This window comes from Pseudomonas sp. GW456-L12 (genome assembly GCF_059424045.1).
The window spans coordinates 56,246-149,081 of record NZ_JBWKZA010000014.1 but is presented as its reverse complement, the minus strand read 5'-3'; the positions used below and the strand labels follow the sequence as shown (position 1 = coordinate 149,081).

88 protein-coding genes, 1 tRNA gene and 1 pseudogene (1 of these 90 only partly in view) are annotated in these 92,836 nt (G+C 62.2%); 35 read left to right on the top strand and 55 right to left on the bottom strand.

What is annotated here, in order from left to right:
* Positions 1–89 precede the first annotated feature (89 nt).
* Positions 90–1,778 carry a long-chain-fatty-acid--CoA ligase FadD2 gene (fadD2, locus tag AC07Y9_RS18900; RefSeq protein ID WP_053262348.1) on the bottom strand — a complete coding sequence of 563 codons (1,689 nt, stop codon included), beginning with the start codon at positions 1,776–1,778 and terminating at the stop codon, positions 90–92.
* Positions 1,779–2,002: 224 nt separating this feature from the next.
* On the opposite strand from fadD2, the gene AC07Y9_RS18895 reads away from it, so the two are divergent.
* Positions 2,003–2,947 (top strand): alpha/beta hydrolase, encoded by a 945-nt coding sequence (locus AC07Y9_RS18895; protein ID WP_102678980.1) that lies wholly within the window; start codon positions 2,003–2,005, stop codon positions 2,945–2,947.
* A 52-nt stretch (positions 2,948–2,999) separates the two neighbouring features.
* A complete protein-coding gene (locus AC07Y9_RS18890) occupies positions 3,000–3,470 on the top strand; it encodes a MaoC family dehydratase (RefSeq protein ID WP_102678981.1) in 471 nt (156 codons plus the stop codon).
* Between the two features lie 56 nt (positions 3,471–3,526).
* Here the strand turns inward: AC07Y9_RS18890 and AC07Y9_RS18885 are convergent, their stop codons facing one another.
* The 4 genes from AC07Y9_RS18885 to AC07Y9_RS18870 form a co-directional block, all read right to left on the bottom strand.
* Positions 3,527–4,390 carry an efflux RND transporter periplasmic adaptor subunit gene (locus tag AC07Y9_RS18885; RefSeq protein WP_102678982.1) on the bottom strand — a complete coding sequence of 288 codons (864 nt, stop codon included), beginning with the start codon at positions 4,388–4,390 and terminating at the stop codon, positions 3,527–3,529.
* 10 nt (positions 4,391–4,400) lie between these two features.
* Positions 4,401–4,607, bottom strand: a complete 207-nt coding sequence (locus tag AC07Y9_RS18880; protein WP_007925079.1) for a DUF1656 domain-containing protein — start codon at positions 4,605–4,607, stop codon at positions 4,401–4,403.
* A complete protein-coding gene (locus tag AC07Y9_RS18875; protein WP_087090320.1) occupies positions 4,594–6,582 on the bottom strand; it encodes an FUSC family protein in 1,989 nt (662 codons plus the stop codon). Before AC07Y9_RS18875 ends, AC07Y9_RS18880 begins: the two co-directional genes overlap by 14 nt.
* 156 nt (positions 6,583–6,738) lie before the next feature.
* Positions 6,739–7,206 (bottom strand): ferritin-like domain-containing protein, encoded by a 468-nt coding sequence (locus AC07Y9_RS18870; protein ID WP_087090318.1) that lies wholly within the window; start codon positions 7,204–7,206, stop codon positions 6,739–6,741.
* 206 nt (positions 7,207–7,412) lie between these two features.
* Here AC07Y9_RS18870 and AC07Y9_RS18865 point away from each other — a divergent pair, with 206 nt between their 5' ends.
* On the top strand, positions 7,413–7,649 hold the full coding sequence (locus AC07Y9_RS18865) for a DUF3820 family protein (protein ID WP_007925076.1): 237 nt from the start codon (positions 7,413–7,415) through the stop codon (positions 7,647–7,649).
* Positions 7,650–7,661: 12 nt separating this feature from the next.
* Complete coding sequence (locus AC07Y9_RS18860) at positions 7,662–8,849, top strand: aminotransferase class V-fold PLP-dependent enzyme (protein ID WP_102678983.1); 1,188 nt, start codon at positions 7,662–7,664, stop codon at positions 8,847–8,849.
* Positions 8,850–9,135: 286 nt separating this feature from the next.
* Here AC07Y9_RS18860 and AC07Y9_RS18855 read toward each other — a convergent pair whose 3' ends face one another.
* Genes AC07Y9_RS18855 through zwf form a run of 3 tightly spaced genes read right to left on the bottom strand, consistent with a single transcriptional unit; the run spans position 9,136 to position 11,988 of the window.
* Positions 9,136–9,801 carry a bifunctional 4-hydroxy-2-oxoglutarate aldolase/2-dehydro-3-deoxy-phosphogluconate aldolase gene (locus tag AC07Y9_RS18855; protein WP_007921959.1) on the bottom strand — a complete coding sequence of 222 codons (666 nt, stop codon included), beginning with the start codon at positions 9,799–9,801 and terminating at the stop codon, positions 9,136–9,138.
* A gap of 17 nt (positions 9,802–9,818) precedes the next feature.
* Entirely contained in the window at positions 9,819–10,532 is a 714-nt protein-coding gene (gene pgl / locus AC07Y9_RS18850; protein ID WP_102678984.1) for a 6-phosphogluconolactonase, read from the bottom strand.
* Complete coding sequence (gene zwf, locus AC07Y9_RS18845; RefSeq protein WP_007921955.1) at positions 10,519–11,988, bottom strand: glucose-6-phosphate dehydrogenase; 1,470 nt, start codon at positions 11,986–11,988, stop codon at positions 10,519–10,521. The genes pgl and zwf overlap by 14 nt, the downstream gene beginning before the upstream one ends.
* Positions 11,989–12,197: 209 nt before the next feature.
* Here zwf and AC07Y9_RS18840 point away from each other — a divergent pair, with 209 nt between their 5' ends.
* Complete coding sequence (locus tag AC07Y9_RS18840) at positions 12,198–13,058, top strand: MurR/RpiR family transcriptional regulator (RefSeq protein ID WP_173613361.1); 861 nt, start codon at positions 12,198–12,200, stop codon at positions 13,056–13,058.
* Between the two features lie 103 nt (positions 13,059–13,161).
* Here AC07Y9_RS18840 and AC07Y9_RS18835 read toward each other — a convergent pair whose 3' ends face one another.
* The 11 genes from AC07Y9_RS18835 to edd all read right to left on the bottom strand — a co-directional run bounded on the left by AC07Y9_RS18835 (position 13,162) and on the right by edd (position 27,044).
* Positions 13,162–14,016 (bottom strand): D-hexose-6-phosphate mutarotase, encoded by an 855-nt coding sequence (locus AC07Y9_RS18835; protein WP_007921951.1) that lies wholly within the window; start codon positions 14,014–14,016, stop codon positions 13,162–13,164.
* 386 nt (positions 14,017–14,402) lie between these two features.
* Positions 14,403–15,752 carry a carbohydrate porin gene (locus AC07Y9_RS18830; protein ID WP_009050403.1) on the bottom strand — a complete coding sequence of 450 codons (1,350 nt, stop codon included), beginning with the start codon at positions 15,750–15,752 and terminating at the stop codon, positions 14,403–14,405.
* Between the two features lie 121 nt (positions 15,753–15,873).
* Entirely contained in the window at positions 15,874–17,034 is a 1,161-nt protein-coding gene (locus AC07Y9_RS18825; protein ID WP_102678985.1) for an ABC transporter ATP-binding protein, read from the bottom strand.
* Between the two features lie 3 nt (positions 17,035–17,037).
* Positions 17,038–17,883 (bottom strand): carbohydrate ABC transporter permease, encoded by an 846-nt coding sequence (locus tag AC07Y9_RS18820; RefSeq protein WP_007926331.1) that lies wholly within the window; start codon positions 17,881–17,883, stop codon positions 17,038–17,040.
* Positions 17,876–18,784 (bottom strand): carbohydrate ABC transporter permease, encoded by a 909-nt coding sequence (locus AC07Y9_RS18815; protein WP_007926330.1) that lies wholly within the window; start codon positions 18,782–18,784, stop codon positions 17,876–17,878. Before AC07Y9_RS18815 ends, AC07Y9_RS18820 begins: the two co-directional genes overlap by 8 nt.
* 183 nt (positions 18,785–18,967) lie before the next feature.
* Positions 18,968–20,275 carry an ABC transporter substrate-binding protein gene (locus tag AC07Y9_RS18810; RefSeq protein ID WP_007926323.1) on the bottom strand — a complete coding sequence of 436 codons (1,308 nt, stop codon included), beginning with the start codon at positions 20,273–20,275 and terminating at the stop codon, positions 18,968–18,970.
* A 118-nt stretch (positions 20,276–20,393) separates the two neighbouring features.
* Complete coding sequence (locus AC07Y9_RS18805) at positions 20,394–21,653, bottom strand: D-mannose isomerase (RefSeq protein WP_102678986.1); 1,260 nt, start codon at positions 21,651–21,653, stop codon at positions 20,394–20,396.
* Between the two features lie 199 nt (positions 21,654–21,852).
* Positions 21,853–23,280 carry an ATP-binding protein gene (locus AC07Y9_RS18800; protein ID WP_202949040.1) on the bottom strand — a complete coding sequence of 476 codons (1,428 nt, stop codon included), beginning with the start codon at positions 23,278–23,280 and terminating at the stop codon, positions 21,853–21,855.
* A 31-nt stretch (positions 23,281–23,311) separates the two neighbouring features.
* Entirely contained in the window at positions 23,312–24,043 is a 732-nt protein-coding gene (locus tag AC07Y9_RS18795; RefSeq protein ID WP_087090306.1) for a response regulator, read from the bottom strand.
* A 221-nt stretch (positions 24,044–24,264) separates the two neighbouring features.
* Complete coding sequence (locus AC07Y9_RS18790) at positions 24,265–25,221, bottom strand: glucokinase (protein WP_102678987.1); 957 nt, start codon at positions 25,219–25,221, stop codon at positions 24,265–24,267.
* A complete protein-coding gene (gene edd / locus AC07Y9_RS18785; RefSeq protein WP_087090301.1) occupies positions 25,218–27,044 on the bottom strand; it encodes a phosphogluconate dehydratase in 1,827 nt (608 codons plus the stop codon). Before edd ends, AC07Y9_RS18790 begins: the two co-directional genes overlap by 4 nt.
* Before the next feature lie 223 nt (positions 27,045–27,267).
* Here edd and gap point away from each other — a divergent pair, with 223 nt between their 5' ends.
* From gap to AC07Y9_RS18735, 10 genes and pseudogenes are all read left to right on the top strand, one after another.
* Positions 27,268–28,272: a type I glyceraldehyde-3-phosphate dehydrogenase gene (gene gap, locus AC07Y9_RS18780; RefSeq protein WP_007926310.1), complete on the top strand. Its 1,005-nt coding sequence runs from the start codon at positions 27,268–27,270 to the stop codon at positions 28,270–28,272.
* A gap of 129 nt (positions 28,273–28,401) precedes the next feature.
* Positions 28,402–28,866, top strand: coding sequence for a methylglyoxal synthase (locus tag AC07Y9_RS18775; RefSeq protein WP_102678988.1), 465 nt, complete (start codon positions 28,402–28,404; stop codon positions 28,864–28,866).
* Between the two features lie 73 nt (positions 28,867–28,939).
* Positions 28,940–29,458 carry an RNA polymerase sigma factor gene (locus AC07Y9_RS18770; protein WP_053262364.1) on the top strand — a complete coding sequence of 173 codons (519 nt, stop codon included), beginning with the start codon at positions 28,940–28,942 and terminating at the stop codon, positions 29,456–29,458.
* A gap of 103 nt (positions 29,459–29,561) precedes the next feature.
* Positions 29,562–30,545 (top strand): FecR family protein, encoded by a 984-nt coding sequence (locus AC07Y9_RS18765; RefSeq protein ID WP_102678989.1) that lies wholly within the window; start codon positions 29,562–29,564, stop codon positions 30,543–30,545.
* A 121-nt stretch (positions 30,546–30,666) separates the two neighbouring features.
* Positions 30,667–33,264, top strand: coding sequence for a TonB-dependent receptor (locus AC07Y9_RS18760; protein WP_102678990.1), 2,598 nt, complete (start codon positions 30,667–30,669; stop codon positions 33,262–33,264).
* Positions 33,265–33,415: 151 nt separating this feature from the next.
* The gene (locus AC07Y9_RS18755; RefSeq protein WP_097134767.1) at positions 33,416–34,024 is read left to right on the top strand and encodes a biliverdin-producing heme oxygenase; all 609 of its coding nucleotides are present in this window, start codon (positions 33,416–33,418) and stop codon (positions 34,022–34,024) included.
* A 136-nt stretch (positions 34,025–34,160) separates the two neighbouring features.
* Positions 34,161–34,562, top strand: coding sequence for a YbaN family protein (locus AC07Y9_RS18750; protein WP_007926296.1), 402 nt, complete (start codon positions 34,161–34,163; stop codon positions 34,560–34,562).
* A gap of 218 nt (positions 34,563–34,780) precedes the next feature.
* Positions 34,781–36,061: pseudogene (locus AC07Y9_RS18745) on the top strand (methyl-accepting chemotaxis protein); the annotation flags it as partial.
* A gap of 102 nt (positions 36,062–36,163) precedes the next feature.
* Positions 36,164–36,919 (top strand): methyl-accepting chemotaxis protein, encoded by a 756-nt coding sequence (locus AC07Y9_RS18740; protein WP_370686812.1) that lies wholly within the window; start codon positions 36,164–36,166, stop codon positions 36,917–36,919.
* Between the two features lie 178 nt (positions 36,920–37,097).
* Positions 37,098–38,447: a CoA transferase gene (locus AC07Y9_RS18735; RefSeq protein ID WP_102678992.1), complete on the top strand. Its 1,350-nt coding sequence runs from the start codon at positions 37,098–37,100 to the stop codon at positions 38,445–38,447.
* 178 nt (positions 38,448–38,625) lie between these two features.
* Here the strand turns inward: AC07Y9_RS18735 and AC07Y9_RS18730 are convergent, their stop codons facing one another.
* Together AC07Y9_RS18730 and arcD (AC07Y9_RS18725) are read right to left on the bottom strand one after the other, a co-directional pair.
* Complete coding sequence (locus AC07Y9_RS18730; RefSeq protein WP_102678993.1) at positions 38,626–39,483, bottom strand: DNA-3-methyladenine glycosylase family protein; 858 nt, start codon at positions 39,481–39,483, stop codon at positions 38,626–38,628.
* Positions 39,480–40,907, bottom strand: coding sequence for an arginine-ornithine antiporter (gene arcD, locus AC07Y9_RS18725; protein ID WP_102678994.1), 1,428 nt, complete (start codon positions 40,905–40,907; stop codon positions 39,480–39,482). The genes AC07Y9_RS18730 and arcD (AC07Y9_RS18725) overlap by 4 nt, the downstream gene beginning before the upstream one ends.
* Positions 40,908–41,355: 448 nt before the next feature.
* On the opposite strand from arcD (AC07Y9_RS18725), the gene arcD (AC07Y9_RS18720) reads away from it, so the two are divergent.
* From arcD (AC07Y9_RS18720) to AC07Y9_RS18665, 12 genes are all read left to right on the top strand, one after another.
* Positions 41,356–42,783 (top strand): arginine-ornithine antiporter, encoded by a 1,428-nt coding sequence (gene arcD, locus AC07Y9_RS18720; RefSeq protein ID WP_087090280.1) that lies wholly within the window; start codon positions 41,356–41,358, stop codon positions 42,781–42,783.
* A 36-nt stretch (positions 42,784–42,819) separates the two neighbouring features.
* Positions 42,820–44,076, top strand: coding sequence for an arginine deiminase (arcA, locus tag AC07Y9_RS18715; RefSeq protein WP_007926270.1), 1,257 nt, complete (start codon positions 42,820–42,822; stop codon positions 44,074–44,076).
* A gap of 68 nt (positions 44,077–44,144) precedes the next feature.
* On the top strand, positions 44,145–45,155 hold the full coding sequence (locus tag AC07Y9_RS18710) for an ornithine carbamoyltransferase (RefSeq protein WP_007926269.1): 1,011 nt from the start codon (positions 44,145–44,147) through the stop codon (positions 45,153–45,155).
* Between the two features lie 145 nt (positions 45,156–45,300).
* The gene (gene arcC, locus AC07Y9_RS18705) at positions 45,301–46,230 is read left to right on the top strand and encodes a carbamate kinase (RefSeq protein ID WP_009045248.1); all 930 of its coding nucleotides are present in this window, start codon (positions 45,301–45,303) and stop codon (positions 46,228–46,230) included.
* A 63-nt stretch (positions 46,231–46,293) separates the two neighbouring features.
* Positions 46,294–46,656 (top strand): DUF5064 family protein, encoded by a 363-nt coding sequence (locus AC07Y9_RS18700; protein WP_053262373.1) that lies wholly within the window; start codon positions 46,294–46,296, stop codon positions 46,654–46,656.
* A gap of 235 nt (positions 46,657–46,891) precedes the next feature.
* Positions 46,892–48,400, top strand: a complete 1,509-nt coding sequence (gene gcsR / locus AC07Y9_RS18695) for a transcriptional regulator GcsR (protein WP_009045250.1) — start codon at positions 46,892–46,894, stop codon at positions 48,398–48,400.
* Positions 48,401–48,835: 435 nt separating this feature from the next.
* Entirely contained in the window at positions 48,836–49,219 is a 384-nt protein-coding gene (gene gcvH, locus AC07Y9_RS18690) for a glycine cleavage system protein GcvH (protein WP_007931060.1), read from the top strand.
* Between the two features lie 9 nt (positions 49,220–49,228).
* On the top strand, positions 49,229–52,087 hold the full coding sequence (gcvP, locus tag AC07Y9_RS18685) for an aminomethyl-transferring glycine dehydrogenase (RefSeq protein ID WP_102678995.1): 2,859 nt from the start codon (positions 49,229–49,231) through the stop codon (positions 52,085–52,087).
* A gap of 202 nt (positions 52,088–52,289) precedes the next feature.
* Entirely contained in the window at positions 52,290–53,666 is a 1,377-nt protein-coding gene (locus tag AC07Y9_RS18680; RefSeq protein WP_087090276.1) for an L-serine ammonia-lyase, read from the top strand.
* 41 nt (positions 53,667–53,707) lie between these two features.
* Entirely contained in the window at positions 53,708–54,832 is a 1,125-nt protein-coding gene (gene gcvT, locus AC07Y9_RS18675; RefSeq protein WP_087090274.1) for a glycine cleavage system aminomethyltransferase GcvT, read from the top strand.
* Positions 54,833–55,225: 393 nt separating this feature from the next.
* Positions 55,226–55,438, top strand: coding sequence for a cold-shock protein (locus AC07Y9_RS18670; protein WP_007931076.1), 213 nt, complete (start codon positions 55,226–55,228; stop codon positions 55,436–55,438).
* Between the two features lie 98 nt (positions 55,439–55,536).
* Positions 55,537–56,025 (top strand): RDD family protein, encoded by a 489-nt coding sequence (locus tag AC07Y9_RS18665; RefSeq protein WP_102678996.1) that lies wholly within the window; start codon positions 55,537–55,539, stop codon positions 56,023–56,025.
* Between the two features lie 62 nt (positions 56,026–56,087).
* On the opposite strand, the gene nadA is transcribed toward AC07Y9_RS18665, so the two are convergent.
* Positions 56,088–57,146, bottom strand: a complete 1,059-nt coding sequence (gene nadA, locus AC07Y9_RS18660) for a quinolinate synthase NadA (protein ID WP_007931079.1) — start codon at positions 57,144–57,146, stop codon at positions 56,088–56,090.
* Between the two features lie 514 nt (positions 57,147–57,660).
* Between nadA and AC07Y9_RS18655 the strand changes: the two genes are divergently transcribed.
* The 3 genes from AC07Y9_RS18655 to AC07Y9_RS18645 all read left to right on the top strand — a co-directional run bounded on the left by AC07Y9_RS18655 (position 57,661) and on the right by AC07Y9_RS18645 (position 60,013).
* Positions 57,661–58,908 carry a type II and III secretion system protein family protein gene (locus AC07Y9_RS18655; protein ID WP_087090272.1) on the top strand — a complete coding sequence of 416 codons (1,248 nt, stop codon included), beginning with the start codon at positions 57,661–57,663 and terminating at the stop codon, positions 58,906–58,908.
* Positions 58,909–59,015: 107 nt separating this feature from the next.
* On the top strand, positions 59,016–59,738 hold the full coding sequence (locus tag AC07Y9_RS18650; protein WP_087090270.1) for a tetratricopeptide repeat protein: 723 nt from the start codon (positions 59,016–59,018) through the stop codon (positions 59,736–59,738).
* A 2-nt stretch (positions 59,739–59,740) separates the two neighbouring features.
* Entirely contained in the window at positions 59,741–60,013 is a 273-nt protein-coding gene (locus AC07Y9_RS18645) for a DUF3613 domain-containing protein (protein WP_062824881.1), read from the top strand.
* Between the two features lie 74 nt (positions 60,014–60,087).
* Here the strand turns inward: AC07Y9_RS18645 and AC07Y9_RS18640 are convergent, their stop codons facing one another.
* From AC07Y9_RS18640 to AC07Y9_RS18585, 12 genes are all read right to left on the bottom strand, one after another.
* Positions 60,088–61,059, bottom strand: coding sequence for a type II secretion system F family protein (locus AC07Y9_RS18640; protein WP_102678997.1), 972 nt, complete (start codon positions 61,057–61,059; stop codon positions 60,088–60,090).
* A 27-nt stretch (positions 61,060–61,086) separates the two neighbouring features.
* On the bottom strand, positions 61,087–62,073 hold the full coding sequence (locus AC07Y9_RS18635; protein WP_053262381.1) for a type II secretion system F family protein: 987 nt from the start codon (positions 62,071–62,073) through the stop codon (positions 61,087–61,089).
* A gap of 2 nt (positions 62,074–62,075) precedes the next feature.
* Positions 62,076–63,509 (bottom strand): TadA family conjugal transfer-associated ATPase, encoded by a 1,434-nt coding sequence (locus AC07Y9_RS18630; protein ID WP_102678998.1) that lies wholly within the window; start codon positions 63,507–63,509, stop codon positions 62,076–62,078.
* Between the two features lie 3 nt (positions 63,510–63,512).
* Positions 63,513–64,733, bottom strand: coding sequence for an AAA family ATPase (locus tag AC07Y9_RS18625; protein WP_102678999.1), 1,221 nt, complete (start codon positions 64,731–64,733; stop codon positions 63,513–63,515).
* A complete protein-coding gene (locus AC07Y9_RS18620) occupies positions 64,727–65,230 on the bottom strand; it encodes a TadE/TadG family type IV pilus assembly protein (protein WP_102679000.1) in 504 nt (167 codons plus the stop codon). Before AC07Y9_RS18620 ends, AC07Y9_RS18625 begins: the two co-directional genes overlap by 7 nt.
* On the bottom strand, positions 65,230–65,700 hold the full coding sequence (locus tag AC07Y9_RS18615) for a TadE/TadG family type IV pilus assembly protein (protein ID WP_087090260.1): 471 nt from the start codon (positions 65,698–65,700) through the stop codon (positions 65,230–65,232). The genes AC07Y9_RS18620 and AC07Y9_RS18615 overlap by 1 nt, the downstream gene beginning before the upstream one ends.
* 8 nt (positions 65,701–65,708) lie before the next feature.
* Positions 65,709–67,046 carry a TadE/TadG family type IV pilus assembly protein gene (locus AC07Y9_RS18610; RefSeq protein WP_102679001.1) on the bottom strand — a complete coding sequence of 446 codons (1,338 nt, stop codon included), beginning with the start codon at positions 67,044–67,046 and terminating at the stop codon, positions 65,709–65,711.
* Positions 67,047–67,083: 37 nt separating this feature from the next.
* Positions 67,084–67,890, bottom strand: coding sequence for a Flp pilus assembly protein CpaB (cpaB, locus tag AC07Y9_RS18605; protein WP_102679002.1), 807 nt, complete (start codon positions 67,888–67,890; stop codon positions 67,084–67,086).
* A gap of 16 nt (positions 67,891–67,906) precedes the next feature.
* Complete coding sequence (locus AC07Y9_RS18600) at positions 67,907–69,226, bottom strand: DUF8689 domain-containing protein (protein WP_102679003.1); 1,320 nt, start codon at positions 69,224–69,226, stop codon at positions 67,907–67,909.
* A gap of 14 nt (positions 69,227–69,240) precedes the next feature.
* The gene (locus tag AC07Y9_RS18595; RefSeq protein WP_102679004.1) at positions 69,241–69,759 is read right to left on the bottom strand and encodes an A24 family peptidase; all 519 of its coding nucleotides are present in this window, start codon (positions 69,757–69,759) and stop codon (positions 69,241–69,243) included.
* Between the two features lie 27 nt (positions 69,760–69,786).
* Positions 69,787–69,978, bottom strand: coding sequence for a Flp family type IVb pilin (locus AC07Y9_RS18590; RefSeq protein WP_025805893.1), 192 nt, complete (start codon positions 69,976–69,978; stop codon positions 69,787–69,789).
* A gap of 693 nt (positions 69,979–70,671) precedes the next feature.
* The gene (locus AC07Y9_RS18585; protein WP_053262390.1) at positions 70,672–70,863 is read right to left on the bottom strand and encodes a Flp family type IVb pilin; all 192 of its coding nucleotides are present in this window, start codon (positions 70,861–70,863) and stop codon (positions 70,672–70,674) included.
* A gap of 420 nt (positions 70,864–71,283) precedes the next feature.
* Between AC07Y9_RS18585 and AC07Y9_RS18580 the strand changes: the two genes are divergently transcribed.
* Entirely contained in the window at positions 71,284–72,168 is an 885-nt protein-coding gene (locus AC07Y9_RS18580; protein WP_102679005.1) for a response regulator transcription factor, read from the top strand.
* A gap of 99 nt (positions 72,169–72,267) precedes the next feature.
* Here AC07Y9_RS18580 and AC07Y9_RS18575 read toward each other — a convergent pair.
* The 17 genes from AC07Y9_RS18575 to AC07Y9_RS18495 all read right to left on the bottom strand — a co-directional run bounded on the left by AC07Y9_RS18575 (position 72,268) and on the right by AC07Y9_RS18495 (position 85,582).
* Positions 72,268–72,343, bottom strand: a tRNA-Lys gene (locus tag AC07Y9_RS18575).
* A 63-nt stretch (positions 72,344–72,406) separates the two neighbouring features.
* Positions 72,407–73,096: a 7-cyano-7-deazaguanine synthase QueC gene (gene queC / locus AC07Y9_RS18570; protein ID WP_097135006.1), complete on the bottom strand. Its 690-nt coding sequence runs from the start codon at positions 73,094–73,096 to the stop codon at positions 72,407–72,409.
* 1 nt (position 73,097) lies between these two features.
* Positions 73,098–73,745, bottom strand: a complete 648-nt coding sequence (gene queE / locus AC07Y9_RS18565) for a 7-carboxy-7-deazaguanine synthase QueE (RefSeq protein WP_007931105.1) — start codon at positions 73,743–73,745, stop codon at positions 73,098–73,100.
* 166 nt (positions 73,746–73,911) lie between these two features.
* A complete protein-coding gene (gene ybgF / locus AC07Y9_RS18560) occupies positions 73,912–74,736 on the bottom strand; it encodes a tol-pal system protein YbgF (protein WP_007931106.1) in 825 nt (274 codons plus the stop codon).
* Between the two features lie 6 nt (positions 74,737–74,742).
* Entirely contained in the window at positions 74,743–75,240 is a 498-nt protein-coding gene (gene pal / locus AC07Y9_RS18555) for a peptidoglycan-associated lipoprotein Pal (protein WP_003178634.1), read from the bottom strand.
* A gap of 52 nt (positions 75,241–75,292) precedes the next feature.
* The gene (gene tolB / locus AC07Y9_RS18550; RefSeq protein WP_007931107.1) at positions 75,293–76,552 is read right to left on the bottom strand and encodes a Tol-Pal system beta propeller repeat protein TolB; all 1,260 of its coding nucleotides are present in this window, start codon (positions 76,550–76,552) and stop codon (positions 75,293–75,295) included.
* Positions 76,553–76,590: 38 nt separating this feature from the next.
* The gene (tolA, locus tag AC07Y9_RS18545) at positions 76,591–77,670 is read right to left on the bottom strand and encodes a cell envelope integrity protein TolA (protein WP_007931108.1); all 1,080 of its coding nucleotides are present in this window, start codon (positions 77,668–77,670) and stop codon (positions 76,591–76,593) included.
* Positions 77,670–78,122 (bottom strand): protein TolR, encoded by a 453-nt coding sequence (gene tolR / locus AC07Y9_RS18540; RefSeq protein ID WP_007931110.1) that lies wholly within the window; start codon positions 78,120–78,122, stop codon positions 77,670–77,672. The genes tolA and tolR overlap by 1 nt, the downstream gene beginning before the upstream one ends.
* 14 nt (positions 78,123–78,136) lie before the next feature.
* Complete coding sequence (tolQ, locus tag AC07Y9_RS18535) at positions 78,137–78,832, bottom strand: protein TolQ (protein ID WP_007931111.1); 696 nt, start codon at positions 78,830–78,832, stop codon at positions 78,137–78,139.
* Positions 78,822–79,289 (bottom strand): tol-pal system-associated acyl-CoA thioesterase, encoded by a 468-nt coding sequence (gene ybgC / locus AC07Y9_RS18530; RefSeq protein ID WP_025805902.1) that lies wholly within the window; start codon positions 79,287–79,289, stop codon positions 78,822–78,824. Before ybgC ends, tolQ begins: the two co-directional genes overlap by 11 nt.
* Before the next feature lie 139 nt (positions 79,290–79,428).
* Positions 79,429–80,487: a Holliday junction branch migration DNA helicase RuvB gene (ruvB, locus tag AC07Y9_RS18525; protein WP_062824837.1), complete on the bottom strand. Its 1,059-nt coding sequence runs from the start codon at positions 80,485–80,487 to the stop codon at positions 79,429–79,431.
* Positions 80,488–81,096: a Holliday junction branch migration protein RuvA gene (ruvA, locus tag AC07Y9_RS18520; protein WP_007931117.1), complete on the bottom strand. Its 609-nt coding sequence runs from the start codon at positions 81,094–81,096 to the stop codon at positions 80,488–80,490.
* A gap of 114 nt (positions 81,097–81,210) precedes the next feature.
* On the bottom strand, positions 81,211–81,735 hold the full coding sequence (gene ruvC / locus AC07Y9_RS18515; protein WP_007931118.1) for a crossover junction endodeoxyribonuclease RuvC: 525 nt from the start codon (positions 81,733–81,735) through the stop codon (positions 81,211–81,213).
* Positions 81,736–81,889: 154 nt separating this feature from the next.
* Positions 81,890–82,636, bottom strand: coding sequence for a YebC/PmpR family DNA-binding transcriptional regulator (locus AC07Y9_RS18510; protein ID WP_102679006.1), 747 nt, complete (start codon positions 82,634–82,636; stop codon positions 81,890–81,892).
* 117 nt (positions 82,637–82,753) lie between these two features.
* Positions 82,754–84,529 carry an aspartate--tRNA ligase gene (gene aspS, locus AC07Y9_RS18505; protein ID WP_007931129.1) on the bottom strand — a complete coding sequence of 592 codons (1,776 nt, stop codon included), beginning with the start codon at positions 84,527–84,529 and terminating at the stop codon, positions 82,754–82,756.
* 96 nt (positions 84,530–84,625) lie between these two features.
* Complete coding sequence (locus AC07Y9_RS18500; protein WP_007931131.1) at positions 84,626–84,847, bottom strand: FmdB family zinc ribbon protein; 222 nt, start codon at positions 84,845–84,847, stop codon at positions 84,626–84,628.
* Between the two features lie 261 nt (positions 84,848–85,108).
* Entirely contained in the window at positions 85,109–85,582 is a 474-nt protein-coding gene (locus tag AC07Y9_RS18495) for a Dps family protein (protein WP_007931133.1), read from the bottom strand.
* A gap of 457 nt (positions 85,583–86,039) precedes the next feature.
* On the opposite strand from AC07Y9_RS18495, the gene AC07Y9_RS18490 reads away from it, so the two are divergent.
* Positions 86,040–86,645 carry a cold-shock protein gene (locus AC07Y9_RS18490; protein ID WP_007931134.1) on the top strand — a complete coding sequence of 202 codons (606 nt, stop codon included), beginning with the start codon at positions 86,040–86,042 and terminating at the stop codon, positions 86,643–86,645.
* 78 nt (positions 86,646–86,723) lie between these two features.
* Here the strand turns inward: AC07Y9_RS18490 and AC07Y9_RS18485 are convergent, their stop codons facing one another.
* Together AC07Y9_RS18485 and AC07Y9_RS18480 are read right to left on the bottom strand one after the other, a co-directional pair.
* Positions 86,724–86,930, bottom strand: coding sequence for a SlyX family protein (locus AC07Y9_RS18485; protein WP_007931136.1), 207 nt, complete (start codon positions 86,928–86,930; stop codon positions 86,724–86,726).
* Positions 86,931–86,933: 3 nt separating this feature from the next.
* Positions 86,934–87,359, bottom strand: coding sequence for an HIT family protein (locus AC07Y9_RS18480; protein ID WP_007931138.1), 426 nt, complete (start codon positions 87,357–87,359; stop codon positions 86,934–86,936).
* A gap of 923 nt (positions 87,360–88,282) precedes the next feature.
* Here AC07Y9_RS18480 and AC07Y9_RS18475 point away from each other — a divergent pair.
* Positions 88,283–89,635: an OprD family porin gene (locus AC07Y9_RS18475; protein ID WP_102679007.1), complete on the top strand. Its 1,353-nt coding sequence runs from the start codon at positions 88,283–88,285 to the stop codon at positions 89,633–89,635.
* A 191-nt stretch (positions 89,636–89,826) separates the two neighbouring features.
* On the opposite strand, the gene AC07Y9_RS18470 is transcribed toward AC07Y9_RS18475, so the two are convergent.
* Together AC07Y9_RS18470 and AC07Y9_RS18465 are read right to left on the bottom strand one after the other, a co-directional pair.
* A complete protein-coding gene (locus AC07Y9_RS18470) occupies positions 89,827–90,666 on the bottom strand; it encodes a mechanosensitive ion channel family protein (protein ID WP_007931142.1) in 840 nt (279 codons plus the stop codon).
* Positions 90,667–90,803: 137 nt separating this feature from the next.
* Positions 90,804–91,289: a YajQ family cyclic di-GMP-binding protein gene (locus tag AC07Y9_RS18465; protein WP_007931144.1), complete on the bottom strand. Its 486-nt coding sequence runs from the start codon at positions 91,287–91,289 to the stop codon at positions 90,804–90,806.
* Positions 91,290–91,435: 146 nt separating this feature from the next.
* On the opposite strand from AC07Y9_RS18465, the gene AC07Y9_RS18460 reads away from it, so the two are divergent.
* Both AC07Y9_RS18460 and AC07Y9_RS18455 read left to right on the top strand, forming a co-directional pair.
* Positions 91,436–92,353 (top strand): putative 2-dehydropantoate 2-reductase, encoded by a 918-nt coding sequence (locus AC07Y9_RS18460; RefSeq protein WP_102679008.1) that lies wholly within the window; start codon positions 91,436–91,438, stop codon positions 92,351–92,353.
* 45 nt (positions 92,354–92,398) lie between these two features.
* Positions 92,399–92,836, top strand: the start of a protein-coding gene (locus AC07Y9_RS18455) for a sensor histidine kinase (protein ID WP_102679009.1). It continues 1,599 nt past the right edge of the window; 438 of the gene's 2,037 nt are visible here — the first part of the coding sequence; its start codon is at positions 92,399–92,401; its stop codon lies beyond the right edge, outside the window.

Here is a 92,836-nt window from a genome sequence, read left to right as displayed (position 1 = left end):
CTCCTACAGAAAATGTACGGTTCCCTGTAGGAGCGAGCTTGCTCGCGATAGCCGCGCTATAGCGCGGGACTGTTACATGCGGTGAAACATCAGGCGATGTCGCGCAACTCCCGGCGCAGGATCTTGCCTACCGGCGTCATCGGTAACGACTCACGCAACACGATGTGTTTCGGCACCTTGTAGCCAGTGAAGTTTTCCTTGCAGTAGGCCTTCAGCTCTTCGAGGCTGACCCCTGATTCGCGGGCCACCACGAACAGCTTCACCGCCTCCCCCGAACGTTCGTCCGGCACGCCGATCACCGCGCAGTTGGCGACTTTCGGGTGGGCCATCACCACGTCCTCGATTTCATTGGGGTACACGTTGAAACCCGAGACGATGATCATGTCCTTCTTGCGATCGACGATGCGCACGAAGCCATCCGGATCGATCACCGCGATATCGCCGGACTTGAACCAGCCCTCGGCATCCAGCACCTCCTCAGTGGCCTCCGGCTTCTGCCAGTAGCCTTTCATGATCTGCGGCCCCTTGATGCACAGTTCGCCGCGCTCGCCCAGCGGCTGCTCGACGCCCTCATCGTCGATGACCTTGAGGGTCGTGCCCGGCACCGGCAAGCCCACCGAGCCCAGGCGCGACTGGTCGCCGTAAGGGTTGGTGCAGGCCACGGGCGAGGTTTCGGTCAGGCCGTAGCCTTCGGTGATGCGGCAACCGGTCACCTGCGTCCAGCGCTCGGCGGTGGCCTTGACCAGCGCCGTGCCCCCGGAGTTGGTGAACTTGAGATTGGAGAAGTCGAGGGTCTTGAACTCGGGATGATCCATCAGCGCGGTGAACAGCGTGTTCAGCCCCAGCAGCGCCGAGAAGCGCCACTGCTTCAGCTCCTTGATGAAACCGCCGATGTCCCGCGGGTTGGTGATCAGCACGTTGTGGTTGCCGGTGACCATCATGCACATGCAGTTCGCGGTGAAGGCATAGATGTGGTACAGCGGCAACGGCGCGATCATCACCTCCTGGCCTTCGTGCAGCAGCGGATGGCCATCCGGGCCCCGTTGCTCGAGGCAGGCACGGACCTGCTGCATGTTGGCCACCAGGTTGCCGTGGGTCAGCATCGCACCCTTGGCCAGCCCGGTGGTGCCGCCGGTGTATTGCAGCACGGCGACGTCGTCCAGGCGGGCGTTCAAAGGCTTGATCGGCTGGCCACGGCCCAGGCGCAGCGCGCTCTTGAAGGAAACGGCCTGGGGCAAGCGATAGGCCGGCACCATCTTCTTGACCTTGTCGACCAGGGTATTGACCAGCCAGCCCTTGGCGGACGGCATCAGGTCGCCCATCTTCGCCTCGATCAGGAACTGGATATCGGTCTCGGGCAGCACTTGCTCGACCTTCTGCCCGAACAGGTTCATGTACACCAGGGCTCGCGCTCCGGAATCCTTGAACTGGTGGCGCATTTCCCGGGTGGTGTACAGCGGATTGGTGTTGACCACGATCAGCCCGGCGCGCAAGGCGCCGAACACGGCAATCGGGTAATGCAGGACATTGGGCATCTGCACCGCGATACGATCGCCCGGCACCAGGTCGGTGCTGCTCTGCAGATAACCGGCAAAGGCCGCGCTGTAGCGCTCCAGCTCGGCGTAGGTCATGGTCACGCCCATGTTGCTGAAGGCCGGGCGGTCGGCGAATTTCTTGCAGGAACGCTCGAACACCTCGATCACCGACTTGTAGGCACCCAGATCGATATCGGTGGGCACTCCGGCCGGGCGTTTGTCATTCCAGAAATCAGGCTGCATTGTTCTTGTCCTCGTTACCTGAGTTGTCCGGGCCGCTTCTCTGACGCTACGAAAGGCGGGGCTCTGCGGACGTTAGCAGCTATGAGGGATAGGGCAAATAAGGCCGGGTGCGTCATTGATAACGTGAATCTTGCCGCCATGGCGCGCGCGGATCGGACGGGGCCGCGACGATGAGCTATACAATGCAACGACCCCGTGCAAAGACCCCGTGCAAAGGAATCGCCATGATCCACCACTCTTTCTGGCTGACCGCGAGCGACCACAGCCAGCTCTACGTCAACCAGTGGCTCCCGGCGGCCCCGCTCAAGGCCGTGATCCTGCTGGCCCACGGCATGGCCGAACACAGCGGGCGCTACGCCAGGCTGGCACAGGCACTGTGCAATGAAGGCTACGGAGTCTATGCGCTGGACCTGCGCGGCCACGGCAAGACCGCCGAGCATGGGGTACTCGGGCACTTCGCCGACGATGACGGCTGGTGCAAGGTGGTTGGCGACCTGGCCAGCCTCAACCAGCACATTGGCCAGCAGCACCCGGGAATCCCGATCGTGCTGCTGGGCCACAGCATGGGCAGCTACATCGCCCAGGCCTACCTGCTGCACCACAGCGCCAGCCTCGACGGGGCGATCCTCAGCGGCTCGAATTTCCAGCCGGTGGCGCTGTACCGCGCGGCCCGCCAGATCGCCCGCTTCGAACGCTGGCGCCAGGGGCCCCTGGGACGCAGCGCGTTGATCGAATGGCTGTCCTTCGGCTCGTTCAACAAAGCCTTCAAACCCAACCGCACCGCCTTCGACTGGCTCAGCCGCGACCCCGACGAAGTCGACAAATACGCCCACGACCCGCTCTGCGGCTTTCGCTGCAGCAACCAGCTGTGGATCGACCTGCTGGGTGGCCTGCAGCAAATCAGCAAGGCCTCCAACCTGGCCCAGATCGATCCGGGCCTGCCATTGCTGGTGATCGGCGGAGAATGTGATCCGGTGAGCAATGGCATACGTCTCAAGGATCTGGCCGGTGCTCTGCGCGAGGCCGGCAGCCAGTGCCTGCAGCTCACTATCTACCCGCAGGCACGGCACGAATTGTTCAATGAAAGCAACCGCGACGAAGTGACTGCCGATGTACTGGCCTGGCTCGACCAGGCCCTGCGGCATCGCCGACCGCCGAAGACTGAATGACCCTGTTTCAAATCGATATACCAATCAACGCTCAGCACAGGACTTGAGAGAGATGACCCAGGTTACCAACACCCCGTACGAAGCCCTCGAAGTCGGCCAGACCGCCAGCTACAGCAAGCATGTGGAAGAGCGTGACATCCAACTGTTCGCCGCCATGTCCGGCGACCACAACCCGGTGCACCTGGACGCCGAATTCGCCGCCGCCAGCATGTTCAAGGAGCGTATCGCCCACGGCATGTTCAGCGGTGCGCTGATCAGCGCCGCGGTGGCCTGCGAGCTGCCTGGGCCGGGCACCATCTATATCGGCCAGCAGATGAGCTTCCAGAAGCCGGTGAAGATCGGCGACACCCTGACCGTGCGCCTGGAAATCCTCGAAAAACTGCCGAAGTTCCGCGTGCGTATCGCCACCCGCGTGTTCAACCAGCGCGATGAGCTGGTGGTGGACGGCGAAGCCGAAATCCTCGCCCCACGCAAACAACAGACCGTCACCCTGCCGACCTTGCCGGCCATCAAGATCGGCTGAGCCGCCCTGTAGCCGCTGGCGCAGCCTCGCAGGCTCGGCAGCGGCTACAGGCGGGATTAGCGCCCCCTCTCCTCCACCTGCACGCTCGCCGTCATCCCGGCGCTCAGGTTGACGCCTTCGGGCACCTTGTCGAGCCTGATGCGCACCGGAATCCGCTGCGCCAGGCGCACCCAGTTGAAGGTCGGTTCCACCTCCGCCAGCAGTTGCCCGTCCGGCGTGGCATTGCGGTCGGTGATGCCGCGGCTGATGCTTTCCACATGCCCCTGCAAGGCTTCTCCAGCGCTCATCAGCCACACCTTGACCGGGTCGCCGACCTTGATCCGCGGCAGTTTGGTTTCCTCGAAATAGGCCTGCACGTAGAAAGTCGAATCGTCGATCAGGGCCATCACCGATTGCCCGGCGTTCACATAGTTGCCTTCGGCCAGGCGCAGGTTGGTGATGTGCCCACTGCGCGGTGCGCGGACCTGGCTGCGTGCCAGGTTGAGTTCGGCGACCTTGGCGTCAGCCTGGGCCTGGCGCAGCTCGCCACGGGCCACCCCGGCATTGATCTGCGCGTTTTCCCGCAGCTCGGCGCTGATCGCCTGTGGGCCTAAGCTGGCCCGGCGGCTGGCTTCGTGCTCTTTCAGGCTGAGTTGCTGCTGGCGGGTCTGCACCACCGCCTGGGCCTTTTCCAGCGCCGCCTCGAAGCGGTCGCGGTCGATGCTCAGCAACAGGTCGCCGGCCTTCACCGCCTGGTTGTCATAGGCCTTGAGTTCACGCACCCAGCCCGACACATCGGGGGCGACTATCACCACGTCGGCGCGAATCCGCGCATCCCGGGTCCAGGGCGTGAGCATGTAGTACTGCCACAGATGAAAGCCGGCAAACAGCGCCGCAGCCACCAGGCACAAAGTAAAAGCGATACGCACGGAGGCACGCATGAACAACTCCTTATAAAGGTCCGAGTACGACAGTGACCAACGTCAGGACGCAGACGTACAAGGCCACATCGAACAGTGCTTCGTGCCAGATCCAGCGCCCCAGTGGCGTTGCGCGCAACAGCATGCGCAACACCCCGGTCAGCACCAGCGCCAGCACCACATAAATCAGAAACGGGCTGAGCAACACTCCGCCCAGCGACCACTCACGCAGCCCCATGGTTTTCCTCCTGCTGCCGGCACCAGGTGCGCCAGCTCTTCTGCAACTGCACCACCGCGCCCTGGGCCAGCTTCAACGCATCGCTCGGCGGTTGGCTGCCCAGGGCCTCGAGCAAGACCGTGCTGGCGTCGGCCAGCGCATCGCCGCGACCGGCGGCCGGCCCTTGTTCCAGCACCTGTTCCAGATGCTCGAAATAACTTCGCTGCGAAGCATCCGCGGGCACCTGGGCTACCGCCAGGCTCAACCGCAAATGCATCAGTTCATCGCCGATATCCAGGCCCAGCAGGCCATCGTCCCAGCGGCTGCGCGCCTGTTCCGGCAATTCCGGGTAATGCCGCGCCAGTTGCAGCAGGCGATCGGCCATGCGCCCGCCGAACCAGCTTTCCGCGCCGCGCAGATTGCGCCGGGTCAAGCGCACCAGATCCTGCAGCGTCGCCGCCAGCAGGCGCCGCCCATGCCAGGCCGGATCGCGCAGGATCAGCAGGTGAAACGCCAACACCGCGGCGCCTACGCCGAGCACCATCGCCTGGGCGCTGTTGAAGAAATTCGCCACGTCGAACGTCATCTGGTTCTGCGGTGAAATCAGCACCACGAAGTGCAGGCAGAACGAGGTGGCCGTAGCGCCGATCTGCGGTTTGGCCATACCCAGCGCGCCGAAAAACAACGGCACGCCCATGGCCATCGCCAGCAGGGCGAAACTGCTCCACTGCGGCAGCAGGATCTGCCCGACCATAAAGGCCGCCGGAATCGCCAGGAAGATGCCACGCATGAAACTCATGCCGATCTGCGCGCCGTTTTCGCGACTGGCGAACAGCCCGCACACCACGCAGGTCAGCAGCATCGCCCCGGAGGCCGCCGGCCAGGCCGTGGCCAGCCAGAAGCAGGCCACGGTGAGGAAAGCCAGGGCGCTGCGCGCGCCAAACAGCAGCGCCAGCGACAGATCGCGATGGGGGCTCAGGGTGGCGGGCTGCTCCACCGGTGCCTTGCCCTCCTCCACCGCCCGCAGCGCCTCGCCGGCGGCCAGGGCGGTATCCAGCAACAGGGTGAAACGGGCCAGGCAATAGCTTTGCGCCGAGCTGATCGCCGAGTCATGGGAAGCGTCCAGCAACTGCGGTCGCAACGCCTGCAAGGTCGGTTTGTCCATGGCCGCCAGGGCTTGCTGCACTTGCTCCATCCACGGCGCCAGCTGCTGCGCCTCGGCCTGGTCCAATTGCTTCCATTGCCGGCGTACCGAACGGGAGATCCGCAGCAGCATCAGCAGCTTCTGGCTCAGGCCGCTGATCGCCCGCGCCCGCTGCCGCCCCGACGGACCTTCGAACCAGGCATGTTCGCGCTGGGAGTCCACGGCGACGATGCGCCCGAGGATTTCCAGCAGGCCCTTGCGCGCCAGGGCATCGCCGGCCAGGGTCGCCCGCGCCGCCTGCATCCCGCTTTGCCAGGCGCTGCGCGCCTGGGCGGTCAACTGCCGCTCGACCCGCATCGGCCAGAGCAAGGCACTGCTGGCGGTGGCGCAGATAATGCCCAGGGAAATTTCCGTGCAGCGCGCCACGGCCTGGTCGAAGATCGACAACGGATGGGAGATCGCTGGCAAGGCGATGATCGCCACGGTGTAGCCGGCCAGCACGAAGGAATAGGACCAGGCGCTGCGCAGCAGGGTCGAACTGGCGGTGCACAGCCCCAGCCACAGCGCCAGGGCCAGCAGGAACAGCCACGGTGTCTGGGCGAACAGCCCCATGAACAGCACCGACATGCAGGTTCCCACCAAAGTCCCCACCAGCCGTGCCATGCCCTTTTGCAGGACCATCCCGGACAGCGGCTGGGCGACGATGATCGCCGTCATCAGGGCCCAGGACGGCTGCTGCAGGCCCCAACGCATGGCCAGCCACAACGCCAGCCCGGCACCGAACACGGTCTTGATCGCGAACTGCACGGCCGCAAGATTGGGGGCGAACAACGCCTGCAAAGTGATACGCACGGAAAGAACCCTGGGAAGGACAAAACAACGATAGATGCACTGGAGCGAGAGATGACGCCCGCAAATTATTAGCTAGCTAACTATCAGTCGTCCAGCATTAATTTCAAGGCACAAAAAAACGCCAGGCAGGCTGGCGTTTTTGACAGGTTTGACCCGTTATGAACGGGCGCGGGCCTGGTTGCGCAAGGCTTTGACCTGATCGTGGTTGCGCTGTACGCCATGGTACTGACGCTCCACCAGGTCACGAATGCCGATCAGGTTGTGTTTGCTGATTTTCTCCAGCGCATCCTTGTAGGCTTTCAGCGCATGGTCTTCACCGCGCTCGGCCTCGTTGAGCACCGCTTCTTCGTCCTTGCCGGTCACTAGGGACTTGAGGTCGACCCAACGACGGTGCAGGTCGCCACTGACGCTGGTGGAGGTCTGCGGATCGCCGCCCATGGAACGCACGCTGGCTTGCAATTCGGCCGCGGCGGTGGCGCAATCGGCGGAGCGCTTGACGAACAGCGCTTTGAGCTCAGGATGCTTGATGTCTTCTGCGCAGGTCTTGAACCCCTCCTGACCATCCTTACTGGTTTCGATCAGGTCGTTGAGGATCGAAATCGCTTCTTTGTTGATGTCAGTCATTTTTTCATTCCTTCCAGGTTGAGGGAGTTGTCATAGGTGTTGCACCCTGCATGCCAGTCCTGGAATGAAAATTTTTCCATTATTTTTCAAGTAGTTAAGTTTTTTACCGCTTTCTGTATCCGCGTTATTTGCATGATCTGTCATTTGGCCTGCATGCAGAATGCCTGTATTTTCCAAGGTGTTCGTCCCCTCAACAGACAGCCGCCATGAATCCCGAAAAACTTGAACTTCTGGTCACCCGCGAAATGCCCTACGGCAAGTACAAGGGCCGCATCCTCGCCGACCTGCCCGGCCCCTACCTGAACTGGTTCGCCCGCGAAGGTTTCCCCCACGGCGAGCTGGGCGGCCTGCTGGCCTTGATGCAGGAAATCGATCACAACGGCCTTTCCGATCTACTGGACCCGCTGCGCGCCAAACACGGCAAACCCAAACCCCGTCATTGAACAGAGCCCGCCATGCCAAGCAATGCCCAACTCGCTCGGGACGAAGACTATTGGCGGGCCATTGCCCGGCGGTATGACGTCGAACCCGGGCCGATCAACCTGGAAAACGGCTATTTCGGGCGCATGAGCCGCGCCGTGGTCGAGGAATACCAGCGCCAGATCGACTTCGTGAACCGCAGCAACTCGGTGCATGTGCGCCAGCATTTCGAACAGATCGGCAATTTGCAGATTCGACAGCAATTGGCCGAACTGGTTGGCGTCGACCGCCAGGCCATCGCCCTCACCCGCAGCGCTTCGGAGGCGCTGCAATCGCTGATTCGCAACTACAACCGCCTCCAGCCGGGCGATCAGGTGCTGCTCAGCGACCTGGAATACGACAGCGTCAAGGGTGCCATGCGCTGGCTGGCGCGCCATCGCGGGGTCGAGGTCATCGAGATCGAGCATGCTCATCCGGCGAGTTTCGACAGCCTGCTGGGCAGCTATCGCGAGGCCTTCGAGCGCTACCCTCGGCTGAAACTGATGGCCCTGACCCACGTCACCCACCGCACCGGGCTGGTACTGCCGGTCCAGGCCATCGCCCTGGATGCCCGCGAACGGGGAATCGACGTCATCCTCGACGGCGCCCACGCCCTGGCCCAGGTCGATTTCCAGCTCAGTGAACTGGGCGTGGCGTTCGCCGGCTATAACCTGCAGAAGTGGATTGGCGCGCCGCTGAGCCTGGGTTTTGTCTATATCGACCCGCAACGCCTGGCCGATATCGATCCGGACATGGGCGAGCAACGTTATGCCCTGGACGATATCCGCTCACGGGCGCCTTATGGCACGCCGAACATTCCGGCCTGGCTGACCTTGCCCCGGGTGTTCGAGGAGCACCGCGGCATGGGCGGCTCGGCCCTCAAGGGCGCACGCCTGAATTACCTGCGCGACCTGTGGGTGAGCCAGGTGCGCGACCTGCCCGGCATTGAAGTCATGACCCCGGACGATCCACGGCTGTATTGCGGCATCACCTCGTTTCGCTTCACCCGCCAGCCGGACCAGCAGGCGATGGCCGAGCGGCTGCTCCAGGAATACAACCTGTTCACCGTGGCGCGCAGCGGTTCGCGTTGCGGGCCCTGTATCCGGGTGACACCGGGCTTTACCACGCCGAGCACGGATATTCAGCGGCTGGTCGAGGCATTGACCGAACTGGCGGCCCAGTAACCTGTAGCCGCTGCCGCAGGCTGCGACAGGTCCGAAGGACCTTCTGCGATCCAGATGACGCTACGGCCTTTCGGCCGATCGCAGCCTGCGGCAGCGGCTACAGACAGTAGCGACCATTCAGATCGCGTTGTCCGCCCCGGCGTCATCGCGAACAAGCTGCGCTCCTACAGAAGACCCGGCGTCGCCAGGCAGCTTTTCTCCAGGCAAAAAAAAACGGTGCACCGACCAAGCGCACCGTAAAGCCGTAGAACACACCAACGAATCTTTGAAAAAAGCAGGAAAGCTGTCAGTCCAGCAGCGCCAGGGCCTCGGCCGTGCACTCCTGGATCCGCGCCCAGTCGCCGTTCTTGATCCACTCGGGATCGAGCATCCAGCTACCGCCGACGCACATCACGTTCTTCAACGCCATGTAGCTCTTGATATTGGCCGGGCCGACACCGCCGGTCGGGCAGAATTTCACTTCGCCGAACGGGCCACCCAGTGCCTTGATCGCAGCCACGCCGCCGCTGACTTCCGCCGGGAACAGCTTGAAGCGGCGATAGCCCAGGCTGTAACCCTCCATGATCCCGGAGGCATTGCTGATCCCCGGCAACAGCGGGATCGGGCTGGCAACACTGGCTTCCAGCAGGTCGCGGGTAATGCCCGGGGTGACGATGAACTGCGAACCGGCGGCTTCGGCGGCGGCCAGCATCTGCCGATCGAGCACGGTTCCGGCACCGGTCACCAGCTCCGGACGCTGCTCGCGCAGGATCTGGATGGCCTTGAGGCCGAACTGCGAGCGCAGGGTCACTTCCAGCGCGGTCAGGCCACCGGCGGCCAGGGCGTCGGCCAGGGGCAGCACGTCCTGTTCGCGGGCGATGGTGATCACCGGCAGAATCCGCGCCTTGGCGCAGAGGCTGTCGATCAGGGCAACTTTGTCCGCCATGGAAACGGTCGGTTGTGGGATTGTCATAGCGGCTGATCCTTGGCTCATGGGCACCAGTAAATCTCTAACGGAGGTTGCAGGAAGGCACGAATCGGCATCGCGGCGACATCGTCACCGGCCAGTGCGGCACTCAGGGTGGTCAATTTGGATTGACCGGAAATCGACAGCACGCTGTAGGTGGCCGAGGCCAGCAAGGCGCGGCTCATGCTCAGGCGCTGATGCGGCACGCTCGGCGCCAGCATCGGCCAGCAGCGTCGCTGGCCGTCGGCCCGCAGGGCTTCGGTCAGGTTCGGGCTGTTGGGGAACAGCGAGGCGGTGTGACCGTCGTCGCCCATGCCCAGGATCAGCACGTCGATGGCCGACAACTCGGCCAGCAGACGATCGGCCTGCACCGCGGCCTGTTCGAGGTTCGCCGCGGCGTTGTACAGGCTGAGGAACTTCGCCTTGGCCGCCGGCCCTTGCAGCAGGTAGCGCTTGAGCAGGCCGGCGTTGCTGTCGGCATGTTCGACCGGCACCCAGCGCTCGTCCGCCAGGGTGATCAACACCTTGGACCAGTCCAGGTGCTGCTTGGCCAGGTGCTGGAAAAACGCCACCGGGCTGCGCCCGCCGGACACCACCAGGGTGGCTTCGCCGCGCACCTGGATCGCCTGGCTCAGTTGCCCGGCCACCTTCAGCGCCAGGCCTTCGGCCAGCAGCGCCGGGCTGTGGAACTCGTGGGCATGCACGCCCGCGGGCAGTTTCAATTTAAATATCGCCATACCATGACCTCCCGTCCCGCGTGATCAGTGCGATGGAGCTCATCGGCCCCCACGACCCGGCCGCATACGGCTTGGGCGCATCGCCGGATTTCTTCCACCCGGCGATCAGCTGGTCACACCACTTCCACGCGGCTTCGATTTCATCTTTGCGGACAAACAGGTTCTGGTTGCCACGCATCACTTCCAACAACAACCGCTCGTAGGCATCGGGAATCCGCGCGCTGCGATAGGTATCGGAAAAATTCAGCTGCAACGGGCCGCTGCGCAGTTGCATGCCCTTGTCCAGGCCTTGTTCCTTGGTCATCACTCGCAGGGAGATACCTTCGTCCGGCTGCAGGCGGATGATCAGCTTGTTGCTGATCTGCAGGCGCTGCTCGGGGGCGAAGATGTAGTGCGACGGCTCCTTGAAGTGAATGACGATCTGCGACAGCTTCTGCGGCATGCGCTTGCCGGTACGTAGGTAGAACGGCACCCCGGCCCAGCGCCAGTTGCGGATATCGGCCCGCAGGGCGACGAAGGTTTCGGTGTCGCTCTGGGTGTTGGAATTCTCTTCCTCCAGATACCCCGGCACGGCCTTGCCTTCGCTGTGCCCGGCGATGTATTGGCCACGCACCACCTGGGTGGTCAGGCCTTCCGGGCTGATCGGCGCCAGGGCCTTGAGCACCTTGACCTTCTCATCACGGATGCTGTCGGCCGAGAGGTCGGCGGGCGGGTCCATGGCGATCAGGCAGAGCAGTTGCAGCAGGTGGTTCTGGATCATGTCCCGCAGCTGGCCGGCCTTGTCGAAGTAACCCCAGCGGCCTTCGATGCCGACCTTCTCGGCCACGGTGATTTCCACGTGGGAGATGTAGTTCTGGTTCCACTGGGTCTCGAACAAGCTGTTGGCGAAACGCAGGGCGATCAGGTTCTGCACCGTCTCCTTGCCCAGGTAGTGGTCGATGCGATAGATGCGGTTCTCCGGGAAGAACTGCGCCACCGCGTCGTTGACCTTGCGCGACGACTCCAGGTCCGAACCGATGGGCTTTTCCAGCACCACGCGGGTGTTTTCCGCCAGGCCGGCCTTCGACAGGTTCTCGCAGATCGCCCCGTACACCGCCGCCGGCGTGGCGAAATAGGCGATCAGGCGTTGCTCGCGCCCGGCCAGCTCGGCCAGGGCCTGGTAATCCTCGGCCTTGAGGAAGTCCACGTGCAGGTAGGTCAGGCGCGCCAGGAAACGCTCCAGCACTGCCGCGTCGATCTCCTTGGCACCTACATACTTGCGCAATTGCGCTTCAATGAAAGACAGGTGCTGCTGTTCGCTGCCCGGCTCGCGGGCCAGGGCCAGAATGCGCGTGTCGTCATGCAGCAGGCCGGCGCCATCGAGTTGGTAGAGGGCAGGAAACAATTTGCGAAGCGCCAGATCGCCCAGCGCGCCGAACAAGGCAAAGGTGCACGGTTCAACCGTTATCGAAGGCATGATGTTTGTTCTTTTATCAAGTTAAGCTACAAATACCTTTTTTCAAGGCATCACTCAAGGGAAAATGTAGTAATAACCACAACATTTTAGCAAAATATAGATTCGAAGTGGTGGTCCGTCGGAGCCATCAGTAGGATAGGCCACCGCCAAAGACCGGCTAAGACCGGCTTCCTTTGCATTGCCGAACCAGGAAAACCCTAATGGACCGCGTGCGAAATCTTCTGGAACAGATCCAGAATCGCCTTGAAGAATTGAACAAGGCGGAACGTAAAGTCGCCGAAGTCATCCTGCTCAACCCACAGCAGGCGACCCGCTTCAGTATTGCTGCCCTCGCCCAGGCCGCTTCGGTCAGCGAGCCGACGGTCAACCGTTTCTGCCGCTCGTTCGGCGTCAGCGGCTACCCCGAACTCAAGCTGCAACTGGCCCAGAGCCTGGCCAGCGGCGCGGCCTATGTCAGCCGCGCGGTGGAAGCCGACGACAACCCCGAAGCCTACACCCAGAAAATCTTCGGCAGCGCCATCGCCTCCCTGGACAGCGCCTGCCAGGCCCTGGACCCGAACCTGATCAGCCGCGCCGTCGACCTGCTGATCCAGGCCCGGCAGATCCACTTCTTTGGCCTCGGCGCCTCGGCCCCGGTGGCCCTCGATGCCCAGCACAAGTTCTTCCGCTTCAACCTGGCGGTGACCGCCCATGCCGATGTGCTGATGCAGCGGATGATCGCCTCGGTGGCGCACACCGGCGAGCTGTTCGTGATCATCTCCTACACCGGGCGCACCCGCGAGCTGGTGGAAGTGGCGCGCATCGCCCGGGAAAACGGCGCCTCGGTGCTCGGCCTGACCGCCGCCGACTCGCCACTGGCCAAGGCCAGCACCCTGAGCCTGAACATCCCGCTGCCGGAAGACACCGACATCTACATGCCGATGACCTCGCGGATCATCCAGCTCACCGTGCTCGACGTCCTCGCCACCGGCATGACCCTGCGCCGCGGCGTGGACTTCCAGCCGCACCTGCGCAAGATCAAGGAAAGCCTCAACGCCAGCCGCTATCCGGTGGGCGACGAGTACAACTGAGTTTCGCCTGGCCGCTCCTACAGGAACACATCGAACTGTAGGAGCGGCCGGTCGACGCTCGATTGCCCGCGATGACGGCAGCAGCCATGCCGCCAACCCGCCACTACGCCCCCGCCCGCGCCTGCAGGCTCAGATGCGCCCGCTCCCCCGGCGCCAGGCACAGGCTGTCGGTGCCGCCCGCCGCCGCCTCGACGCAGACAAACCCGGACACCTCGTTCCAGCTCACCCCCAGCAGCGGCCGGCTGCCCGGATGCCAGACCACGGTGTCGGCGGTGTCGCCGGTGTCGATGCGCAATTCGCGCTGCCAGGCGTGATCCTTGAGCTGCAATTCGCCCTCGTGCTGGAACACCCGCTGGCAGCCGCCATCGACCCGTAGCTCGCCTGTTTGCCGACACGCCTGGCGGCTCAACTGGTCGTAACCCTCGGCGCCATCAAGCCCAGACAGCGCTACCTCACCGACGTCACCAATACGCCAGTAGGCGTGCAAAGCCTGGCTCAGCTGGCACGGCAGGCTGTCCTGGTGCTCGGTGCTCAGGCGCAGGTCCAGGCTTTCGCCCAGGTGCGCGTGCAGGTCGACCTGCCAGTCGCACAGCTGCAACTGCCAGTGCAGGTACACGCCCTCGTCATCGCTGCGGCTATCGAGCAGCTTCCAGTCGATCAGCCGGGCCCAGCCATGGGACGGCCAGGCGTTTTCGCTCGGGTGACGGCCGTACCAGGGCCAGCACACCGGCACCCCGCCACGGATCGCCCCGACCTGCGGCCACTTCGCCGCGCACCACAGCCAGGGCTTCTGCCCGGTCGGCTGAAAGTGCAGGAGCTGCGCGCCCTGGCGACTGAACACCGCCTGGCACAGCGGATGGTCGATCACCAGCACATCGCGCATCTGATAGCGCTCCCAGGCGAAGGTCGGGCGCTCGCGCAAGGATTTGAAAAAGCGTTGTAGCGGATGCTCATGCATGGGCCACGGTCCTGAAGATCATTGCTGTCCTGATAGTCATCATGCTGCGCAAGCTCCTGTAGCCGCTGCCGCAGGCTGCGATCGGCCGGAACGGCCGTAGCGTCCTCAAGATCGCTGAAGGCCTGCGGCCTTATCGCAGCCTGCGGCAGCGGCTACAGGGAACGGGTTCGTCCCCAAAAAAAAGCGGATAGCCAAGGCCATCCGCAAAAATGCGCACATAGAGGAGGAGCTTATCGCAACAGCGTTAAGCTCTGTACGAAAAGTGGCTGCGCTCGGTCATGCTGCGTTAAAAACAGGCTCGGAATGCTCATTTAGGCCCCTAAACTCCGCTTCCTCGCCTGTTTTTGCCTTGCCTGACCTTCGCTCGCCGACTTTTCGTACAGACCTTAGAACACCGACTGAATTTTCAGGCCGGCCACCAGGGCGTTGTCGACTTCATCCACACCGCCTGGATGGGTGATGTACTGCAGGTTGGGACGCACGGTCAGCCAGTTGGTGACATGGAAGCCGTAGTTGATTTCGTAGTTGTACTCAGTCTCGCGGATCGGCGAGAACAGCGGATCGTCGTAGTTGCTGACGCCGTTGGTGTCATTGAGCAACTGGGCGTTTTTCTTCACGTCGTCGTTGACATGGATACGGGCGAAACCAATGCCGACGTCATCCTTCGGACGTGCGTCGAACGGGCCCTTGTACACCAGCATCAGCGACTGGTAGTTGTCGATGAAGTTGGTGTCCTTGTCGTGGAACGTGGCGTTGGCCGCGATGTTCAGACCGCGGGTCGCATCGCCGTTGTGGGTGGTGAGTTGCTGCTGCCCGACGAACCAGTAGCCGTGCTTGCTGCTGTGCACGCGATAGCTGTCGCGGGTGACCGCGGCGTCCTGGCCATTGACGTCCTCGCGCACGTCGCTGGCATCGGCGGTGCTCTTGTAGTAACCGACGCGGTATTCGCCCGGCAGGTTGTTGACCTTCGGCGACCAGACCAGCTCGACCGGCAGGACAGTGCCCTTGGTACCGCTGCCGCTGAGCTTGAAGCCGTTGCCGTGTTCCAGTTGCGACGGGTTCTGGTTGTACGCGCCGATCTGCGCGTACAGCTCAGGGGTGATGTGGTACTTCACCCGCAGTGCCGCCTGGCTGACCGGCCAGTTGTACCAGATGTTGGTCGCCCAGTTGCCCACCTGGGAGCCGCAGAACGCCAGGTTCTGGAAGTCGCAGGGGAAGGTGTTGAAGTCTTCGCCTTCGCCGAAGTAACCGGCCTTGACGTCGAGCTTGCCGTCGAGGAACTGGTGCTGGATCCACAATTGGGTCAGACGCACCATGTGGCCACGGCCGTAGACTTCCTGGGAGGAACTCAGGGTGCCGGCACGCGGGTCGCCGATACGGTCGTTGGAGATGTTCTGGCCGTTACGGTTGGTCAGCTGGATCTTCGCCTGGGTGTTGTCCCAGCCCCAGAGTTTTTCCAGGTCCAGGGCCACGCCCAGGCCAAACTGGTCGCTGTAGCGCCCGGTCTTGTCGTCGTTGTAGCCGCCGTGCAGGTTGGCGCCCATTTCGCCAACGTAATCGGCCTTGATGTCGATCCCTTTCTCGAGCAGCTTGGTCCGCTCGCCACCCCAGTCGCCGGTCATCCATTTCGAATCGGCGCTGAACGCTTCGTCAGCGTGCGCGCTACCGGCCAGGGTCATTGCCGCAATCGCTGACAACTGGCAGATCAAGCGTGCATTGGTGCTCTTCTTTTTCATCCCTACATCCTCGTCTTTATTGTTATTAACTGTTTTTCTCTAACGCGGTTTACACCTGATGCGACAGATGACAGGCCATCCGCCGCGCATTCGGTATGTCCTTGCTCCAATAACGCGGGCTTCAACGCCCCTTGAACTGCGCCACGTTGCTGGCGTGGGTTTCGGCCTGCGCAGGGGCCGCAACACCCAGGCGCTCGCCACTCTTGGCATCGAACAGCAGAACCTTGGCCGGATCGAATTGCAGGGTCAGGGTTTCGCCGACCTGCGGCGCCACATCCGGCGCCAGGCGGCAGCAGACCTTGGTGCCGTTGAGGTTGACGAACACCAGGGTGTCGGGACCGGTCGGCTCGGTGACCTGGACCTCGGCGCGCAGGGTCGGCAGGCCGTTGCCCTCGCCGTTCGCCAGGCTGATCTGCTCCGGACGAATGCCGAGGATCACTTCCCGGTCTTCCAGGCCGGCGTCCTGCATGCCCAAAGGCAGCTCGCAACGGGCCTGGCCGCTGTCCAGCAGGGCCAGCAGGCGGCCGTCCTTGCGCTGCAGGCGCAGGGGGATGAAGTTCATCGGCGGCGAGCCGATGAAGCTGGCCACGAACAGGTTGGCCGGGTCGTTGTAGATCTGTTTCGGGGTACCGAACTGCTGGATGATGCCGTCCTTCATCACCGCCACCTTGTCGCCCAGGGTCATGGCTTCGATCTGGTCGTGGGTGACGTAGACCGTGGTGGTTTTCAGGCGCTGGTGCATCAGTTTCATTTCGGTGCGCATCTCGACCCGCAGCTTGGCGTCGAGGTTGGACAGCGGTTCGTCGAACAGGTAGATCTTCGGCCGCCGCGCCAGGGCCCGGCCCATGGCCACGCGCTGTTGCTGGCCGCCGGACAGCTGGCCGGGCTTGCGGCTGAGCAGGTGTTCGATCTGCAGCAGCTTGGCCACCCGCGCCACTTCCTCGTCGATCTCGGCGGCCGGCATCTTGCGGATCTTCAGGCCGAAGGCGATGTTGTCGCGCACGCTCATGGTCGGGTACAGCGCGTAGGACTGGAACACCATGGCGATGTCGCGGTCTTTCGGGCTCATGCCGCTGATGTCGGCGTCGTCCACCAGGATCGCCCCGCCGCTGATGTTTTCCAGGCCGGCGATGCAGTTCATCAGGGTGGATTTGCCGCAGCCCGAGGGCCCCACGAGAATCAGGAACTCACCGTCATCGATCTTCAGTTCGATGTTCTTCAGGGTGTCCGGCAAGCCGCTGCCATAGGTCTTGTTGACGTTGCGTAATTCGAGAGTTGCCATCTTTTACCCCTTGACCGCGCCGGACGTCAGCCCACGCAGGAAATACTTGCCAGCGAATATGTAGACCAGCAGTGTCGGCAGCCCGGCGATCATCGCCGCCGCCATATCAACGTTGTATTCCTTGGTCCCGGTGCTGGTGTTGACCAGGTTGTTCAAGGCCACGGTGATCGGTTGCGCATCGCCGCTGGCGAACACCACGCCGAACAGGAAATCGTTCCAGATCTGGGTGAACTGCCAGATCAGGCAGACCATGACGATCGGCACCGACATCGGCAGCAGGATCTTGCCGAAGATGGTGAAGAAGCCCGCGCCGTCCAGGCGCGCGGCCTTGACCAGGGCATCCGGGATGCTCACGTAGTAGTTGCGGAAGAACAACGTGGTGAACGCCAGCCCGTAGACCACGTGCACCAGCACCAGGCCGCTGGTGGTGTTGGCCAGGCCGAACTTGCCGAGGGTGAAGGACGCCGGCAGCAGCACGGTCTGGAACGGCAGGAAGCAGCCGAACAGCAGCAGGCCGAAGAACAGCTGCGAACCACGGAAGCGCCACATCGACAGCACGTAGCCGTTCATGGCACCGACGAAGGTCGAGATGATCACCGCCGGCACGGTGATCTTCACCGAGTTCCAGAAGTAGCCGCCCACGGTGTCCCAGGCCTTGATCCAGCCGATGCCGTCGATCACGGCCGGCCAGCTCAGCAGGTTGCCGGTGCGGATGTCTTCCGGGGTCTTGAAGCTGGTGAGCAGCATCACCACCAGCGGCACCAGGTACACCGCCGCGGCCAGCAGCAGGGTGGCGTAGATGGCGATGCGGCTGAAGTTCAGCGCAGGTTTTCCGAGCTGGTTAGTCATGGCGTTTGCCTCGCAGTTCGGAGTACAGGTACGGCACCAGGATGGTCAGCACCGCGCCCAGCATCAGCATGGCGCTGGCCGAACCTATGCCCATCTGCCCACGGCTGAAGGTGAAGGAATACATGAACATCGCTGGCAGGTCGGACGAATAGCCAGGGCCGCCGGCGGTCATTGCCGCCACCAGGTCGAAGCTCTTGATCGCGATGTGCGCGAGGATCATGAAGGCGCTGAAGAACACTGGGCGCAGGCTCGGCAGGACGATCTTCAGGTAGATGGTCGGCAGGCTCGCGCCATCGACCTGGGCGGCGCGGATGATCGACTGGTCGACGCCGCGCAAGCCGGCGAGGAACATCGCCATGACAAAGCCGGAGGCCTGCCACACGGCGGCGATCACCAGGCAGTACACCACGCGGTCCTGATCCACCAGCCAGTCCAGGCGGAAGCCTTCCCAGCCCCAGTCACGCAGCATCTTGTCCAGGCCCAGGCCAGGGTTGAGCAGCCACTTCCAGGCGGTGCCGGTGACGATCATCGACAGCGCCATCGGGTACAGGTAGACGGTGCGGATAAAGCCTTCCCTGCGGATGCGCTGGTCCAGCAGCACCGCCAGGAACACGCCGAGCACCAGGCTGATGCCGATGAACATGCCGCCGAACAGCGCCAGGTTCTTGCTCGCCACCCACCAGCGGTCGTTGTCCATCAGGCGCATGTATTGCTGCAGGCCGACCCACTTGTAGCTCGGCATGAAGCTGGAATTGGTGAAGGACAGAATGAACGTCCAGATGATGTAACCGTAAAAACCGACCAGGACGATCAGCATGCTTGGCGCCAGGACCAACTTGGGGAGCCAGCGCTGCAGCGCGTCGAACGGTGAGGCTTTGCTGAAAACCGCCACAGAGCTCATCGGGATAATCCAATTGAAGAAGTGAGGTCCGACACGCCCCCTGTAGGAGCGAGCTTGCTCGCGATAGCGATCCGACTGCCGACACCTCTGTCGAATGTCATGCAGTCATCGCGAGCAAGCTTGCTCCTACAGGGGAAAGAGCCGTCAGATAAATCGCCGCAGGCAGGCCTGCGGCATTCGGAGTTACTGAGCAGCCTTGACCGCCGACGCCAGCTGCGCACTGGCCTTGGCCGGGTCCGCGTCCTTGTCGTTCATGAAGTTGGTCACCACATCGAAGATCGCGCCCTGCACGGCCAGGGAGGTGGCCATGTTGTGCGCCATGCTCGGTTGCAGGCCGCCGGTCTTGTCATCGGCCAGGAAGTCCTTGGCCGCCGCCTGGGCGCAGGAGTCGAAGCCTTGCGCGGCCATGTCGTTGAGCATGTCGGTGCGCACCGGGATCGAACCCTTGTTGATGCTGAAGACCTTCTGGAAGTCCTTGCCCAGGGCGACCTTGGCCAGGTCCTGCTGCGCGGCGATATCGCCCTTGCGATCGGCCTTGAGCTTGAACACCGCCAGGGAGTCGATGTTGTAGGTGAAGGCTTTGTCGGTGCCCGGGAAGGCCACGCACTGGTAGTCCTTGCCGGCGACTTTCTTCGCCGCGGTCCACTCGCTCTTGGCCCAGTCGCCCATCATCTGCATGCCGGCCTTGCCGTTGATGACGTCGGCGGCAGCGATGTTCCAGTCACGCCCGGCGCGGTTCGGGTCCATGTAGCCGGTGACTTTCTTCAGCTCGGTGAAGGCCTTGGTCATCTCCGGGCCGGCGAGGGTCTTCTGGTCCAGGTCGACCAGGGCTTTCTTGTAGCCATCGGCGCCCATGACCGAGAGCACCACGTCTTCGAACACGGTGCTGTCCTGCCATGGCTGGCCGCCGTGGGCCAGGGCGATGAAGCCGGCGGCCTTGAGCTTGTCGCCGGCGGCATAGAATTCTTCGAGGGTGGTCGGGGCCTTGTCGATCCCGGCCTTCTTGAAGACTTCCGGGTTGATCCACAGCCAGTTGACGCGGTGGATGTTCACCGGCACGGCGACATAATCACCTTCGTACTTCACGGTGTCGGAGACTTTCTTGGAAAGCAGACCGTCCCAGTTTTCCGACTTGGCCACGTCTTTCAGCGCGTCGGTGCTGAGCAGGCCGGTGCTGCCCCACTCCTGGATGTCCGGGCCCTTGATCTGGGCAACGCCCGGCGGGTTGCCGGACACGGCGCGGCTTTTCAGCACGGTCATGGCCGTGGCACCGCCACCGCCGGCGACTGCGCCGTCTTTCCAGGTGAAACCGTCTTTTTCGACTTGGGCCTTGAGCACATCGACCGCCGCTTTTTCACCGCCGGAAGTCCACCAATGGACGACTTCCACGGAACCTTTGGCATCGGCGGCAACGGAAACGAGAGGGAACGCACTGAGGGGAAACAACGAGGCAACGGAAATGACAGCAGCTAGACGAGAAATCGCATTCATCTGAGGTGTACCTTTCTTGTTGTTATGCATGCAAGTCTGGTGCTTGCGCTGCATAGGATTCTAAACAGGGGACCCACCCGCACAGGTAACGAAGGGATGCGCGAATGTCACCACATGGTTACACAATGCCCAGTCTAGACACTTCGGCCAAGGCCGATGCCATGCTCGGTGCCAGGGGCAGGCGCGGAATCAGCACCGCCTGCCAGGCGTGATACAGGTCCGGCTTGCCGGCCCAGATCTCGGCGCTGGGCCTGTTGCTGCTGTCCAGCTCGTGGTGCCAGCTGCCGTGCAGCGGGTCGATGAAGTGCTCGGCAGTGAACTCCCAGAAGCGCCGATACCAGGTTTCGTACTGCGCCTCCCCGGTGCGTTGCAGCAAGGCACTGGCCGCCGCCGCGGCCTCGGCGTGGGTCCAGTGCAAGCGCTGGCGCACCACGGGGCGCTGCTGCCAGTCCAGGGTGTAGACGATGCCCGGCGCGCCATCGACGTCCCAGGCGTCACGGCAGGCGTTCTCGAAGAGTTTCTGGGCATCCAGCAGCAGCCAGCCGGGGCTGAGCATGCCGGCCTGGCAGCGCGCGGCTTCCAGGTGCAGCAGCAGGCGGGCCCACTCGAAGGCGTGCCCGGGGGTGGTGCCATAGGGGCGGAAACCGTCGGCCGGATGTTCCTGGTTGTAATCCGGCAGCGGCTGCCACTGCCGGTCGAAATGCTCGATGACCCGGTAATCACCGGCGGCGGCATGCTCATGGATGACCCGCTCGACAATGTGCAGGGCACGGTTGAGCCAGCGCGGGTCCTGGGTGACATCGGCCAGGGCGAGGAACGCCTCGGTGGCGTGCATGTTGCTGTTGGCGCCGCGATAGGCCTCCTCGCCGCTCCAGTCACGGTTGAAGGACTCGCGCATCGCGCCCTCCTCCTCGCTCCAGAAATGCGTTTCGATGACCCGGATCGCCTCCGCCAGCAAGGCCTCGGCGCCGGGGCGCGCGGCCACCACCGCGGAACTCGCCGCCAGGGCGACGAAGGCATGCAGGTAGGCGGCCTTGCCGCTATTGCCGTCGCCCTGTCCAGGGCTGGCGAACCAGCCGCCGTACTGGCCATCGTGCAGCGCACCGTTGAGCGCGGCGATGCCGTGGTCCACCAGCGCGGCGTAGCCGGGAATGCCCTGGATATGGGCCATGGCGAAACTGTGGGTCATGCGCGCGGTGTTCATGGTGCCGGCGCGGGCACCGCTCGGCAGGCGCCCGCGCTCGTCCAGGTCGCCGAAGCCTTCGGGCAGCCGTGCCGCGCGGGCGAACCCCAGCAGGCGCTGGCCTTCGGCGGCCAGCCATTGATGATGGACAGGAGCGTTCAGCCAGCTGCTGAACGTCAGTGGAATACTGTTCATGGCGAACCTGTTGTTGTTCTTATCAAGGCCTTGAGTCTAAACAACGGGTTCGCGCGGGCAGGTAACGAAGGTCACAGGAAATGTCACCAAGCCGTGACAAACACCTTGATTCCGTAGGAGCGAAGCTTGCTCGCGATAAAGGACAACGCGTCGTGTCAGATACGACGCTTCGCGGGCAAGCCTCGCTCCTACAGAGGCATCAATCCATGGAGCGCGGCAGGTACAGGGTTACGCGCAAACCGCCTTCGCGCAGGTTCTGCAGGCTGACCTCGCCGCCATGGCTGTGGGCGATGTTGCGCGCGATGCCCAGGCCCAGGCCGTAGCCCTGCTGCTGGCCGGACAGGCGAAAGTGCGGCTCGAACACCTGCTCCAGGCGCTGCTCCGGCACGCCCGGGCCTTCGTCGTCGACATGCAGGATGAACGCATTGGCATCGTCGTCGATGTGCAGGTGGGCGTTCTGCCCGTACTTCAGCGCGTTGTCGATCAGGTTGCCCATGCAGCGCTTGAGCGCCAGGGGCTTGCCCGGATAAGGCGCCAGCGCCCGCCCCTGCTGGGTCACGCGGCCGTTGCCGTTGGGCGCCAGGTAAGGCTCCACCAGGCAGTCGAGCACCTGGTTGAGGTCCACCGGCTCGATGTTCTCGTGGATATCGGTGTCCTTGACGCATTGCAGCGCGCCCTTGACCAGCAACTCCAGCTCATCCAGGTCGCGGCCGAACTTGGTTTGCAACTGCTCGTCCTCCAGCAGTTCGACCCGCAGCCGCAGCCGGGTGATGGGCGTGCGCAGGTCGTGGGAAATCGCACTGAACAACTGGCTGCGTTCGGTCAGGTAACGGCTGATGCGCTCGCGCATGGCATTGAAGGCCCGGCCGACTTCCACCACTTCGCTACCGCCGCCTTCGGCCACCGGCTGCACATCGGCGCCCAGGGACATGTCCCGCGCGGCCCGCGCCAGGCGCTTGAGCGGCCGGCTCTGCCAATGCACCAGCAGGCCGATGAACAGCAGCAGGAAACCGCTGGTGAGCACGATGAACCACACCTGCTGCGCCGGCAGCCCCTGCTCTTCGAGGCTGGTGTAGGGCTCGGGCAACAGTGAGGCGATGTACAGCCACTCCCCCGGCGCCATCTGGATCTGGGTGACCAGCACCGGCGGGTTCACCGGTTCCAGGGTCAGGGCGTAGTGGGCCCAGGAACGCGGCAACTCATCGAGTTTCAAGCCGCCGTTGAAAATCCGCAGGTCCTCGGGGCTGACGAAGGTCACCGAGATGTAGGCGTCGTTACCCAGGGATTGGCGCAGCACTTCCTCCACCGCCTTGAGCACCGCCTGCTTGCGTGGCGTGATGGGCAGCACTTCCATGCCCAGCGGCTTGTCGTTGAGGGTCACGACAAAACGGGTGCCGCCCATGCTGCGCAACTGGTCGAGCACCAGCGGCCGGTACGCCACCGGCAGCGAGCGAAAGTAGCTGACGCTGGCGGTCATCGAATGGGCCAGGCTGCGGGCGCTGGTGACCAGGCCTTCGAGCTGGGTGGCGCGCAATTGCGACACCCAGATCACGCTGGACAAGGTTTGCGCGAACAACACCGCCAGCAGCGTCAGCAGCAACATCCGGCCCAGCAGCGAACGCGGCACCGGCACCCGCGCCAGCAACTTGCGCGGCCACTCAGTGAGCATTGCCGGCAACCACATTGGCTGCCAACTGGTAACCGCTGCCGCGCACGGTACGGATCAGCCGCGGCGGTTTCTCGGTGTCGCGCAGGCGCTGGCGCAGGCGGCTGACCGCCATGTCGACGATACGGTCCAGGGGCATCAGTTCTCGGCCGCGGGTGGCATTGCCGATGGTGTCGCGGTCGAGGATTTCCTGGGGGTGGTCGAGGAACAGCTTGAGCAGGGCGAAGTCGGCGCCGGAGAGGATCACTTCCTCGCCGTCGTTGTGGAACAGCCGGTGGCTGACCATGTCCAGGCGCCATTCGTCGAAGCACAGCACCTCGCCACCGGTGCGCTCCTGGCCGAACTGCGCACGGCGCAACAGGGCCTTGATCCGCGCCTGCAACTCGCGAGGGCTGAAGGGCTTGCCCAGGTAATCGTCGGCCCCCAGCTCCAGGCCGATCACCCGGTCGGCTTCGTCGGAGCTGGCGGTGAGCATGATGATCGGCACCTGGCCGACCCGCGGATGCTGGCGAATCCAGCGGCACAGGCTGAAGCCGTCTTCGTCCGGCAGCATCACGTCGAGAATCACCAGGTCGCTCGGCGCCTCGTTCAGCGCCTGGCGAAAGCCGGCGCCGTTGGGCGTGCTGCGGACCTGGAAGCCGGCGCGACTGAGGTAGGTCTCCAGCAGCTCGCGGATTTCCTGATCGTCATCAACCAACAAGATCGACTTACTGACTGAACTCACGCGGGCCGTCCTTTGTTGTTATGGATGGGGCCGGATTATGCCTTACCGATCAACGAAACGTAGATACCAAGGCTCTGTAGCCGCTGCCGAGCCTGCGAGGCTGCGATCGACCTGGGCGGCATTCCGACGAAGCGGGCGCAGGGATTTAAAGATCGCTGAAGGCCTTCGGCCTTATCGCAGCCTCGCAGGCTCGGCAGCGGCTACGGATGTAGTGCACTGGATCAGGCGAACGCCTGCTCCAGCGCCACCCCGGCACCGGTCAGGCCCGAGTACGGCGCCGTCACCAGCCACACCGGAATGCCCTTGAAGTAATCGCTCATGCAGCCCTTGTCGGCAAAACAACGGGCAAAACCGCTTTCGACGAAAAAGTCGGCGAACCGCGGGATCACCCCACCAACGATGTACACGCCACCGCGCCCACCCGTGGTCAACACGTTGTTGCCCGCCACCCGGCCCAGCCAGCAGCAGAACTGCTCGAGCACTTCCAGGGCGATGGGGTCGCCGGCCAGGCCCGCGGCGGTGATGGCTTCCGGGGTATCGAGCAACGGCTCGTGCCCGTCCACCGCGCAGATCGCCCGGTACACCCGGGGCAAGCCGCCGCCGCTGAGCGCGGTCTCGGCGCTGACGTGGCCGATCTCGCTGTAGAGGTGCTGCCACAACTGGGTTTCCCGCGGGCTGCTCAACGGCAGGTCGACATGCCCGCCCTCGCCCGGCAAGGCGGCCCAGCGGCCTTCGCCCAGATCCAGCAGGGTGCCGACGCCCAGGCCGGTGCCCGGCCCGATCACCACCGCCGGGCGCAACGGCTCGGCGGTGCCTTCGCAAACCACCCGGAACTCGCCGGGCTGCAGGCGGGTCATGCCCAGGGCCATGGCCGAGAAGTCATTGACCAGCAGCAGCTCATCGACCTGCAAGGTCTGGCAGAAGGCCTTGCGGCTCAGGCGCCAGTGGTTGTTGGTAAAACGAAATTCGTCGCCGCCGACCGGGCCGGCCACCGACAGGCACACCGCGCCGATCGCACCCGGCGCCAGGCCGAGACCGCCCAGGTAGACGCCGATGGCTTCTTCCGGGCTGGCGTGGTCCGCCGTCGCCAGCACCTGGATCGACTCCAGGCGCTGGTCTTTCCACAACGCAAAACGCGCATTGGTTCCACCAATGTCACCGACCAGCGCTAACTTCACTTAAGGTTCTCCAGGGCAGAGGTAAAGGCGCTGGCGCCCTGCTCCGCCGAGCTGAAGGCCATGCGCATGAAACCGAACAATTCGCGGCCGCTGCCGACGTTGTTGCCCAGCAGGCCCTTGGCCGGCTCGCGGGCGGCGAATTCGTCGGCGTCTACCTTAAGCTCCAGCGTGCCCTTTACGCCATCCACGCGAATGATGTCGCCGTCGCGTACTCGCGCCAGCGCGCCGCCGACCTGGGCTTCCGGGCTGACGTGGATCGCCGCCGGGATCTTGCCCGAGGCCCCGGACATGCGCCCGTCGGTGACCAGCGCGACCTTGAAGCCGCGGTCCTGCAACACGCCGAGGAACGGCGTCATCTTGTGCAGTTCCGGCATGCCGTTGGAGCGCGGGCCCTGGAAGCGCATCACCGCCACGAAGTCTTTCTCCAGCTCGCCGGCCTTGAACGCATCGGCCAGGTCCTGCTGGTCCTGGAACACCACCGCCGGCGCTTCGACGATCTGGTGCTGCAGCGCCACGGCGGAGACTTTCATCACCCCGCGACCGAGGTTGCCTTCCATCACCCGCAGGCCGCCTTCCGGCGAGAACGCGCGGGCCACCGGGCGCAGGATGTTTTCGTCGAGGCTTTCGATCGGGCCGTCGCGCCACACCAGCTTGCCGTTGTCCAGGAAGGGTTCCTGGGTGTAGCGGCTCAGGCCACGGCCGGCCACGGTGTTGACGTCTTCGTGGAGCAGGCCGGCTTCCAGCAGTTCGCGGATCAGGAACGCCATGCCACCCGCGGCCTGGAAGTGGTTGATGTCGGCCTTGCCGTTCGGATAGACGTGGGACAGGGTCGGCACCACCTCGGAGAGGTCGGCCATGTCCTGCCAGGTCAGCTGGATGCCCGCGGCCTGAGCGATCGCCGGCATGTGCAGGGTGTGGTTGGTCGAACCGCCAGTGGCGTGCAGGGCAACGATGGAGTTGACCAGCGAACGCTCGTCGACGATCTCGCCGATCGGCGTGAAGTTGCCGCTCTGCGCGGTCAGGCGGGTGACCTGCTGCGCCGCCTCATGGGTCAGGGCATCGCGCAGTGGCGTGTAAGGGTTGACGAAGGACGCGCCCGGCAAGTGCAGGCCCATGACTTCCATCAGCAGCTGGTTGGTGTTGGCTGTGCCGTAGAAGGTGCAGGTGCCCGGGCTGTGGTAGGACTTCATCTCCGATTCCAGCAGCTCTTCGCGGGTCGCCTTGCCCTCGGCGTAACGCTGGCGCACGTCGGCCTTTTCCTTGTTGGAAATGCCCGAAGGCATCGGCCCGCCCGGGACGAAGATGGTCGGCAGGTGGCCGAAGCGCAGCGCGCCCATCATCAGGCCCGGGACGATCTTGTCGCAGATGCCGAGCATCAGCGCGGCGTCGAACATGTTGTGGGACAAGGCCACCGCGGTGGACAGCGCGATCACCTCGCGGCTCGGCAGGCTCAGCTCCATGCCGGCCTCGCCCTGGGTCACGCCATCGCACATGGCGGGGGTGCCGCCGGCGAACTGGCCGACCGAGCCCATCTCGCGCAGGGCCTTCTTGATCTGTTCGGGAAAGTGCTCATACGGCTGGTGCGCCGAGAGCATGTCGTTATATGACGAAACAATTGCCACGTTGGCGGCATTCATCATGCGCAGGCTGTGCTTGTCTTCCGAGCCGCAGCCGGCAACGCCGTGGGCGAAGTTCGCACACTGCAGCTTGCCCCGTTGCGGGCCATCGCTGGCGGCGCCGCGGATCAGGGCGAGGTAAGCCTCGCGAGTGGCGCGACTGCGGGCGACAAGCCGTTCGGTGACCTCAAGAACGCGGGGATGCATGTGTAGAACTCCAGGCTAACGGATGTGGCGACCTGTTTGTCTATGCTGGTCAAAACGCCCGCGGCACAGGGGATGGCAGAGGGTTTCTTGACCATTTGGACCAGTTGATTCAGGTCACTCGTTGTAGATAAAACAAAATATTGCCATCAAAAAGGCTTGTTTTCTATTTTTTTGCGAATAATCTTGTAATTCCAACAACAAAACTACGGCAGGCGCTTTTCTAATGACTCTACGAATCGCAATCAATGGTTTTGGCCGCATCGGCCGCAACGTCCTGCGCGCACTTTATACCCAAGGCTATCGTCAGGATCTGCAGATCGTCGCCATCAACGATCTGGGTGATAGCTCGATCAATGCCCACCTGCTCAAATACGACACCGTCCACGGCACCTTCGATGCCGAGGTGCAGCACGATCAGGAAAGCCTGACCGTCAACGGCGACCGGATCGCCGTCAGCGCCATCCGCAATCCGGCCGAACTGCCCTGGGCCGCCGAGAAGATTGACGTAGTATTCGAATGCACCGGCCTGTTCACCGACCGTGCCAAGGCCGCCGCCCATCTCAGCGCCGGCGCCCGCAAAGTGATTATTTCCGCCCCGGCCAAAGGCGCCGACGCCACCGTGGTGTATGGCGTGAACCACGACATTCTGCGCCAGTCGCACCAGATCATTTCCAACGCTTCGTGCACCACCAATTGCCTGGCGCCGGTGGCCCAGGTGCTGAACCGCGAGCTGGGCATCGAAAGCGGGCTGATGACCACCATCCACGCCTACACCAACGACCAGAACCTGACCGACGTCTACCACAGCGATCCGTACCGCGCCCGCTCGGCCACCCAGAACATGATCCCGAGCAAGACCGGCGCGGCCGAAGCCGTGGGCCTGGTGCTGCCGGAGCTGGCGGGCAAGCTGACCGGCATGGCGGTGCGCGTCCCGGTGATCAACGTATCGCTGGTGGACCTGACCGTGCAGCTCAAGCGCAACACCACCGCCGAGGAGGTCAACGCCCTGCTCAAGAGCGCCAGCCAGCACTCGAAGATCCTCGGCTACAACAGCCTGCCGCTGGTTTCCAGCGACTTCAACCACAACCCGCTGTCGTCGATCTTCGACGCCAATCACACCAAGGTCAGCGGCGGCAAGCTGCTCAAGGTCCTGGCCTGGTACGACAACGAGTGGGGCTTCTCCAACCGCATGCTGGATAACTGCCTGGCCCTGTGCAGCGCCGAGTAAACCCACGGCCTGCGGCGCGGGAGCTGCCGCAGGCTGCGATCTTTTGATCTTCACATTCGAGGTTCAAGCGCGCAAAGATCGCAGCCTCGGCAGCTCCTGCAGACTCTCTCCCTCCCGGAGCCACCACCGATGATCGGTATCAGCTTCACCCAGGCCAGCATGGCGGCGCGCAAGCGCATCGCCCTGGTGGCCCACGACCATTGCAAGAGTTTCCTCCTCGACTGGGCCGAGCGACAGAAAGACCGGCTCGCCGAGCACGACCTGCTGGCCACCGGCACCACCGGCCAGTTGCTGCACCAGCGCCTCGGCCTGCCGGTGGAAAGCATGATCAGCGGCCCCCTGGGCGGCGACCAGCAACTCGGCGCGCGGATCGCCGAGCAGCGGGTGGACATGCTGGTGTTCTTCTGGGACCCCTTCGAACCCCAGCCCCACGATCCGGACATCAAGGCCCTGCTACGGGTCGCGGCGGTCTGGAACATTCCCGTGGCCTGCAACGAATGCAGCGCCGACTACCTGCTCAGCAGCCCGCTGATGGAGCAGGCGCACAACTACCGGATTCCGGACTACCCGGCCTACCTCTCCGGGCGTCGATGATTCACTCAGGGCTTGACCTTCGACGTAGATGATAAGCATTATCATCTGCTGAAAAAATCAGCCAGGTCCTGTTGTGAGCCAATCCCGCTTCAATCACGTCTTTCTCACCCAGCGCGTTTCGCTGCTGCGCACGCTGGAGCGGATGGTCAACAACCACAGCACCGCCGAGGACCTGCTGCAGGAAACCTACCTGCGGGTGACCCGGGCCCTGAGCGAACGGGCCATCGAGCACCTCGAACCCTTCGTCTTCCAGACCGCCCGCAACCTGGCGCTCGACCATCTGCGCGCGCGACGCATCCAAGCCCGCACCCTGCTCGAAGACGTGCCGGTGGACGTGGTCGAAAGCGTGGCCGCGCCCCTGAGCAGCGCCGAGGATGCCGCCCATGCCGAACAGTTGCTGGAACGCCTGAACATGAGCCTTGCCCAACTCAGCCCGCGCCAACAGCAGATCTTCATCCTCAGCCGCCTGCACGGCCACAGCTACCTGGAAATCGCCGAGAAGCTCGAGGTCTCCCAGAGCACCGTGCAAAAGGAACTGAAGCTGATCATGGCCATCTGTATCGGCGTCGCCGAGCGCTTGAACGGTCATTGAGGCCCAGCCGGACGGGCGTCAGCCGCAGCCCTTTGCTACCCTTGACCGCCCTGCGCTCTCCATCTAAAAAACAGCCGTGCACAGACACAGCCGAGGAACACCCGTGACGGACATCCACCGCACCCAGCCGACCGCCCAGGACGGGGAAACAGCCACTCGCCGTACTGCGGATCAGGCCATGGACCAGGCCCTGGACTGGCTGATCCTGCTGGAGAACCCGAGCCCCGAGCAGACCCGGCAATTCCATGACTGGTTGAACGCCTCGCCCCTGCACAGCGCAGCCTTCGACAAGGCCCAGGCGATCTGGAACGGTCCGCAAGTGGTGCGCTGCGCGCAAAACCTGGACACGCAAAAACCCAAGCTCAGCCTGCTGTCGCGCCTGCGTCCGCACTGGCGGCCCCTGGCGACCGCGGCGGTGCTGATCCTCGGTTTGTTCAGTTTCAGCAACCTGCCCCTGCGCCTGCAGGCCGATCACCTGACCGTGGTCGGCGAGCGCCAGCGCCTGCAACTGGAGGACGGCTCGAAAGTCCTGCTCAACACCAACTCGGCCTTCTCCAGCAGCATCGACGAGCGCCAGCGCGTGGCCCGCCTGTACCAGGGCGAAGCCTTCTTCGAGATCCCCGCCAGCCGCGGCCAGCCGCTGGAACTCGACGCCGGCCCGGTACGCGCCAGCGTGCGCGACACCGCCTTCGCCGTGCGTTACCTGGACGGCGTGGCCCAGGTGCGGGTGCAGCGCGGCGATGTCGACCTGCGCGCCACCCACGACGATGCCCGGGTGCGCCTGTCGGCCGGCGAAAGCATCCGCATCGGCCCCAACGGTTTCGACCGCCCGGCCAAGCTCGACCTCGACAAGGACCTGGCCTGGGTCCAGGGCCGGCTGGTGTTCGAGAACTGCCCGCTGAACCAGGTGCTGGCCGAATTGCGTCGGTATTACCCGGGCTGGATCGTCAACAACAACGAGCGCCTGGCCGATGTCGCGGTCACCGGCAATTACCGCCTCGACCAACCGCTGGACGTGGTGCGCTCCCTGGCTCACATCACCTCGGCGCGCCTGCAGGAATTCCCGGCGCTGGTCATCCTCAACTAAAGCGCATTTATTTTTACGCGATCGCTGTCGGTCGTTCGTCTCGTTATAGCCAATGCAATTGATTCGCATTAATCATGAGAATCAGCACCTATAAAGATTCGTGCGACACGGAGCGCTATCGATGTCCTCTCGCCTCAACAGCCGGTCCTCTTCATCCTCCCGCCAGGCCCGCCTGCAGAACTGCACGCTGTCCCTGCTGACCGCCGCCATCCTGCTGGCCGGGACCGCGCCAGTCATGGCCGCCACCGCCGGGGCCAAGACCCTGCCAGCACGCAACATGGGCGACTACAGCTTCGCCATCGACCAGCAACCGCTGGTGTCGGCGCTGAACGCCTTTACCGCCGTCACCGGCTGGCAGGTCGGCCTGACGGCGGAACTGGGCGAAGGCATCGCTTCCCCGGGCGTGCGCGGTTCGCTGCCACCGGAAAAAGCCCTGGACCGCCTGCTGATGGGCACCAACCTGAGCTACCGCAAGCTGGGCGCCAACAACATAGTCCTGGAAAAACGCGCCAGCGGCGGCGCCCTGAACCTGCAACAGGTGACCATCAGCGCCACGCGCCAGGAACAGGACGTCAGCAGCGTGCCCAGCACCGTGACCGTGCATGACCGCCAGGACCTGGACCGCAACAACGTCAACACCATCAAGGATCTGGTGCGCTACGAGCCGGGCGTTTCGGTCGGCGGAGCCGGCCAGCGCGGCGGTGGCATCAGCGGCTACAACATCCGCGGCATCGACGGCGACCGTATCCTGACCCAGGTCGACGGCGTGGAGATTCCCAACGGCTTCTTCAACGGCCCCTATGCCAAGACCCAGCGCAATTACGTCGACCCGGAAATCATCAAGCGCGTGGAGATCCTCCGCGGCCCGGCCTCGGTGCTGTACGGCAGCAACGCCATCGGCGGCGCGGTCAGCTACTTCACCCTCGACCCGGACGACATCATCAAGCCCGGTAAAGACGTCGGCGCGCGCCTGAAGACCGGCTACAGCTCGGCCGACGACAGCTGGCTGAAATCCGCCACTGTGGCCGGGCGCAGTGGTCAGTTCGACGGCCTGCTGCACTTCAGCCAGCGCGACGGCCACGAGACCGACTCCTATGGCAGCCACAACGGCACCGGCCTGGCGCGTACCGCCGCCAACCCGGAAGACGTGCGCACCAGCAACGTGCTGGCCAAGGCCGGCTGGAACTATGCCGACGACGCGCGCCTGGGCCTGACCTACGAGAAGTACAAGGACGACCGCGACACCAACCAGAAGAGCGCCGTGGGCGGCCCGTTCAACGCCGGCCAACCGCTGGGCATGTACCGCTCGCGCACCGGTAACGACACCATCACCCGCGAACGCTTCGGCCTGGACAACAACTTCGCCCTCGACAGCCTTCTGGCCGACCACGTGAAGTGGAGCCTGAACTACCAGATCGCCAAGACCGACCAGAGCACCCTGGAAAACTACTTCCCGTTCAGCCGCAACGTCATGCGCAGCCGCGAAACCCTCTACCAGGAAAAACAGTGGGTCTTCGACGCCCAGGCCGACAAGGCCTTCGCCATCGGTGAAACCGAGCACCTGCTGACCTACGGCACCACCATCAAGCAGGAAAAGGTCACCGGCTCGCGCAGTGGCAGCGGCACCTGCCTGGCGGTCGGTCGCGGTTGCACAGCGGTCGGCGCCATCAGCCCCTCCGACGTGCTGAAGAAGTCCAGCGACTTCCCCGACCCGACCATCAACACCTACAGCCTGTTCGCCCAGGACCAGATCAGCTGGAACCAGTGGACCTTCCTGCCGGGCCTGCGCTACGACTACACCCAGCTCAAACCGCACATCACCCAGGAGTTCCTCAACACCGTGGCCGCCGATGGCAATGGTGAGGTGAGCGACCAGAACAAGACCTGGCACCGGGTATCGCCCAAGTTCGGCCTGACCTATGCCCTGAGCGACCAGTACACCTGGTACGGCCAGTACGCCGAAGGTTTCCGCACCCCGACCGCCAAGGCGCTGTACGGCCGCTTCGAGAACACCACCACCGGTTACCGCGTGGCGCCGAACTCGAACCTCAAGCCGGAGAAAAGCCAGAGCTATGAAACCGGCCTGCGCGGCAACTTCGAGTCCGGCAACTTCGACGTGGCGGTGTTCTATAACAAGTACCGCGACTTCATCAACGAAGACGCGGTGACCCCGGGCTACGACGAACTGACGTTCCAGAGCAACAACATCAAGCACGCCACCATCAAGGGCGTGGAAGTCAAAGGCCGGCTCAACCTCGACGCCCTGGGCGCGCCGCAGGGCCTGTACACCCAGGGTTCGGTGGCCTATGCCTACGGTCGCAACAACGACACCGGCGAACCCTTGAACGCAGTCAACCCGCTGACCGGCGTGTTCGGCCTGGGCTACGACCAGGACCACTACGGCGCCCTGCTCAGCTGGACCCTGGTGAAGAAAAAGGACCGCGTCGACAGCAGCAGCTTCAAGACCCCGGACGGCACCAGCAGCCAGTTCAAGACCCCGGGCTACGGCGTGCTCGACCTGACCGGCTTCTACAAGGTCAGCGACGACGTCACCGTCAGCGCCGGTATCTACAACCTGGCCGACAAGAAGTACTGGCTGTGGGATGACGTGCGCGGCTACGACAGCGTCGGCGAAGCCGCCGTGCTCAGCCCGGCCAACCTCGACCGCCTGACCCAGCCGGGCCGCAACTTCGCGGTCAACCTGATCTGGGACATCTGACCCGGCCTGCCTCACTGCGCTTTTCGATGGGGCGCAGTGAGGATTTTTTACTGTGCCGCGTCTACTTGTTCGTCTAGTTAGCAAGTGCTTCTCATTTCAAGCCGCTCTTATTTTTAAGCAGCTCTCATTTCCATTGACCAAGGACATCGTCATGACCACCCAGGATTCCCCGCAGCGCCCGAGCCTGCGCTCCCAGCGCCTGAACCAGATCACCCACGAACCCCATGCCAGGCTCGACGCCCTGGTCAAGGCCCACGCGCCATTCGAAAGCGCCAGCAGCTTTGCCCGCTTCGTCGTCGCCCAGTACCTGTTCCAGTCCGAACTGGTCGCCCTGTACAACGACCCGGCGCTGATCGCCATCGTCCCGGACCTGGCAGAACGTTGCCGCGCCGAAGCGGCCAAGGCCGACCTGGCGGACCTGGAGACCGAAGTCCCGGCCCCGGTGGCGGGCGCGGTGCAGAACCCGAGCAAGGCCGAAGCCCTGGGCTGGCTGTTCGTCTCCGAGGGCTCCAAGCTCGGCGCGGCGTTCCTGATCAAGCGCGCGGTGGGCCTGGGCCTCGGCGAAACCTTCGGTGCCCGGCACCTGGGCGAGCCGGCCGGCGGTCGCGCCGAAGGCTGGAAAACCTTCACCCGCACCCTCGATGGCTTGGCGTTCAGTGCCGAAGAGGAAGCCGCGGCGGAAAAAGGCGCGCTGGATGCCTTCAACCGCTTTACCGTGCTGCTGGAAAAGGCCTACGACACGGCGCCTGAACTGGCCTGATTTTTTCGCCGGCCCCCTCGTTCCTGTATTGAAGGCGTAGACTCACGCCCGCTGCAGGAACGAACCCGCTGGCGTCAGCCGTTATTCCCACCCCTTGTGGATTGAGCCCCATGCTCGTCACCTCATCATCGAACCCATGACCGGCACAACCCGATCCCCGTCCAAGGCCTCCCGCCTGTTCTTCGGTTGCCTGGCTTACATCAGCCTGGCCATCGGCCTGATCGCCATCGTCGTCCCCGGCCTGCCGACCACCGAGTTCGTGCTCCTCGCCGCCTGGGCCGCGACCAAGAGCTCGCCACGCCTGAGCGCCTGGATGGAAAACCATCGCCTGTTCGGCCCCATCCTGAGCAACTGGCGCAACGGCCGGATCGTCAGCCGCCGGGCCAAGGTCAGCGCCACCGTCAGCATGCTGCTGTGCGCCGGCCTGATGCTGAGCCTGCTCAACCATCACTGGACCCTGTACCTGGCACTGGCCGGCATGGGCCTGGGCAACCTGTGGATCTGGTCGCGCCCGGAGGCTCTGGCCCAGGCCTCTTGATTCCTCTGCAAGAGCAGCCGGTCGACGTTCGGCTGCTCGCGACATGCCCTCCAGCGAAATCGCCCTCCTCCTCGTTTATGTCAAACACATGACCGCTCGTCGGCTTTTTCTCAGACAAATGCCGCCCAAGCCGATGTTCCGGGCATGGCGCTGAATGGACTTGGCGACCGGAGTCATCCGACTCACCGCTCACCCCTATCCATTCGCGAGATCGCCCCATGTTCGACTCTCTGTCCATTCGCCTGAAAATCGTGCTGTTGTCCGGACTCTGCCTGCTCGGTGTGGTGGGCCTGATCGTCGGGATGAACATCTACCAGACCAACCAAAACGATCAATTGGTCAGCAGCTCCAGCTCGCGAATGCTCACCGACAGCGTGCAGAACCTGCTGCAGGCCCGGGCCGCCGAGCAGGCGGTGCGGGTACAGAAAACCTTTGGCGAGAGCCTGCTGGTGATCACCGCCCTGGCCGACCAGATCAACGACCTGCGGGCCATGGCCGGCAAGCGTTCGTTGGACGCCGCGGCGCTACGTGAAGAGCTCAACCACAGCCTGAAAACCGCCTTCGAACGCAACACCAAGGTGCTGGGCATCTGGCTCGCCTACGAGCCCAACGCCCTCGACGGCAAGGACAGCGAGTTCGCCAACGATGCCGGCCACGCCTCCAACGAAGCCGGGCGCTTCGCCAGTTACTGGAGCCGTGCCGGCGGCACCGGGCTGAACACGGTGATGGTCGAAGAGGACATGAACAAGACCACCCTGAGCGTCAGCGGCACCCCCTACAACAGCTGGTACACCTGCCCGCGCGACAGCAAGCGCACCTGCCTGCTGGACCCCTACGCCGATACCGTGGGCGGCAAGCTGATGCTGATGACCACCATTTCCCTGCCGCTGATCGTCGACGGCAAAGTCATAGGCGTGGTCGGCGTGGACATCGCCCTGGATGCCCTGCAGGCCGCGGCCGCCGACTCCCAGCGCGGGTTGTTCGACGGCGCCGGACACATGCTGATCGTCGCCGGCAGCGGCATCCTCGCCGCCTACAGCAACGATGCGGCCAAGGTCGGCAAAGGCATCGCCGACACCCTCGGCGCCGAAGGCAGGGATGTGCTGCAACTGCTGGCCGGCAATACCCCGAAAATCCTCAAGCAGGGCGACCTGATCCGCGCCGTGTATCCGGTCAGCCCGATTGCCGATGCCCGCCCATGGGGCGTGGTGATCGACCTGCCGGAGCAAGTGCTGCTGGCCGACACGGTGAAACTGCAGGGCGTGCTCGACGACGCCCAGGCCCAGGGCACCCTGGTGTCGCTGCTGGTGGCGGCGGTCGCCGGCGTGATCGGCCTGCTGCTGATCTGGCTGACGGCCTCCGGCGTGACCCGGCCGATCAACAGCGTGGCGCAGATGCTCAAGGAAATCGCCAGCGGCGACGGCGACCTGACCCAACGCCTGAAGTACGGCAAGCAAGACGAACTGGGCGAGCTGGTGGGCTGGTTCAACCGCTTCCTCGACAAGCTGCAACCGACCATCGCGCAGATCAAGCAGAGCATCACCGACGCCCGCGGCACCGCCGACCAGTCCTCGGAGATCGCCCGCCAGACCAGCGAAGGCATGCAGGTGCAGTTCCGCGAAATCGACCAGGTGGCCACAGCCTCCAACGAAATGAGCGCCACCGCCCACGACGTCGCCAACAGTGCCTCGAACGCCGCCAACGCCGCCCGTGGCGCCGACCAGTCGGCCAAGGACGGCATGACTATCATCGAGCGCAGCACCCGCGACATCAGCACCCTGGCCGAGGAGGTCAGCAAGGCGGTGGTCGAGGTCGAGGCCCTGGCGGTCAACAGCGAACAGATCGGTTCGGTGCTGGAAGTGATCCGCAGCATTGCCGAGCAGACCAACCTGCTGGCCCTCAACGCCGCCATCGAAGCGGCGCGCGCCGGGGAAAGCGGCCGCGGCTTTGCCGTGGTCGCCGACGAGGTGCGCAACCTGGCCAAGCGCACCCAGGACTCGGTGGAAGAGATCCGCCTGGTGATCGAACGCATCCAGAGCGGCACCCGGGGAGTGGTGGCGACCATGCATTCGAGCCAGGCCCAGGCCCAGAGCAACGCCGGGCAGATCCAGCAAGCGGTGCAGGCCCTGGGCAAGATCAGCGACGCGGTCACGGTGATCAGCGACATGAACCTGCAGATCGCCAGCGCCGCCGAACAGCAGAGCGCGGTGGCCGAAGAGGTCAACCGCAACGTTTCGGCGATCCGCAGCGTGACCGAATCCCTCACCGAGCAGGCCACCGAATCGGCCCAGGTCAGCAGCCAGCTCAACGCCCTGACCACCCAGCAGATGAAGCTGATGGACCAGTTCCGCGTTTGACCTTGCCCCTGATTCTGTAGGAGCGAAGCTTGCTCGCGATGGTCGCCAACGATGACGCGCACTCACTGGCTCAACGCGGCGCTCTCCGGTTCATCGCGAGCAAGCTTCGCTCCTACGGGGGGCTGCGGCGCTTCACTTTTTTGATCTATGCTGCCCCCTCTCTTGCGGAGGGCCTGCAATGACCGATGTGCTGTCGTCTGTTCAAGCCGCGCTGGGCTTGCCTCGTACCCCGATTGCCATGACCTCGAGCGGCGCCCTGCCCTCGGCCTTCGCCGTGACCGAACTGGCCAGCGCCAGCATCGCCGCGGCCGGCCAGGCGGCGGCCGAGCTGCTGCTCAGCCAGACCGGGCGCCTGCCCACCCTGAGCGTCGACCAACGCCTGGCCTCCTTCTGGTTCGCCACCTCCCTGCGCCCGCGGGGCTGGAGCGTGCCGCCGCTGTGGGACCCGGTCGCCGGCGACTACGCCACCCAGGACGGCTGGATTCGCCTGCACACCAACGCGCCGCATCATCGGCGGGCAGCCGAACAGGTGCTCGGCCGGGTCGCGGATCGTCCGGCCATGGCCGCCATGGTCGCACAGTGGAACAAGAGCGACCTGGAGCAGGCGGTGGTCGCCGCCGGAGGCTGCGCCGCCGAGATGCGCGGCTGGAGCGAGTGGCAAGCCCATCCCCAGGGGCAGGCCGTGAATGCCGAGCCCCTGGTGCATTACCAGACCTGCAACGCCAGCGCCGCCCAGCCCTGGCGCGGATCGCTGGCCCGGCCCCTGGCCGGGATCAAGGTGCTGGACCTGACCCGGGTGCTGGCCGGGCCCATCGCCAGCCGTTTTCTCGCCGGGCTGGGCGCCGACGTGCTGCGCATTGACCCGCCGGACTGGAACGAGCCCGGCGTAGTCCCGGAAGTCACCCTGGGCAAACGCTGCGCCCGGCTGAACCTGCACGATGTCGCCGATCGCCTGGTCTTCGAAGGCCTGTTGGGGGAAGCCGATCTGCTGCTGCACGGCTACCGCGCCGATGCCCTGGAACGCCTCGGCTACGGGGCCGCCGAACGCCAGCGCTTCGCCCCGGGGCTGATCGATGTGTGCCTGAACGCCTATGGCTGGAGCGGCCCCTGGCAGAACCGCCGCGGATTCGACAGCCTGGTGCAGATGAGCAGCGGCATTGCCGAGGCCGGCCAGCGCTGGCAGCAGGCGGATAAACCCGTGCCGCTGCCGCTGCAGGCCCTGGACCATGCCACCGGCTACCTGATGGCCGCCGCCGCGATCCGCGCCCTGACCGAACGACTGCAAACCGGGGCTGCCGGCAGCGCACGGCTGTCACTGGCGCGGACCGCCAAGCTGTTGATCGAGCACTCCAATGGCAGCGCCGAGCCCGCCTTGCGCGGCGAAGACCAGGACGATCAAGGACTGCTGGTAGAGCAGACACCCTGGGGCCCGGCCCATCGCCTGCAAGTACCCTTGCAGATCAGCGGCACGCCCCTGCAATGGGCTTACCCCGCCAGCGACCTGGGCGCCCATCGGGCAAAATGGTGAGCCTGTAACGCGTACCCCTGTAGCCGCTGCCGAGCCTGCGAGGCTGCGATCGGCCGCAAAGCGGACGTAAAGCCGCGCATTACGTCATTCACACCGCGTGCGCAGGGTTGGCGAGGACTGCGTCCTCGATCGCAGCCTCGCAGGCTCGGCAGCGGCTACAGAAATGGGGATCAGGGGGCTACAACGCCGTCCACAAATGCTGCGCCGCGTAGCCGCGCCATGGCCGCCAGGCCTCGGCGCGGGCCAGCAACTGGCTGGCGCTGACCGGTCCGCCTTCGAGCGCCGCCAGAGCGTTGAGCAGGCCCACGTCCGCCGCGGGAAAGGCGTCCGCTTCACGGAACTGGCGCAGGGCCACGTAATGCGCGGTCCAGTCGCCGACACCCCACAGCGCCCGCAAGGCCGACAGGCTGTGTTCGAGGCTGGCCTTGGGGGCAAACAGCTGCGGATCGTCGAGCAGCGCCTGCGCCACGCCGGACAGGGTTCGGCCCCGACTGCGCGGCATGCCCAGGCTCGCCAGATCGGCGCCCGCCATCCGCCCCGGCTCGGGGAACACATGGCTCAACCCCGCTGGCGCCTCCCTGCAGCTCAATGGCTGGCCATACTGCGCCACCAGCTTGCCCGCCAGGCGGATGGCCGCCACCACCGTGATCTGCTGCCCCAGCACCGCGCGCACCGCCAGCTCGAAACCGTCCCAGGCACCGGGTACGCGCAGCCCCGGCCGCGAGGCGATCAAACGGGCCATCAGCGGGTCGGCGGACAGTTGCCGGTGAATCGGCGCCAGGTCGGTATCCAGGTCCAGCAGGCGGCGGATGCGCGCAACGATCCGCGCGTGGGCCTGCGGATCGGGAAAGTGCAGGGTCAGCGCCAGTGCATCGCTGTCGCCCGGGCTCACACTGAACCAGCCGTGTACGCCATCGAGGCTGATGCTGCGCGAGTAGCGGTCGCCACTGACAGTCTCCAGCCCCTCGATGGCCCGCGCCCGGAGAAAGGCCAGCATCGCCGGCCAGTCATAGGGCGGCTGGTAAACCAGCCTCACAGCGACAGCACACCGCTGTACAGGCCATAGGCGGCCAGGGTGGCCCCAGCGACCACGCAAGCGAAAATGCCCTTCTCGATGCCGGTGAACAAGGGCTCGCCCTGCTCGCGCTTGGCCTTGGCGAACAGGATCACCCCGGGGGCATACAGCAGGGCCGACAGCAGCAGGTACTTGACCCCACCGGCGTACAACAGCCAGACCGCGTAACACAGGGCCACGCCACCGATGCACAGGTCTTTCATGCGCTCGGCCGAGGCCTGCTCGTAGGTTTCGCCGCGGCCGCTGAGCAACACCGCATAGGCCGCCGACCACAGGTAAGGCACCAGGATCATCGACGAGGCGAGGTAGATCAGGCTGGTGTAGGTCCCGGCGGAGAACAGGGTAATCAGCAGGAACACCTGGATCATGCTGTTGGTCAGCCACAGGGCGTTGACCGGCACATGGTTGGCGTTCTCCTTTTTCAGGAAGGCCGGCATGGTCCGGTCGCGGGCCGTGGCGAACAGGATCTCGGCACACAGCAGCGCCCACGACAGCAAGGCACCGAGCAGGGAAACCGCCAGGCCGACGCTGATCAGCAACGCGCCCCAGGGACCGACGATGCGCTCCAGCACCGCCGCCAGCGACGGGTTCTGCAAGGTCGCCAGTTCCGGCTGGCTCATGATCCCCAGGGACAGCACGTTGACCAGCACCAGCAGGGCCAGCACGCCGATAAAGCCGATCACCGTGGCCCGGCCGACGTCCGCACGCTTCTCGGCCCGGGCCGAATAGACGCTGGCGCCTTCGATGCCGATGAACACGAAGACCGTGACCAGCATCATGTTGCGCACCTGGTCCATCACCCCGCCAAAGTTCGGGTTGCCACGGCCCCAGATGTCGCGGGTGAAGATGTCCGCCTTGAACGCCACCGCGGCAATCACGATGAACATCACCAGCGGCACGATCTTGGCAACGGTGGTCAGCAGGTTGATGAACGCCGCTTCCTTGATCCCGCGCAGCACCAGAAAGTGCACCGCCCACAACAGGACCGAGGCGCAGGCGATGGCCACCGGGGTGTTGCCCTGGCCAAACACCGGGAAGAAATAACCCAGGGTGCTGAACAGCAGCACGAAGTAGCCGACGTTGCCCAGCCAGGCACTGATCCAGTAGCCCCAGGCGGACGAAAAACCCATGTAGTCGCCAAACCCGGCCTTGGCGTAGGCGTACACCCCGGAGTCGAGTTCAGGCTTGCGGTTGGCCAGGGTCTGGAACACGAAGGCCAGGGTCAGCATGCCCACGGCGGTGATCGCCCAACCGATAAGGATCGCCCCGGCGTCGGCCCGGGCCGCCATGTTCTGCGGCAAGGAAAAGATCCCGCCGCCAATCATCGAACCCACCACCAGGGCGATCAAGGCGCCGAGTCGCAGTTTTTGTGTGGTTTGTGGCATGCCTACCTCTGCGTCCGGTCCAATTGTCCGACAACAAACTATATGAAATTAATTAACTTCCACAGATTGGAAACGGACTAAAAGAGTCAATTATTGATCTTTTGTGGATCAATCGACATGACGAGGATCAGAACATGTTGAATAGTTTGGCTTTTTATTATGCATAAAACCTAAATGCCATCATCGCGCCGGACAGCCTTATAACTTTTTAATGAGTTGCGCATTCTTGAAAGCGGGCTAGCTTCAATCTGGCGCCAATGAGAAGACCTTTCATCCGGAACCCGAGGCCTTATGGAATGGCGCTTTCAGGCTTCCCACCGGTTTCCGCAAAGACAGCTTAAGTCGTTCATTCACAATGGAATGTAGCAATGACCTGATCTAAATCAGCTGTTCGGATTTCTCGCAGATTTACTCTGACATCTCTCTTCTCCTGCAATGGAGTCACGCAATGTCTGACACTCCCGGAAAACTACGGCTTGGTGCGTTAGTCGCCTTGGTAGTCGGCTCGATGATTGGCGGCGGGATCTTTTCCTTGCCACAAAACATGGCGGCAAGTGCCGATGTAGGCGCTGTTCTTATTGGCTGGGCTATTACCGCTGTCGGTATGTTGACACTGGCTTTCGTGTTCCAGACCCTGGCCAACCGCAAGCCTGATCTGGACGGTGGTGTCTACGCCTATGCCAAGGCCGGTTTCGGCGATTACATGGGCTTTTCTTCGGCCTGGGGCTACTGGATCAGCGCCTGGCTGGGCAACGTCGGCTACTTCGTGCTGCTGTTCAGTACCCTGGGCTATTTCTTCCCGATCTTCGGCGAGGGCAATACTCCGGCCGCGGTGATCGGCGCCTCGCTGCTGCTGTGGGCCGTGCACTTTCTGGTACTGCGCGGGATCAAGGAAGCGGCGTTCATCAACCTGGTGACCACGGTCGCCAAGGTGGTGCCGCTGCTGCTGTTCGTGCTGATCGCCCTGTTCGCCTTCAAGCTGGACATCTTCACCGCAGACATCTGGGGCGTGAAGAACCCTGACCTGGGCAGCGTGATGAACCAGGTGCGCAACATGATGCTGGTCACCGTGTGGGTGTTCATCGGCATCGAAGGCGCGAGCATCTTCTCCGCCCGCGCGGAAAAACGCTCGGACGTGGGCAAGGCCACCGTGATCGGCTTCATCACCGTGCTGCTGTTCCTGGTGCTGGTGAACGTGCTGTCCCTGGGCATCATGACCCAGCCGGAGCTGGCGAAACTGCAGAACCCGTCGATGGCGGCGGTGCTCGAGCATGTGGTCGGCCACTGGGGCGCGGTGCTGATCAGCGTCGGCCTGATCATCTCGCTGCTGGGGGCGCTGCTGTCGTGGGTGCTGCTGTGCGCGGAGATCATGTTCGCCGCGGCCAAGGACCACACCATGCCGGAGTTCCTGCGCAAGGAGAACGCCAACCACGTGCCGGTCAACGCCCTGTGGCTGACCAATGCCATGGTGCAGATCTTCCTGGTCATCACCCTGTTCTCGGCCAGTACCTACCTGTCGCTGATCTACCTCGCCACCTCGATGATCCTGGTGCCCTACCTGTGGTCGGCGGCCTATGCCGTGCTGCTGGCGGTGCGCAGCGAAACCTACGAAGCGGCCCTGGCCGAACGCAAGAAAGACCTGCTGATCGGCTCCATCGCCCTGTTCTACGCGATCTGGCTGCTGTACGCCGGCGGGGTCAAGTACCTGCTGCTCTCCGCCCTGCTCTACGCCCCCGGCGCGATCCTGTTCGCCAAGGCCAAACGGGAGTTGGGCAAACCGATTTTCACCAACGTCGAGAAGCTGATTTTCGCCGCAGTGGTCATAGGCGCCCTGTTGGCCGCCTACGGGCTCTACGACGGCTTCCTGACCCTGTAACCGCACGATTGTTTCTACCTCTGGAGGATCACGGTAATGACCACGGAAAAAGTTAAGTACGGCGTCCATTCCGAAGCCGGCAAACTGCGCAAAGTCATGGTTTGCTCCCCAGGCCTGGCCCATCAGCGGCTGACCCCGAACAACTGCGATGAACTGCTGTTCGATGATGTGATCTGGGTCAACCAGGCCAAGCGCGACCATTTCGACTTCGTCACCAAAATGCGCGAGCGTGGGATCGAAGTCCTGGAAATGCACAACCTGCTGACCGATACGGTGCACAACCCCGAAGCCCTGAAGTGGATTCTGGATCGCAAGATCACCCCCGACACCGTCGGTGTCGGCCTGACCAACGAAGTGCGCAGCTGGCTCGAAAGCCTGGAGCCACGCAAGCTGGCCGAATTCCTGATCGGCGGCGTGGCCGGCGAGGACCTGCCGGAAAGCGAAGGCGCCAGCGTGATCAAGATGTACCGCGATTACCTGGGCCACTCCAGCTTCCTGCTGCCGCCGCTGCCCAACACCCAGTTCACCCGCGACACCACCTGCTGGATCTACGGCGGCGTGACGCTCAACCCGATGTACTGGCCGGCCCGGCGCCAGGAAACCCTGCTGGCCAGCGCCATCTACAAATTCCACCCCGAGTTCGCCAACGCCGACTTCGAAGTCTGGTATGGCGACCCGGACAAGGATCACGGCCAGGCCACCCTCGAAGGCGGCGACGTCATGCCGATCGGCAATGGCGTGGTGCTGATCGGCATGGGCGAGCGAACCTCGCGCCAGGCCATCGGCCAGCTTGCGCAATCTTTGTTCGCCAAGGGCGCGGTGGAAAAAGTCGTGGTCGCCGGCCTGCCGAAATCCCGCGCGGCGATGCACCTGGACACCGTGTTCAGCTTCTGCGACCGCGACCTGGTCACGGTCTTCCCGGAAGTGGTCAAGGAAATCGTGCCGTTCGTCATCCGCCCCGACACCAGCAAGCCCTATGGCATGGACGTGCGACGGGAGAACAAATCGTTCATCGAGGTGGTGGCCGAGTCCCTGAACCTCAAGCAACTGCGCGTGGTGGAAACCGGCGGCAACAGCTTCGCCGCCGAACGCGAGCAGTGGGACGACGGCAACAACGTGGTGGCCCTGGAACCGGGCGTGGTCATCGGCTATGACCGCAACACCTACACCAACACCCTGCTGCGCAAGGCCGGCGTGGAAGTGATCACCATCAGCGCCAGCGAACTCGGCCGCGGCCGGGGCGGCGGCCACTGCATGACCTGCCCGATCGTGCGCGACCCGATCGATTACTAAACGACTTTCCCCCGGCCACACCTCTGCGGTGCTGGCCGGGCCGAGTACAGAATCCCTGGAGAATCATCATGGCGTTCAACATCCACAACCGTAACCTACTCAGCCTCGAACACCACACCGAGCGCGAGCTGCGCTACCTGCTCGACCTGTCCCGCGACCTCAAGCGCGCCAAGTACACCGGCACCGAGCAGCAGCACCTCAAGGGCAACAACATCGCCCTGATCTTCGAGAAAACCTCGACCCGTACCCGCTGCGCCTTCGAGGTCGCCGCCTATGACCAGGGCGCCAACGTCACCTACATCGACCCGAACTCGTCGCAGATCGGCCACAAGGAAAGCATGAAGGACACCGCCCGCGTGCTCGGGCGCATGTACGACGCCATCGAGTACCGCGGCTTCAAGCAGGAAATCGTCGAAGAACTGGCGAAGTTCGCCGGTGTGCCGGTGTTCAACGGCCTGACCGACGAATACCACCCGACCCAGATGATCGCCGATGTGCTGACCATGCGTGAGCACGCCGACAAGCCGATCCACGACATCAGCTACGCCTACCTGGGCGATGCCCGCAACAACATGGGCAACTCCCTGCTGCTGGTGGGCGCCAAGCTCGGCATGGACGTGCGCATCTGCGCGCCAAAAGCCCTGTGGCCCCATGACGACCTGGTCAGCCGCTGCAAGCAGTACGCGCAAGAAAGCGGTGCCCGCATCACCCTGACCGAAGACCCGAAAGCCGCGGTCAAGGGCGTCGACTTCATCCACACCGACGTCTGGGTATCGATGGGCGAGCCGGTGGAAGCCTGGGCCGAACGTATCCAGCAACTGCTGCCGTACCAGGTCAACGCCGAGCTGATGAAGGCCACCGGCAACCCACGGACCAAGTTCATGCACTGCCTGCCGGCGTTCCACAACAGCGATACCAAGGTCGGCAAGCAGATCGCCGAGCAGTATCCGCACCTGGCCAACGGCATCGAAGTGACCGACGACGTGTTCGAGTCGCCGGCCTGCATCGCCTTCGAGCAAGCGGAAAACCGCATGCACACCATCAAGGCGATCCTGGTCTCGACCCTGGCCGACCTGTAACCCCGACGTCCGTGGCCGCCCGCCGGGCGGTCGGCCCTCGACCTGTAGGCGCGAGGCTTCCCCGCGAAGGCGTCCAACCTGACACCCCACCATCGCAGGCAAGCCACGCGCCCACGGGATCACCGAATTCTGGAAGGAATGCATTATGCGTATCGTCGTCGCACTGGGCGGCAACGCCCTGCTCCGCCGGGGCGAACCCATGACCGCGGACAATCAACGCGCCAATATCCGCATCGCCACCGAACAGATCGCCAAGATCCATCCCGGCAACCAGCTGGTGATCGCCCACGGCAATGGCCCGCAGGTCGGCCTGCTGTCGCTGCAGGCGGCGGCCTACACCTCGGTGTCGCCTTACCCGCTGGACGTGCTCGGCGCCGAAACCGAAGGCATGATCGGCTACATCATCGAACAGGAACTGGGCAACCTGCTGGATTTCGAAGTGCCCTTCGCCACCCTGCTGACCCAGGTCGAGGTCGATGCCAAGGACCCGGCGTTCCAGAACCCGAGCAAGCCCATCGGCCCGGTCTACAGCAAGGACGAAGCAGAAAAACTGGCCAAGGAAAAAGGCTGGGCCATCGCCCCCGATGGCGACAAGTACCGCCGCGTGGTGGCCAGCCCGAAACCCAAGCGCATCTTTGAAATCCGCCCGATCAAATGGCTGCTGGAAAAGAGCAGCATCGTGATCTGCGCCGGCGGTGGCGGCATTCCAACCCTGTACGGTGAGGACGGCAAGCTCCGGGGCATCGAGGCGGTGATCGACAAGGACCTGTGCTCGGCACTGCTGGCCGAACAGCTGGAGGCCGATCTGCTGGTGATCGCCACCGACGTCAACGCGGCCTTTATCGACTGGGGCAAGCCGTCGCAGAAAGCCATTGCCCAGGCGCACCCGGACGAAATGGAAAAGCTCGGCTTCGCCGCCGGCTCCATGGGACCGAAGGTCCAGGCGGCCTGCGAGTTCGCCCGCCATACTGGAAAAGTCGCAGTGATCGGTTCACTCTCGGACATCGAAGCGATCGTCCAGGGCAAGGCCGGTACGCGCATCAGCACGGCCCAGCCGGGCATCACTTACCGATAAGAGCAACTCAGGGTGCAGGCCGCTGGCCTGCACCACTCCCCATGCCTTGTAAAGGAGAGAGCCATGGCCCAGTTCGAACCCGGTCATTTACACATCGAGCGACACGCACTGACCAAGGACGATGTCAGCTACAACATCTGTATCGACTATGAAGTCGCGCAGGACCCCAAGGAAGGCAAAGGGATGCAGTTCAAGATGCATGGAACGATTCAGGGCAAGGAGCTCGATGAACCGTTCTTTCTGCCCAAGGATCAGGCTTACAACTTCGCCAGCAACGTGACGAAAATCGCCGAGAAGTATGGGATTCCCAAGGCACTGAGCAGCATCGGCTCGCTGCACAAATATTACGACGCGATGTTTGAGGATGTGCGGGTGCAGTTGAATATGAAATCCGGGGATCCAGTCAACCCCGAACACCTCGAGTAACCCCAGCCCGTGGGTCGCGGGCTTCCCCTGCCCGCTTAACCTGTAGGAGCGAGGCTGGCCCGCGATGAACTCAAGGACGCCGCGGCGTATCAGGCCAGGCTTCCCGCGTCATCGTTGAGGCTATCGCGAGCAAGCTTCGCTCCTACAGAAGCCCGTGGCCACGGCGAATTTCACCAAACAGCGTCCGCCAAGGCATACTTGCCACCCTCCGTTTTCCAGAACCCTTGACCGCCCCATGCGCATCCACGTCAGCTTTATCGACCGCGTCGGTATCACCCAGGAAGTCCTGGCCCTGCTCGGTGGGCGCAACCTCAACCTGGATGCGGTGGAGATGGTGCCGCCCAACGTCTACATCGACGCCCCGACCCTCAGCCCGCAAGTGCTGGAAGAGCTGCGCGACGCGCTGTTCAGCGTGCGCGGCGTGCAGGCGGTGACGGTGGTCGACATCCTGCCCGGCCAGCGCCGCCACCTGCAGCTCGACGCCCTGCTGGCGGCGATGACCGACCCGGTGCTGGCCCTGGACAGCGCCGGCAAGGTGCTGCTGGCCAACCCGGCGCTGATTGCCCTCTATGGCCGCGAGCCAGCCGGGGAAAGCGTGGCCGAGCTGTTCGACGACCCGGCGCTGCTGGAAACCTTGCTGGAACAGGGCTTTCGCTTGCCCCTGCGGGAAATCACTCTCAATGGCCAGACCCTGCTGCTGGACGCCACGCCGATCACCGACGCCGGCGCGCTGCTGACCCTGTATCAGCCCAATCGCATCGGCGAACGCCTGTCGGCCCTGCACCACGACCATGCCGAAGGCTTCGATGCCCTGCTCGGCGACTCCCCGGCCATCCGCACCCTCAAGGCCCGCGCCCAGCGCGTCGCCGCGCTGGATGCGCCGCTGCTGATCCAGGGCGAAACCGGTACCGGCAAGGAACTGGTGGCGCGAGCCTGTCACGCCATCAGTGCGCGGCACGGCGCGCCGTTTCTGGCGCTGAACTGCGCCGCCCTGCCGGAAAACCTCGCCGAGAGCGAGCTGTTCGGCTACGCCCCCGGCGCCTTCACCGGCGCCCAGCGCGGCGGCAAGCCGGGGCTGATGGAGCTGGCCAACCAGGGCACGGTGTTTCTCGACGAGATCGGCGAAATGTCGCCCTACTTGCAGGCCAAGCTGCTGCGTTTTCTCAACGACGGCAGCTTTCGCCGGGTGGGTGGCGACCGTGAGGTCAAGGTCAATGTGCGGATCCTCAGCGCCACCCATCGCGACCTGGAAAAGATGGTCGCCGAGGGCAGCTTTCGCGAAGACCTGTTCTATCGCCTCAACGTGCTGAATGTGGAAGTCCCGCCCCTGCGCGAGCGCGGCCAGGACATCCTGTTGCTGGCGCGCTACTTCATGCAGCAGGCCTGCGCGCAGATCCAGCGCCCGGTCTGCCGCCTGGCGCCCGGCACCTATCCGGCGCTGCTGGGCAACCGCTGGCCGGGCAACGTGCGCCAGTTGCAGAACGTGATCTTCCGCGCGGCGGCGATCTGCGAAAGCAGCCTGGTGGACATCGGCGACCTGGATATCGCCGGCACCTCGGTGGCGCGCCAGAACGACACCGAAGTCGAAAGCCTGGAACAGGCCGTCGAGGAGTTCGAGAAGGCATTGCTCGAAGGCCTCTACGTCAACTACCCCTCGACCCGCCAGTTGGCCAGCCGCCTGCAGACCTCCCACACCGCCATCGCCCATCGCCTGCGCAAATACGGCATCCCCAACAAGCCCTGAACCTGCCGCAGCTTTTGATGTTGTAGCCGCTGCCGCAGGCTGCGATCGCTCCCGCAGGGAGCGCAAGCTCTCAAGATCGCCGAAGGCCTTCGGCCTTATCGCAGCCTGCGGCAGCGGCTACAGGTGGCGTAGTCGCATCTGAAAGCGACCTCCACCTGTACTGAAAGCGCTACAGCGGAACGATATCGCTACAGCCGGTTGTAATCGGCGCTACGCAAGGCTTTGATCCCCATAGGCTTTTCCCTGGCCCTCCAGCTGTAGCGTTTTCGCTACAGCCGTTAGTTTCCAGCCACCATCAAGAACACATAACTCATTGATTAATAACAACTAAAAAACATTGGCCGCATTTTTGCTAAGGGCTTATCCATTCCGCTCGGCCCTGCACGAGCATTCAATCGCGTCCACCAGACGAATCTGGCCCCTTGAGGAGTTTCCATGAGCGAGTTGCGTTTTACTGAAGATCACGAATGGCTGCGTACCGAAGCCGATGGCAGCGTTACCGTCGGCATCACGGCTTTCGCGCAAAACGCCCTGGGCGATGTGGTGTTCGTGCAATTGCCGGAACTGCAGGCCTACGACAAGGGCGCCGAAGCCGCCACCGTGGAATCGGTAAAAGCCGCCAGCGGCGTGTACATGCCCCTGGACGGGGAAGTGGTGGAAACCAATCCGGCCCTGGAAACCAGCCCCGAGCTGGTCAACGAAGACCCGCTGGGCGAAGGCTGGTTCTTCCGCTTCATTCCCGCGGACGCCGCCGCTGTCGGCCAACTGCTGGATCAGGACGCCTACGACCGCCTGATCAAAGCCAACGCCGACGCCTGAGGAACCGCCATGACTCAAGTCAACCTGAGCACCGCCAACGAATTCATCGCGCGCCACATCGGCCCGCGCCAAGGCGACGAGCAAGCCATGCTCAACAGCCTGGGCTTCGACTCCCTGGAAGCCCTGAGCGCCAGCGTGATCCCCGACAGCATCAAGGGCACCAGCGTCCTCGACCTGCCCGCCGGGCAGAGCGAAGCCGACGCACTGGCCTCGATCAAGGCCATCGCCGCCAAGAACCAGCTGTTCAAGACCTACATCGGCCAGGGCTACTACAACTGCCACACGCCGTCGCCGATCCTGCGCAACCTCCTGGAAAACCCGGCCTGGTACACCGCCTACACCCCGTACCAGCCGGAAATTTCCCAGGGCCGCCTGGAAGCGCTGCTGAACTTCCAGACCCTGATCAGCGACCTCACCGGCCTGCCGATCGCCAACGCCTCCCTGCTCGACGAAGCCACCGCCGCCGCCGAAGCCATGACCTTCTGCAAGCGCCTGAGCAAGAACAAGGGCAGCCACACCTTCTTCGCCTCCAGCCATTGCCACCCGCAGACCCTCGACGTGCTGCGCACCCGTGCCGAGCCGCTGGGCATCGACGTGGTGGTCGGCGACGAGCGCAAGCTGACCGACGTCAGCCCGTTCTTCGGCGCGCTGCTGCAATACCCGGCGAGCAACGGCGACCTGTTCGACTACCGCGAACTGACCGAGCGCTTCCACGCCGCCAACGCCCTGGTGGCGGTCGCCGCCGACCTGCTGGCGCTGACCGTGTTGACCCCACCGGGTGAATTCGGCGCCGACGTGGCCATCGGCAGCGCCCAGCGCTTCGGTGTGCCGCTGGGCTTCGGTGGCCCGCATGCGGCCTACTTCTCCACCAAGGACGCGTTCAAGCGCGACATGCCGGGCCGTCTGGTCGGGGTGTCCGTGGACCGTTTCGGCAAGCCGGCGCTGCGCCTGGCCATGCAGACCCGCGAGCAACATATCCGTCGCGAGAAAGCCACCAGCAACATCTGCACCGCCCAGGTGCTGCTGGCCAACATCGCCAGCATGTACGCCGTGTACCACGGCCCCCAAGGCCTGAGCCGGATTGCCCGGCGCATCCACCAGCTGACCGCGATCCTGGCCCAGGGCCTGAGCAAGCTGGGGATCAAGGTCGAGCAGGAAAACTTCTTCGACACCCTGACCCTGCACACCGGCGCACGCACCGCGGCGCTGCACGACAAGGCCCGCGCCCAGCGCATCAACCTGCGGGTGATCGACGCCGAACGCCTGGGTCTGTCGCTGGACGAAACCACCGGCCAGGCCGATGTACAAGCGCTGTGGAGCCTGCTGGCCGACGGTCAGGCGCTGCCGGACTTCGCCGCGCTGGCCAGCACGGTACAGAGCCGTATCCCGGCGGCGCTGGTGCGTCAGTCGGCGATCCTCAGCCACCCGGTGTTCAACCGCTATCACTCGGAAACCGAGCTGATGCGCTACCTGCGCAAGCTGGCGGACAAGGACCTGGCCCTGGACCGCACCATGATCCCGCTGGGTTCGTGCACCATGAAGCTCAACGCCGCCAGCGAAATGATCCCGATCACCTGGGCCGAATTCGGCGCCCTGCACCCGTTCGCCCCGGCCGAGCAAAGCGCCGGCTACCAGCAACTGACCAGCGAACTGGAAGCCATGCTCTGCGCCGCCACCGGCTACGACGCGGTGTCCCTGCAGCCGAACGCCGGCTCCCAGGGCGAATACGCGGGCCTGCTGGCCATTCGTGCCTATCACCAGAGCCGCGGCGACGACCGTCGCGACATCTGCCTGATCCCTTCGTCCGCCCACGGCACCAATCCGGCCACCGCCAACATGGCCGGCATGCGCGTGGTGGTCACCGCCTGCGACGCCCGTGGCAACGTCGATATCGAAGACCTGCGGGCCAAGGCCATCGAGCACCGCGAGCACCTCGCCGCGCTGATGATCACCTACCCGTCGACCCATGGCGTGTTCGAGGAAGGCATCCGCGAAATCTGCGGCATCATCCATGACAACGGCGGCCAGGTGTACATCGACGGCGCCAACATGAACGCCATGGTCGGCCTCTGCGCCCCGGGCAAGTTCGGCGGCGACGTGTCGCACCTGAACCTGCACAAGACCTTCTGCATTCCCCACGGCGGTGGCGGCCCGGGCGTCGGCCCGATCGGCGTCAAGTCGCACCTGGCGCCGTTCCTGCCTGGCCACGCGGCCATGGAACGCAAGGAAGGCGCGGTCTGCGCCGCGCCGTTCGGCAGCGCGAGCATCCTGCCGATCACCTGGATGTACATCCGCATGATGGGCGGCGAAGGCCTCAAGCGTGCCTCGCAGCTGGCGATCCTCAATGCCAACTACATCTCCCGTCGCCTGGAAGAACACTACCCAGTGCTCTACACCGGCAGCAACGGCCTGGTGGCCCACGAGTGCATCCTCGACCTGCGCCCGCTCAAGGACAGCAGCGGCATCAGCGTTGACGACGTCGCCAAGCGCCTGATCGACTTTGGCTTCCACGCCCCGACCATGTCGTTCCCAGTGGCAGGCACCCTGATGATCGAGCCGACCGAAAGCGAATCCAAGGAAGAACTGGACCGCTTCTGCGACGCCATGATCCGCATCCGCGAAGAAATCCGCGCAGTGGAAAACGGCAGCCTGGACAAGGACGACAACCCGCTGAAAAACGCCCCGCACACCGCGGCGGAAATCGTTGGCGAGTGGTCGCACCCCTACAGCCGTGAACAGGCGGTGTACCCCGTGGCCTCGCTGATCGAAGGCAAGTACTGGCCTCCGGTCGGCCGCGTCGACAACGTGTTTGGCGACCGCAACCTGGTGTGCGCCTGCCCGTCGATCGAAAGCTATCAGGACGCCTAAGACGGCATCGCCGTCCATCGCGGGCAAGCCTCGCTCCTACAGATACTGCGTATACCTGTAGGAACGAGCCTGCTCGCGATGCTCGTGAACGATAACGCGGAGCACCGGAACAACCCGGTGCCCTCAGGTTCATCGCGAGCAAGCTCGCTCCTACAAAAAACCATGCGTGCCGATCAACACAATAAGAAACCGGAGAACCAACATGTCCTTGAGCGTGTTCGACCTGTTCAAGATTGGCATCGGCCCCTCCAGCTCCCACACCGTTGGCCCGATGCGCGCGGCCGCGCGCTTCGTCGAAGGCCTGCGGCGCGACGGACTGCTGGGCGCCACCACCTGCGTCAAGGTCGAGCTGTACGGCTCGCTCGGCGCCACCGGCAAGGGCCACGGCAGCGACAAGGCCGTACTCCTGGGCCTGGAAGGTGAACACCCGGATACCGTGAATACCGAAAACATCGCCGCTCGCCTGCAGGAAATACGCAGCAGCGGACGCTTGAACCTACTCGGCGAACACCTCATCGCGTTCAACGAGAAAGAACACCTGGCCATGATCCGCAAGCCCCTGGCCTACCACCCCAACGGCATGATCTTCCGTGCCTTCGATGCCGCCGGATTGCAGATCCGCAGCCGCGAGTACTACTCGGTGGGCGGCGGCTTCGTGGTCGACGAGGACGCCGCCGGTGCCGACCGCATCGTCGAAGACACCACCAAGCTGACCTTCCCCTTCAAGAGCGCCAAGGACTTGCTCGGCCACTGCACCACCTATGGGCTGTCCATCAGCCAGGTGATGCTGACCAACGAAAGCGCCTGGCGACCGGAAGCGGAAACCCGAGCCGGCCTGCTGAAGATCTGGCAAGTGATGCAGGACTGCGTGGATGCTGGCTGTCGCAACGAAGGGATCCTGCCGGGTGGCCTGAAGGTCAAGCGCCGTGCCGCCGCCCTCCACCGCCAGCTGTGCAAGCACCCCGAGGCGGCCTTGCGCGATTCCTTGTCGGTACTGGACTGGGTCAACCTGTATGCCCTGGCGGTCAACGAAGAAAACGCCAACGGCGGGCGCGTCGTCACCGCGCCCACCAATGGCGCCGCCGGCATCATCCCGGCAGTGCTGCACTACTACATGCGCTTCATCCCCGGCGCCAACGAAGACGGAGTGGTGCGTTTCCTGCTGACCGCCGCTGCCATCGGCATTCTCTACAAGGAAAACGCCTCCATCTCCGGCGCCGAAGTCGGCTGCCAGGGCGAGGTCGGCGTGGCCTGTTCGATGGCGGCCGGGGCCTTGTGCGAAGTGCTCGGCGGTACGGTGCAACAAGTGGAAAACGCCGCCGAGATCGGCATGGAACATAACCTCGGCCTGACCTGCGATCCGATCGGCGGCCTGGTGCAGGTGCCCTGCATCGAGCGCAACGCCATGGGCTCGGTCAAGGCGATCAACGCCGTGCGCATGGCCTTGCGTGGCGACGGGCAACACTTCGTCTCCCTCGACAAGGTGATCCGCACCATGCGCCAGACCGGCGCCGACATGAAAAGCAAATACAAGGAAACCGCCCGCGGCGGTTTGGCCGTCAACATCATCGAGTGCTGATGCACGCACATACGCATCTCACGTTTACCCAGGAGCTGAACATGTCCACCGAAACACTGTTGAAGACCCCGCTGCATTCGCTGCATCTCGAACTCGGCGCGCGCATGGTGCCGTTCGCCGGTTACGACATGCCCGTGCAATACCCGCTGGGCGTGATGAAAGAACACCAGCACACCCGCGAGCAGGCCGGCCTGTTCGATGTCTCGCACATGGGCCAGATCCGCCTGACCGGCGCCAAGGCCGCCCAGGCCCTGGAAACCCTGGTGCCGGTGGACATCATCGACCTGCCCGTGGGTATCCAGCGCTACGCCATGTTCACCAATGAAAACGGCGGCATCCTCGACGACCTGATGGTCGCCAACCTGGGCAACGACGAGCTGTTCCTGGTGGTCAACGCCGCCTGCAAGGACCAGGACCTGGCCCATCTGCGCCAGCACATCGGCCATTTGTGCAGCATCGAGCCGCTGTTCGAGGAGCGCGCCCTGCTCGCCCTGCAAGGCCCGGCGGCCGTCACCGTGCTGGCGCGCCTGGCGCCGGAAGTGGCGAAGATGACCTTCATGCAATTCACCCGCGTGAAGCTGCTGGGCGTGGACTGCTTTGTCAGCCGTTCGGGCTACACCGGCGAAGACGGTTTCGAAATCTCGGTACCGGCGGCCGACACCGAAACCCTGGCCCGCGCCCTGCTGGCCGAACCGGAAGTGGCCGCCATCGGCCTCGGCGCCCGGGATTCGCTGCGCCTGGAAGCCGGCCTGTGCCTGTATGGCCATGACATGAACAGCCAGACCACGCCGATCGAAGCCAGCCTGCTGTGGGCCATCTCCAAGCCACGGCGCGCCGATGGCGCGCGGGCTGGCGGCTTCCCTGGCGCGGAACAGGTGTTCGCCCAACAACTCAATGGCGTGAAGCGCAAACGCGTGGGCCTGCTGCCCCAGGAACGCACACCGGTGCGTGAAGGTGCGGAGATCGTCAACGAAGCGGGCGAGGTGATCGGCAGCGTCTGCAGCGGCGGTTTTGGCCCGACCCTGGGTGGTCCGTTGGCCATGGGTTACATCGATAGCGCTTATGTCGCACTCGATACGCCAGTTTGGGCAATTGTTCGTGGGAAAAAGGTGCCAATGCTTGTAAGCAAAATGCCATTCGTTGCACAACGCTACTATCGTGGTTGATCAACTGTTTCTATAAGTAACGCGGTTGCGTTAAAAGTGCACTAATCTGTAACGCAACCGCCATAAAATAGTGCATATCTTCGATATTGAACTTGCCTTATAACAGTTGAAAACAATTGAACGACCCTATCGAATAAGCCCAGATGCCTAGTTCCGGCAAACAGCCACCAAGCTGAGGAAAACCGGGGTTTCGCAGGGCTTGTTTTTTCTCCCATAGTTGGCGTAGAGTTTCCCCACTGTGTTTGCATGGGTCGCTTGGAATCGTGACCTGGGCAGTAGCTAACAAGTTTGCTACAACCCGTTCGACGTCTCTTACTTTCCTGCAACCCAGCCCAGTACTCCTTCATGAGAAAGAGACTGTCATTAATTTTTTAGCGTCAAAGGAAATAAGAAATGTCCCAACGTCAGAGCGGTACCGTCAAGTGGTTTAACGACGAGAAAGGTTTTGGTTTTATCACTCCAGAAAGCGGTCCGGATCTGTTCGTGCATTTCCGCGCTATTCAGGGCAACGGCTTCAAGAGCCTGAAAGAAGGCCAGAAAGTGACCTTCATCGCTGTGCAAGGCCAAAAAGGCATGCAGGCTGACGAAGTTCAAGCCGAAGGCTGATCGTCTGTAACGAAAAAGCCCCTGATGCTGACATCAGGGGCTTTTTTGTGCGTGCAATTCCGTAAAATGGCTTCTTTTTTTCGATCGAGAGGCCTGTGATGCCGAAGCACCTGCTAACCCCCCAGGGCGATTTCCCCGCCGCTGGCCTGGGCCGTCGTCTGGCAGCGATGTTCTACGATTTCCTGCTGTGCACCGCACTGCTGATCGTCACGGGCGGCGTCTACAAGTTCATCCAACTGCAGATCCTCGGTGAAACCCGGATGCGCACCCTGACCGAATCCGGCGCGCTGGACGGCGATCCGCTCTACTCCACCGTCCTGCTGTTCGTGCTGTTCACCTTCTTCGCCAAGTTCTGGACCCATTCCGGCCAGACCCTGGGCATGCAGGTCTGGGGCATTCGTGTGCAGAACGCCGACGGCAGCCGCATCAGCCTGTGGCAGGCCCTCCTGCGCTTCATGGTCTCGATCGCTTCCTGGCTGTGCGCCGGGCTGGGCTTCATCTGGATCCTGGTAGACAAGCAGAAGCGCAGCTGGCACGACATCTACTCTTCCAGCCAGATCGTGCGCATTCCCAAGCAGAAAAAATAATCCGCCGCACAGAAAAACGCCCCGAATCTCGGGGCGTTTTTCTGTGCGCTTGTCGAAGGCGATCAGGCATTGCCCGCCAGCTTCATCCGCGCCGCCTGAGTGAAATCCAGCATGCGCTTGAGCGGGCGAATGGCCTGGGGAATCAGTGCCGGGTCGACGAATATCTCGTTGCTGCCCTCACGCAGGCTCTGCAAGGTGCGCTCCAGGGTATTCATGGCCATCCACGGGCAGTGGGCGCAGCTGCGGCAAGCCGCACCGTTGCCGGCCGTTGGCGCCTCGATGAACACCTTGTCCGGGCACAGCTGCTGCATCTTGTAGAAGATGCCGCGGTCGGTCGCCACGATCAGCGTCTTGTTCGGCAAGCGTTGCGCGGCAGCAATCAGCTGGCTGGTGGAACCCACCGCATCGGCCAGCTCGATCACCGAGGTCGGCGACTCAGGGTGGACCAGAATGGCCGCATCGGGATACAGCGCCTTCATATCCTCCAGCTGCTTGGACTTGAACTCTTCGTGGACGATGCAGGCACCGTCCCACAGCAGCATATCGGCACCGGTCTGGCGCTGAATGTAGGTGCCCAGATGCTTGTCCGGCCCCCAGATGATGGTTTCGCCGTTATCCATCAGGCTTTCGACGATTTCCAGGGCGCAACTGGAGGTCACGACCCAGTCGGCACGGGCTTTGACCGCTGCCGATGTGTTGGCATAGACCACCACGGTGCGTTCCGGATGCTGGTCGCAGAACGCCGAGAACTCTTCCACCGGGCACCCCAGGTCGAGGGAGCAGGTGGCTTCCAGGGTGGGCATCAGCACCCGTTTTTCGGGGTTGAGGATCTTCGCCGTCTCGCCCATGAACCTGACACCGGCGACCACCACGGTCTTGGCCGGGTGAGCGTTGCCGAAACGGGCCATTTCCAGGGAGTCGGACACACAGCCGCCGGTCTCTTCGGCCAGGGCCTGAATCACCGGGTCACAGTAGAAGTGAGCCACCAGCACGGCATCCTGAGCCTTGAGCTCGGCAGCAATCGCGGCACGGTAATGGGCTTCCTCTGCGGCCGTCAGCGGCTTGGGCTGTTTGGCGTCAAGGTGGGCCTGAACCAGAAGGCGTTCGGAAATGTGCGTCATGATCGCAAGACCTGCGGGCGCTTATGCGCGAAAGTCGAGTATACACCCGGCTCCGGACCCGTTGAGGGCACCGCCGGGAGAGTGAGTATTCATCAGGTGGTGCAGCGTTGAAACTGCGCAAGGCTACAGAATATCCCCTTGATGTAAAAGATGATTCTGACCTGTGTCACACGGCTCGCCCCGGCACGGAGCAGGTATCGGTCAAGGGGCACGAAAGCCTGCCAATTGCAGCCCCAACAGCGCAAACGCTTCAGTGACGCGCAACGCGCACTTGCACCATTTATGCGCATTGCATGCAGGCGAGTCTCGGCCTGGCGGTGAATCCCCTCGATCGACCAAGCGTTTTTTTACACTTCATAGCAATTTTACCTTTCTGCGCTAACGTCAGTTACAGAAACAGCTAACTGCTGGTTGGTTGCAGCAACACTTGGCGGGCTCTGGTTCAGATGACGGAGAAATGATCCCTGCTGACCGGCCCTTGCGGTTTCCCCCAGCCCAAACAAGGATGCAGTGCATGAACAGTGATTGTGTACAGGTGCTCAGGAGAGTGGCGTGGACATTGATTGTCGCTGGCCTTCCCACAGGGATGGCCATGGCGGCGTCAAATAACTGCGCTGGATTGCAGCCACTGCCGTCGACGGTGGAAGTGGGAGAGGGTCAGCAGACGATAATGCACTCCCCCGTCGCCATTACCCGGTTGGCCGTGGGCGACCCGAAAATTGCCGATGTGTATCTCAATGGACGGGATTCGTACCTGCTGACGGGTATTGCGCCCGGCGCCACCAGCCTGATGGTCTGGACAGCCTGCGACAAGGAACCTCGCCAGAGCATGGTGTTCGTCCAGGGCAAAGGCCCCCATTCAATGGTGAGCTCGCTATTGCCCCCTTCCGAAGATCCGGCTCTGGCCAGCCAGGTGCAGACCGATATCCGCTTTGTCGAAGTCAGCCGCACCAAGCTGAAAGAGGCCGGCACCTCGATCTTCGGCAAGAGCGGTAACTTTCTGTTCAGCTCCCCGGGCACCGCCCCGGTGGGGACGACGGTGACGCCCGGCAATATCGGTGGCCTCAGGCCGAACATACCGCTCAACAACGGCATGTTTAATATTGGCATTGGCGGCGGTAACGTCCTTGGGCTGATCAACGCCCTGGAAGGCAGTGGGTTTGCCTATACCCTGGCGCGTCCGAGCCTGGTGGCACTGAGCGGACAGAGCGCAAGCTTCCTGGCCGGTGGTGAAGTGCCGATCCCGGTCCCCAGCAGCGGCAGCGACAGTATTACCATCCAGTACAAGGAATTCGGTATTCGCCTGACCCTGACCCCCACAATCGTCGGAAATAACCGCATCGCCTTGAAGGTCGCCCCGGAAGTCAGCGAACTGGACTTCACCAACGGGATTACCGTCAACGATATCTCGGTGCCAGCCCTGGTTGTGCGTCGCACCGACACCAGCATCTCCCTGGCCGACGGCGAGAGTTTCGTGATCAGCGGCCTGATCAGCACCACCAATACCACGGCCGTGAGCAAGTTCCCCGGCCTGGGAGAGATCCCGATCCTGGGGGCATTTTTCCGTGATTCTTCGATCAGGCGCGAAGAGAAAGAACTGCTGATGATCGTCACTCCGCATCTGGTGCAACCGCTGGCGGTCAATGCCAAGCTGCCAACACTGCCTGGCGAGCCACTGCGCAACTACGACCCGAACTGGTTCCGTCTGTACTTCCTGGAAAACGGCAATTTTGACCAGGCCGCCAGCGGGCTTTCGCAATGAACCAGGGACCTGGTTCGTTGCTCGCCACACTCAGGCGCAATGACACCGGACTCGGCAAGTCCGGTGTTGGCCATTCCTCGACAATCGGATTGTTCCAGGAGGGAAAAATGAAAGTAGTCATTGCGGCGTTAGGGCTGCTCATGCTCAGCGGCTGCGCCACGAATGGCGGCGGTAGCTGGTCGAAGCAGGCCTGCAGCAAGCTGGATTCGGATCAGGAACTGTCGCTGAGCCTGGCCGACGACATGATCGACGAAGGCAAGCTGCACGCCGGCCTGGCCAATCTGCAACGCCTGCCGGAAGACCTGCCACAGGTGCGCATGCGCAAGGCCAAGATCTATCGCCAACTCGGCCAAAGCGAGGCCGAACCCCTGTACCGCAGCCTGCTCAGCACCTGCCTGGTCGCCGAAGGCGAGCATGGCCTGGGCCAACTGGCAGCGTCACGCAACGATAACGCTCTGGCCCTGGAACATCTGACGCGAGCGGCACGCCTGTCCCCCACCGACGAGAAAATCCGCAACGATCTGGGGGTGGTCTACCTCAACCAGGGGAATACCAACCAGGCCCGCTTTGAGTTCCTCACGGCCATGGAGCTGAAACAGGACAACCAGCTGGCAACCCTCAACCTGGTGACCTTGCTGATTTATCAAGGCAACTGGAAACAGGCCTCGGACCTGGTCAATCGTGCCGGCCTGAAACCCGAACAAGTCACCAGTGCCAAGGAGCGGGCCGAAAAACTCAGGAACGCGACGAAGAAGGCAGTTAACGATCAGGCAGTCACTGCAACGGATTCGTCGCCATCGAGTGTCAATCAACCAATAACGCAGAGGTAGTGATGAAATACCAAACGCTTAGCTGCCTGGGACTCTTGCTTCTTCCGCTGGTGACCCAGGCTATCGAACCCGGCCCGGCCTCCCTGTCACAACAGTCGACCGAAACCTGGCTGCTGCTGCAGAGTCGTAACCAGGTCAAGTCGCCCATCCCCCAGAACGCCTCGCCCAGCGAACGGGAACTGACCCTGCAGCGCTGGCTGGACAACTACAAACACCCGATCCCCGAGTACTACAAGGAGTACGTAGGTTCGGGTGGGTCAGGTGGTTCGAAGTGACAGCAAGTCGCGATGGCGTTCAGTTCAGAGGGGGCAATGCCATCCATGCCGATGGCCCTTGCCCCTCCCCTCTTTTATAACTTCCCGAATACTTTGAAGACGCCGATGATCGCCGGTCCTATGGCTACCAGAAAGAAGCTTGGCCACAGGCAGAAGATCAGCGGGAACACCAGCTTGGTGCCGATTTTCGCGGCTTTCTCTTCGGCCTGCTGGGTGCGCCGGTCACGAAACTCCTCGGCATAGACACGCAGGGTCGTCCCCACGCTGGTCCCGAAGCGAATGCTCTGCGCCAGCAGACTCACCAACCCGCGAATGTCCTCCAGCCCGGTACGCTCGGCCAGATGCTTGAGCGCTTCGGTACTGGGAATCCCGGCCCGGATCTCGGAGTTGACCAGTGCCAGCTCCATGGCCAGCTCAGGCTGGCTGACCGCTATCTCTTCCGATACCCGCTCGATCGCCTGGGGCAAGGCAAGGCCTGACTCCACGCAGACCACCATCAAGTCCAGCGCATCCGGAAAGGCGACGAGCAAACGGGTCATCCGCGCGTTCCTGCGGCTGTCGACATAGATGGCCGGTACCAGCCAGCCTACCCCCAACGCCAGGATCACCAGCCCCGTCCCCAGAAGCAGCGATACCTTCGGTATCAGCGGCAGCGCCAGGACCGCCAGCGCCACCAATGCCAACGGTGTCAGCAGGCGCACCGCCCAGTACATCTGGACAGCGGCCGGGGAGCGAAAGCCCGCATGGATCAGCAAGGTCCGGGTCGCCGAGGCCTGTTCCTGTTCACCGGAGGCAAAACGCTGGCCGACCTGCTCCAGCATCAATTGCAGATTGCTCGGCGCCCCCTGCTGCCGGTGACCATCGCCGCCATGACCGCGCTTGATCAGCAGAAGACGGCGGTGCACCGGGTCCTGCAACCCCTGCACCAGCAATACCAGGGTCGCCACGGCCAGCACCACGCTCAGGCCGATGGCCCCGGCGAACAGCAGGCGCGCCAGTTGCTCGCTACCGACCACACTTTTAATCAGACTCAGCAGATACTCCATGACCTCACCCCCTACGAGTGATTGTGCTCACACCTGGATCCGGATGATCTTGCGTATCCAGAAGATTCCCACCAGCATCGCCACAAACGCGCCAAGCACCATCTTCTGCCCCAGTGGCTCATTGATAAGCAGAGGCAGATAGGTCGGGCTCGAAAGCACAATCCCCGCCGCCAGTACAAAAGGCATTGCCACCAGGATCCAGCCCGACATGCGCCCTTCGGCCGAGAGCGTCTTGACCTTGCGCTGAAAGCGAAAGCGGCCGCGAATCAGGCTGCTCAAACGATCCAGTACCTCGGTCAGGTTGCCGCCCGTCTCGCGATGGATCAGCACAGTGGTCACCAGCATCATCACGGTCATGCTCGGCATGCGTTCCAGCAGGCCAAGCATGGCCCGACGCACATCGTTGCCGTAGTTGATGTCGGCAAAGGTCAGGCCGAATTCGTGGGCAACCGGCCCCTTGTGCTCGTCGGCCACCAACTGCAGGGTTTCGTTGAACGGATGTCCGGCACGCAGCGCCCGGCACATGGCATCCAGGGCATCCGGCAACTGCTCCTCGAACAGGGCAAAGCGTTTGTTGCGGTCCCGGGAGATTTTCAACACCGGCAGCCAGAAGGCCATAGCAGCAGCCGGGAGCGCCGCCCACCACAGCTGCGTGAACAGCCACGTCCCCATGCCAGCCACCATCATCAGGACCAGGCTGAGCATCAGCACCCGATAGGCGCGGTACTCGTGCCCGGCCTGCTCGATCATCTGCGCCAGGGCCTCCATCGCTGGCAATTGCTCCAGACGCGCCTCCAGCGGGGACAGGCGACGCAGGTATTTCTGGCGCAGTACCGACTGCATGTTCTCCAGGTTACTGGCCCGTTCCAGCAGGTCGAGGCGACTGCGGATACGCTTGCGCACCTTGCCGGCCTCGCCGAACACCGGCACCGCCACGCTCTGGCTGAGCAGGAATATGGCGGTGAACACCATGCCGAGAAACGCCAGGATGAACTCGCTGGGGATCTGATGCATGACTAGCCCTCCATCCAGTCTGGCCGGAACAGGCTGAGCGGCAGCTCGATGCCCCGTTTGGCCAGCACATCGCGAAACGCCGGAACCATGCCGGTGGGGCGGAATTCGCCCACAACCTCGCCTTTCTCGCCCAGACCACTGCGCACGAAAGAGAAGATCTCGGTCATGGTGATGATTTCCCCTTCCATGCCGTTGATTTCCTGCACGCTGACCAGCCGCCGCGTGCCGTCCTCCTGCCGCTCCAGCTGGATGACCACACCGATGGCCGAAGCGATCTGCTGACGCAAGGCCTTGATCGGAAAGGTCGCCCCCGTCATCGACACCATGTTCTCGATCCGCCCCAGGGCATCGCGAGCGGTGTTGGCGTGGATGGTGGTCAGCGAGCCGTCGTGGCCGGTATTCATCGCCGTCAACATGTCCAGCGCCTCGGCGCCACGCACCTCGCCGATGACGATGCGGTCCGGGCGCATACGCAGGCTGTTGCGCACCAGCTCCCGCTGGCCCACCTCGCCACGGCCCTCGATGTTCGACGGACGGGTTTCCAGGCGTACCACATGGGGCTGCTGCAGTTGCAGCTCGGCCGAGTCTTCGATGGTCACGATCCGTTCGTTGTGCGGAATGAAACTGGACAACACGTTGAGCATGGTGGTCTTGCCGCTGCCGGTCCCTCCGGAGATCAGGACATTCAGCCGGCCGCGGACGATGGCCTTGAGCATCAGGGCGATGCCCGGGGTCAGGGTGCCCATCTGCACCAGGCTCTCAGTGTTGAGCAAATCCACGGCGAAGCGGCGGATCGACATGCTCGGCCCGTCGATGGCCAGCGGTGGAATGATGGCGTTGACCCGCGAACCGTCCTTCAAGCGAGCGTCCACTAGCGGCGAGGACTCATCGATACGCCGCCCCAGGCTGGAAACGATGCGATCGATGATATTCAGCAGGTGCTGGTCGTCGCGAAAACGCACATCCGTTCTTTGCAGCTTGCCGAAGCGCTCGACGTACACCGAGGCATGACCGTTGACCAGGATGTCGGACACACTCGCATCGTTCAGCAGCGGCTCCAAAGGTCCGAGGCCGAGCACCTCGTCGGCGATCTGCTTGAGGATCAACTGACGGCTGCTGGAATTGACCGGCGCCGAATGCTCATCGAGCAGGCGCTGGCAGATGTCGCGGATCTGCCGCCCGGCCTCGGCCGGCTCCAGGGAATCGAGGAGCGACAGGTCCATGACCTTGAGCAATTGCTGGTAGATCTTTTCCCGCCACTCGGCCTCCATCGAGCCGAGTTTGGTCCTGGTTTCATAGAGCAGGTCCGGCACACTGGCCTCCCAGGCCATGAGCACACTGGCGCACTCTTTGCCATCGAGGGACGCGTCCTGCGTTTCTGCCGGTGCCTGTTTACCGGGTTGCTGACGCAGGCGATTACGAAAGTCGCTGAGCATGGCCTAGCCTCCGAACAGACGATTGAAGGTACGTTTGAACAAACTCTTCTCGGCGACCTCGATTCCGATCAGGTTCTGGGTCACCTCACGCAGGGCCAGGGTCACCCCCGAACGTGGCGCATGCAGCTCGAGCGGCACACCGGTGTTCTGACTCTCGCTGACCACCGCATAGTCATTGGGCACGGCTTGCAGGGTCGTGCAGCGCAGGGCATCGGCAACATCCTTGAGGCTCACCGGCGAGGCCTTGTTGTAGCGGTTGACCACCACCTGTATCCGGTTGCTCTGCACATTCAGGTCGTCGCGCAGGATGCGGGTCAGGCGGGTGCCATCCTTCAGGTGGCTCAGGCTCTGCTGCAGCACGACGTAGATGCGATCGGCCTGTTCGAGCGTGACGCCGGTGAGGTGATCGATCTGTCGTGGCAAATCCACCACGACCCAGTCGTAGGTCCCACGGGCCAGGCGCAACAGTTTATCCAGCTGGTCCAGGTGCACATCCTGCGTCAGGCACAGCTCCCCGGTACGCCCGCCCAGCACATGCAGGGTCGGGCTGAAGTGGTTGCAATAGCCACGCAAGGCGATGCTGTCCAGGGACTCGACCTGCTTCAGCACATCCACATGGCTGTGGGTAGGCACCACATCCAGGCAATGCGCCACGCTGCCGAACTGCAGGTCCAGGTCCAGCAGCAGGGTCCTGCCACCGCGGGTGGAGAGCTGATGCGCCAGGTTGCAAGCCAGCATCGAGGCTCCCGAACCGCCTTTGGCGTTCATCACCGCAATCAGCTTGCCACCGGTCCCCTGCTCCGCATTGGCCTCCATGAGCATACGGCCGATGGCCGCCTGCAACTCTTCTGCCGCTACCGGCTCGGGGAGAAAGTCCCGGGCACCGGCCTGCATGGCCAGGCGCATGCCCTCGCGCTCATCCAGCGGGCCGCAGACCAATAGCGGTGGGCGCTCCTTGAGCGGATGCTGCAACAGGGCCGCCAGCTCTTCACGCCACAGATGGCTGACGCGCAACAGCAGGAAGTCGGGCATCTGCTCCAGTCCATACAGCGGATCGGTATGACCGTTGCTCACCAGGCGAGTGGTTACCTGCAAGTTCGGCAACCCTTGGCTCAACGCTTTCAGATGATTCAAGGTGGTCACGTCGCGCCCACTGATCAGCAGGCGTTTGCCTTGCTTTTCAGTAGCAGCAGCGACAACGGGCGCTTCTCGGGTACTCAACATGGTGTGATCTCCGGTGTGACTGCTGCCTGGGGCTGCCGACCGAGGCTTTCACGTGGCACGGTCGACCTGAATACCGGTAGGACAAACACCCCGTTGAACCCAGGAATCAGCAGATTGAAACTGAAATTGGATACCTGTAGCTGGACATAACGAATGGCGACAAAGCCGTTGGTGCCGGTCAGATCGTTGGGGCTGGCGACGACCGCGCCGTTGGCGTCCAGATAAACCAGGTTCAGGTTGGCGGACGTCAGGTTATTGAGCAGGCTGCTCGGACCGCTGTTGGTCGAAGCGTTGAACATCGCCCGGCGCAGAATCACCGGATCGTTGATGTCGCACACTGCCGCCAGACGGGCGCCGCGGCGCACGGTTTCATTCAGGGCATTGACCGTGAAGTACAGCCGGCCCATTTCCAGCACACCGAACAGCACGGTGAACAGCACCAGGCTGGTGATCGCGAACTCGACGGTGTACAGCCCACGCATACCTTTGACGTTCATCACAAAGCCCTCATGACGACAGTGGAAGTCAAGGCCAGGCCCAGCGGCACGTTGCTGCCATACAAGACGGGCAAGGCACTGCCGATCACCGGCACATAGGTGTAGGTAATGCTGACCTGGATATGCTCGGCACCCACCGCGGTGACCGTGACATTCGCCGGCGTCAGCCCCGACACCGCCGCCGGGTAGCCATTGGGATTGGCGGGCACGCCATAGACAGCGATGTTCTTGGCCTGGGTCTGCAGCGTACCGCTCAGCTCGAGCTTGCCGAGGGTGGAGTTCCACGCCTTGTCAGCGACATAACGCCCTGCGTCGCGACTGGCCTGCATCAGGCTGTTGTACTGGAACAACATGCGACCGAACTCGGCGAAGGTCAGCATCAGCAACAGCAGCAGCGGCAGCGTCAACACCAGCTCCACCATCGCCAAGCCGCTCTGGTTGCGCGGCGACCTGAATCCTCTGCGTCCCATAAAACCTCCTAAGAGTCGGTACTTGGCGTCTGGCTGTTATCGATATAGGTCTTGTACAGCTGGATGATCTGCGGCCCGGTGGTATTGGCCGGGTTGGGACCTGGCACGTTGTCGCCTTCGCACACCTTCTCGAACTGACCGAATATCTGCGCCTCATTGCCCTTTTGCGATGCCGGTTGCAGGACGAAGTAGCAGGCGAAACCCAGTACCGGTATCGAGGACGACCCATCGTTCTTGCCCGAACAGTCACCGATCACGATCTTGATGATCCGCCGTTCGAACGCCCCACCGTTCTGGCAGCCACCGCCGCCACCGGCAACGCAGTTGGCGGACTCCTGCACCCAGTTGTTGTAGTCGTACAAGGCGCTGCCGCCCGCGGACAAATTGCCGCTGCTCGAGGTAACCGCCTGATTGTTGTACTGAATCTGCTTGAGCGTATCGTCGTAAGTGAACGACTTGGAGTTGGTCGTGATCACCAGGTCCGGAGGATAGTTCGCCGCGCTGAGGCCGCCGGAATACTGGTTGAAGCGTGTATTGAGCCCCTGCGAGGCAGGCCCGACAGTGTTCCCCGGCTTGGTCTGGACATTCGAACCGACGCTGTTGCACTGGGTGATACCGCCTGCCAGCCCCTGCCTGATCGTACTGCCGCCCGAGCCGAAATCGAGCAGCTGGAAGTTGCCGGGGCCAATCGGCGAGCTGTTGCCCGCGGCAGTTTTCAACACCTGCGCATCGCCGAACTGGAACCCCCAGAACATCCCGGTGGCCGGGTTGTTTTTCGTTGGATCGCCGCACACCATCAGCGGCGTGAGGTCACAAGGGCTGGCAGGGCTTGGCCCGGCGGTAGCGACTGCGCTCACAAACTTGTTACCGACCCCATTGCCCAGGGTCTGAAAGACGCCCCAGAAGAATCCGGCCAGGGAATAGTTCGTGACCGTCACCCGCACATAGCTCGCATTGGCCGGCCCCGGGAAAGAGAAAGGCCCATAGACAGTGGACGCCAACTCCACCGTGGCAAAGCCGCCGACATTGTTGGCGATGGCGGCGGCCAGTTCCTGATTGCCGCTGGCATTGGCATTCAGGGTCAGGGTATTGAGCGCGGCGGTCTGCGCCAGGGTCGCGGCTCCCGTGGTACCCATTACCGTACTGAGGGTCTTGGCACCACTCAGCGCCGCGGCATCCACCGCATTTTGCAGGCGGGACTTGTTCACCAGCATGTGGCCGCCATCCAGCGCCAGGGCCCCCATCAGCAGCATCGAGGCCAGGGCAATCACCACCAGTACAAGCATTGCGCCGCGCTGCTGCCGTGGGAAAGCACTCAATGGCTGTTGGATACGCGCGCTCATCATCAAGCCCTCATCGTTGGTTTATGTCGTACCCGATCATTTACAGCTGGGACTTCACAACGTTGACCTCGATCCCGCGGATCACCGTGATCCCGCTGTCGCCGCTGGCACGACGCCGGACAATCGGCCGCACCACGGGAGGGGCAGGTACTTCCTGGATCATGGCGACCGGCTCGACCATCGCCGGTTGCTTCTGGTTGTCCAGCGGATTGCGCAGGGCCAGTTGCAGCTTGCCGGCCGCCATCCCCTTGACCAATTCCTCGGCCTGCAGGGGGGTCATTTCCAGGGTCACGGCGCGCACGACCACCGGTTGGGTCTTGTCGGTACTGGCCGTCTGGTCCACTGCCAGCACCCGCAGGTCTTCCAGGATGGTCTTGGATTCGGCATCGCCGGTATTGCCGGTCTGCCGAGTAGCCAGCACATCGACCCGGTTACCCGGCAACAGGAAGCCACCCACGCCGACCACGTCGTCCACCCGGACCGAGATCGCACGCTTGGTAGGCTCGATCAGCGACGCCAGGGTGCTGCCGCCCAAGTGTTCGGCCAGACGCGCACCGCGCAGGATGTCGCCGCGCAACATGGAGAAGGTGGCGATCTTGCCCACGACCTTCTCGGTCGCGTCGAAAGCATCCTCGGGCACTGTCTCCTTGGGCATACGGACCAGCGCGACCTGCTGTGGCTCGACCATTTGCCCGAAAGCGATTTCCACGGTCGCCACCACCACGTTCTGCTGGTTATCGTCGGGGGTGGCATTGAGCCTTGCATTGAGCCAGGTGTTGGCCATCCATGCCGCGCCCAGGCCCAGAACCACGGATAGGGTTATCAGAGTGAAAGTACGAGAACTCATGTCGAAATCTCCTTACTCAAAGAAAGTCGAGCTGGACGAAGTAGCTGTGCCATGCCCACTCCAGTTCCAGGGGTGACAGTGGTCCGCTGGCGCCCACATAACGCTGGCGATCGAGCGCCATGCTCAAGAGATCCCGTGGGTGGCAAGGCACCAGCGGCATGTTTTCAGCGCCATAGAGTTCATCCAGGACGTAGCGCAACAGCAGCGGGTCGTATTGGATGTTCAGGCGCTCTGTCTCTTGAATCCAGATACGTTCGTACTCCTCGGGCTTGAGGTAGCCGAACTGCAGCTTGTAGCCAATCCGCCGCAGGAACGCCTCGTCGGCCAGTTCCAACGGGTTCAGGTTGGTGGAAAACACCAGGATCAGGTCGAACGGCAGCTCGCAGTGCCGCCCGCCGCCGAGGTTGAGGAAGTCGCGTTTCTCCTCCATCGGTACGATCCAGCGATTGAGCAATTCCGCGGGCGCCATGCGCTGGCGCCCCATGTCGTCGATGACGAACAGGCCATTGCTGGCCTTGAGCTGCAACGGTGCCTGGTATTGGCGAGTGAAGGGGTCGTAGCGGATATCCAGCTGTTCCATGGTCAGCTCGCCGCCGGTGATGACGATCGGCCGTTCACAGCACAGGAGCCGGCGGTCGATCCCCTCATTGAGCATCAGGCTGTTCTGCGGATCGCCGACATCCAGGCGCCGGTGTACCTGGGGGTCGTAGATCTCGATCACCGCATCGTTGATCGCAATCGCATGGGGCACCCAGATGGATTCGGAAAACAGCCGGATCAAGCGACTGCTGACATAGGTCTTGCCCGTCCCCGCTGGCCCGTAAATCATGATGGCGCGCCCGGAATTCAGGGCCACGCCCAACTGATCGAGCATGTTCTGCGCCAGCACCATGGAGCCGAAGGAAGCCTGCATGTCCCGGGCGCTGATACGGCCATGGTGAATGGTCTGTACCTTGAGCAGCGAGCGGTAGGCGCTCACCGGAAATGGCGCCGCGCCGATATAACCACTGCGCGACAAGGCATCGCGGGCAGCATTGCGGCCGCGCTCGGTCAGCCCGTAGCGCAAGCCCTGGCCACCGGCTTGGCCGAGGATCTCGACCCGGTGATCCTGACGCAGGAAGGTCAGGACTTCTTCAATCACCGCTCCCGTCAGCGCCAGGCGCTCTACCAGTCGGGGCATGTCCAGTACACCCGCATCGTGCAAATGCTTGCAGACCAGGTCTCCCAGGAAATTGTCGGCCAGCCCGGTCTCAAGGATCGTGCGTGGCTGTGGAGCCAGTCGCTGCACTGCTTCCCGGTCATTGCCGGTCGGACGGCTGTTACTGATGGCGTACATAATGTTCTCCTGAGCTACTGGCCAAGGGGCAACCAGAGAAAGCTGGCCAATGTGCCGAGCAGGATCGCAACCGAATAGGGAAAGGGTTTGCCGGCCACTTCATCGTCCGCCGGCGAAAAATAGGCCCTGGCTCTCAAAATCTGCCAGTAGCGCCCCATGGTCTGTTGAACTTGACCACGTACCAACACGATCAGTACCCCGCACGCGCCGCCGGCGATCAGGCTGAAAAACGCAGCCCAGAGGGCGTGCTGCGGAGTGAGAAAAGTGCCAACCATGGCCATGAGCTTGACGTCGCCGGCCGCCATCCCGCCAAAGGTGTACAGCGGGAGGAAAACGGCAAAACCGATCAACATGCCCAGCAGTCCATAACCAAACCCGATGACGCCTGAGGAGTAGACCTGGCCGGCAATCCCCAGTCCCAGCCCCAACAGCACCAAGAGGTTGGGAATACGGTGGCGACGAAGATCGCTCACCACCGCAATCCCCAGCAGTCCCAGCATCAATGCAACAACGAATAATTGCTCTTTGCCCATGACTGCAGCCCTCGGTGGAAGTTGGCGTTAGCAGACTTGTCCCTGGACAGCGCATCCCAGGCTGGTGATGGCAGTGGCCACGTTGCCGCCCAGGGTGATAAATGCAGCAACAGCGCCCAAAGTGATCAGGCCACCGGCCACTGCATATTCCACAATGGTCAGGCCGTCTTCGTCTTTGGCGAACTTGATGATCGAAGTCTTGATCGATTGCAGATTCATTTTCCCACCTCACTCAAGTGTTTTTATGTAAGAGCAGCACTGTCGTACTGCCTGGTTGAACATTAGTCAGGGGAGCATTGGAAGGGTTAGGAGATTTTTGCTGATCGTTAGGACTTTATTGCTGTTGTTGAAAGATGCAAAAAAGCACCAGGAACAACACAAGGAACAGATGGTTTATCTAAGGAAGGAATAATTGAAGAGTCGCCTTGAAACAGTCTCGCCGTCGATGCAAGACCGACCTGAGCACTGGCCGACAAAGACAAAAGCCCCGGCCATGTTCGCTGCACCCAAACCATAGTGCGAAACGAAGTAAACCGGAGCTTCCATATCAGGATTTGATCTTCACGCGAGCAATACAGCGACGATACTCCTGAAGCTGGAAAGAGAATTTTCAGGCTGCGGCAGAGCGATGGAGCGGTGCTCGGCCAAAGGTCACTTTGACGATTTGAACTCGCTCGTGAGCAAGACGGGAGCCATCCGTCATCTACTGTGCGCTGACTGCACATACCGATTGAGGAAGCTCCATCTGTCCAGGCGAGAGTAGACAGAAAAAGGTGGGAAACACACATGGACCACAGGTACGGCCTCAGCCCGAGGGAAACCGCTCATCGCAGCCAGACCCGAGAAGTCTGGCTGCGTACGAGCGACAAGCGGTTCCAGCCCAGGACCGAGGACTCGGCACAACGGCTGTCGTCAGCACACCTGGCCCTGAACGGCGCAACCCAGGCTGGTAATGGCGGTGCTCACGTTGCCCCCCAGAGTCACGAACGCGGCAACGGCGCCCAGGGTGATCAGGCCACCGGCCACGGCATATTCCACGATGGTCAGACCCTCTTCGTCCTTGATGAATGCCAGCACCGAGGTTTTGATTGTTTGCAGGTTCATCTTGTTCACCTCATATAAGAAAGTTGCTTTAAGGCGATCAGTATTTGTGCCGCCTGACTGAATCCTAGTCAGGGACTAACACAAAGAGTTAGGAGTTTATTGTCGGTTTCTAGGACTTTTTTGCGCCCCTTGGCAAGACAGCAAAGAACACCAATGAAACTAAACCTGGCAGATGGAGTTTTTTCAGAAAAGGAACTGTTCTCATATAACACTAAATTGATTCAGCCGTGGCCGGTGATGCAAGAAAAGGCGATCGCAACAGCAAGGAGCTGTCTGTGACTCTTATCTCGCTGTCAGACATAGAAGGTAATCAAGAAAATTTATGAAGCGTTATCAGAACTTGATCCTTTGCCCGCAAAGCCCAGTGGCGATACTGACAGCCCAGGAAGTGACAGTGAGACACCAGGAAGGAATAAGGAAATGAGACCTGAGTCGGCCCAGAAACCCTCTCTTTTATGGTTCGACCTCACGCGCGACCGATCATCTGAAGAACTGATCGCGCTGTTTCGCCCAACCTGCGATTGCCGGGTATCGAAAGATGCGTCCCTGCCCGAAAAGGACACCCATCCTCTACCGGACATGATCTGCATGTACTATGACCGCCCGGACATGCCAGGGCTCAATCTGTTGCTGGAGATCAAACACAAGATTCCCTCCATTCCCATTGCCATGTTCACAGTGCAGCACTCCGAAGAACTCGCCGTCTGGGCCATGCGCTCGCGTGTCTGGGAATACATGGTGCTCCCTCTCTCGAGTGCCGAGATCCGGCGCTTCCTGCATGCGCTGAAGCAACTCTACGAACTGCGCCACAGCAGCGGCCCCGGCAACAAGACGCTGCAGATCGAACACGGCCCGTCCCTGCCGGACAGCATCCGACTGACCGTAGAGCACCAGAAACATCAGGCACTCAGCGATGTGCTGCTGTACATCGAGCAGAATTTTCGTGAAAGCATCGACCAGAAAGAGCTGGCCAAGCGTTGCGGCATGACCACGTTTCGCTTCAGCCGGCTGTTCAAGGAGGTCCATGGCCTGGGATTCATGGACTACATCCTGAGCAAACGCATGGATTGCGCCAAGAATCTGCTCGACAACAGCCAGATGCCCATCACCAGCATCGGCTATGAAGTTGGCTTCAAGGACCCGTCCTACTTTGCCCGCGCCTTCAAGCAATTCGCGGGCGCCAGCCCCAGCGAATACCGACAACGCCGAAGAATCCCGGAACGGGTAAAAAAAGAAGAGGTGGAACTGGAGCAAACGCTGTCTCAGGTGATCGACAGCCTGCCGCTGCGTATCGAAGGTCGGTGAACAGGCCAATTCAGTGCGCCATTACATTTTCTGCAGGCAAAAAAAACCCGAAAATCCTCACTTTCGTGGGCCTTTCGGATTTTAAATACTGCTAGAAAATGGTGGGTCGTGTGGGATTCGAACCTACGACCAATTGGTTAAAAGCCAACTGCTCTACCAACTGAGCTAACGACCCGCTGTGTGGTGGCGCGTATAATACTGATTTATAAAAAGAATTCAACACCCAATATGAAAAAAATCAAAAATAAGGTGTTGGGTCGCTAACACCGGCCGCGGCAAACCCTTCCGCACGCAGACGGCAGCTGTCGCATTTGCCGCAGGCACGCCCTTGATCATCGGCCTGGTAGCAGGACACGGTCAGGCCGTAATCAACCCCGAGCTTGACGCCCGCCTTGACGATATCGGCCTTGCTCAGATTCTGCAGCGGTGCCTGGATACGGAACCCCTGCCCCTCTACCCCGGCCTTGGTCGCCAGGTTGGCCATGCGCTCGAAGGCCTCGACAAACTCCGGGCGGCAATCCGGATACCCCGAATAGTCCACGGCGTTGACGCCAATAAAGATGTCCCGCGCGCCCAGCACTTCCGCCCAGCCCAGTGCCAGGGACAGGAACACGGTGTTACGTGCCGGTACGTAGGTGACAGGGATCCCTTCGCTCGGGGCCTCGGGCACATCGATGGAGCTGTCAGTCAGCGCGGAGCCGCCGATACCGTTGAGGTTGAGGCCGATCACCTTGTGCTCCACCACACCCAGGTCGCGAGCGACACGTTCAGCCGCCTGCAACTCGGCGCGATGACGCTGGCCGTAATCGAAGCTCATGGTGTAGCAGCGATACCCTTCGGCGCGGGCCATGGCCACCACCGTGGCCGAGTCCAGACCGCCGGACAGCAGGATTACTGCACGCTTTTCAGTGGCAACTTGTTCATTCATATCAGCGCCCCGGCTCGTCATTCCAAAGGTATTTATGCAGCTGCAATTGCAGGCGCACCGGCAGGTTGTCCGCAACGATCCAGTCGGCCAGATCGCGCGCATTGAGGTCGTGATGGCTCGGCGAGAACAGCACCTCGCCCGCCCGCCGCTCCAGACCATACTGGATCAGCTTGGAAACCGCCCAGTCATAGTCCTCGCGGGAACAGATGACAAACTTGACCTGGTCGTTCGGCGTCAGCAGTTCGATGTTTTCGTAACGATTGCGCTGAGCTTCCTGCGACCCCGGCGTCTTCAGGTCAAGCACTCGACTGACACGCGGATCGACCGCGGAAATATCCAGGGCTCCGCTGGTTTCCAGCGAGACTTCGTAACCGGCGTCACACAGCTGCTTGAGCAAGGGAATGGCATTAGGCTGCGCCAGAGGCTCGCCACCGGTCACACAGACGTAACGCGGGCGGAAACCGGCGACCTGCTCAAGAATGCTCTCGAGGGTGCGGATGCTGCCACCGCTGAAGGCGTAGGCACTGTCGCAGTATTGGCAACGCAGCGGACAACCGGTCAGGCGCACAAATACCGTGGGCAGGCCAGCAGTCCGAGTTTCACCCTGCAACGAGTAGAAAACTTCGGTAATTCTCAATGTGTCTTGCATAGTCGCCACGGGCGTAACAGCTAAACAGGCTGTCCGCCTCCGTCAGGCACCTCGAGGAATCCCGCAAACACGGTAATCCCAGGAAGCGTGTTTCATAAAAAGGGCATGGATTCTAACGAAAAAACCCGCGGCAAGCGCGGGTTTCTTCAAAACAGCTCAAACTCGATTACATGCGTTGCAGATCGCGCTGAGCCAGCTGGGCGGCGGAAGTACCCGGATATTGGGCCACCACCTGCTGCAGAATGCCCTTGACCTTGTCAGTGTGGCCCAGACGGCGCTCTACGTCAGCCAGCTTGTACAGCGAGTCCGGCACCTTGGCATGCTTCGGATACAGCTGGGAGACCTTGGCAAATGCCTGGCCGGCACCTTGCAGGTCGCCTTTGGCCAGGTTCACTTCGCCCAACCAGTACTGGGCATTACCCGCGTATTGGCTGTTTGGGTATTTACGCAGGAACGCGGCGAAAGCCTGGCTGGCCTTGTCGAAATCCTTGGCCTTGATCAGGTCGAAGGCTGCTTCGTAATACAGCTTTTCCTTCGCTGGATCGCCCGGTTCACTGCTTGCCGCTGGAGCTTGCGAGGCAGCCCCGGCAGCTGCACCGGCGGCACTGGCATCGCCACCGGCAGAAGAATTATCAGGAGTCGCGGCAGGTGCACCGCCCGCTCCAATGCGTCGATCAAGATCCTGGTAACGCTCCAGGCTTTCCTGCTTCATACGCGCAATATCGTTTTGCAGTACTTCAATCACACCTTGTTGCCGAGCGATTTGATCCTGCATTTGCTGCAGTTGCTGGAACAGCTCGCCCTGTGCCGAGACAGGGGTCGAAACCCCTCCCCCGGCATAGGCGCCGTTCGTGCCATAACCCGCTGGCGGATAACTGCCTCCGCTATTGTTATAGCCCGAGTTGTTATCGACCACAGGAACCGCAGCCCACACCGAAAGCGGCGCGAGGCTGAGAGCCAAGACAGTTAGAGCACGACGGCACGTTCGCATGACGAATTACTTACGCAGTTCGACGCGACGGTTTTGAGCCCAGGACTGCTCGTCGTTGCCGGTAGCAACTGGACGCTCTTCGCCGTAGGAAACCAGTTCCAGCTGAGCTGGGGAAACGCCTTGCAGCACCAGGTAGCGCTGAACGGCTTTCGCACGACGCTCGCCCAGAGCCATGTTGTACTCACGAGTACCACGTTCGTCGGTGTTGCCTTCCAGAACAACGCGAGCGCCGTTTGCTTTCAGGTCTTTGGCGTGAACGTCCAGAGCGCGCATGGCTTCTGGCTTCAGGTCCGAGCTGTCGTATTCGAAGTAGAAGGTGGTGATTGCGCGCAGAGCAGCTTCTTCGCTCAGGGAGCCGTCAACTGCACCGGTGTTAGCGCCGTAACCAGCGTTTGGATCAACAGCGCCTTCACCAGCGTTGTCGCCGCCTTTGGAGGAGCAACCTACAGCTACAGCCATGGCCAGAGCCAGCGCAGCAAACTTACCAAACTTCAGCATTTCCATCGTGAAACTCCTAATGAACCCCAGTGTGTTAAGTAAAACGTAAAGCGCCGCGTCAGTTCAGGTAAGGGGACCAGGACGGTTCTCTGACTTCGCCTTGAGCGGTAGGAAGCGGGAGCCTCACGCGTCCATTAATGGACACGAGCATCAAGACTCCCCGGCCCTGCTGGCGGGTGGCGTAGATTACCATGGTGCCGTTGGGCGCAACAGTAGGCGACTCATCAAGTGTGCTGTCGGTAAGGATTTTCACGTTGCCACGCTGCAAATCCTGAGCAGCTACCTTGAAGTTTGTGAAGCCGTCCTGCCGGTGAATCATGACCAGCGTTTTTTCATCCGCGGACAGTTTCGGGTTGGCGTTGTAGTTGCCCACGAAAGTCACCCGTTCCGCACCGCCACCACCGGCACTGGTCTTGTAGATCTGTGGCTTGCCACCACGGTCCGAGGTGAAGTAGATGGTCGAACCATCCTTGCCCCAGAACGGTTCGGTGTTGATGCCAGGCCCCGCGGTCACACGCGAGATCTGACGCGAACCCAGGTTCATCACATAGATGTCCGGGTTGCCGTCCTTGGACAGCACGAACGCCAGGCGCTGGCCGTCCGGCGACCAGGCAGGCGCGCCGTTCAGGCCTTCGAAGTTGGTGATCTGCTCGCGACGGCCAGTGTCGATGTGCTGAACGAAGATGCGCGGGCGCTTCTGTTCGAACGACACATAGGCAATGCGCTTGCCGTCCGGCGCGAAACGCGGCGACAGGATCGGCTCACGGGATTGCAGCAGGGTCACCGCGCGCGCGCCGTCATAGTCGGAGCGTTGCAGGGTGTAGCGCGTGTTCTTCTCGGAGAAACGCTCTGCCGTGACGTACAGCATGCGGGTCGAGAAGGCGCCCTTGATACCGGTGAGCTTTTCGAACGACTGGTCGGAGATGTAGTGAGCCATGTCGCGCAACTGGTCGACGCTGCCCGAGACGCTGCCGGTCAGCACTTGCTGTTCGGTGGCGACGTTGAACAGGGCGTATTGCACCTGCAGGCGACCGCCCGCCGGGACAATGCTGCCGACCATGATGTACTGGGCGCCCAGGGCCTTCCAGTCACGGTAGATGACTTCGCTGGCCTGGGTCGGCAGGCTGATCATGTTCTGCTTTGGAATCGGCGAGTAGTAACCCGAGTTGCGCAGGTCGTTGCCGATGATCTCCGCCATGTCGTCGGGCAGCACGCTGCCCCCTTGCCAACCGAATGGCACTACGGCGATTGGCGTGGCCCGGTCACTGCCACTGGTGACCAGAATGTTCTTTTCATCCGCTGTCGCTATCCCTGCCATACAGCAAATAACGACAAGCAATCCTCGAAGAAGGTTTCTCACAAGGCTAGATCCTCAGGTGTGAATGTCATCTTGAATGAACGATACGGAGCGAAATCGCTCGGCTTCATTCCCTGCATTTCTGTCAAACGTCCAATGTTCTTGACCGCAGCTACCGCCGAGGCATCGAACGGACCATCGCCGCTGGACTTGGCCACCGACACGGAAGTCACCGTACCATCCGGCAACATGCCGATTTGCAGCACGACAGTCATGTTGTTGCGCGCCGAAGGAGGACGAGCCCAGCCTTCCGCCGCACGAGCACGAATCAGATCGTCGAAACTGCCCGCGACTTCGTCGCCCTGCTCGTCCGCCAAGGCCTGCTGACGCTGCGGCGTGTCGGAAAGCAAATCAGCCAGGGCCTGGGCCTTTTTATCTTCGGCGGATTTACGCGCTGCTTCCTGGGCCTTTTTCTTGGCTGCGTCGGCGGCGGCTTTCTTCTTCGCGTCCTCGGCGACCTTCTTCTTCGCCTCGTCCGCTTCAGCTTTCTTCTTGGCGTCTTCCGCGGCTTTCTTCTTCGCGTCTTCGACTATCTTTTTCTTCGCCTCTTCAGCGGCCTTTTTCTTGGCCTCTTCTTCGGCGGCTTTCTTGGCTTCTTCTTCGGCTTTCTTCTTGGCTATATCAGCCAATTGTTTCTCTTCAGCCTTTTTCGCTTCCGCAGCCTTCTTCGCGTCGTCGGCTTTCTTGGCTTCATCAGCCTTCTTCGCCTCATCCGCTTTCTTGGCTTCGTCGGCCTTTTTCGCTTCCTCGGCTTTTTGAGCAGCCTCTTCTTTCTTTTGTTCCGCAGCCTTGACCGCTTCCTGCTCGACCTTTTTCTGCTCCATCTGCTCGACTTCGGTCTGGCGCGCGGCGGATTTCTTCGCCTCACCCGCAATCTTCTGATTGGTCTGGGTGGTCGCCTGACTTTTCGATTTCAGCTGATACAGGGTCGCCTGGACGATCGGCTTGGACGGCGGCAACTCCGGCGTCATGGCAAAACTGACGAACAGCATGCCGAACACCAGAACGTGCAGGGCAATTGCCCACACGCTAGGCCAGAAGTAGCTTTCCGAGGCGGACGGCTCTCGCTGTTGCTGCATCAGGGCGCCTCGGTAATCAAGCCAACGTTACCGACGCCGGCCTTCTGCAGTCCGCCCATGGCGCCCATGACGGCGCCGTAGTCGACGGACTTGTCGCCGCGAATGAACACCTGGGTATGCTTGCCGCCTTCATTGCCGGCGCGAATGATCTTGGTCACGGCGTCGGTCATCTGCGGCAAGGTCATGGCCTTGTCCATCTGCTTGTCGGTGTCGACTTCGCTGCCAAGGTTCCAGTAGTAGGTCTTGTCAGCCTTGATCGAAATGGTCAGGACCTGGGTGTTGTTGTCCTGCGGCAAGGCTTCGCTGGAAACCTTGGGCAGATCGACTTTCACGCCCTGATTGAGCATCGGCGCGGTCACCATGAAGATAACCAGCAGTACCAACATCACGTCGATGTAGGGCACCACGTTCATCTCGGCAACCGGCTTGCGTTTGTGGCGAACTCGGGCCATGGGGATTTACCTGCTCACTCTTCGCTGGTGTGCACTTTACGGTGCAGGATCGCCTGGAACTCGTCGGCGAAGGTGTAATAACGGCTGATCAGGGTCTCGCCACGGGCCGCAAAGCGGTTGTAGGCGATAACGGCCGGGATCGCGGCAAACAGGCCGATCGCGGTGGCGATCAGGGCTTCGGCGATACCGGGCGCAACGGTCGCCAGGGTCGCCTGCTGGGCGCTGGCCAGGCCGCGGAAGGAGTTCATGATCCCCCAGACGGTACCGAACAGACCGATATACGGGCTGACCGAGCCGACAGTGGCGAGGAATGGCAGGCTCTGCTCGAGCTTCTCTTCTTCGCGGGAGATGGCGACACGCATGGCACGCGCGACACCTTCCATGACCGCCTCGGGATCAACGCCCGACTGCTGGCGCAGGCGCGAGAATTCCTTGAAGCCGGCACGGAAGATCTGCTCCACGCCCGAATCAGGGTCCGGGTTGCTGCCCGCCTGACGGTACAGCTTGGACAGGTCGATACCCGACCAGAAGCGCTCTTCGAAGCTCTCCAGGGCGCGTCGACCGGCACGCAGCAGGTTGCTGCGCTGAAAGATCATGATCCATGAGGTCACCGATGCGGCTACCAGGGTCAGCATTACCAACTGCACAACGATGCTGGCATTGCTGACCAGGCTCCACATGGAGGAATGGTCGACGACGTTAGCTTCCACGCTTTATCTCCTGCTCTGAGTGTGTACCCGCGCCGCTCACGTCGGCGAAGGCCGCACGTAGAGCTTCGGGAATGGCCCGGGGTTTCAAATTGTCGGTGCGCACACAGGCCACCAGAAACTGCCCTTCGCAGAGCAGTGCATTATCCGTGGCTCGCCTGACCTGCTGTTTGAAGCGCAGGCTGGCCCGGTTCAATTCGATGACTTCTGCACTTACCAGAAGCTCGTCGTCCAGTCGCGCCGGCGCGTGGTAGCGCGCTTCGCTGGAATGCACGACGAACAACAGGTTCTCCCCTGCCAGCTGCGATTGGGCAAAGCCCAGATCTCGTAGCCGTTCGGTTCGAGCCCGTTCCATAAACTTAAGGTAATTAACGTAATACACGATGCCGCCGGCATCGGTGTCTTCGTAATAAACGCGACAACGATGTGCGAACGACTCAAGCCCGTTTTGCGCGCGCATACTCTAGTGCTTACTCCTCAGGTTGCCAATCCGGCCGGGCAACTGTTTTTCATTCTCGAACGGCTTTCTGGCGAAATAACGGCAATGCCAGCCCCCTAGGACCGCACAAGCTGCGAATAAATCGCTGCCGAAGCGGTTATTAATCGTCCACAGCATCGAGGAATTCGTCTACCACAGGCATCTCCCCCAATCGTGACGGGATGTTTAGACCGAAATGCAGATAGGCATGCCGGGTCACCACACGCCCGCGCGGCGTACGCATGATATAGCCTTGCTGGATCAGATAGGGCTCGAGCACGTCCTCAATGGTATGCCGCTCTTCGCTGATGGCGGCCGCCAGGCTGTCGACCCCCACCGGCCCGCCGTCGAACTTCTCGATCATGGTCAGCAGCAGGCGCCGGTCCTGGTGGTCGAAGCCACGTTCGTCGACATCCAGCAGGTTCAGCGCCAGGTCGGCGATGGGCTTGGTGATGTGGCCCTTGGCGCGAACCTCGGCAAAGTCCCTTACCCGGCGCAACAAGCGGTTGGCGATACGCGGCGTCCCGCGGGCGCGCCGAGCGATTTCAAAGGCACCGTCCGGGTCCAGCGGCAAGCCGAGAATGCCGGCGGAGCGCCCGACAATGGTCGCCAGGTCCGCGGTGCTGTAGAACTCCAGGCGCTGGACGATACCGAAGCGATCGCGCAGCGGGTTGGTCAGCATGCCCGCGCGGGTCGTCGCCCCCACCAGCGTGAACGGCGGCAAGTCGAGCTTGATCGAACGGGCCGCCGGCCCTTCGCCGATCATGATGTCCAGTTGGAAATCTTCCATGGCCGGGTACAGCACTTCCTCGACGATCGGCGACAAGCGATGGATTTCATCGATAAACAGCACGTCGTGCGGCTCGAGGTTGGTCAGCAACGCCGCCAGGTCGCCAGGGCGCTCCAGCACCGGCCCCGAGGTGCTCTTGATCGACACCCCCATTTCCTGGGCGATGATGTTGGCCAGCGTGGTCTTACCCAGGCCCGGCGGGCCGAAGATCAGGGTGTGGTCCAGCGACTCGCTGCGCCCGCGGGCAGCCTGGATGAACAGCTCCATTTGCTCGCGCACCGTCGGCTGGCCGATGTATTCGGCCAGGCTGACGGGGCGAATCGCACGGTCCTGGACTTCCTCGCGCTCACGGGGGCCCGTGGCGGCGATCAGACGATCTGCTTCTATCACTTAAATCATTCCCTTCAGGGCGCGGCGAATCATGTCTTCACTGCTCAGGCCTTTTTCCTTGATCGCGGAAACGGCCTTGCTGGCTTCCTGCGGCTTGTAGCCCAGAGAGATCAGGGCGCTGACCGCATCGGTCTCGGCACTGGCCACCGGCATCGGCGCATCCGGCTGGTTCGGCACCAGGGCAAACATGCTCGGTACGGTTTCCCAGGCCTTGAAGCGATCCTTGAGTTCGACCAGCAGGCGCTCCGCGGTCTTTTTACCGACCCCCGGCACCTTGGTCAGCGCCGAGGTGTCCTGCGCTTGCACGCAACGCACCAGCTCGTCGACCTCCAGGCTGGACATCAGCGCCAGCGCCAGTTTCGGCCCCACGCCATTGAGGCGAATCAGTTCGCGAAAGAAGTCCCGCTCGCGCTTGCTGGCAAAGCCATAGAGTAACTGGGCATCTTCACGCACGACCAAATGGGTGTGCAGGGTGAGCGGTTCACCGACCGACGGCAGGCGGTACAGGGTGGTCATGGGGACTTCCACCTCGTAACCCAGGCCGTTTACATCGAGAATCAGGTACGGCGGCTGTTTTTCAGCCAAGGTGCCGCGCAAGCGTCCAATCACGTTTCAGATCCTTAGCTCAGGCCAGATCAGCGGCCGGCGAGTCATAGAGCGAAGATCCGGGCCGGGCAGACAGGCGCGGGATGCTCCACTCATCAAATGTTTGCGCAGATGCTATCAGAGACGCAGGCGACCGCCACGACTGCGTGCGGTACCCAGGCCGTGGGGCAGCAGACTGGAACGGGTGTGGGCATGACAGATGGCAATCGCCAGGGCGTCCGAGGCGTCGATCTGCGGCTTGCTGGTCAACTTGAGCAAGTGCATGACCATCATTTGCACTTGTTCCTTGTTGGCCCCACCGGTGCCCGCGACGGCCTGCTTGACCTGAGTGGCGGTGTATTCGGCAATTTCCAGGCTCTCCTCGGCTCCCGCCACGATCGCCGCACCACGGGCCTGACCCAGTTTCAGGGCCGAATCGGCATTACGCGCCATGAACACCTTTTCAATGCCCATGGTCACCGGACCGTAGGTCTGAATGACCTCGCGAACCCCGCGATAGACGATTTGCAGCCGCTCATGCAGCTCGCCGGCGCCCGTGCGAATACAGCCCGAAGCCACGTACACGCAGCCACGCCCGGTATCACGTACCACGCCGTAACCGGTGATGCGCGAACCCGGGTCGATACCAAGAATAAGAGTCATAACGCCTGCAAAGAGAAAGTTCGGTTGCCTAAGGTAACGCCGGGAGAAGCCGGAAAAACAAAAAATCGCAGCCTTCGACAGCTCCCCTACAGGTACAGCGTAACCCTGTGTAAAGGGGGGAAACCGCCGAAGGCTGCGATCTTTTATCGCGCTATCAGCCGAGTTGCTCGGCAACCGACTGGGGAATATCCGCGTTGGAGTAGACGTTCTGCACGTCGTCCAGGTCTTCGAGCATGTCGATCAGCTTGAGGATCCTCTCGGCGCCTTCCAGATCCAGCTCGGCACTGGTGGTCGGCTGCATGACGATTTCCGCGTCATCGCCCTTGAAACCGGCCTCTTCGAGCGCGTTACGTACCGCATAGAAGCCAGTGAATGAGGTAAACACATCGATCGAGCCGTCTTCGTGAACGACCACGTCATCGGCGTCGGCTTCCAGCGCAGCATCGGTCAGTGCGTCCTCATCGACGCCCGGCGCGAAGCTGATCTGCCCCTTGCGTTCGAACAGATACGCCACCGAACCATCGGTGCCAAGATTGCCGCCACATTTGCTGAACGCATGGCGCACGGCCGCGGCGGTACGGTTGCGGTTGTCGGTCATGCACTCGACCATCACCGCCACGCCACCCGGGCCATAACCCTCATAGGTCAGCTCTTCGACGTTGTCGGCCTCGGTCGCACCCGCGCCACGGGCGATGGCGCGATCGATGATGTCGCGGCTCATGTTGGCGCCCAAGGCCTTGTCCAGGGCCAGGCGCAGACGCGGATTGGAACCAGGCTCGCCACCGCCCTGACGAGCGGCGACCGTCAGCTCACGGATCCACTTGGTGAAGATCTTGCCTCTCTTGGCATCCTGACGCTCTTTGCGGTGCTTGATGTTCGCCCACTTGGAATGACCTGCCATAACGCGCTCCAAATTCTCTTTGAAACATTGCCCGCAACGCCTGTAACAGCGGGCGGGCAACAAATATCTCGACCCAATAGAAAAAGGCGCATCCGAAGATGCGCCTTCAGGTCGGCCTTACTCAGCCTTTGGCTGTTCGCGCAAACGGATGTGCAGTTCGCGCAGCGCCTTGGCGTCGACCAGGCCAGGAGCCTGGGTCATCACGCAAGCGGCGCTCTGGGTTTTCGGGAAGGCGATCACTTCACGGATCGACTGGGCGCCGGTCATCAGCATCACCAGACGGTCCAGGCCGAACGCCAGGCCACCGTGCGGCGGCGCGCCGTACTTCAGGGCGTCCAGCAGGAAGCCGAACTTCTCTTCCTGTTCCGCTTCATCGATGCCCAGTAGACGGAAGACCGCCTGTTGCATTTCCTTGCGGTGGATACGGATCGAACCGCCACCCAGCTCGGTGCCGTTGAGCACCATGTCGTAGGCGCGCGACAGAGCGGTCGCCGGGTTGGCTTCCAGTTCTTCCGGCGAGCATTTCGGCGCGGTGAACGGGTGGTGCAAGGCGGTGAAGCTGCCGTCGTCGTTCTCTTCGAACATCGGGAAATCGACAACCCACATCGGCGCCCATTCGCAGGTCAGCAGGTTCAGGTCGTGACCGAGCTTGATCCGCAGCGCGCCCAGGGCCTCGCTGACGATCTTGGCCTTGTCGGCACCGAAGAACACGATGTCGCCGTCGACCGCACCCACGCGATCGAGGATCACATTCAGGTTGGCTTCCGGGATGTTCTTGACGATTGGCGACTGCAGACCGTCAACGCCATTGGCGCGTTCGTTGACCTTGATGTAGGCCAGGCCCTTGGCACCGTAGATGCCGACGAACTTGGTGTAATCGTCGATCTGCTTGCGCGGCATGCTCGCCCCGCCAGGAACGCGCAATGCGGCAATACGGCATTTCGGATCGTTGGCCGGACCGCTGAACACCTTGAATTCCACGTCCTTGAGCTGGTCGGCAACGTCCACCAGTTCCAGCGGGTTACGCAGGTCCGGCTTGTCGGAACCGTAGCGACGCATGGCTTCTTCAAAGGTCATGTGGGGGAATTCGCCGAATTCCAGATCCAGCACTTCCTTGAACAGGTTGCGGATCATGCCTTCGGTCAGGCCCATGATGTCTTTTTCATCGAGGAAGCTGGTTTCGATGTCGATCTGAGTGAACTCAGGCTGACGGTCGGCACGCAGGTCTTCGTCGCGGAAGCATTTGGCGATCTGGTAGTAGCGGTCGAAGCCGGCGACCATCAGCAGCTGCTTGAACAGCTGTGGCGACTGCGGCAGAGCGAAGAAGCTGCCGGCGTGGGTACGGCTCGGCACCAGATAGTCACGCGCGCCTTCAGGGGTGGCACGGGTCAGGATCGGGGTTTCGACGTCGAGGAAACCGTTCTCGTCCAGGTAGCGACGGATGCTGGTGGTCATGCGCGAGCGCAGACGCAGCTTCTCGGCCATTTCCGGACGGCGCAGGTCAATGAAGCGATAGCGCAGGCGGGTTTCTTCGCCCACGTCGGAGTATTCGTTGAGCGGGAACGGCGGAGTTTCCGCTTCGTTCAGCACTTCCAGCTGGTAGCCCAGGACTTCGATCATGCCCGAAGCCATGTTGGCGTTGCCGGCACCGGCCGGACGCAGGCGCACCTTGCCGGTGATCTTGACCACGTATTCGCTGCGCACGCGGTCGGCGGCGGCGAAGGTTTCAGCGCGGTCCGGGTCGAACACCACCTGGGCCAGACCTTCACGATCACGGATATCGAGGAAGATCACCCCGCCATGGTCGCGACGACGGTGGACCCATCCGCAAAGGGTGACTTCCTGACCTTCCAGGCTTTCGTTCAGTTGGCCGCAATAATGGCTGCGCATCATGGTAGTGGTTTCACTTCTCGTAATTCGAAATTCGATGGGAGGCCTTGCGCACCTCGGGGTACCGGATAATGCAAGAGCTCGCGCGTGTCGTTCAACTTAATCAGCTTTGTCGCCACCGGCCAGGTTCTTCTTGGCGCCGGTTTTGAAGTCGGTCTCATACCAGCCCGAACCGCTGAGGCGGAAACCTGGCATGGACAGCATTTTTTTCAGCTCGGGCGCCTGGCAGGCAGGGCAATCGACCAACGCAGGCGCGCTGATCTTTTGAATGGCTTCCAGCTGATGACCACAGGAAGCACATTGGTAGTCGTACATGGGCATGAGAGCGTCTCGGCGTACTTAACGTCTGGCTTAACCCGTGCCGAGGCCCGGGTTATATAGCAAAGGGCGGGATTATATCCATTAAATCGGCCCTGTGCAGCCGTATGACGGCGCCGATAGACCACCGCCCGCCGAAACAAAGCCAGCTTCCCGCTGCCATACCCCACTCATCGGCCTGAGGACGAACAGCCATGATCGGACGACAAGTCACGCCCCATAAAGGCAAATGGCGCCGATAACGGCGCCATTCGGTCTGCGGGACTATTGCTCGCTCAACAGCGAGCGCAGCATCCACGCGGTTTTCTCATGCACCTGCATCCGCTGGGTCAGCAAGTCTGCGGTGGGTTCGTCGCTGACCTTGTCGATGATCGGGAAAATGCCACGGGCAGTGCGAGTCACAGCTTCCTGCCCCGCCACCAGTTGCTTGATCATCTCATCGGCGCTTGGCACACCCTCTTCTTCCTTGATCGAAGAAAGACGCGCGTAGATGGAATAGGCACCTGGCGCCGGGAATCCCAGGGCACGGATACGCTCGGCAATCAGGTCCACCGCCAGCGCCAGTTCGTTGTACTGCTCCTCGAACATCAGATGCAGCGTGCGGAACTGCGGCCCCGTGACGTTCCAGTGGAAATTATGAGTCTTCAGATAAAGCACATAAGTATCTGAAAGCAGGCGAGAGAGCCCCTCCACGATGGATTTGCGATCTTCTGCGCCGATACCGATATCGATTGCCATGTCTATCTCCGTTAGCACATTGAATTCAACAGGTCAGGTACCGGACCACTCTAGCAAGACTGCCCTGCACCCGCAGCCCGGGATTGCCCGAGGCACTGCGACAGATTGCCCACCAAGCGGGCGGCCAGTACCTGCAAGAAGGCCCACGCCGGTTGTGACCCGCCTGAAAAGCCGCCGTTCCACTTTTTTGGGTGCTGGCTCTCTAGAACAAGGCTTTGCCCGATAGTCCGGTATTCCCTCAGGACAACCAGGGCTTTCTCCCTCCTCCCGGCCACAGCGCCTGATTTGAGAAGGCCTGGGCTTTGCTGTTAAATAGAGGCCGTGTCGTTGTTGCCTATTTCTCGGCCTCAGCGCATAGGCTGATCCCGCGCACGTGCTCACCGCCTCCCATTGTTCAGAAGCGAACCGTGCACGCTCAGCTCTTCCTTGTGATCCGTCTTAACGTGAGTTCATTAAAATGTTGAAAATCGTCCACCTGCTAACGGGCGCAGCAGCCTTGCTGCTGTCCTTTATCCCTAGCCTGCGATCTGAAGCCGTTCCCTTCCTGCAACAACCCGATGCTCTTTACCTGGCCTTTTTCGGCCTGCTCAACCTGACACTGGCTCCCGTTATCCCCTACTGGAACAAAGGCCCGCGTCACCAACTGCAAAACCTGGTCAGCGCGCTCCTGGTGCTGGCGGTGGTCTTGCAGACCTTGACCCTGCTGGCACCAATGCCGGTTATCGCAGGTCAACCGGCTGTGCTGTTCAGCCTGCTGACCGCGGCGATCGCCGTTCTTCTGCACCTGGCCGTCAGCTTCTACAAATCGTCTCCCTCGGCCAATACCTCGCAAACCTACGACATGAGCAATCGCGATACCGGCACCGTCAAGTGGTTCAACACTTCGAAGGGTTTCGGCTTCATCTCTCGCGACTCCGGCGATGATATCTTCGTGCACTTCCGCGCCATCCGTGGCGAAGGTCACCGCGTCCTGGTGGAAGGCCAGCGCGTGGAGTTCTCCGTCATGAATCGCGACAAGGGCCTGCAAGCCGAAGACGTGATTGCGGCATTGCCGCGGCGCTGATTCACGCCCATAAAAAAACCGCGACGCAGCCATGCTGCTCGCGGTTTTTTATTGCCTGAACGGCCAGCCGCCCAAGGCTCAGTAATGCGGCGGCGGAGCCTCTTCTTCGAATGATTCGAACTGCCCCACCATTTCCTCTTGTCGCTTGAGCAAGGCGGCCATCTGCAATTGCAGACGTTCGACCACCCGCTGCTGCCCTACCAGCACGTCGTTCAGGGCTTGAATGGTGTCATCCTGAAAAGCCAATCGGCTTTCCAGATCGGTTACCCGCTCTTCCAGGTTCATGACTCAGCCCTCCAGAAACTTGAAATCATCGGTCAGGACCAGTCGTAACCGCTCACGAATCGCAGCCACCTGTTCGGCGTCGTAGGGCTTGGCAGGCAGCTTGCCCCATACCGGAGCAGGCCAGGCCGCATCGTCGCGCTTGCGAACGATAACGTGCATGTGCAACTGACTGACGACATTACCCAGAGTCGCCACATTCAACTTGTCTGCATCGAACGAGTCTTTAAGCAACTCCGCCAGCGCCGTGGTTTCTCGCCATAGTTGCTGCTGGTCCGCGTCATCCAATTGAAACAACTCACTGATATCTTCCCGGCGCGGTACCAGGATGAACCACGGGTAATTGGAATCGTTGGACAACAGCAGCCGGCAAAGGGGGAAATCCCCAATGGGCAGTGTGTCTTGTTGAAGTCGTGGATCTAAAGCGAACACCGCGCGCACTCCCGCTCAGCTCATCAAGTTTCAGCTTAGCGAACGCCATGACCGGCTGCCCGCCAAGCGACAGAACGGCAGCATACCTGCGAAAGCTCTTGCGTTCATCGCTCTGGTGCGCAGATCCCGCCTCAACATTCATCCTCGATACCACACGTCAGAGCGCCCCGGCCTGGAACATTTTCCAGCGGGCTGCACCACGACAGAACGAAGCTCATAAAAAACAAGGAGAAAACCGCGAAAGAGCCCCTTGCCTGCGCATTCTTCCAGTGCCCGACGCTGGATGACGATTGAGCTGCATCAAGAAACTTTTGCACCAAAACCTCACAGTGCGTCTACGCTCAGTGCGTTAACCATCCGCCATCTACTCACTCAGCAGGGTGAACCGGTAACGTTTTGGAATGTCATGCGTTTTTTTCAGGGATCAACACCAGGAGGACAAGGAACGTCAAGCCCAAACAAAACGACCTTAAAACCACTGTTTTATGCGGTTTTTACAGCCAGAAGGGCTATCACCGAAAAAAACTCGGTGCCTTTGCGTTTTGTGCACGCTTGTTGCATTCACACCCACATTGTCCCAGGAGTAGCCATCGGAAAAAGGCCTCTCCTGTGACTAATAACAATAGTGGCAAGGCTGCCCCATGGAGATTTGACTGCTTGACCAAAGTTCTTTTTGTTCCAGGTTCAAGCCTTCGAAAACAGCGCTGAAGTTGTCAGTCCGGGTACATGCGGACTGCGGATTTGCGACATTGATCGAGCATTTTGCGACAGGGTCGTAAAGAAGCTGAAAGGACTGATACGCAAGTATCGCCAACATTGTCGGCGTGATATAAGTTTGCGCCGACACAAAAAGAAAGAGCCGCCCAGATAATAAAACAGGTGGGACGGCAGTACTCTTCTAAAAACCAAAGGAGCAAATCACGATGCGCGTGATGAAGTGGAGCATGATCGCACTGGCAGTTGCAGCAGCCGCCAGTACTCAAGTGGCTACGGCCGCACCTTTTGTAAGTGACCAGTCTGAAGCCAAGGGCTTTGTTGAAGACGCCAAGTTCGACGTACTGCTGCGTAACTATTACTTCAACCGTGACAACAAAAATCGCAACAACGATCAGAAAGACTGGACCCAGGGTATCTGGGGTAACTTCAGCTCCGGTTACACCCAGGGTACTGTAGGCGTCGGCGTCGATGCGTTCGGTTATCTGGCGATCAAACTGGACGGCGGCGACGGCACTGGCGGCACCGGCAACATGAGCCGCGACTCCGACGGCGACGTCAACAAGAGCCAGGGCAAAGCCGGCGCTGCGGTGAAATTCCGCGTCTCCAAGACCGAGTTGAAAGCTGGCGATATGCAGCCAAGCACCTCCCCGGTCTTCGCGGTCGGCGGTTCCCGTATCCTTCCTCAAACGGCCAGCGGTTTCCAACTGCAGAGCAGCGAGATCAAAAACCTTGATCTGGAAGGCGGTCACTTCTATTCGGGTACCAGCCAGGACTCCAACGCCCGTAACGGCAACTTGTATGCTAACTATGCCGGCATCGCATCCAATAGCATCGACTACTTCGGTGGCAAGTACGGCATCACCGACAACCTGAGTGCATCGCTCTACGGCGCCAAGCTGGAAGATATCTGGAACCAGTACTACGCCAACCTGAACTACACCATCCCGATGGGTGGCGATCAGTCGCTGAACCTGGACGGTAACATCTACCGTACCACCGACTCTGGTAGCGCCAAGGCTGGTGACATCAGCAACACCACGTTCTCCCTGGCAGCGGCTTTCTCGTTCCTGAAAGCGCACACCCTTACCGTCGGGTTCCAGAAGGTCAATGGCGACACGCCATTCGACTATATCGGTATCGGTGGCCACGACACCACCAAGCGTGGCTCCAACCGTGGCGGCGACTCGATCTTCCTCGCCAACTCCATCCAGTACTCTGACTTCAACGGCCCGAACGAGAAGTCCGCACAGATCCGTTACGACCTGAAAATGGCCGAATACGGCGTGCCTGGCCTGAGCTTCATGACCCGCTACGTGAAAGGTTGGGACATCGACGGCACCAAGATGGACGCTGATAGCCCATACCGTCTATACGGTTATGGCGCAGACGGCAAGCACCACGAAACCAACTTCGAAGCCAAGTATGTTGTTCAGACCGGCCCAGCCAAAGACCTGTCGTTCCGCGTTCGTCAGGCCTGGCACACTGCCAACGCCGACCAGGCCGAAGGTGATGTCAAAGAGTTCCGCCTGATCGTCGACTACCCACTGTCGATCTTGTAATAGCGGTTACTTCGCGAGTAATAAAAAAGGCCCATCATTCGATGGGCCTTTTTATTGGGGCTGGCAGCTCGCTGAAGCTCCGGTTATCGACAGCTTATTGTTACAACCAGGTTTCAAATACTCTCCAGCGAATGCCGCGTTAAAAGCCTGACCACTCGATCAGACTTTTAATCCCTATCCCCGTTACCGACTCAAACAGCCGCTTCCTGAACCACACGAATCACGCGCTGTGGAAACGGAATATCAATACCCGCTGCCTTCAAGCGATCACGGGACAACTCGTTGAAGCGGAACATCACATCCCAGTAGTCGGCAGTCTTCACCCAGACTCGCAGCGAAAGGGTAATGGCGCTGTCACCCAGCATGGAAACCACCGCCACCGGCTCCGGATCGGCCAGCACACGCTCGTCCTTGGCCAGGTCCAGCAGAACCTCACGGGCCTTTTGCAGGTCAGCCTCGTAGTTCACACCAACATCGAAGATCACTTTGCGGGTCAGCTGGCGGTTGTGGTTGGTGATGATGCCGTTAGACAGGTTGCCGTTAGGTACGATGACGGTCTTGTTGTCACCGGTACGCAGCACCGTGTGGAAGATCTGGATGCTGTCGACCGTGCCGCTGATACCCTGGGCTTCGATCACGTCGCCGATGCGGAAAGGACGGAACAGCAGGATCAGCACGCCACCGGCGAAGTTGGCCAGGCTGCCTTGCAAGGCCAAGCCGATGGCCAGGCCCGCCGCACCGATCGCGGCAACGAACGAAGTGGTTTCGACACCGATCATCGAGGCCACGCTGACAATCAGCAGCACCTTGAGAATGATGTTCGCCAGGCTGCTGATAAAACCCTGCAGGGCCTGGTCCGCATTACGCAGCGCCAGCAGCTTGCCGACCTTGTGCGTCAACCTGTTGATCAGCCACCAGCCGATGGCCAGCGTGATGACGGCCAGCAGTACCCGACTGCCGTATTCCATGATCATTGGAATCCAGGCTTGGGAAGCCTTGACCAGGTTGTCCACTTCAGCATTCAAATCCATCTATCTCTCCTGATTCCCGGCTGCCGGGCACACAAAAAACAAGGGCAGAACGAGTAGCTTTATAAAGGCTCAATCGTTTCTGCCCACTACTCGGGCCTCGGACGCCAATAAGCTCGCGAGGTTCCCGAAAAATCCAATCAGTCGCGGAAGTTGTTGAACTGCAGCGGCATGCCGAACTCTTTCGCCCGCAGGGCGGCGATGGCTTCCTGCAGATCGTCGCGCTTCTTGCCGGTCACCCGTACCTGCTCGCCCTGGATCGCAGCCTGGACCTTCAGCTTGGCGTCCTTGATGTGGGCAACGATCTTTTTCGCCAGCTCTTTGTCGATGCCTTCCTTGAGGGTGGCTTCCTGCTTCATCACCTTGCCCGAAGCGTAAGCGTCCTTGACCTCAAGGCACTGCACATCGATCTTGCGCTTGACCAGGGCCAGCTTGAGGATCTCGATCATCGCTTCCAGCTGGAATTCGGCTTCAGCGGTCAGGTTGACGGTGAGTTCCTTTTCCTTGAACTCGAAGCTGCCCTTGCCCTTCAAGTCATAGCGGCGGTCCAGCTCCTTGACGGCGTTTTCCACTGCGTTGGTGACTTCGTGTTTGTCCAGTTCGGATACCACGTCGAACGACGGCATGTAATTTCTCCAATAAAAAAAGGGGCGCAGCTCGATAAAGATGGAGCACGCCCGGTTTGCGGTTAAAATCCGGGCTCATTATAACGGGTCTTTCCCCTCCTTCACTGCGAGCCTCGCATGCGCCAGCCAAACCGAGCACCACGCTGATGTCGACGACCTGGCACATTCTGGGCGCGGGCAGCCTCGGCACCCTGTGGGCGACACGCCTGGCCCGGGCCGGCTTGCCGGTACGCCTGATCCTGCGCGATCAGGCCCGCCTGCAGGCCTACCAGGCCGCGGGTGGGCTGACGCTGGTGGAGCAAGGGCGGGCCAGTTTTCACGCCATTCCCGGCGAGACGGTCGACAGCCCTGAGCCCATCACTCGGCTGCTGGTGGCCTGCAAGGCCTATGACGCGCAACAGGCCGTCAGCCAGCTGGTCTCGCGCCTGACGCCGGATACCGAACTGGTCCTGCTGCAGAACGGCCTGGGCAGCCAGGACGCCGTGGCCGCCCAAGTGCCGCAGGCCCGCTGCATTTATGCCTCGAGCACCGAAGGCGCCTTTCGCGATGGCGACTGGCGCGTGGTGTTCGCCGGTCATGGCTACACCTGGCTGGGGGACGCCAGCCACCCCACCGCGCCCTTCTGGCTCGACGACCTGAGCGCCAGCGGCATCCCCCATGAATGGAGCGCGGATATCCTGACCCGCCTCTGGCGCAAGCTGGCGCTCAACTGCGCGATCAACCCCCTGACGGTCCTGCACGACTGCCGCAATGGCGGCCTGCTGCAGCATCATTGCGAAGTGGCGATGCTGTGCGTCGAGCTGAGCGAACTGCTGGAATGTTGCGGCCAGCCCGCCGCGGCCGAGAACCTGCAGCAGGAAGTGGAGCGGGTGATCCAGGCGACCGCCGCCAACTACTCCTCCATGTACCAGGACGTTGCCAGTCGGCGCAGAACCGAAATCAGCTATTTATTGGGGCATGCCTGCGACGTTGCCGCCAGGCACCAGTTGCACCTGCCCAACCTCGGCCGCCTGCGCCGGCTATTGGTGGAACACCTGCAACAGCACGGATTGCCCAGCGACTGAGCAGCGGCTACGCTGCCCACGTGTTCCTCTCTAGCGACGTCCCCGATGCCATTGCGCCAGCGCCTTGAAAACCTGCCGGTCGGCCAAAAACTGCTGGCCGCCTTGCTCGTCCTGCTGATTACCGTACTGCTGGTCGCCAACCTGACCTTCATCAGCGCCGCCTACTGGATCTCTCAGGAAAGCATGGCGCCGCAAGCCTTGCAGACCATCGGCCGGCTGGTATCCAACCCGACCCTGGCCGCGCAGGCGCTGGACTCGCCACAAAACGCCGAGAAGCTGCTCAACGAACTCAACAGCTACTCTCCCCTGCGCGCCGCAGCGATCTATGACGGCAAGGGCACGCGCCTGGCCCAGTTGCAACATGGCGAACGCCTGAACCTGCCGGAGCGCTATCGGCATATCGAAGCCTGGCAACTGACCGAGTTTCGCAGCAACCAGATCATCACCCTGCCCCGCACAGGCCAGCCCCCCGGCCACCTGTTG

What these genes read in the sequence shown, in the direction of transcription:
- AC07Y9_RS18805 (WP_102678986.1), bottom strand. Translation starts at nt 21,653, where the DNA reads ATGAACAGTATTCCACTGACGTTCAGCAGCTGGCTGAACGCTCCTGTC.
- AC07Y9_RS18735 (WP_102678992.1), top strand. Translation starts at nt 37,098, where the DNA reads ATGACCGATGTGCTGTCGTCTGTTCAAGCCGCGCTGGGCTTGCCTCGT.
- AC07Y9_RS18625 (WP_102678999.1), bottom strand. Translation starts at nt 64,733, where the DNA reads ATGTTGAGTACCCGAGAAGCGCCCGTTGTCGCTGCTGCTACTGAAAAG.
- AC07Y9_RS18600 (WP_102679003.1), bottom strand. Translation starts at nt 69,226, where the DNA reads ATGTACGCCATCAGTAACAGCCGTCCGACCGGCAATGACCGGGAAGCA.
- pal (WP_003178634.1), bottom strand. Translation starts at nt 75,240, where the DNA reads ATGGAAATGCTGAAGTTTGGTAAGTTTGCTGCGCTGGCTCTGGCCATG.
- nadA (WP_007931079.1), bottom strand. Translation starts at nt 57,146, where the DNA reads ATGACGCACATTTCCGAACGCCTTCTGGTTCAGGCCCACCTTGACGCC.
- AC07Y9_RS18485 (WP_007931136.1), bottom strand. Translation starts at nt 86,930, where the DNA reads ATGAACCTGGAAGAGCGGGTAACCGATCTGGAAAGCCGATTGGCTTTT.
- AC07Y9_RS18650 (WP_087090270.1), top strand. Translation starts at nt 59,016, where the DNA reads ATGAAAGTAGTCATTGCGGCGTTAGGGCTGCTCATGCTCAGCGGCTGC.
- AC07Y9_RS18885 (WP_102678982.1), bottom strand. Translation starts at nt 4,390, where the DNA reads ATGCGTGCCTCCGTGCGTATCGCTTTTACTTTGTGCCTGGTGGCTGCG.
- AC07Y9_RS18465 (WP_007931144.1), bottom strand. Translation starts at nt 91,289, where the DNA reads ATGCCGTCGTTCGACGTGGTATCCGAACTGGACAAACACGAAGTCACC.
- AC07Y9_RS18760 (WP_102678990.1), top strand. Translation starts at nt 30,667, where the DNA reads ATGTCCTCTCGCCTCAACAGCCGGTCCTCTTCATCCTCCCGCCAGGCC.
- pgl (WP_102678984.1), bottom strand. Translation starts at nt 10,532, where the DNA reads ATGGCGATATTTAAATTGAAACTGCCCGCGGGCGTGCATGCCCACGAG.
- ruvC (WP_007931118.1), bottom strand. Translation starts at nt 81,735, where the DNA reads ATGACTCTTATTCTTGGTATCGACCCGGGTTCGCGCATCACCGGTTAC.
- AC07Y9_RS18620 (WP_102679000.1), bottom strand. Translation starts at nt 65,230, where the DNA reads ATGAACGTCAAAGGTATGCGTGGGCTGTACACCGTCGAGTTCGCGATC.
- gcvP (WP_102678995.1), top strand. Translation starts at nt 49,229, where the DNA reads ATGACTCAAGTCAACCTGAGCACCGCCAACGAATTCATCGCGCGCCAC.
- tolA (WP_007931108.1), bottom strand. Translation starts at nt 77,670, where the DNA reads ATGCAGCAACAGCGAGAGCCGTCCGCCTCGGAAAGCTACTTCTGGCCT.
- gcvH (WP_007931060.1), top strand. Translation starts at nt 48,836, where the DNA reads ATGAGCGAGTTGCGTTTTACTGAAGATCACGAATGGCTGCGTACCGAA.
- AC07Y9_RS18495 (WP_007931133.1), bottom strand. Translation starts at nt 85,582, where the DNA reads ATGGCAATCGATATCGGTATCGGCGCAGAAGATCGCAAATCCATCGTG.
- tolB (WP_007931107.1), bottom strand. Translation starts at nt 76,552, where the DNA reads ATGGCAGGGATAGCGACAGCGGATGAAAAGAACATTCTGGTCACCAGT.
- AC07Y9_RS18825 (WP_102678985.1), bottom strand. Translation starts at nt 17,034, where the DNA reads ATGGCAACTCTCGAATTACGCAACGTCAACAAGACCTATGGCAGCGGC.
- AC07Y9_RS18750 (WP_007926296.1), top strand. Translation starts at nt 34,161, where the DNA reads ATGACCGGCACAACCCGATCCCCGTCCAAGGCCTCCCGCCTGTTCTTC.
- AC07Y9_RS18870 (WP_087090318.1), bottom strand. Translation starts at nt 7,206, where the DNA reads ATGACTGACATCAACAAAGAAGCGATTTCGATCCTCAACGACCTGATC.
- AC07Y9_RS18595 (WP_102679004.1), bottom strand. Translation starts at nt 69,759, where the DNA reads ATGGGCAAAGAGCAATTATTCGTTGTTGCATTGATGCTGGGACTGCTG.
- AC07Y9_RS18820 (WP_007926331.1), bottom strand. Translation starts at nt 17,883, where the DNA reads ATGACTAACCAGCTCGGAAAACCTGCGCTGAACTTCAGCCGCATCGCC.
- AC07Y9_RS18580 (WP_102679005.1), top strand. Translation starts at nt 71,284, where the DNA reads ATGAGACCTGAGTCGGCCCAGAAACCCTCTCTTTTATGGTTCGACCTC.
- AC07Y9_RS18775 (WP_102678988.1), top strand. Translation starts at nt 28,402, where the DNA reads ATGATCGGTATCAGCTTCACCCAGGCCAGCATGGCGGCGCGCAAGCGC.
- gcvT (WP_087090274.1), top strand. Translation starts at nt 53,708, where the DNA reads ATGTCCACCGAAACACTGTTGAAGACCCCGCTGCATTCGCTGCATCTC.
- AC07Y9_RS18810 (WP_007926323.1), bottom strand. Translation starts at nt 20,275, where the DNA reads ATGAATGCGATTTCTCGTCTAGCTGCTGTCATTTCCGTTGCCTCGTTG.
- AC07Y9_RS18670 (WP_007931076.1), top strand. Translation starts at nt 55,226, where the DNA reads ATGTCCCAACGTCAGAGCGGTACCGTCAAGTGGTTTAACGACGAGAAA.
- AC07Y9_RS18630 (WP_102678998.1), bottom strand. Translation starts at nt 63,509, where the DNA reads ATGCTCAGCGACTTTCGTAATCGCCTGCGTCAGCAACCCGGTAAACAG.
- tolR (WP_007931110.1), bottom strand. Translation starts at nt 78,122, where the DNA reads ATGGCCCGAGTTCGCCACAAACGCAAGCCGGTTGCCGAGATGAACGTG.
- cpaB (WP_102679002.1), bottom strand. Translation starts at nt 67,890, where the DNA reads ATGAGTTCTCGTACTTTCACTCTGATAACCCTATCCGTGGTTCTGGGC.
- AC07Y9_RS18880 (WP_007925079.1), bottom strand. Translation starts at nt 4,607, where the DNA reads ATGGGGCTGCGTGAGTGGTCGCTGGGCGGAGTGTTGCTCAGCCCGTTT.
- edd (WP_087090301.1), bottom strand. Translation starts at nt 27,044, where the DNA reads ATGCATCCCCGCGTTCTTGAGGTCACCGAACGGCTTGTCGCCCGCAGT.
- AC07Y9_RS18475 (WP_102679007.1), top strand. Translation starts at nt 88,283, where the DNA reads ATGCGCGTGATGAAGTGGAGCATGATCGCACTGGCAGTTGCAGCAGCC.
- AC07Y9_RS18835 (WP_007921951.1), bottom strand. Translation starts at nt 14,016, where the DNA reads ATGCATGAGCATCCGCTACAACGCTTTTTCAAATCCTTGCGCGAGCGC.
- AC07Y9_RS18590 (WP_025805893.1), bottom strand. Translation starts at nt 69,978, where the DNA reads ATGAATCTGCAATCGATCAAGACTTCGATCATCAAGTTCGCCAAAGAC.
- gcsR (WP_009045250.1), top strand. Translation starts at nt 46,892, where the DNA reads ATGCGCATCCACGTCAGCTTTATCGACCGCGTCGGTATCACCCAGGAA.
- AC07Y9_RS18680 (WP_087090276.1), top strand. Translation starts at nt 52,290, where the DNA reads ATGTCCTTGAGCGTGTTCGACCTGTTCAAGATTGGCATCGGCCCCTCC.
- arcC (WP_009045248.1), top strand. Translation starts at nt 45,301, where the DNA reads ATGCGTATCGTCGTCGCACTGGGCGGCAACGCCCTGCTCCGCCGGGGC.
- AC07Y9_RS18865 (WP_007925076.1), top strand. Translation starts at nt 7,413, where the DNA reads ATGAATCCCGAAAAACTTGAACTTCTGGTCACCCGCGAAATGCCCTAC.
- AC07Y9_RS18830 (WP_009050403.1), bottom strand. Translation starts at nt 15,752, where the DNA reads ATGAAAAAGAAGAGCACCAATGCACGCTTGATCTGCCAGTTGTCAGCG.
- AC07Y9_RS18815 (WP_007926330.1), bottom strand. Translation starts at nt 18,784, where the DNA reads ATGAGCTCTGTGGCGGTTTTCAGCAAAGCCTCACCGTTCGACGCGCTG.
- AC07Y9_RS18460 (WP_102679008.1), top strand. Translation starts at nt 91,436, where the DNA reads ATGTCGACGACCTGGCACATTCTGGGCGCGGGCAGCCTCGGCACCCTG.
- AC07Y9_RS18500 (WP_007931131.1), bottom strand. Translation starts at nt 84,847, where the DNA reads ATGCCCATGTACGACTACCAATGTGCTTCCTGTGGTCATCAGCTGGAA.
- AC07Y9_RS18755 (WP_097134767.1), top strand. Translation starts at nt 33,416, where the DNA reads ATGACCACCCAGGATTCCCCGCAGCGCCCGAGCCTGCGCTCCCAGCGC.
- AC07Y9_RS18895 (WP_102678980.1), top strand. Translation starts at nt 2,003, where the DNA reads ATGATCCACCACTCTTTCTGGCTGACCGCGAGCGACCACAGCCAGCTC.
- gap (WP_007926310.1), top strand. Translation starts at nt 27,268, where the DNA reads ATGACTCTACGAATCGCAATCAATGGTTTTGGCCGCATCGGCCGCAAC.
- AC07Y9_RS18640 (WP_102678997.1), bottom strand. Translation starts at nt 61,059, where the DNA reads ATGGAGTATCTGCTGAGTCTGATTAAAAGTGTGGTCGGTAGCGAGCAA.
- queC (WP_097135006.1), bottom strand. Translation starts at nt 73,096, where the DNA reads ATGAATGAACAAGTTGCCACTGAAAAGCGTGCAGTAATCCTGCTGTCC.
- AC07Y9_RS18490 (WP_007931134.1), top strand. Translation starts at nt 86,040, where the DNA reads ATGTTGAAAATCGTCCACCTGCTAACGGGCGCAGCAGCCTTGCTGCTG.
- AC07Y9_RS18585 (WP_053262390.1), bottom strand. Translation starts at nt 70,863, where the DNA reads ATGAACCTGCAAACAATCAAAACCTCGGTGCTGGCATTCATCAAGGAC.
- arcD (WP_087090280.1), top strand. Translation starts at nt 41,356, where the DNA reads ATGTCTGACACTCCCGGAAAACTACGGCTTGGTGCGTTAGTCGCCTTG.
- aspS (WP_007931129.1), bottom strand. Translation starts at nt 84,529, where the DNA reads ATGATGCGCAGCCATTATTGCGGCCAACTGAACGAAAGCCTGGAAGGT.
- fadD2 (WP_053262348.1), bottom strand. Translation starts at nt 1,778, where the DNA reads ATGCAGCCTGATTTCTGGAATGACAAACGCCCGGCCGGAGTGCCCACC.
- AC07Y9_RS18700 (WP_053262373.1), top strand. Translation starts at nt 46,294, where the DNA reads ATGGCCCAGTTCGAACCCGGTCATTTACACATCGAGCGACACGCACTG.
- AC07Y9_RS18740 (WP_370686812.1), top strand. Translation starts at nt 36,164, where the DNA reads ATGCAGGTGCAGTTCCGCGAAATCGACCAGGTGGCCACAGCCTCCAAC.
- arcA (WP_007926270.1), top strand. Translation starts at nt 42,820, where the DNA reads ATGACCACGGAAAAAGTTAAGTACGGCGTCCATTCCGAAGCCGGCAAA.
- AC07Y9_RS18855 (WP_007921959.1), bottom strand. Translation starts at nt 9,801, where the DNA reads ATGACAATCCCACAACCGACCGTTTCCATGGCGGACAAAGTTGCCCTG.
- AC07Y9_RS18665 (WP_102678996.1), top strand. Translation starts at nt 55,537, where the DNA reads ATGCCGAAGCACCTGCTAACCCCCCAGGGCGATTTCCCCGCCGCTGGC.
- AC07Y9_RS18710 (WP_007926269.1), top strand. Translation starts at nt 44,145, where the DNA reads ATGGCGTTCAACATCCACAACCGTAACCTACTCAGCCTCGAACACCAC.
- zwf (WP_007921955.1), bottom strand. Translation starts at nt 11,988, where the DNA reads ATGCCTTCGATAACGGTTGAACCGTGCACCTTTGCCTTGTTCGGCGCG.
- AC07Y9_RS18655 (WP_087090272.1), top strand. Translation starts at nt 57,661, where the DNA reads ATGAACAGTGATTGTGTACAGGTGCTCAGGAGAGTGGCGTGGACATTG.
- AC07Y9_RS18635 (WP_053262381.1), bottom strand. Translation starts at nt 62,073, where the DNA reads ATGCATCAGATCCCCAGCGAGTTCATCCTGGCGTTTCTCGGCATGGTG.
- AC07Y9_RS18610 (WP_102679001.1), bottom strand. Translation starts at nt 67,046, where the DNA reads ATGATGAGCGCGCGTATCCAACAGCCATTGAGTGCTTTCCCACGGCAG.
- AC07Y9_RS18645 (WP_062824881.1), top strand. Translation starts at nt 59,741, where the DNA reads ATGAAATACCAAACGCTTAGCTGCCTGGGACTCTTGCTTCTTCCGCTG.
- AC07Y9_RS18860 (WP_102678983.1), top strand. Translation starts at nt 7,662, where the DNA reads ATGCCAAGCAATGCCCAACTCGCTCGGGACGAAGACTATTGGCGGGCC.
- ybgC (WP_025805902.1), bottom strand. Translation starts at nt 79,289, where the DNA reads ATGCGCGCGCAAAACGGGCTTGAGTCGTTCGCACATCGTTGTCGCGTT.
- queE (WP_007931105.1), bottom strand. Translation starts at nt 73,745, where the DNA reads ATGCAAGACACATTGAGAATTACCGAAGTTTTCTACTCGTTGCAGGGT.
- AC07Y9_RS18510 (WP_102679006.1), bottom strand. Translation starts at nt 82,636, where the DNA reads ATGGCAGGTCATTCCAAGTGGGCGAACATCAAGCACCGCAAAGAGCGT.
- AC07Y9_RS18615 (WP_087090260.1), bottom strand. Translation starts at nt 65,700, where the DNA reads ATGGGACGCAGAGGATTCAGGTCGCCGCGCAACCAGAGCGGCTTGGCG.
- arcD (WP_102678994.1), bottom strand. Translation starts at nt 40,907, where the DNA reads ATGCCACAAACCACACAAAAACTGCGACTCGGCGCCTTGATCGCCCTG.
- ybgF (WP_007931106.1), bottom strand. Translation starts at nt 74,736, where the DNA reads ATGCGAACGTGCCGTCGTGCTCTAACTGTCTTGGCTCTCAGCCTCGCG.
- AC07Y9_RS18470 (WP_007931142.1), bottom strand. Translation starts at nt 90,666, where the DNA reads ATGGATTTGAATGCTGAAGTGGACAACCTGGTCAAGGCTTCCCAAGCC.
- AC07Y9_RS18890 (WP_102678981.1), top strand. Translation starts at nt 3,000, where the DNA reads ATGACCCAGGTTACCAACACCCCGTACGAAGCCCTCGAAGTCGGCCAG.